Origin of the sequence: Desulforamulus ruminis DSM 2154, assembly GCF_000215085.1 — a bacterium.
Lineage (GTDB): Bacteria > Bacillota > Desulfotomaculia > Desulfotomaculales > Desulfotomaculaceae > Desulfotomaculum > Desulfotomaculum ruminis.
Genome location: NC_015589.1, coordinates 3,687,684 through 3,803,026, shown reverse-complemented (window position 1 = coordinate 3,803,026; position 115,343 = coordinate 3,687,684). Strand labels below are relative to the sequence as shown.

Sequence of the window (115,343 nt, the reverse complement as noted above, 5' to 3'; positions counted from 1 at the left end):
CTTGCTGGGCAGGCAGTTTGCATATATCGGTCTTACCTCGGTGGAGATGAGTGAACAGCTATCTAACTTATTTGGTACGTCCTTTGGCATTTTGATTTTAATTGGACTGTTATATTTACTGTACCGCCGGATGGCCATCAATGAAGTGAAGCAGGTCTCCGCTCCCAGCGATTATGCACATCTGCTGTTACTGATCGCCATTGTTTCCGTAGGTAACTTTATGCGCTTTGTTCCCGAGTGGGGCATTCATTACGAGCCTGTTCGGGATTATGTAGCCAGCTTACTCTTTTTTAATCCCATAACTCCCGATATGGAAGTTATGCATAAACCCATGTTTGTGCTTCACTTATTCCTGGTTCAAGTTTTGATGATTATTTTCCCCTTCAGTAAACTGCTGCATGTGTTTGGCATGTTTGCTCACCGCTGGATTATTAATCGTCCTTACGTTGAACCTGCCAATGGAATGCCCGGCGCTGCCGTGGGCGGTACCGGTCATGCCGTATCCGGCGGACATTCCGCTTCAGGGGGGGTGCAATAAATGCCGTTAACTGAATCTGGATTAAAGCAGCCTGTTAAAGCCAGTGCTGCGGATATGTTGAAAATTCACATCAATCCCGTTCCTGATGACCAGAAGGTGGAGACCGCCATCAAGCATCTTAATGAACTGGGACAGAAATTCCGCTCTCTGATGCTGACTTTTGAGTCCTGTACAAAGTGCGGCCTGTGCGCTGAAAACTGTCACACCTATTTAGGCACCAGAGACCCCTATAACATTCCTACCAACCGTGCTGATTTGCTGCGCAAGGTATGGAAGCGGTATTTCACCCCGGAAGGCAAGTTTTTGGGCGGTTTCATCGGCGCCAAGGATTTGGAATTGGAAGACATTGAGAAAATGTTTTCCTACTTCTATCAGTGCAATGAGTGCCGCCGCTGCGCGATGGTTTGCCCCTTTGGTCTGGATACCTGTGAGGTAACCATGGCCGGACGCCAGTTGCTGCATTGGCTGGGCATGGTGCCCAAGCTGCAGGCTTCGGTGGGCGCCGCCATGGCTAAAACCGGCAACCATACCGGGCTGCCCAAGATGGGTCTGATTGATACCAATGAGTTCCTGGAAGAAGAAATCATGGAAGAGACCGGCGTAGACATCAAGATTCCGGTGGACAAACCGAATTCCGACATTTTGTATATTCCCTCTTCCGCGGATTTTCTGCTGAATCCCAACACCATGATGGGCGCGGCCAAATTCTTCCACTACCTGGGCATCAACTGGACCATGAGCAGTGAGATTGCCGAAGCCGGTAACTTTGGTTTGCTCTTTGATCAGCGTGCAACCCTGCGGGCCAACTGCATGCGCGTTATTGACGAGGCGCTGAAGCTGGGCTGCAAGAAGATTGTCTGGGGCGAGTGCGGCCACGGCTGGCGCGCCGGAAAGATGTATCTGCCCGGAATGCTGGACCGTCCCGGCCGGATTCCCATTGTGCACCTTCATGACGAGGTGTCCTACTATATTGAACAAGGTGCGCTAAAACTGCACAAGGAAGTAAACGACAGGCCGGTTACGCTGCATGATCCCTGTAACTTTGGCCGGGCGTGCAACCTTTGCGACCGCCTGCGCGTTGTTATGAACGCCAGTGTAAGTAATTTTGTGGAAATGACTCCCAACCGCGAGCGCAATTTCTGCTGCGGTGGTGGATCCGCCATTTTGTTTGACGATCCTGAAATGTATGATTTGAGAATTAAGTTTTCTGCCAAGAAAGCCGAGCAGGTCCGGGCAACCGGTGTTGACAAGGACGGCAACGGAATTCTTTGCGCTCCCTGTTCCATTTGTAAAGCCCAGCTTTATCCGATGGTGGAGGAGCATAAGCTTGGCGTAGAGGTGAAAGGCTTGATCGATTTGGTTGGCCTGGCCCTTTATCCGCCGATCAATAAATAGAAAAATTTGGTATAGATCAGAGAATATTGTAGCTTTCTAAAAATATTCTGCTTGTACTACTACAAAAATTTTTCAGAAACGTATATAATATAAAATGGTATTACAGCACCGCTTGGCGGGGCTTAAATAAAAAATTGGAGGTGCTCTCTCAAAATGGCATTTATTGAAGTTGCTGGCCAGCAAATCGAAGTTGATGAGGACGGTTTCTTATTAAACCCCGACACTTGGACCGAGGATGTAGCAAAATATTTTTCCAAAGAAGAAGGTATTGATGAATTAACCGAAGATCACTGGAAAGTGATTAAATACCTGCGTGACTATTTCTTCCAGTTCGGGATTGCTCCCATGGTCCGTAAGCTGTGCAAAGACACCGGCTTTAGCCTGAAAGGCATTTATGAACTGTTCCCTACCGGCCCTGCTAAGGGTGCCTGCAAACTGGCTGGTCTTCCTAAGCCTACCGGTTGCGTATAAGATTCGGTACTGATCACCCTCACCCGGAATGCTCTGGGTGAGGGTGTTACTATTATAAGTCCTTGGTTGTTAGCCTTGAGGGCTTTTCCTAAAAATGTCCTTATTAGGGTGATGGATAAAATGGTCGCCTTAAGGAATGCTAAATAATACATAAGATGATAACTATAGAGCCGGGAAATGCCCTTGAGGAACCGGCTTCAAACTACCCAGTAGCAAGAGGTGGTATTAACTTGTCTGCAGTATACCCTATACCCAGAGTGCTGGTGGCTGCTCCCCAGGGCCGTTCCGGCAAGACAACCATTACCGTAGGCCTTATCGCCGCTTTAACCGCCGGAGGGCTAAAAGTGCAGCCTTTTAAAAAGGGCCCGGATTTTATCGACCCCAGTTGGTTAACCAGGGTAGCGGGGCATACCTGCAGAAACCTGGACAGTTACCTTATGGAACGGCAGGCCATACGCAGCGCCTTTATTCGGCACGCCAGGAACAGCGACATGGCCATTATTGAAGGGGCTATGGGCCTTTTTGATGGGGTGGACATCGCCGGCAGCGGAAGTGCGGCGGAAATTGCCAAGATTGTGCAGGCCCCGGTGCTGCTGGTCATTAACTGCACCCGTATGACCCGCAGCGTGGCAGCCATGGTGAATGGTTTTGCCAATTTTGATCCGGAGGTTAAAATTGGGGGAGTGATCCTTAATATGGTGGCCCGGAGCCGCCATGAACAAACACTTCGGGCCTCCATTAAAGAATATTGTGACGTACCGGTCCTGGGGGCGATGCCCAAGGGAAAACAGTTTGTCATTCCGGACAGGCATCTGGGGCTTGTTCCCGCCGGAGAAGATGAGAGGCTGTCGGCAGCCATCCGGGAAATCGGTGAAGCCGCTGCCAACTATCTGGACATCGAGGGGATATTGAAGGTTGCCAGAGACTGGCCCGATCTGGTGGAAGAATCACCGGTGACCGAGGCGGCGGAGATTCGCTGGCTGAGCAAGGAACAAGTACCTTCCCAAAAAGGTCCTGTTATTGGCGTTATCAAGGACCGATCTTTTTCTTTTTATTATCCCGAAAACCTGGAGGCCTTGGTGGAGGCCGGGGCCAGCCTGGTTGCCGTCAGTGCCATAGCGGACCAGCAGTTGCCGGAGGTTGACGGATTATATATTGGGGGAGGGTTTCCCGAAGTGTTGGCCCGGGAATTGGAGGCCAACCAAAGCTTCCGAAGTCATCTGCGCCGCCGGATTGAAGAGGGACTTCCGGTTTATGCGGAATGCGGGGGTCTGATGTACCTGGGAAGACGGATCCACTGGAGTGATCAGTCCTATGAGATGGTTGGGGTTTTGCCCCTGGAAGTGGAAATGCTAAAGAAACCCCAGGGGCACGGGTATATGCACCTGGAAGTTTTGCCGGGAACGCCCTATTATTCCGAAAAAAAACTGGTGCGTGGTCACGAGTTTCACCATTCGAGAGTGGTCAATCTGGATGAGGACTGCAATTTTGCCTTTCGGGTACGCCGGGGCCATGGAATTAACGGCGAATACGACGGATTGCACTATAAAAATGTGGTGGCTTTATATAATCACATTCATGCACTGGTGGAAAAGGACTGGGCCAAGGAGTTTGTCCATATGGCCCTCCGGTGGAAGCAAGATCATAAAAAAACCTAGAGCAAGAAGTGTGGCAAAACTATTTTTTAAATAGAACACGGATTGAACGGATTTTAAAAAATAATTTAAAATCCGTTCAATCCGTGTTCTATTATTTTTCACTTCTTATGGCAGTGTTTTTTATTGTAAATGACTGTAAGGTCACATAATTTCCACCCCTTGAGGCAAAAATAACTTAAAAAATAACGGGGTGAAGTCAAATGCGGTATTTTAACAGCGGCAGGAGAAAAATGGTTTGCCTTATGAGTCTGGTAGCCTTTTTGTTTGCCGGGTTCATTGTTTATAATCAGGCTTTGGCCCAGGAGTCCACTTTATACTGGGGGAGCCAGGGCAGCAAGGTCCGTGCCGTACAGCAGCGGCTTAAAGACTGGGGTTATTATAAAGGGCCTGTGGACGGGGTTTACCGGGGAGAAACCGCCGCGGCAGTCCGGAAATTCCAAAGCCGCAACGGGATCCCTGCCGATGGCGTTGTAGGAACCAAGACCAGCCAGGCGCTGGGTTTGTCAACCGGAGCAAAGGCAGGAACCACCTACACCAGCACCCCTACCTCCACCTCCAGGGGCTATGTATCCAACCGGGACTCGGTTAATTTGCTGGCCCGGGTGATTATGGGGGAAGCTGCCAATGAACCTTATTTGGGTAAGGTTGCCGTAGGGGCGGTCATGTTAAATCGAACCGAACATGAAGGGTTCCCCAGTACTTTGTCCGGCGTGGTATATCAGCCCATGGCCTTTGAGTCCGTGTCCAACGGCCAGTACAACCGGTCCGTAACTCCGGAGGCCTTGAAGGCGGCCCAGGACGCACTATCCGGCTATGATCCCACGGGAGGGGCCATTTATTTTTGGAATCCAAGCAAACCCGTCAACCCGTGGATTTGGTCCCGTAAAGTGGTAGGACAAATCGGGCAGCATGTCTTTGCATATTAACCGGAAGGGGATACAAGGAATGAGAAGATGGGGATTGCCGATTCTGCTGGGGTTGGCCATATTAGCAGCCGTTGGTCTATGGGGATTTGGACAACATAGGGAAAGGGTTGCGCTGGAAAATGATTTAAACAATCGCTATCAGATGTCTTTTTATAACTTACTTGGCCGGGTCCAGAGCATGGAAGTGCTGTTGGCCAAGACCCTGGCCGTATCCGGTCAGCCGGATGATACCCAGATATTCTCGGAGATCTGGCTGCAGTCCGAAGGAGCCAGGGAGAATTTGACGCAGCTCCCGCTAAGCGCCCAACTGGTTGGCAGGACTTCCAAGTTCTTGGCCCAGTCCGGAGATTATGCCCGGGTGATTGCCCGGCAGATTAATAGCGGAGAAGGCATGACCGATGAAGAGTATAAAACCTTAAGTAATTTATACCGGCAGGCCGGGCAGTTAAATAAAGAGCTGCACGATATGGAGATAAAAGTGTCCGACGGCCGTCTTAGCATTTCCGAATTGGTAAGAGCGGCAAAGGAGGATTTAAAAAAGGGTAATCCCACCAGCACCGCCGCCAGTTTCCAGAGTATTGACCAACAGATGCAGGGTTATCCAACCCTGATCTATGACGGGCCCTTTTCAGACCATTTGAATAAAGCGCAACCGGAAGGTTTAAGTGGAGAAAATATTACGGCGGATCAAGCCAAAAATATTCTGGAGAAATTTGTGGATCCCCAGGCCAATATCAGCTACCGGGCCATGGCCACCGGGCGGACCAGAGAGAGGATACCCGGCTTCATGGTTGATTTAGTGCCTACGGAAAAAGGTTCGGAAGGACGGATCTCCGGCGGCGTCAGCGAAAAGGGCGGGCATGTTATCTGGTATTTGGACAGCCGGAGTATTGGAACGGCCCGCTTGAATGTGGAACAGGCCAGGGAAAAAGCGCTGAAATTCCTGGAGTCCCGGGGATATAAAAATATGGTCAGCATGTACCATCAATTGCAGGACAACCGGATTGTCTTTAATCTAATTCCCGAGCAGGAAGGCGTTCGGATTTATCCTGATCAGGTTAAATTGAATGTAGCCCTTGATAACGGCCAAATAGTGGGGTTTGACGCCAGGGGTTATCTCATGGCCCACAAAAAGAGAGAAATCCCGGTTCCTAAAATCTCTGCCGATGATGCCAAAGGCAAAGTAAACCCCCGCATGGAAATCACCGGAACCCGGTTGGCCATCATACCCACCGATTCGGCACAGGAAAAATTTTCCTATGAGGTGCAGGGAAAAATTAACGGAGAAGATTATCTGGTGTATATCAATGCCATAACCGGTAAAACCGATCAGGTCTTAAAATTAATTGAGAGTTCCGACGGAACCTTAACCATGTAAATTGACATCTTCCACGCCGGATGTTAAAATGACACTATTCAGAAAGTAATAAAGTATAATTCTATGACGGGGAAGAAAACGGATAGCGCTGTTTAGAGAGCCGGGATCAGGTGCAAGCCCAGCCAGCGGAAGCCGTTCGAGCCGCCCCCGAGATGCAGGCTGAACAACAGTAAGCCTTGCCGGTTCTTCACCGTTACCGAAGTCCGAGTGGGTCTCCTGGCATTTATGCGCGAGGCCAATGAGGGTGGTACCACGGGTTATTTTAACCCCGTCCCTTTTTCCGGGACGGGGTTTTTTATTTTGGTATTACTTCAGGCTCTTAAAGAAAACCTAAAGTTTACGGGAGGTGTAAAGATGCTTGAGATTCTCGAACTGCTTCAGGGGAACAGCCGGTTGACCATGGGACAGATCGCGGTGATGACCGGACGGGATGAAGACGAGGTCAGAAAAATCATTGCCAAATTAGAAGCGGATAAAACCATTATCAAATATTTTACTTTAATTAACTGGGAGAAGGCGGGAGTAGAAAAAGTATCCGCCCTCATTGAAGTGAAGATAACCCCCCAGAGGGATGTGGGCTTTGACGCCGTAGCGGAACGAATTTACCGGTTCCCGGAGGTTAAAAGCGTCCATCTGATGTCCGGGGCCTATGATCTGACGGTATTTGTTGAAGGTGTGACCATGAAGGAAGTGGCTTTGTTTGTAGCCACCAAGCTGGCCACCATTGAACATGTAATGAGTACGGCAACCCATTTTGTATTGAAGACGTATAAACAGGACGGCTTTGTTTTTGAAGACAGGGAAAAAGATAAAAGGCTGGTGATTACACCGTGAGCATCGGGCAATGGAGTGAATATATCAATACCAATGTAAAGGAAATTCCCCCCTCGGGTATTCGTAAATTCTTTGATCTGGCGGCTGAAATGGAAGGGGTCATTTCCCTGGGTGTGGGCGAGCCGGATTTTGTGACTCCCTGGCATATCCGGGAGGCCTGTATTTATTCCCTGCATAAAGGCAGTACCACCTATACCAGCAACCACGGACTCCTTGAACTGCGGGAAAGCATTTCTCAGTATTTAGGGAATCAGGGGGTCCGCTATAATCCCCAGGATGAGATTCTGGTTACCGTGGGAGTCAGCGAAGCGCTGGACTTGGCCCTGAGGACGGTAATTAGTCCAGGGGATGAGGTGCTGATCCCCACACCCTGCTATGTTTCCTACATTCCCTGCACCACCCTGGCCGGGGGTGTGCCGGTAACGGTGGCCACCCACATGGAGGATCATTTTAAATTGACCGCCGGCAAGCTGGAGGCAGCCATTACGCCCAAGTCAAAGGTACTGCTGCTGTGTTTTCCCAATAATCCAACGGGAGCGGTAATGAGCAGGGAAGAGCTCCTGCAGATTGCCGAGGTGGTCCGCCGCTACGATTTACTGGTGATTTCCGATGAAATTTATGACCGCTTAACTTACACCGGAGAACATACCTGTTTCGCCTCGTTACCGGGGATGAGGGATCGCACTATTACTTTAAACGGTTTTTCCAAGGCCTATGCCATGACCGGCTGGCGGTTGGGTTATGCTGCGGCCAATGCCGAATTTATTGCCGCCATGACCAAGATTCACCAGTATACCATGCTCTGTGCCCCGATTACCGCCCAGATTTCCGCTATGGAGGCCCTGCGCAATGGCAAATCCGCCATGGAAGGCATGGTGGCCCATTATAACCGGCGCCGGCGGCTGATCCTGCAGGGATTTAAAGAAATCGGACTGCCTTGTTTTGAACCCGGCGGCGCTTTTTACGCTTTTCCCTATATCGGTGAAACCGGTCTCACTGCTGCCGAGTTTGCCGAGGAACTACTGGTTGAAGAAAAAGTGGCGGTCATCCCCGGAGATGTTTTTGGTCCCGGAGGAGAGAACTGCGTCCGCTGTTCCTACGCTTCCTCGGTGGAAGATTTAACCGAGGCCTTGGAACGTATGGGCCGCTTTCTTCAACGGAGGAGATAGACCTTGAAGAAATTAAAAAATACCATTAAGATTAAGGCAGGAAATGACGGTATTATGATAGAATAGACATGAAACATAGACTATCAACAAATTGTGGAACGGAAGCGCGGCAGCACAGAAGGAATCACGTTCATCCCTTCGGGGAATGGCCGTTCAAATTGTTGTTACTAAAAGGAATGTCTCATAGCAGAACAGGAGGACGGTAGAATGAATGGAATTTTTCCGCCCCTTTTTATGGGGCTTCTTTTATTTCCTCAGGACAATACTGTACAATGTTTAGTGAAGAATAAGAAGGTGAAGCAAAAATGATTTGGAATGAACAGTACGAGACCATGGACCGAGAGCAATTGCAAGCCCTGCAGGCTTCCCGGCTGCAGCAAACGGTGGCCAGGGTTTACGAGCGGGTGCCCTTTTACCGGGAACTCTTTGACCGGCATAAGGTAAAGCCGGGGGATATTAAAAGACTGGAAGATGTTTGTAAGCTGCCTTTTACCACCAAGGAAGCTCTCCGGGACAATTATCCCTTTAATCTGTTCGCTGTGCCCATGAAGAAAGTAGTGCGGCTGCACGCCTCCTCCGGAACCACCGGCAAGCCCACGGTGGTTGGCTATAGCCGTCAGGATATTGAAACCTGGGCTGAAATTGTCGCCCGCCTGGTTACGGCTGCCGGGGTTACCGATGAAGACGTGGCCCAAATTAGTTTTGGATATGGTCTTTTTACCGGGGCCTTTGGCTTGCATTATGGCCTGGAGAAGGCAGGAGCCACCGTAATTCCTTCCTCCACGGGAAACACGGAAAAACAAATTATGTTGATGCAGGACTTTGGCACAACGGTTTTAATCGGCACCCCCACCTATGCCCTGCATATTGCCGAGGTGGCTAGCGGCATGGGCATTGACCCCAAATCCTTAGGCCTCAAAGTGGGCCTTTTTGGCTCCGAATCCTGGACCGAGAGCATGAGAAGTGAACTGGAAAGGATTTGGGGGCTCTTTGCTACCGATAATTACGGGCTCAGTGAAATCATGGGCCCCGGTGTGGCCGGAGAATGCCGGGAGCGAAAAGGCATGCACGTATCCGAAGACCACTTTCTAATCGAAGTGATTGATCCGGAAACCGGAGAACCCCTGCCACCCGGACAGGAAGGGGAATTAGTAATTACCAGTCTTACCAAGGAAGCTCTGCCCATTATTCGTTACCGGACCCGGGACATCACCATTATGGACACGGAACCCTGCCGGTGCGGCAGGACCAGCGCCCGTATCTGCAAGGTCTCCGGCAGGACCGACGATATGCTCATTGTGAGCGGCGTCAATGTCTTTCCCTCGCAAATTGAAGATGTATTATTAAGGATCGAAGGAGTGGCCCCCCATTACCAGATCATCGTTACCAAGAGGGGTTACCTGGATGCCCTGGAAATACAGGTGGAGATGACCGACCAGTCCTTTACCGGCAACTGGCGTGACCTGGAAGAATTGGAAAGAAAGGTGCGCGGCAGTCTGCATACGGTTCTTGCCATCAGCCCCAAAGTGAAGCTGCTGGAACCCCGGTCCCTGGAACGCAGCTTGGGCAAAGCCAAAAGAGTGATTGATCTAAGAAAATAAGGCTAGTGGGCTGTAAAGAATAAAACAGAGGATTTACCAGAGAGAAAAACCGTATAGAACGCGGATTTAACGGATTGCACGGATTAACGCGGATTTAGATTTTAATTAAAATAAGATTGAGCAGTTTTGAAATTGAACAAGCTTGAGAAAAATAATTTTCAAAATTTTATTTTCAAGTTTCCCTGGGTTATTGTGTAAGAGAAGAAAAAATCCGCGTTCTATTTTGATTAGTCAGCACTGGCCTTTTAAGAAATACCCTTTAAGTCTAGCTAAACGGAGGACGTTTACGATGAAAGAATTGTTGTCAGGAAACGCTGCCATTGCCCGGGGAGCTTATGAAGCCGGGGTCACCGTGGCCGCGGGTTATCCCGGTACCCCCAGCACCGAGATCCTTGAGAATTTTGCCCGCTACCCGGGTATTTACGCTCAGTGGTCCCCCAATGAAAAGGTGGCTTTGGAGGTGGGGGCCGGTGCTTCCATTGCCGGGGCCAGGGTTCTGGTCACCATGAAGCATGTGGGAGTCAATGTGGCGGCGGACCCGCTTTTTACCCTGGCTTATACGGGGGTTAACGGGGGGTTGCTCCTGGTTTCCGCCGATGACCCGGGCATGCACAGTTCCCAGAATGAGCAGGACAATCGTTACTTTGCCTTCATGAACAAGATTCCCTGTCTGGAACCGGCCGACAGTCAGGAAGCAAAGGATATGGTGGCTCTGGGTCTGGAAATCAGTGAAAAATTTGATACACCGGTGATGCTCCGGGTGACCACCCGGGTGTCCCATTCCCAGAGTTTTGTAGAACAAAACCAGCCCCAGCCGGCCAACCTTCGCCCTTATGTGAAGGACCCGCAGAAATATGTCATGGTGCCGGCCCATGGCCGTACCCGCCGGGTATTTCTAGAGGAGCGCACGGCCCGGTTAAAGGAATACAGCGAAAGCTGTCCCTATAATTCCATTGAGTGGGCCGACCGCAGCGTGGGTGTTATCACCAGCGGGATCAGCTATCAGTATGCTAAAGAAATTTTGCCTCAAGCTTCTATTTTAAAGCTGGGGCTGACCAATCCCATGCCTCAAAAACTGATTAAGGAATTTGCTGCCGGGGTAGAGCGGCTTTTAATTATTGAGGAACTGGAGCCTTTTTTAGAATCGCAAATCCGGGCCCTGGGCCTGGAAGTAACCGGCAAGGATCTGCTGCCATCCTACGGGGAGTTTAATCCGCTGCTTTTGGCCGGTATCCTGGCCCAGGCCGGTTTTCCGGTAGCTCCGGCTTATTTGCCCCGGAATGTGGCGGAAAAAGAAATAGCCGCCGATGAAATTCCTTTACCCGGCCGTCCTCCGGTGATGTGTGCCGGATGCCCGCACCGGAGTGTCTTCTATGTTTTGAAAAAGCAGAAATTAATTGTAACCGGTGATATTGGCTGTTACACCCTTGGCAGCTTAAGCCCGCTGGGGGCCATGGACACCTGTATTTGCATGGGCGCCAGTATTGGAACCGCCCTGGGCATGGAGAAAGCCAATCCCGAGCTGTCCGGGCGAACGGTGGCGGTCATTGGGGACAGCACCTTCCTGCATTCGGGAATTACCGGGCTGCTGGATGTGGTTTACAACGGAGGGAATACCACCGTGCTTATTTTGGATAACCGGACCACCGCCATGACCGGACATCAGCACAATCCTGCCACCGGTTCCACCCTGGCGGGGCAGCCGGCTCCGGAAGTAGACCTTGAGGCCCTGGCCCGGGCGGTTGGAGTCAAAAGGGTACGGACCGTAAATCCCATGGATTTGTCCGCCCTGCACAAGGTGGTTAAGGAAGAAGTGGCAGCGCCGGAACCGTCGGTTATTGTAGTCCGGCGGCCCTGTGCCTTATTAAAAACAGCCCTTCCGGCGGAACCGGTGGAAGTAGATACCGAAAACTGCATTAACTGCGGCATCTGTTTGAACCTGGGATGCCCGGCCATCTCCCGCAAAGAAGAGAAGGCTTTTGTAACGGCCATCCAGTGTAATGGCTGCGGGCTCTGCGTGCAGGTTTGCAATAAAGGGGCTCTCCAAAAGCGGGGTGAAAAAAATGCTTAAACCCATTAATATATTATTGGTAGGCGTCGGCGGCCAGGGAACCATCCTGGCCACCCGGGTACTGGCCAGAGCGGCCCAGGAAGCCGGCTACGATATTAAAGTTTCCGAAATAAAAGGAATGGCCCAGCGGGGCGGCAGTGTGGTAACCCAGGTCCGTTTGGGGGAAAAGGTTTATTCACCGGTTATTTCCGAAAGCGGTGCGGACATTATTTTAGCTTTTGAAAAAATGGAGGCCCGGCGTTGGCTTCCCTATCTAAAGGAAGACGGCAGCGTTATCATTAACGACCAGGCCATTGCCCCGGTTCCGGTGCTGACCGGAGCAGCGGTCTATCCTGAAGATTGCCTGGAAAAGGTTCAGAGGGCGTGTTCCAACACAACGGTGGTGGATGCGCTAAAAATTGCTGTTCATTGCGGCAACCCCAAAGCAGCCAATGTGGTTTTGATAGGAATGCTGGCCAAGCGGCTGCCCATGGCCAAAGAAATCTGGCTCAGCGCCCTCAAAGACCGGGTGCCTGAAAAATTTTTGGAGGTCAACCTGAAGGCTTTTGAAGAAGGATACGCTGTCTAGACTCAGGGGGATTCCTTTTGGGTCCAGTTGTTCGCCTTATACGATTTTTCTTTCGGGTCCTGCTGTTCGTATTTAAGCATTTCTTTAGTATGGTATTGGTTTTAATCTATAAGAAATACATTCATGCAAACAACAGGACCCCGGAGGAATACCCTTAAGGCCAACGACGAGACCCCAAAGAAACGCTCCATTAGTCAATTCTTGCCACCCGGAGCAAAAATACCTACAAGACAAGCTTTGAGGTTTATGCTATAATCAGGTCACAGAAGGAAATGTTTTTGCAAAACTTGTCTTTCGGTGTCGTCTGCTGGATGACAAAATGTTGTTATTATTTAAATTTTGTGAAAAATTATACATCCCCCAAGATTCAATAGCTGTTGACAGATGAATGGGACAGGTGTTAAACTTGTTCCAGGTGTGAATTAACCTTGTTTATTGTATTCATACTTTCAAGCTTGTGCAATATTAGACAACTTATTGCTTGCTTTTCCAAGGTGCGGACAAGCGTGTCTTTTTTTGTCTAACTAGCTAATTGTTAAGTCCTGCTAAGACTTACCGATTCGCTTTTTGGAAAAGCGGCTGGCCATTTATGGCAGGATAGAAGCACTATCCTTTCACAAAAAAACGGAGGTGAACTTAATGACCGAAGCCAAGAAAACTCCTCTCTTGGACGATCTCGAAAAAGGGCCGTGGCCTAGTTTCGTAACTGAAATGAAAAAGGCTGCAGCCAACAACCTTTCCGCCCAAGACCTGCTTGGTCAACTGGAGCTTTCTTATGAGGACAAAAAGGCCCATTGGAAACACGGTGGTCTGGTAGGTGTTATGGGTTACGGCGGTGGTGTTATCGGTCGCTATTCTGACGTTCCTGAGCAGTTCCCCAATGTAGAGCACTTCCACACTGTTCGTATTAACCAGCCTTCCGGTTGGTATTACAACACCAAGGCGCTCCGTCAGGTTTGCGATGTTTGGGAAAAGTACGGCAGTGGTTTAACCAACCTGCACGGCTCTACCGGTGATTTGGTTCTGCTGGGAACCAAAACAGAGCACATTCAAACCATTTTTGATGAAGTTTCTTCCTTTGAAGAGCATCCCATGGATCTGGGCGGTTCCGGTTCCAACCTGCGTACCCCCAGTTGCTGTGCCGGTCCTGCTCGTTGTGAATTTGCCCTGTTTGACACCACTGATCTGTGTCATGAACTGACCAATGAGTTCCAGGATTACCTGCACCGTCCCATGTGGCCTTATAAATCCAAAATCAAGATTTCCGGCTGCCCCAACGACTGCGTAGCTTCTATTGCTCGTTCCGACTTCTCCTTCCAGGGTACCTGGAGAGACGATATTAAGATCGATCAGGAAGCTGTTCGCGCCTATGCAGAGGGTGGTTTTGATATCCAAGGTTTAGTTATTGACAAGTGCCCCACCAAATGCATGAGCTTTGATGGCAGCGAGTTGAAGATTGACAATGCTAACTGCACCCGTTGCATGCACTGTATCAACAAAATGTGCAAAGCTTTGCGCCCTGGCGATGATCGCGGCGCTACCATCCTGATTGGTGGTAAAGCCCCGATTCTTCAAGGTGCCATGATGGGTTGGGTTATTGTTCCCTTTATGAAAATCGAGCCCCCCTATGAGGAAGTTAAAGAATTCCTTGAGAAGTGCTGGGAGTGGTGGGATGAAAACGGCAAAACCCGTGAGCGTATTGGTGAATTAATCTTGCGTCTGGGTATGCGGAACTTCCTGCGTGCTATTGAGCGTGAACCTATTCCTCAAATGGTAGTAGCTCCACGTGCCAACCCATTCTTCTTCTGGTGGCCTGAAGAAACCGTTCAGGACTAATTTAGAAAAATATACAGTCATGCTGTATAAATAAATGAAACGGGAGAGGTGAACCACATTGGCAAAAACTGACATTGGACCGCCGCTCTATAAAGAAATGTTACCGCCTATTTGTAAAGAAAACTATGGCAAATGGCGTTACCATGAAATTATAAAGCCCGGTGTGCTCGTACACGTATCTGAAACCGGAGCCAAGCTGTACACAGTACGTGCTGGTTCTCCGCGTTTGGTCAGCATTTACTTTATTCGCGAGATCTGTGACCTGGCCGATAAATACTGTGGTGGCTATTTGAGATTTACCAGCCGTAACAACGTGGAGTTCTTAGTATCCGAAGAAGCTAACGTTGAACCTTTGTTAGCTGAACTGGCAGCCAAGAAAATCCCTGTTGGCGGTACCGGTAATTCCATTACCAACATCGTACACACTCAAGGTTGGGTGCACTGCCATACTCCGGCTACCGATGCTTCCGGTATTGTGAAATCCGTAATGGATGAGCTGTTTGAATACTTCACCACCATGAAGCTGCCTGCCAAAATGAGAATTGCTCTGGCCTGCTGCTTGAATATGTGCGGTGCGGTACACTGTTCGGACATCGCTATCCTGGGTATTCACAGAACAGTACCCAAGATTGACCATGAAAGCCTGCATAAGGTTTGCGAAATTCCGACCTTGACAGCTAGCTGCCCCACGGCGGCAATCCGTCCCAATCCCAAGCTGAAGTCCGTAGACATTAAAGCCGAGCGCTGCATGTACTGCGGTAACTGCTACACCATGTGTCCCTCTGTGCACATCATCGATCCTAAGAATGATGCTGTGTCCATCTGGGTGGGTGGTAAAATTTCCAACAGCCGTATCGGCCCCAGATTCTCCCGTTTGGCCATTCCTTTCCTGCCCAACAATCCCCCGCGTTGGCCGGAAGTTGTTGACTCAGTTAAGAAACTGGTTGAAGTATGGGCTGCTAACGCACAGCCTGGCGAGCGTATGGCTGAGTGGATTGACCGCATTAGCTGGGAGAAGTTCTTTGAGATTACCGGTCTTGAATTTACCGATAAGCACATCGACGACTTCACCCTGGCTCAAACCACATTTAGAAGCACAACCCAGTTCAAGTGGTAAGTATATAGCCGCCTGATCTGGCGTATAATAAGCATGGAAGCCGCCGCCTTTTGGGCGGCGGCATCTAAATATGTACCACCCGTCAGGATGGTAAGAAACGGTGGTGTATGGAATGGAAGAAGTAAAAGCAAAAATCCTGGAGTACTTGGAAGGTGTAAGTAAGGAAAAGCCCCGCGTCATTGCCGAGAAGATCGGTGCTGCCAAGAAAGAAGTGGACAAGGCGTGCTCCGAACTGGCGAAGGAAGGTAAAATCGAGTATTTGTACATCGGGACTTCCTACGTTACACTGGCTGGCCGGGACCATACTCCTGGAAAAGAGAAGGAATAGCAGGTCATTATACTTAATAACTCCCAAAAAGAGCGGACGTAGGTCCGCTCTTTTTGTGGTAGGGCTGAAACGGGATCATGGGACAGGAGGGGAACACCCTGGGGAAAAATGTACGGGTGACGGTGAAAGGAACCCGAACCCATGAAAACAACGATCAAGAGGTAATCGAGCTGCTGTCTCCGGGCACCTGTCACTATAAAGGCAATCAATATTACATCTTATATAAGGAAAGCAGCTTTGCTGGTATGGAAGATTGCACCACCACTTTGAGAACGGACGGGAAGACGGTTACCATCATTCGAAGCGGCAGCGTGAACAGCAGGCAGGTCTTTGAAGAGGGGAAAGCGCACCGGTCCGTTTACCAGACAAGCTTTGGCTGCCTGGACATTACGGTACTTCCCCGGAGGGTCGATGTTGACTTGACAGAGCAGGGGGGAAGTATTAAGCTAGAATATGAGTTGGAACTAAATGATTCCAAAATAGGAACGAATGTCTTAGAGATAGTCGTTGAAAATACATAAGCTTTGCTTGATCATCGGAGAAGGGGGCTTAGCCGTTGCAAGGACTGGTGGAAACAATTAAAGAGAACCTAAATGCTGCGCTGCAAAAAGCCATTGCACGGGCGATAGACAAGGGGTTAATTCCTCATATTGAAGTTCCGGAGGTCATGATTGAAGTCCCACGGGAGAAAGGGAACGGTGATTTTGCCAGCACGCTGGCCATGCAGTTGGCCAGGTCGGCCAAGATGCCTCCCCGAAAAATTGCTGAAGCAGTGGTACAAAACCTGGATCTGGAAGGTACTCGGGTAGAACGAGTAGAGATTGCCGGTCCGGGCTTTATTAATTTCTATCTGGCTTCCAACTGGGTCCTGGAAGTGATCCCCTTAGTGCAGAGGGAGGACCGGAATTATGGGCGGCAGGAAAGCGGCAACGGCCGCCGGGTGCAGGTTGAGTTTGTCAGCGCCAATCCTACGGGACTGCTGCATATGGGCAATGCCCGGGGCGCAGCCCTGGGGGATAGTTTGGCTTCCATCCTGGACTTTGCCGGCTACCGTGTAAGCCGTGAATACTATATTAATGACGCCGGCAATCAAATTGAAAATTTTGGCAAGTCTTTAGAAGTCCGGTTTTTCCAGCAGTTGGGCCGGGATGTTCCCATGCCTGAAGAAGGGTATCACGGGGAAGACATTATTGATACTGTCAAAGGGTATATTGAAAAACAGGGAACTGCTCTGGCGGAAGCCGATCCCGAAACCCGCCGCAAGACCCTGGCAGCCTATGCGTTACAAGAAAAGCTGACCCATATCCGCAACACGCTGCTGGATTTTGGCGTAGTCTATGATGAGTGGTTTTCGGAGCAGTCCCTGCACAACAGCGGAGCCATTCAAAAAACCCTGGAGGATTTGCAGGCCAGGGGTTATCTCTATGAGCATGAAAACGCCCTGTGGTTTAAAGCGACGGAATTTGGCGACGAGAAGGACGAGGTGGTGGTTCGCTCCAACGGGATTCCCACTTACTTTGCTGCAGACATCGCTTACCACAGAAACAAGTTTGAGCGGGGCTTTGACTGGGTCATCGACATTTGGGGTGCCGACCATCACGGGCATGTCAACCGGATGAAGGGTTCTATGGAGGCCCTGGGCTATAACCGGGATCAGTTGCACATTATCTTAATGCAGTTGGTTCGGCTGTACCGGGGCGGGGAGATTGTCCGCATGTCTAAACGTACCGGCCAATTTGTCACCCTGGAGGAACTGGTGGAAGAAGTGGGACGGGACGCGGCGCGGTATTTCTTTGTTATGCGCAGTCCGGACAGCCACCTGGAATTTGATTTGGATCTGGCCAAGTCCCAGACCAATGAGAACCCGGTCTTTTATATCCAATACGCCCATGCCCGGATTTGCAGCATTCTTCGTCAGTTACAGGAACAGGGCCGCCCGCTGCCCACGCCCGCTGAAGTGAATCTGGAACTGCTGAAGGAACAGGCGGAATTAGACCTGCTCCGGAAACTGGCGGATTTCCCTACCGAAATTGCCGCTGCGGCAGAACTTTTGGCCCCTCACCGAATTGCCCGGTACCTGCACGATTTGGCCGGGTTGTTCCACAGCTTTTATAACGGTCACCGGGTGATCACCGAGGATGAGGCCCTCTCCGGCGCCCGGTTGGTATTGGTGAATTGTGTTCGTATGGTGTTGCGAAACGCTTTAGGGCTGTTGGGCCTTACGGCGCCTGAAAAAATGTAGGAGACAAGCATATGAAAGATATTTTTCTGGCCACCGTCACGGGTTTGGCGGTGGGCCTCCTTTTTGCGAGGTTAAAGCTGCCGGTGCCGGCACCTTCCAGCTTAACCGGAGTCATGGGGATTGTGGGTATTTTCCTGGGATACGCCCTAGCAATCCGTTTAGGTTGGGTACGTTAAAGTATTGACAGGAACTTTTTCGATCGTTAGAATGGGATAGGCGAAATACAAATTCAACTGATTTTGACAGGAGGCAACATGGCCAAGTTTATTTTTGTTACCGGTGGAGTTGTGTCGTCCTTAGGTAAGGGTATAACCGCTGCTTCACTAGGAAGGTTGCTAAAAAGTCGCGGTTTAAAAGTAGCCATTCAAAAATTGGACCCCTATATTAATATTGATCCGGGCACCATGAGTCCATATCAGCATGGCGAAGTGTTTGTTACCGAGGACGGAGCCGAGACAGATCTGGACCTGGGCCATTATGAGCGGTTTATTGACGTTAATCTAAGCAAAAGCAGCAATGTCACCAGCGGGGGTATTTACTGGTCGGTTATCAGTAAAGAGCGTCGGGGCGACTATTTAGGTGGGACGGTTCAGGTTATCCCGCACATTACCAATGAGATTAAGGACCGGATTCTCCGGGTTGGCCGGGAAATGGACGTGGATGTGGTGCTCACCGAAATTGGCGGCACCGTAGGAGATATTGAATCCCTGCCCTTTTTGGAGGCCATTCGTCAATTAAGAACCGATCTTGGTAAGGGCCATGTGATGTATATTCACGTGACTTTGGTTCCTTATCTGCGCATGGCCAACGAATTAAAAACCAAACCCACCCAGCACTCGGTGAAGGAACTGAGAAGCCTGGGGATCCAACCGGATGTGGTGGTTTGCCGGACGGAAATGCCTTTTTCCAAGGAAATGGAAGAGAAGCTGGCTCTTTTCTGCGATATTGATAAGGAAGCGGTTATCCAGGCCGTGGATGCTTCTTCTATTTATGAAGTTCCCCTGCAGTTGGAGCAGGAAGGTTTGGACGATATTGCCGTTGAGCGGCTGGGGCTCCAGTGCGGTGAAGCGGATATGAACCAGTGGGGAGATATGGTGGCCCGGATGAAGGACCTTAGAGCCACCACCACCATTGCCCTGGTGGGTAAATATGTTTCTCTGCCCGACGCCTATCTTAGTGTGGCGGAAGCCCTGCGTCACGCCGGGCTGCATCATGATTCCGCCGTGGAAATACGCTGGGTGAATTCCGAGGAATTGGAACGGCGGCCGGTGGAGGAGTTGCTGCAGGGAGCTGACGGTATCCTGGTTCCCGGGGGATTTGGGGACCGGGGAATTGAAGGCAAGATTAAGGCCATTAACTATGCCCGGGTAAACAAAATCCCTTTCCTGGGGATTTGTCTGGGCATGCAGTTGGCGGTAGTGGAATATGCCCGCTCGGTGCTGGGCTGGCAGGAGGCCAACAGTGCCGAGTTTAACCAGTACAGCCCGTATCCTGTGATCGATTTGCTGCCGGAGCAAAAGGATCTGGATAAAATGGGCGGCACCATGCGCCTGGGGGCTTATCCCTGCAAGTTAATGCCGGATACTCTGGCCTTTGAAGCTTATGGCGGGGACATTGTTTACGAGCGCCACCGCCACCGCTATGAATTAAATAATGAATTCCGTAGTGCTTTGGCCCAAGCAGGTTTGCTTTTTAGCGGCACCTTGCCCAACGGCAAGCTGGTAGAAATTATTGAACTGCCCGGCCATCCCTGGTTCTTGGCCACCCAGTTTCATCCTGAGTTTAAATCCCGTCCCAACCGTCCTCATCCCTTGTTCAAGGATTTTGTGGGCGCAGCCATTAAAAACAGCCGTCTGTTTTAACAAAGGACAGGCTTGGAACACTTGGAACATCTTCTAATTGACTGATTCTCTTTGACAGCTTTGGTTTTTTTACCAAAGCTTTCATTTTTCTGCAGGTATTTTTTGGCCCGGCCGGTGTAAGATAGGATTAGCTGGTCTTATATGATATTCTTTGGGGTCTGGTTGTTAGACTAATCCTGTTTTTCTTTGGGGTCCGGTTGCCAGCCTTATACGGCTCTGCCTAAGGGTCTAGTTATTTATACCAACAGCCGGCCCCCAAAGAAGTACCCGTCGGGCTAACAACAGGACTAACGGGAATACAGAATAAGGCTAAGGACAGGACCCAAAAGAATACCCTTAAGCTAACAAGGAGTGTGGTTTTTTTGCGACGCAAGGTTATTACAGGGATCATTATTGGAGTACTTCTCCTTTCTCTGGTGGCGGCTTTTGCCTTCAAAGGGGATGATGCCGATAAGGCGGCCAAGGAAGGCGCCGGAGAAAAAATTGCGGTTATACATATTGAAGGAACCATTGTTTCATCCGATCCCGGGGCCTTCGGGAGTACCAGTGTTGCTGCTGCGGACAGAATTGTGGCCAATTTGAAGGAGGCACGGGAAGACCCTGAGATTAAGGCGGTTTTATTAAAACTGAATACCGGCGGCGGCAGTGTGGTGGGTTCCGACGAAATTGGCCGGGAAATTGAACGGGTTAAGAAGTCGGGGAAAAAAGTGACTGCTTATATGGGTGAAATGGCTGCCTCGGGAGGATACTGGATTTCCTGTAAGGCGGATCGCATTATAGCCAATCCCGGCACCTTAACGGGCAGTATCGGGGTGATTTTATCCATTACCCAACTGCAGGAACTTTATGATAAACTTGGCGTGAAAATTACCAACTTTACCACAGGACCTTACAAGGATATGGGCGCTTCCAACAAGCCTCTGTCTCCGGAGGAACAGCAGATTTTTCAGAGCCTGATCGACGACAGTTATCAGGATTTTATTAACGTGGTGGCCCAGGGCAGGCACATGGACCCTGCTCGGGTAAGGGAACTGGCTGACGGCAGGATTTATACGGGTAAACAGGCACAGGCCGTGGGTTTGGTGGATGAACTGGGAGATTATACGGAAGCAGTACAGATTACTGCTAAACTGGCGAATATTAAAGGAGAACCGGAACTGGTGGAGATGGGAAGGCCAAAGGGTTTGTGGGAAGAATTTTTTAGAGGTTTCCAAAGCAAGGGTAATATTCTGCCCTTATCCCTGGAAGGTTTGCAGCTTAGGCCCGAGCAACTCCTGCTGCCTTTACGTTCGGAAAATTAATAGGGAGGGAACACAGGTTGACAGAATATAAAGAAAACAACAGGGAACAGCCGGAAGTTACCGGCAGCCATGAGGGACCCAATTCGGGCGGTGTTCCGGCAGTGGAGATAGAAGCACAGCCTGCGGCTGATCAAGAGGGGAATTCTGAGGCAGAAAATCCTTCTGCTGCTGAACCTGAACAACATCCGCTGCGGGTTTATGATATCATTTACGGCATCCTTTTTGAACCGGTGAAAACCATGAAAATGATCGTCCAAAAGCCCCCGGTGGGCACTACGGTGATCATTATCATTCTTCTTTCTTTGGTTGAATTACTCACAGAACTGTATACCTCCACCCGTGGGGGACCGTCCAACCTGGAGTTGGACCTGGGAATGCCTTTCCGGCAGGCCATGGATTTTTCACAGGCCTTACGGGCAGCGGCACCGGTTCTGGCTGTGCTCGGGGTCCTCTTTTATTTTATAAAATGGTTTTTTTATAGCGCCTTGCTGCATCTGCTGGCTGAGTTCTTCGGTGGACAGGGAAAAGCCAAGACCGTATTTACTGTTTATGGTTTGGCCAGTTTACCTACGGTTTTTTTTATTCCGCTGAATGTTTTGGCCATCCTGCTGTTTCCGTCCAGTTTCACGGCGGTTACCACCATCGCGGGCTTAGGGGTCTTTATCTGGGGTGTTATATTACTTACCATAGGACTTCGGGAGGCCCATCAAATCAGCACGGGTAGAACCCTGGTGGTTATTTTTACACCGGTGGTGGCTGCTTTGGTATTGGTTGTCATCGGTGTTGTCGGGTTAATGTCGGTAATTTCTTCCTTTATCCCAACTACATGGTGAAGTTTGGAAGGAAATATTGTATTTTAAGATAAAAAGCAGGTATTATTCGTCCGGTGTCGAACACTGAAATATCAAAAATTTTTAAGACTTGCCTGTTATGGGATTAAGAGGTAGGTGAATATAATGACAAAGGACATCATTGATGTTCTTATTGTAGATGATCAGGTGGGTGTCCGGCGCTTATTATTTGAGACTTTGGCCGATGAAGGCTACCGAGTCCAGATGGCTGGTGGAGGGGCGGAAGCATTGAATGTTCTTGCTGATACTTTACCTTTCCTGATTCTACTGGACATTAAAATGCCAGGAATGACCGGATTTGAAACTCTGCAGGAGATTCGCAAACGCTATGGCCAAATACCGGTTGTCATGATGACGGCTTACGGGGATATGGAAATTATCGCTGAAACCAAGAGTCTGGGTGTTCAACATTATTTAAATAAGCCCTTTGACCTGGATGACGTGCGAGCTCTGATCAAAGGATTACTGGTTGAGAAAAAGGGATCCGAGAGTTCATTAGAAGAGGAGATCGGTTAGAATCCGGGGATTTCCTATTTAGCAGAGAAAAAAGGAATTTTCGCGGCGGCGGCGAACTCTTTAAGCTAAAGAGGGGGTTATTGCGGTGCTGTTAAATACCGTAACCACTTTGGCCATTCGTTGTCCGGAGTGCGGTGCTCTAGAATTTCATAACCTCTCCCGTTTTGCCTTTTCAGGACGGCGCAGTTTGCAGGTAACCTGTTCCTGTGGTGCTTTTTTGCTGGGGATTGTGAGAAAAAAATCCCACAGCTATTGGCTGCAAATACCCTGTGTTGTCTGTGAGAGCAAACACCTTAAAGAGATCTCCGGTGTTCGTTTGTGGTCCGGGGAACCCTTCGATTTTATTTGTCCTGATTCCGGTCTGGAACTGGGGTTTATCGGCAGGGCGGAAGAAGTAAAAGATCTGGCTCAAACGCTGGACACCGGTCTGGAAGCGCTCATTGATGAAATTGGTTACGACGAGTATTTCAACAATCCCGAGGTGATGCATCAGGTGATGCAGTGCCTGCAGGAGATTGCCGACAACGGCGGGTTGTTCTGCCAGTGCGGCAACAGCCGCATTGAAGTGGAAGTTTTTTTAGACCGGCTGGAACTTCATTGTAAAGAATGCGATAGTGTGAATATTATTTATGCCGAAACCGAAGAGGACCTCAAGGTGATTCAAGAGGTTGAAACCATTGAATTGACTAGGCACGGTTTTAAATGCCTGGATAGTCTCTCCAACTCCAGCAATTCCACCAAACCCACTAAAAAGACCCGACGTAAGCGGAATAAGCAGCAGTAGAAACATAATTCCTGGTTTCTCTGGTCATACTGTTTCTGACCCATCTTTTAGGGTTTGGCCGCAAAACTCCCACGCCGGGAATATGGTTCCTGATGATGGCTTGGCACCAGTTCGCCGGCTCGGACGTGGTCCGGGTTTTTTCTATTTTTAAGGGGAGTCTAAATGGGCTTTTAAGGTAAAGTGAATTATACAATTTTAAAAAAACTGAGGAGGGTGTTTCATGCCACTTGTTCCGGTTACCGAATTATTAAAAAAAGCCGAAGAAGGCAAATATGCCGTTGGCGCGTTCAATGTAAACAACATGGAGATTGTACAGGCCATTGTGGCGGCTGCCGAGGCTGAAAAGGCGCCTGTGATTATGCAGGCCAGCCAAGGAGCCATTAAATACGCGGGGATTGAATACATTTATGCCCTGGCTAATTTGGCTGCCAGCAAGACCTCTGTTCCGGTGGCCCTGCATCTGGACCACGGCACCAGCTTCGAGCAATGCATGAAGTGCATTCGCTTTGGGTTTACTTCGGTGATGATTGATGGTTCTAAACTTCCTCTGCAGGAGAACATTGCCCTGACGAAAAAGGTGATCGAGGTAGCCCGGGCGACCGGCGTATCGGTGGAGGCTGAACTGGGGAAAATCGGTGGCACCGAAGATGATATCCATGTGGATGAAAGGGATGCTTTCTTTACAGATCCTGAGGAGGCGCTGACCTTTGTGCAACAAACCGGAGTAGATTCTCTGGCCATAGCCATTGGTACGGCCCATGGCCAGTATAAGGGCGTGCCCAAGCTGGATTTTGCCCGTTTAGAAAAGATTGTGGGCTTGGTCAAGATTCCCATTGTTCTTCACGGTTCTTCCGGTGTTCCGGATGAGGCTATTCAAGAGGCCATTGGCCTGGGTGTGCGTAAGGTAAATATTGATACCAATATCCGGGAGGCTTTTACCAATGCCTGCCGGCAGGTGGTTGAAAGTAATCCCAAAGAAATTGATCCCCGCAAGGTTTTAAGCCCCGCCCGGGAAGCGGCTACCGAAGTGATCCGGCAGAAAATCAGAGTATTCGGCAGCGCGGGCAGAGCCTAAGGTAAGGGGGATTCCTTTAGGGTCCGGTTATTTCATTAAAACGACAATAACTGGACCCTTAGTAAAACCCTTAAGGCGAGCAACTGGACCACAAGGAAAGCCCTAAAGGCTAAAGAAAAGTTATTAGGAGGTATAAACGCACATGCTTTTCTTCATAGACACTGCCAATGTGGATGAAATTAGAGCGGCAAACTCCTTAGGCGTGATTTCCGGAGTCACTACCAATCCTTCTTTGATTGCCAAGGAAGGAAGGGACTTTGCGGAAGTGGTCAGAGAGATCGTTTCTATTGTTGACGGGCCGATCAGTGCTGAAGTCATCAGCCTGGAGGCAGGGGAAATGCTTCGAGAAGCGGAGGAACTGGCCGCCATTCACTCTAATATTGTCATCAAGATTCCCATGACCCCGGAGGGCCTTAAAGCTACCCGGGCTTGTTATGAAAAAGGGATAAAAACCAATGTTACACTGGTGTTTTCCGCCAACCAGGCACTATTGGCCGCCCGTGCCGGGGCCACTTACGTCAGTCCCTTTGTGGGCCGCCTGGATGATATTGGACACGACGGCATCGGGTTAATTTATGATATTATTGAGATCTTTGATAATTACAACCTGGAAACCCAGGTTATTTCCGCCAGTATTCGTCACCCGCTCCATGTGTTGCAATCAGCCAAAGCAGGGGCGCATATTGCTACGGTACCTTACAAGGTTTTGCTGCAGATGACCAAACATCCCCTCACAGATAAGGGCATTGACGCCTTTTTAACGGATTGGGCCAAACTAACAGGCGGTAAAGCTTAAGGGTATTCCTTTTGGGTCCTGTCCTTAGACTTATTCTGTATTCCTGTTAGGTCCTGTTGTTAGCCTGACGAGTATTTCTTTGGGGTCCTGCTATCTGTATAACTGTATTTTTATTAAGAAAGTATAATCCCAAGGAAATACCCCAGTACAAATAACTAGACCTTTAAGCAAAGCAGTATAAGGCTGGCAACTGGACCCTCAAGAAATACTCATAAGGCCAACAACCATAAGCCCCACCCTTGACTCCTGCTTACCCCGGCGCTATACTAAATTTATCCTGCATTTGCAGGCAAAGTAAAAACCTTTGGGTTTGTTGAATTCTTAGGAGGATTTTTTGGTGGCAACCAATCTAATTAAATCGTTGTTTTGTAAATGCAAGGAATCCTGCTACCAGTTGATAAATCTTCCCGAGGCCCCTCAGAAAGTGGCTCAGGGAATTGCTCTGGGCGTGGCCTTTGACTTTCTGCCGGTTCCCTTCATCAGTATTCCTCTCTCGTTCCTGGTTGCAAAGCTGATTCGTGTTCACGCAGTAGCAGCGACCCTCACGGTGCTCATTTTTAAACCGGCTGTTCCTCTGTTTTTTACCCTGAATATTTTTGTAGGTAAACTTCTCGTGGGAGAGGCGCCTTCACCCATCACAACGGATTTAGCCCATGGAATCCCTGTACTGACCAAAGCCATCTTAAAAATAAAAGCTTTGGGATTTCCTTTTTTGGTGGGCAGCGTGATCGACGCCTTAGTGGCCAGCTTTCTGATTTATTTTGCGGCTGTTAAATTTTTAGAGTTCCGCCAGAAAGCTGCTATAAAAAAAAACAAAAAAGTAGGCATTGTCCCTGCGAATAAAACTTCCTAACCGTGGTTATAAGTTAAAAATAGAACATTTAAAGGTGGAGTCTACTTGACCGAAAGTCAAAAGCCTGTTACAACACAGGCTGAATTAGAATCCAAGACCATGCGGGAGTTGTATACCATTGCCCGCGACTTGGAAATTTCTGGATATTATAAACTGCGAAAAAAGGAACTGGTTTTTGAGATATCCAAACTGCAAACTCAACAAAGCGGTGTATCCATGGCCGGAGGCGTTTTGGAAATACTCCCTGACGGTTACGGCTTTCTAAGACCTTCAACTTATGTCCCCAGCAATGACGATATTTATGTTTCTGTTTCACAGATCAGGCGCTTTGACTTGAGAACCGGAGACATGGTTTTTGGTCAGGTCCGAAGACCAAAGGACAACGAACGGTATTACGGCCTGTTGCGGGTTGAACAGGTGAACGGTGTTAACCCCGAACTGGCTGCTGAACGAATGCATTTTGAAGGCCTCACACCTCTCTATCCTCAACAAAGAATTAAACTGGAAACCTTCCGCGATCGTATTTCAACCCGAATTATTGACCTCATCGCACCCCTGGGCAAGGGTCAGCGGGGTCTTATTGTAGCCCCTCCTAAAGCAGGAAAAACCATATTAATCAAGGAAATTGCCAATAGCATTACCGCAAATCATCCTGAGATTGTCCTGTTAATATTATTAATTGACGAAAGACCCGAAGAAGTAACGGATATTGAACGGTCTGTAAAAGCCGAGGTGGTCAGTTCAACCTTTGATGAGCCGCCGGATAACCATGTTAAGGCTTCCGACATGGTTTTAGAACGGGCCAAGCGGCTGGTTGAGAGCGGACGGGATGTGGTCATTTTACTGGACAGCATTACCCGGTTGGCCCGGGCCCACAATTTGGTCATCCCCCCCAGCGGGCGAACCTTGTCCGGCGGCGTAGACCCGGCCGCCCTGCACAAACCGAAAAGATTTTTTGGCGCTGCCCGGAATATGGAAGAAGGGGGCAGCTTGACCATCCTGGCTACAGCACTGGTTGAAACCGGCAGCCGGATGGATGATGTCATCTTCGAAGAATTCAAGGGAACCGGCAACATGGAACTGATTCTGGACCGCAAATTGGCGGACCGTCGGCTGTTTCCCGCCATTGATATCCAGCGGTCCGGCACCCGGCGGGAGGATTTACTGTTGAATAAGGAAGAACTGGAATATGTTTGGAGCCTCCGCAGGGCCATTACCAGCATGTCTCCCATTGAAGCCCTGGAAAATCTTTTGGATCGTATGAAGCATACCCGGGTGAATGAAGAACTGCTGTATGACTTTAAACCCAAACCCAGGCCCCAGCAGCCTGAAGAGCCTGCTAAATTTATCAAAAGACCTTATAAAAGGAGAATTGAAGAGCGGGGATAAGAGAAATTTTCCCCCTAAAGGTATAATTTGCTGTCACTTCGGTTAAGCTACGAATAGTTTGCTTAATTGAGGTGACTTATTTTATGAAATTTTTTATAAATAAAAAGCAGTTTTTAGCAGTATCCACTGCCGTTTTTCTGTCCTGTACGGTGCTGGGAATTCTACCTGCCGGTGCCGGTCTGGATGAGGTCATGGATGAGGGCAACTATACGCCTCCCTTAGCCCGGGAAGAAAGGGTGGAAAAGGCTGCGGCTAACAGGCCGGCGGGAGAACAGGGGCGCCAAGACCTGGTATATCAGGTTCGTGAAGGGGATACTCTCTGGAGTATTGCCGAGCGTTCCGGGACCACCGTGGTTAAATTAGCCATGGTCAACCATATCAGCCAGGAAGAAGTCCTGCTGCCCGGCCGCGATTTGATCCTTCCCGGCGCAAATGCCGGTGTTCATAAGGTAGCCACCGGGGAGACCCTAACTCATATTGCAGGTCAATATGGTCTCTCGATGCAAGATTTAATTGAGGCCAACCATTTGACCAACCCCAACAATATTAAAATTGGCCAAGAACTTAAAATACCCGGGGCAATGAACCGGGAAGCTGCCGTAAGCGTCGCCGGTGATCGAATCCTATTGGGCGGCTGGGCCTGGCCGGTGGCGGGGGAAGTAACTTCTCTCTTTGGCATCCGGGAAGACCGGCCCCATGAAGGGGTGGATATTGGAGCCAATGAAGGCGCTGTTATTTCCGCTGCCGAAGCCGGGACGGTAGTTTGGTCGGCTCCCAGAGGCACCTACGGTCTGACGGTGATTATTGACAATGGCAACGAGATACGTTCTCTGTATGCTCACTGCTCCAAACTGCTGGTTCAGGAAGGTCAGTGGGTTGAACGGGGCCAGGCCATTGCTCTGATAGGCAATACCGGCAATTCTGCAGGACCGCACCTGCATATGGAAATTTTGAGGCAGGGAATTCCTGTGGATCCCCTGATGTTTTTAAAAGAAAGGTTATTTGGATAAAACCTGCTAGAATAGAAAGAAAACCCCCATCCGGTGGATGGGGGTACTTTATTTTTATTTAGTTTTCCGTAACGCCGTCCCTGTATTCCCCACATTAATTATAAAAGAAAAATCTTATTTCGCATGTGGACGCTTTCCGGAAAAGCGACCTAAGTGCGCGGTATTGGGGGGAAAGGTTATTCCTCATGTTTTCAGGGTTGGGGGCGTCTCTGCCTTTTTAAATTTTTGTACCAGTGCTCCTGACTTGGCTTACAGGGGCGGTACAGGCATCGGTTCCACACAACAGCAAAAGGTTTTAAGCTGAAAAAATGATCCACCACATAGAAGGGGAAAGGAAAAATCTGAAAAACGGAGGGATAATACTTTTTAAAGCATTTATGATTGTTCTCTGTGTAAAAGGAAATTACCACATCCCTTCAGTAATCGGAGTAATTCATTCCGGGTTGGTGGCCTGGGATTACCTGGGTCCCCTGACAGGGAGGGGGCGGATTTTTCTACAGGCCCTCCCGGTGGACTGGACGAGCCACCTGGGGCGAACCGCCTTTCCGCCCCACCGGCCTGTACAGGGGATTTCACCATTTTAGGCGATCCTGTATGCTGTGGTGGTTTCACCTCCTCTTCTTTGAGCAGCCTGCTCGGCAAGCCTGATGGCAGAACTATGTTATTCCTGATAAACTCAGGGGAATCATTGATGTTAAACATGCAATCGCCTCCCTCAGTTAGCAGATACTGTCAAAGGACCAGACACTATGAAGTTGTAGTTTCTTGCCATGTTCCTTCGGGCCGGTCAGTGGAGACTGTACTCCCGGCGGAGGAATGTCGCTTCCCCGCGTGCTGTAGGCTCCGAAACAGATATACCAGATATTGGTATCTATGCAATAATTACGACATTGGTTATCAAATCCCTTTTTTTGGAAAAAATAATTTTATAAAATATATATAAATTACCGGGTAAACATTGCCAAAGTTAAATTGCTAATTTTAAAAAGGAAACTTAGGATCCTCGAAGAAGTACTTTTAAAAATCAAATAACCAACAGCGAGACCATAGGGAAATTTTCAAGCCGAACAGCGGAATCCATAGTCTTGCACCCCCTTAGTATCTATGCTATAATATCGACGTGTGTTTATCGGTAATTATGCCTTTGGCATTTAGCGCATTGGAGAAAGAAGGTGAGTTTGCTTTATGAAAGAAAAAATCCATCCTAAATACAATGAGGTTGAAGTTAAGTGTGTCTGCGGGAACACGTTTACCACAGGTTCCACCAAAAAGGAAATTAAAGTGGAGATTTGCTCCAATTGCCATCCTTTTTACACCGGATCTCAGCGTCAAATCGAAGTTGGCGGCCGGGCCGAGAAATTCCGCAAGAAGTTCGGCTTGAAATAGCTTACCCTAGCAGAGCGCTGGCTCTGCTATTTCTTTATATCCAACAAGCTATAAATAAAAAGGAGTTTTGCTATGTCTTTTCAATATGGAGGCCAGGCAGTCATTGAAGGTGTCATGATGCGGGGACCCAGCCGTCGGGCTGTGGCGGTCCGCCGTCCCGATGAAACCATTGCAATCAATGAAAAACCCATGGGATCCATTACCCAGAGGCTTCCGTTCTTGAAATTGCCCTTTATCCGCGGAGTGGTGATGCTGTTTGAATCACTGATCATGGGTATTGAAGCCCTGAGCTACTCGGCGGAACAGGCCATGGGAGAAGAAGAGGAGGAGAAAATCAGCAAATGGGAAATGGCTTTAACCATTGCTTTTTCCCTGGGACTCGCCATCGTCCTCTTTATCGTGTTGCCAACAACCCTCATTTATTATGCAGGGTCCGGCATTCAGGACAATTTCCTGAGAAATGTGATTGAAGGGATTGTTCGGCTGGCAGTATTCCTGGGCTATGTAGTGGCGGTTTCCCGGATGAAAGACATCCAGCGAGTTTTTATGTACCATGGTGCTGAGCACAAGGTGATTAATGCCTATGAAGCAGGGAAAGAACTTACGGTGCAAGAGGTGCAGAGGTTTTCCACCCTGCATCCCCGTTGCGGAACTAGTTTCCTGCTGATTGTTATTTTGATTAAAGTGGTTATTTTCTCCGGAGTCACTGCTTCCGGGCTTTTTGGACAGATTTTTTTCCGGGTGCTTCTGCTGCCGGTGGTAGCCGGAGTTGCCTATGAACTGCTGAAACTTTCGGGAAAATATCAGGATAAAGGCCTCTGCAAGATATTTATTGCCCCGGGTCTCTGGCTGCAGAAGCTCACCACCAATGAGCCGGATGACGCTCAGGTAGAAGTAGCCATCAAGGCTTTTGATGCAGTCCGTAAGGAAGGTGACGTCGTACATGTTCGATAAACTCCAGGCTCTGGAGGATAAGTATCAAGTGCTGGAAGGCCAAGTCAGCGATCCCGAAGTGATGGCCGACCGGGCCAAGTGGCAGCAGATGGTGAAAGCTCATGCCGATTTAACGGATGTGGTGGAAGCCTTCCGTCAATATAAAAAAACACTGTCTGATTTGGAAGAAAACCGGTTGATGCTGGAAGATAAACTGGAACCGGATTTTCAGGAGATGGTGGAACTGGAGATTGGGGAGCTGGAAAGCCGTAAAGAAGAACTGGAGCAAAAGCTCAAAATTCTGCTGCTGCCTAAGGACCCTAACGATGAAAAAAACGTTATCGTGGAAATCCGGGGCGGCACTGGTGGCGACGAGGCGGCTTTGTTTGCCGGGGACCTGTTCAGGATGTATTGCCGATACGCCGAACGAAAAGGCTGGCGTACGGAAATTATTGATGCCAATGAAACAGACCTGGGAGGTTTTAAAGAAATCACCTTTGTGGTGGAGGGTAAAGGGGCCTTCAGCAACTTAAAGTTTGAGAGCGGTGTGCACCGGGTGCAGCGGGTTCCAGCCACGGAAAGCGGCGGCCGCATTCACACCTCGGCGGCCACGGTGGCGGTGTTGCCTGAGGCCGAAGAGGTGGATATTGAGGTAAATGCCAACGATATTCGCATTGACCTGTTCTGCGCCAGTGGTCCCGGCGGCCAGTGCGTGAACACCACCCAGTCGGCAGTGCGAATTACCCATATTCCAACCGGTATTGTGGTTTCCTGCCAGGATGAAAAGTCCCAGCATAAGAATAAAGACAAGGCCATGCGCGTCTTGCGGGCCCGGTTGCTGGATAAGGCTCAGGAAGAGCAGCAAAAGGCCATTGCCAGCACCCGCAAATCCATGGTGGGCAGCGGAGACCGCAGTGAAAGAATTCGCACCTACAACTTTCCCCAAAACCGTATTACCGACCACCGCATCGGTCTGACCGTACACCGGCTGGAATATGTATTGCAGGGAGATTTGTTTGAAATTATTGAAGCGCTAAGCACCACCGATCAGGCCGAGAGATTGAAGGCTGTGGAAGAGTAGGCAGTTCGCCTTATAGGTTAAAATTTTGGGTCCAGTTGCTAGCCTTATAAGTATTCCAAAAGGTTCTGTAGAAGGAGTCTTGAGGAAATACATGGAAGACTAGCAACTGGACCCTTAGACTTACCGGCAAGGCTAAAAACGGGACCCTAAAGATTACGATAAAGGCAAATGGAGATTTACCATGCGAATACAAGAGGCCCTTTGGGTGGGCGGACGATTTTTAAAAGAAAGAGAGATTCCCTCCTGGAAGCTGGACGCCCGGGTGCTGCTTTCGGCAGTAACCAGTTTGGACCGGACGGGGCTTGTATTAAAGGGAGATTTGTCCTTAGAGGCGGAACAGCAGGAGCATTATCATAAACTGCTGGAAAGGCGGGCTGCAGGGGAACCGGCAGCTTATTTGATTGGGCATAAAGAATTTATGGGTTTGGACTTTAAGGTGACTCCGGCGGTTTTAATCCCCCGTCCGGACACGGAATTAATGGTGGAAATGGCTCTGGCCTGCTTGAAAGAATCTCAAGAGCGGCTTCCGGTGGTTGTGGATGTTGGCACAGGCAGCGGGGCAGTTGCCGTAAGCCTGGCCTATCTGCTGCCGGAACTGCGGGTACATGCCGTGGACCTTTCTGAACAAGCCTTGGCCGTGGCAAGGGAAAATGCTCTGCGGCACGGTGTGGAAAAAAGGGTATCTTTTTATGCGGGGAATCTTTTAGATCCGGTTGATGAGAAACTCCAACAAAACATTCACCTGATAACTGCCAATCTTCCTTATATTCCCACCACGGATATTCCGGGCCTGATGGCCGATGTCAGAAATTTTGAGCCCCACCTGGCCCTGGACGGCGGGGTGGACGGGTTGGAGCTTTACCGCAGGCTGCTGCCCAAGGCATCTAAATATTTGGCGCCGGGAGGCCATTTGCTGATGGAAATCGGCCCCGGCCAGGGACAGGAAGCGATCAATATCCTCCCTTTGAAATACTGGGTGGCGGAAATTTATCGGGACTTGGCCCACCGGGAGCGGCTGGTGGTGGCACGGAAGTTGTAAAGAATTTTTCCGGGTTTAGCTGTGTCCAATAACCAGCGACCCAAGCGGTTATATTATCCGGAGAGGATTGGAGATGAAATCCATGGAACCCATTACGACCAAACTGTGGGTTGTCGATAAAAAAAACCCGGATCCGTATATCATCGGGCAGGCGGCTGACATAATAAGAAGGGGCGGCTTGGTGGCTTTTCCCACGGAGACAGTTTACGGTCTTGGCGCCAATGGCCTGAACGGCGCCGCTGTGGCCGGAATTTACCGGGCCAAGGGAAGGCCCTCGGATAACCCCTTGATTTTGCATGTGGCGGATAAGCGCATGGCTGAAGGCATTTGTCCACAATTGTCGGAAACAGCCAAGAAGCTAATGGCCCTTTTCTGGCCCGGTCCCCTTACCTTAGTGGTGCCCAAAAAGGCCGGGATTCCGGAAGAGGTAACCGGTGGTTTGAATACCGTGGCCATTCGTATGCCCGATCACCCTGTGGCCTTGGCCTTGATCCGGGCCGCCGGTGTGCCGGTGGCAGCTCCCAGCGCCAATCGGTCCGGACGGCCCAGCCCCACCACTGCGGCCCATGTTCAACAGGATCTGCAGGGGAGAATTGATGCCATTCTGGATGCGGGTCCGGCGGGTCTGGGTCTGGAGTCAACGGTTCTTGACCTGACCGTTGAAACGCCGGTTATTCTCCGCCCGGGCGGGATAACCTTTGAACAATTGACCGAGGCGCTGGGAAAAGTGCTGATGGATCCTTCGGTTTTGGGAGAAAAATTACCCGAAAATCAATCTCCCCGCTCACCCGGGATGAAATATGCCCATTATGCCCCGGCTGCCAAGGTTGTTTTATTTGAAGGGGAGCCGAAGAGTGTGGTTCAATGCCTGGGGGTCAGGACCGGGGAATTATTAGCGGGTGGAGAACGGGTGGGCATTCTTGCCACCGAAGAGAACCAGGGCAGGTACCCCAAGGGTTCCATTGTACTGACCATGGGACCAAGGGAAAACCCTTCCGAGGCAGCCGCCGTGCTCTTTAGCCTGCTGCGGCAGTTTGATGAACATCAGGTGGATGTGATTCTGGCCGAAGGGCTGGAGCTTGGAGGAATCGGTTTGGCTGTGATGAATCGCCTTCGCCGGGCTGCCGCAGAAGTGGTGAAATGTGAATAAAACCAGACCTATTTTGGCCAATCTGGACATACATATCAATAGAAGAATCAATGGCTGAAAGCCCGTAGCCGACAGCCAACCTCCAAGAAATATACATGCACTTAAGAGGACGGTGTTATTGTTGTCTTTAGCAACTCTCCTGGCTTTGGCAGTGGCTTTGGGGTCCGATGCCTTTTCGCTGTGTGTAGGGATTGGTATGGCCGGGGTTACACGCAGGCAAATTATGATTGTTAGCCTCACTGTGCTGATTTTTCATATTTTTATGCCGCTGCTGGGCTGGTATGCCGGAGGGTATTTAGGCAGTAAAATGGGCCGGGCGGCCAGCATTGCCGGGGCGGCGTTGCTGGTGTATCTGGGTTTAAAAATGATCTGGGATGTTTTGAGACCCGGAGAAGATGAGCCCAAATTTATCATTACCAACACCGGGGGACTGTTGTTGCTTTCGGCCAGTGTCAGCCTGGATGCCCTCAGCGTGGGTTTTACCCTGGGGACCCAGCAGGTTTCCCTGGCGCTGGCTGCCGGAATGATTGGCCTGGTAGCCGGGGGAATGACCTTTGCCGGACTCACCCTTGGCAGAACGGTGGGAGACTGGATTGGCAACAAAGGAGAATTAATTGGAGGAATCATTCTGGCGGGAATTGGCATAAAACTATTTTTTTGAAGGAAAAAGGGAATATATTGTAGAAGAAAGAACTGTCCATCTTTGATGGGCAGTTTTCTTATGCTGACAAACAACTCCGGGAATAATAAAACCGAGGAGTGAACTCATGCAACAAAAAATTCTTTTTGTTTGTACAGGGAATACCTGCCGCAGCAGTATGGCGGAGGGCCTAGCCAGGAAGGCGGCACAGGAACTGGGTAGCCAAGGGTTGGTATTTGCCTCTGCCGGTACCCTGGCTCTGCCGGGGGATAAAGCAGCAAACCAGGCTATAGAAATCCTGGCTGAAATGGGCATTGAGCTTTCACAGCACCGGGCCACTTTACTGACCAGAGAAATGATTATGGAAGCGGATCTGATTCTTACCATGACGGCAAGCCACCGCAGGCAGGTGCTGAGCATGATGCCGGAAGCCGCAGACAAGGTCCATATACTGGGCCAGTATGCAGGTGTTCCCGGCGATGTACCGGACCCCTTTGGTGGTTCGGTTGAGGAATATCGCCGCTGTGCCGGAAACCTGCAAGCATTAATCCGGAAGGTTCTGGATCGGCTCAAGACTGACTAACAACAGAAACTTTGTGATTGGTTAAATTTGATTTTGAAATAAAGGAAAAGCAAGCTTTCTTGGAGAACCCCAATATTTATTTAATACATGGAGGTAGAACGGTTGAAAAGTCTTTCTGTCGTAATCGGTAGCGATCATGCTGGCTTTGCAATGAAAGAACAAATTCGAGAATACCTGAAAGCCCTGGGTGTTCAAGTGGAGGATGCCGGCTGCCATTGCACCGAATCCTGCGATTATCCGGATTTCGCCCTGGCGGTGGGGGAAAAGATTCGTTCAGGGATCTGCCAGCGCGGGGTCCTTATTTGTGGGACCGGCGTGGGCATGGCTATTGCAGTAAACAAAATACCCGGTATTCGGGCGGCCAATGTTTTTGATGTTGAAATTGCCACTTTAGCCCGGGAGCATAACGATGCCAACGTTCTTACCCTAGGCTCCAGATTTCTGGACCTGGAAAAGGCCAAAGAGATTGTACAGGCCTTTATGGATACTGAATTTGCCGGTGACCGGCATGCTAAACGAGTGGCTAAAATTGCGGAAATCGAGAAGAAGTATTGCCCGGGGAGCCAGGTTTAGCTAAAGTGTATAAAAATATATAAAACTGAAATAAGGAGAGAAAACTTATGAACTCACATACCCTCACCCAGGCCGATCCCGAACTGGCCCGGGCAATAGAATTGGAGCTGGAACGCCAGCGCAGGAATATTGAATTGATTGCCTCGGAAAATTTCGTCAGCCCGGCTGTTATGGAGGCCCAGGGTTCGGTGCTGACCAATAAATATGCGGAAGGTTATCCGGGAAAGCGCTATTATGGCGGCTGCGAGTTTGTGGATATGGCGGAAAGCCTGGCTATTTCCCGAGCCAAAGAAATATTTGGAGCCGAACATGCCAATGTACAGCCCCACTCCGGCGCCCAGGCCAACTTTGCCGTATATTTTGCCCTGCTGCAACCGGGGGATAAAATTTTAGGCATGAATCTGGCCCACGGCGGGCACCTCACCCATGGCAGCCCGGTTAATGTATCCGGCAAATATTTTAACGTTGTATCCTATGGTGTTGAAGAGCAAACCGGAAGAATTGATTATGATAAACTGCGCCAAATCGCCCTGCAGGAAAAGCCCAAAATGATTGTCGGGGGAGCCAGCGCCTATCCCCGGGCCATTGACTTTAAAACCATGGCTGAAATTGCCCGGGAGATTGGGGCTTACTTCTTCGTAGATATGGCCCACATTGCCGGGCTGGTGGCTGCCGGACTGCACCAAAGCCCGGTGCCCTATGCCGACGTAGTGACCACCACCACCCACAAGACCCTCCGGGGTCCCCGGGGCGGTATGATTTTATGCAAAGAACAATATGCCCAGTCAATTGATAAAGCCATTTTCCCCGGTTCCCAGGGCGGTCCCCTGATGCATGTCATCGCCGCCAAGGCCGCTGCCTTCGGGGAGGCCCTGAAGCCGGAGTTTAAGACTTATCAACAGCAAATTATCAACAATGCCCAGGCTCTGGCCGGCGGGTTGATGAAACGGGGCTTTAATCTGGTTTCCGGAGGCACCGACAATCACTTGATGCTGGTTGATCTCCGGGGAACAGGCATTACCGGTAAAGAAGCGGAAAAGCTTTTGGATGAAGTGCATGTAACCTGCAATAAAAACGCCATTCCTTTCGATCCTGAAAAGCCCTTTGTCACCAGTGGAATTCGTTTGGGCACACCCGCCGTTACCACCCGGGGCTTCCGGGAAGCGGAAATGGACACGGTGGCGGAAATCATCAGCATGAGCCTTAAGGGTAAAGACAACCCCGCTGCCCAAGACCAGGCCCGGACTATGGTGAAGGAATTGTGTGATAAATATCCGCTGTACTAGACTTGCGGGAATTTCTTGTGGGTCCAGTTGCTAGACTTATGGGTGGTTTCATTGAGTCTAGTAAAAGTACCGTTTTTTACAGGACCAATAAGTATTACCTTTAAGGCTAACAACAGGACCCATGAGCATTTCTCTTAAGTCCAGCAACTGACCCCAAAGAATTACCCCATAGCCTAAAAGAAGCACAGGAGGTGCTAAGCATGCGTCCTTCCTGGGAAGAATATTTTATGCAAATAACGCAGGTGGTGGCTTCCCGCTCCACCTGCTTGCGTCGTAAAGTGGGCGCGGCCATTGTAAAGGATAACCGTATTTTGGCCACCGGTTATAACGGTGCGCCGGCGGGGCTGGCTCACTGCATGGAGAGGGGCTGCCTGAGGGAGAAGCTGGGTATTCCCTCAGGCCAGCGCCACGAGCTTTGCCGGGCCCTCCACGCGGAGCAAAACGCCATTATCCAGGCCGCTGTACACGGCACAGCCATCCAAGGCAGTATGATCTATGTAACCACCCAGCCTTGTGTTATGTGTTCCAAGATGATTGTTAATGCAGGAATAAAAAAAGTGATCTTTGCCGGCGATTACCCCGATGAATTATCCTTGGAGATATTCAACGAAGCCGGCGTAGAGCTTATACGCATCTCTGTAAATGACTAGTTTTTAGCCTAGAAATTAGCCCCCAAAGCATGACCCAGGAGGTACAACCATGAACACTAAAAATATTGCCCTGCCCAGGCTGAACAATCTTTCGCCTACCATGGAATCTACCGCTTTGAAATTGATGGAGGAAGCCGGGGAATTGGCTCAAGCCATCGGTAAATTCCGTGGGATGAGTGGTGAACGGTCCCGACACGAAGAAAAAGAAGTTATGGAACACATTACCGAAGAACTCCTGGATGTCGCCCAAACCGCTGTCAGCATGATGTTTGTATTGGAAGAGTACTATGGTGTAGACATTGACCAAGCCCGGAAAGAACATGTAGAAAAGTTGGTCAGAAAGGGATATCTTGGTCTTTAGGCTCAAAGATGCATTTCTGAGTCCTGTTGCAGCAGGACCAAAAGCCGATAAAGCCGGCAACTTGGCCCATTGAAAAGCTCAAAAGGCAAAACTCCGGAGGATTATCCAAATGATAAAAATTCTAACTATTTTCGGCACTCGTCCTGAGGCCATTAAAATGGCTCCGTTGGTCAAAGAACTGAACAGCCATCCGGATAAAATTAAATCTTTGGTGGCAGTGACCGCCCAGCATAGGGAAATGCTGGACCAGGTGTTGGAACTGTTTCATATTGTTCCGGATTATGATCTGAACATTATGCAGGAGGGGCAAACCCTGTACGATGTTACTACCCGGGCTCTGAACGGTCTAAAGGACGTGCTGATGGATTGCAACCCGGACCTGGTACTGGTTCATGGAGATACCACCACCACCTTTGTGGCCGCCCTGGCCGCCTATTACCGACAGATCCCGGTCGGTCATGTGGAGGCCGGCCTGCGTACCCATAATAAATACTCGCCTTTCCCCGAGGAAATGAACCGGCACCTTACCGGGGCCTTGGCGGAATATCACTTTGCCCCCACCCAAAGAGCCATGGAGAATCTTTTAAAAGAGAACATTCACATGGAGAACATTTTTGTCACCGGAAACACGGTTATTGATGCCCTGAAAGCCACGGTTAAGGAAAATTATGTATTTTCCGATCCCCTTTTGAATAAGATAGATTTTGACAGACAACGTGTTCTGCTGGTTACCACTCACCGCCGGGAGAACCTAGGGGGACCTTTGCGGGAAGTATACCTGGCTTTAAAGGAAATTGTGGAAACCCATACAGATGTGGAAGTTGTTTTCCCGGTCCATAAAAATCCCGCGGTGCGGCGCGTGGTTCATGAAGTGCTGGAACGGGCGCCAAGAGTTCATTTGATCGAACCGCTGCAGTATGAACCTTTCATCAATCTCATGCAGCGTTGCCACCTGGTGCTTACAGATTCGGGCGGCATGCAGGAGGAGGCTCCTTCCTTTGGTAAACCGGTCTTGGTTTTAAGAGAAACCACCGAGCGGCCTGAAGCGGTTGAGGCCGGAACGGTGAAACTGGTGGGAACGGACCAAAGCGTTGTTCTATCTGTAACGAAAGAACTGCTGAACAACCCCCAAACATACCAGGATATGGCAGAAGCGGTGAATCCCTATGGCGATGGAATGGCTTCTAAAAGAATTGTAGATTTCATTTGTTACAAATTTCATTTGTCTGAAGAGGCTCCAAAGGAATTTTTTGCCACAAAATAATACAAATTTATTTAAAAAAGGATAAATATGGCTAAAAGATTAAAAAATTATTTAAAAAATTGGCTAAAATGCCCCGTAGGTTAGAGGAAAAACAGCAACTCTGTAGAAGATATATCTAAAACACCATTTAGATGACAAATTAATATTGACTCTAGCCCGTTGGGTATTGTGAATAAAGTATTTAGCCAAGGAAGATAAGGAGGAATCAACCCGCCAAATGAATGAAGAAGGAAAGGGTGGTCCTTTAAGAGCTTTGGCGATGGCTTCCTCCATCAGTGTAGAAATGGCCGCCACCACGGTGATTGGTTTCATGATAGGGCGGTGGGCAGATGGCAAATTCCATACCGATCCATGGCTGATGCTCCTGGGGCTTGTTCTGGGCATGGCCGGCGGTATGTGGGGGGTCATCCGAATCCTGGAGACCTTTCGCAAGAAGGACGAGGGGTGATTAAATGCTGGAATCCGGTATTATGCCCGGCTTGGAAACGCAACTGCGGCGGACGGTTAAATCAACGGCCATTATTGTAGCTTTTATTATGCTCATGGTCGTGTTGGACATCGGTAATCCTGTTTACAAAGGATTGCTGGTGGGGACCCTGGTCAGCCTGCAGAATGCCATTTTACTGAGCCGCCGCATAAAAAAGGTTGCTGCCATCAAAGATATAGGCAAAGCCATTTCTTATATGCGCAGGGGTTTTTACATCCGATTAATCATTATCATGGCCACCCTGTGGTTGTCGATCAAGATTCCGGGTATCAGCGTGAATGCCACAGCGGTAGGCTTGTTTGTTGCCCCGGTACTTTCTATCTCCGACTTTTTCATCACCGTCATTAAAGAGAGTATCTTAAAACAAGATTCTCTCAATAATAAAGTTAAACCATTTCAACGTGAAGGGGGTGAAAACGCATGAGTAGCGCTGCGGGAGCTGCCCATGCAGCAGGCGAAAGCCACGATATGCTGCATCAGGTAGAGCAGGCTCTGAATCTTTGGAACATTCCGTTATTTACCGACTACGATAAGTACTGGCACATTGCGGGCCTTAGCATCAGCCCCAGGACCATGATTATGACCTGGATCGCCATGGCACTGGTTTTATTATTTGCCTGGAGCTGTACCAGGAATCTGGATATCAGAAGTCCCAGAAAGGGACAGGCCACCTTTGAAATGTTGTGGGATTTTCTGGGCGGGCAGGTGTTTGGCAACCTGGGCAACAAGCTGGGGGCGGCCATGATGCCCATTATCGTGACCTTCTTTATTTATATTGCCTTTTCTAACTTACTGGGTCTGATTCCTACATTAAGTTCTCCCACGGCGGATAAAAACACAACCTTTGGTTTGGCCCTTATCGTGGTACTTTTGATTCATTACCACGGGCTCAAGGCCAATGGTGTCGGCAAGCACATCGGTCACTATTTCCAGCCCTTTAAGCCCTTTGTGGTGATTCACCTGATTGAAGAAATAGCCAGACCGGTTACACTGGCCTTCCGTCTTTACGGGAATATCTTTGCCGGTGAAGTGCTTATTGCCGTACTGTTGGGTCTAATCAGCATCAATGCCTATGTGTTTGGTGGATTTATTCCGTCGGTTATCTGGTTAGCTTTCTCAGTGTTCGTAGGCTTTGTTCAGGCCTTTGTGTTCGCGATGCTGACCATCGCATACGTTTCACAATTTGCTGCACATCACGATGCTGACCATTAGGGTTTAGGTTTTTAACATTTTACGAAAGGAGGAGAAAAAATGGAAGTTGGAGCTGCTGCTGCTATCGCCACTGGTTTGGCCGTTGGTCTGGGTGCTCTGGGTGCCGCTGTTGGTGACGGTATCTGCACCGGCAAGGCGATCGAGTCCATTGCTCGTCAGCCTGAAGCTAAAGGTACCATTCAAACCACCATGTTTATCTCTGTCGGTCTGATTGAATCCATCCCCATTATTGCTGTAGTACTTGCCTTCATGCTGTTTGGTAAACTCGGTTAATCAAAAGAATTTTTTTTACGTAAGGACAGGGGCGATACGGCGGGCTTAAATGCACTCCAAGCCCGCCGTCGCCTTCCTTATTGTCCGCCCAGACGGAAGGAGGGGAATTTGTGGAGAGCTTAGGTTTTAATGGAACGATATTAGCCCAGATGTTCAACTTCCTGGTCTTATTAATCCTGCTCCGGGCGGTAGCCTATAAGCCGTTTATGAACATGCTGGAAAAACGTAAGGAGTTGATCGAAAGCAGCATTGCTGCCGCCGAAGAAGATAAAAAGCAAGCAGAACAACTGCGTGCTTCCTTACAGGCCGAACTGAAGCGTACCCGGGAAGAGGCCGCAGAAATTATGGCCAAGGCCACCAAGAACGCCGAAGAACAGGCCCAGCAAATTATTGAAGCTGCTAAGGCTGAAGCCAATCGCGTAAAGGATTCTGCGGTGGTAGAAATCCAGCGCGAGAAGGAAAAGGCTGTTTCCGAACTGAGAGACCAGGTTGCTACTCTCTCCATTTTAGTGGCTGGCAAAATTATTGACCAGAAACTTAATGATGATATTCAAAAGGATCTGGTTAACAAATTTGTTAAAGAGGCAGGGGATCTGCCATGTTAAGAGGAGCTGTGGCAAGACGTTATGCCCAGGCTCTGTATGAAATTGCCGTAGCCAAGAATACCCTGGAAGTCCTGGAAAAGGAAATGAAGGGTGTGGCGGAAGCAATTGAAGGGTCCAGGGAACTCCAAAAGGCATTGTATCATCCCCAGGTGTTACCCGGCCAGAAAAAAGAACTGTTAAAAGCCATTTTTGGCGATAAAGTATCCCAGGAGACCATCAATTTCCTTGGTCTTGTAGTAGATAAGCGCAGGGAAAACTATTTTTCCGGCATTGCCGCCGAGTTTGTGGCTCTGGCCAATGCAGCCCGCAATACCGCGGCTGCCAGCATTACCTCGGCCGTTGAACTTGGGGAAGAGCAAAAGCAAGAAATTCTGAAAGTACTGACAAAGCTGTCCGGCAAGGAAGTGGACCCTGTCTTTATGGTGGATCCTTCCCTGATCGGCGGCGTGGTAGTTCGTATTGGCGATAAGATTATAGACGGCAGTATCAAGACCCGTCTTGCTACCCTCAAATCACGCCTCATGTCAAAAACCAGTTAATAGATAGGGGTGAACCAGTAGATGAATTTGCGACCTGAAGAGATCAGCTCGATCATTAGGCAGCAAATCGACAAATACGAGGCCCAGGTAGAAGTATCTGACGTGGGCACCGTTATCCAGGTCGGCGACGGTATCGCCCGTGTTTATGGCCTAGAGGACTGCATGTCCGCGGAACTGTTGGAATTCCCCGGCGGCACCCTCGGTATGGCCCTTAACCTGGAAGAAGATAACATCGGTTGCGTTATTATGGGTCCCTATACCCACATTAAGGAAGGCGATCCTGTTAAACGTACCGGTCGTATTATCTCCGTGCCAGTAGGCGATGCCCTAATTGGTCGTGTTGTTAACCCGCTTGGCCAGCCCATCGACGGCAAAGGCCCTATTAAATCCGATAAGTATCGCGCTACCGAGCGTATTGCCCCCGGTGTAATTACCCGTAAATCCGTTTCCGTACCCCTGCAAACCGGTATTAAGGCTATTGATGCCATGGTTCCCATTGGCCGGGGTCAGCGGGAGTTAATTATCGGTGACCGCCAGACCGGTAAAACCGCCGTTGCGGTGGATGCCATCATCAACCAAAAGGGTCAGAATGTAATCTGTATCTACGTGGCCGTAGGACAGAAAGCCTCCACCGTGGCCGGTGTTGTTCAGACCCTGGAAGCCCATGGCGCCATGGAATACTCCATTGTTGTGGCTGCCAACGCTTCCGAACCGTCTCCTCTGCTCTATCTGGCTCCCTATGCCGGCTGCGCCATGGGTGAGGAATTTATGGATAACGGCAAGGACGTTTTGATTGTATACGACGACCTGTCCAAGCAGGCCGCCGCCTATCGCGAATTGTCCCTGCTGCTGCGTCGTCCTCCCGGACGTGAAGCGTTCCCCGGCGACGTGTTCTATCTCCACTCCCGCCTGTTAGAGCGTGCTGCCCGTCTGAATGAGGACTTTGGCGGTGGTTCCCTGACCGCTCTGCCCATCATTGAGACCCAGGCCGGCGACGTGTCTGCTTATATTCCTACCAACGTGATTTCCATTACCGACGGCCAGATCTTCCTGGAGTCCGACCTGTTTAACGCCGGTCAGCGTCCTGCGATCTCCGTAGGTCTCTCGGTATCCCGCGTTGGTGGTGCCGCTCAGATTAAAGCCATGAAGCAGGTAGCCGGTCAGCTTCGTCTGGACCTGGCTCAGTACCGCGAATTGGCTGCTTTCGCCCAGTTCGGTTCCGACCTGGATAAAGCAACCCAGGCTCGTTTGAATCGTGGGGCCCGAACCGTACAAATTTTGAAGCAAGCTCAGTACAAGCCTTATCCCGTCGAGGAGCAAGTGGTTATCATCTACTCCGCCGTTAAAGGCTTGATTGATGATATCGACATCAACCGGGTAAGCGCCTTTGAAGAGGGTTTCATTAACTTTATGCGTTCCAGCAAAGCCGATATCCTGACGGCCATTCGGACCGACAAGGAAATCAAAGCCGAAACCGATGCCAAGTTACAGGCAGCCATCGAAGAGTTTAAGAAGTCCTTTGCCTAGGAAAGACTTAGGTCAAGGGGAGTTAAGGTGGTGATTGAGTAGATGGCCAGTGCGCAAGATATTAGGCGCCGGATTAAGAGTGTTAAGAATACCCAGCAAATCACCAAAGCCATGAAAATGGTTGCTGCTGCCAAGCTGCGTCGTGCTCAAGAGGCCGTTACCTCCGCCCGTCCTTTTGCCCTCAAGATTAGAGAGGTGCTCAGCCGTGTGGCTGCCGCCAGCGGCGGAGCCAGTCATCCGCTGCTGGAAGTTCGGGAAGTTAAAAAGACCGCCTATGTGGTTATTACCGCAGACCGGGGTCTTTGCGGGGGCTTTAACGCCAACGTGTTACGCCGCGCCGCCGGTGAAGTAACAGACCGCAGCAAGTCTTCTGTTGTGGGAGTCGGACGGAAGTCCAGGGACTTTTTTACCCGCCGCGGATTTGATATAGCAGCTTCTTACGTTGGTTTAGGTGAAAATATTCAGTTTTCACAGGCCAAGGAGATTGCCAAATTTGTTATGGACAAATATGTGGCCGGGGACTTTGACGAAGTCTTTCTGGTATTCAGCGAATTCGTTAATGTTCTCACCCAGCGGCCGGTTACAGTAAAACTGCTGCCGGTGGAGACTCCCGCTGAGGAATCGAAGGGTCCGAAGGTGGAATACATCTACGAACCTTCTGCCGAGGCCGTCCTATCAGAGCTATTACCCACCTATGTGGAATCAACGGTCTTCCGCGCCATGCTGGAAGCGAAGGCCGGCGAGCAGGGTGCCCGGATGACGGCCATGGATTCCGCTACCAAGAACGCCAAGGATATGATTAATAAATTAACTCTGTCCTTGAACCGTGCCCGTCAGGCTGCCATCACCAAGGAAATCTCCGAGATTGTTGGCGGAGCCGCGGCACTGGAATAAACAAGAGGTTTTAAAATCTGACTGCAAGGAGGTCGGAGAACGTAATGAATGTTGGCCATATCGTTACGGTAATCGGCGTTGTTGTGGACATCGAGTTCCAACCGGGCCAATTACCGGACATATATAACGCGGTTAAGATCCGCACCGAGGATCAGGACGACAAGTCCACCGAGGTAAACTTAACCCTAGAAGTGGCCCAGCACCTGGGCAACAACCGTGTTCGTGCCATTGCTATGTCCTCCGCCGAGGGCCTTAAGCGCGGCATGAAAGTGGTAGATACCGGTAAACCCATCTCTGTACCCGTAGGACGCCCTGTTTTGGGCCGCCTGCTGAACGTACAGGGTGAAGAGGTTGACGGATTACCCGCTGGAAAATATGATAAATATTATCCGATTCACCGTCCTGCCCCGGCTCTGATTGATCAGTCCACCAAGGCTGAGATGCTGGAAACAGGAATCAAGGTTATCGATTTAATGATCCCCTTCCTAAAGGGTGGTAAAATTGGTCTCTTCGGCGGTGCCGGTGTAGGTAAAACCGTTATCGTTATGGAGCTTATTAACAACATTGCTAAGCAGCACGGCGGTATCTCGGTATTCGCCGGCGTAGGCGAGCGTACCCGTGAAGGGAACGACCTCTACCATGAAATGAAGGAAGCCGGCGTTTTGGATAAAACCATCATGGTTTTCGGTCAGATGAACGAGCCTCCGGGCGCCCGCCTGCGGGTAGGTTTGACCGGTTTGACCATGGCCGAGTACTTCCGTGATGAAGAGGGTGCCGACACCCTGCTCTTCATCGACAACATCTTCCGTTTCACCCAGGCTGGTTCCGAGGTTTCCGCGCTGCTGGGCCGTATGCCTTCCGCGGTAGGTTATCAGCCCACCCTGGCCACTGAAATGGGGCAGTTGCAGGAACGGATTACCTCTACCACCAAGGGTTCCGTTACTTCGGTACAGGCTATTTACGTGCCTGCGGACGATTTGACCGACCCGGCGCCGGCCAACGCCTTCGCGCACCTGGACGCCACCGTTGTATTAAGCCGTGCCATTTCCGAGCTGGGGATTTATCCTGCGGTTGATCCGCTGGATTCCACTTCCCGGATTCTTGACCCCCACGTAGTGGGCAAAGAGCATTACGATTGCGCCCGCCGGGTGCAGGGCGTACTGCAGCGTTATAAGGAACTGCAGGACATCATCGCCATTCTGGGTATGGATGAACTGTCCGACGAAGATAAGCTCATCGTGGCCCGGGCCCGGAAACTGCAGCGTTTCCTGTCCCAGCCCTTCCACGTGGCGGAAACCTTTACCGGCGCCCCCGGTAAATATGTAACCCTGAAAGATACCATCCGCGGCTTCAATGAGGTTGTGGACGGCAAGTATGACCACCTGCCTGAGCAAGCCTTCTACATGGTAGGCGGCATTGAAGAAGTTCTGGAGAAGGCTAAAAAGATTGAGGCTGGTGTTTAATCATGGCTAAAACCCAACGCCTTGATATCGTCACTCCTGAAAAAGTTGTCTTCAGTGAAGAGATTGAATTCATCGTGGCACCCGGTGCCGCCGGTGAGCTCGGTGTCTTGCCTGAACACGCTCCTCTGGTAACAGCCCTCAAAGTAGGCGTTATGAGAGTGCAGCAGGGCGGTAAATTCTTTAAAGTGGCCGTCAGCGGTGGGTTCATGGAAGTTAAGAACAGCCGAGTGGTTGTTCTGGCTGACACCGCCGAACGGGCCGATCAAATTAATGTCGAGCGGGCAAAAGAGGCCAAACAGCGCGCTGAGCAGCGCTTGGCCGCCAAAAATGCCGAGATCGATGTCGCCAGGGCGGAAATTGCCCTAACCAAGGCGCTTAACCGAATTAAAGCTGCCGAATAAGCAGCCCTAAAAGCCAGGATAGTATTGAACTATCCTGGCTTTTTGTATTTCCGGCGGAGGATGTGGCAATACTGGAACTTGTAGGTATTCCTTTGGGGTCTACTAGCCTCAAGGGCAATGTTTATGGGTCTTGCTGCTAGACTTAGGGGCTATGCTCATAGGTCCTGTAAAAAGGATACTTCTACTGGACCCAAGGGGAATACCTATCAGTCTAACAACAGGACCCCAAAGTTTTACTTATAAGTCTAGCAACTAGGCCTAAAAGGAATGCCTATCAGGAGAAGAACATTGGAAAAAATTATTGTCAACGGCAGCAAGCCTCTGGAAGGAAATATACGGGTTAGCGGTGCCAAGAATGCGGTTTTGCCGATACTGGCCGCTTCACTGCTAACAGAATCCCCCACCCGTCTGTTGGATGTGCCAAATCTGGCGGATGTGGGAATCATCAGCTCGGTGCTGGAGCATCTGGGAGCCAGAATAGAACGAAACCCGGGTGAGTTATCCATAAAGGTTCCCGACTTAACGCAGACCGAGGCTCCCTATGAATATGTGCGTAAAATGAGGGCGTCCTTTCTGGTCTTGGGGCCCTTGCTGGCCCGGGCCGGCAAGGCGAGAATCTCCCTGCCCGGCGGCTGTGCCATCGGCACCCGGCCCATTGACCTGCATCTAAAGGGTTTTGCCGCCCTGGGGGCAGATATTCGCTATGGTTCCGGCTATATCGAAGCAGTTGCCAGGGAATTAAAAGGAGCAAAGATTTACTTAGACTTTCCCAGCGTTGGGGCCACTGAAAACATTATGATGGCTGCTGTACTGGCCAGAGGTCAGACCTGCATTGAAAATGCTGCGGAAGAACCGGAAATTGTGGACCTGGCCAATTACCTGAACTCCATGGGGGCAAAAATTAAAGGAGCCGGCACCAAGGTGATCCGCATTGACGGCGTGCCAGGATTGAACGGAGCCACCCATGCGGTTATTCCGGACCGCATCGAAGCCGGAACCTATCTGGTGGCTGCGGCCATCACCAAGGGTCAGGTGCTGGTGGAAAACATCATTGTGGACCACCTGAAGCCGGTGATGGCAAAACTGACCGAGGCCGGGGTGGAACTGGTGGAAGAGGAGAACGGCATCCGGGTATATGGCCATGGCCGAATCAAAGGAATTGACATAAAGACCATGCCTTACCCCGGTTTTCCCACCGACATGCAGGCCCAGATTATGGCCCTTACCTCGGTGGCCGAGGGCACCAGCATCATTACCGAAACCGTCTTTGAAAACCGTTTCATGCACGTAAACGAGTTGAAACGCATGGGGGCCAAAATAAAAATTGAAGGAAGAACCGCCATTGTGCAGGGTGTAAAGAGGCTCACCGGGGCTCAGGTAAAAGCCACTGATTTAAGGGCAGGCGCTTCCCTGGTACTGGCCGGCCTGATCAGTGAAGGAGAAACGGAAGTATCCAACATCCATCACATTGACCGGGGATACGAAAATTTTATCGAAAAACTTCAGGGCATTGGAGCCAATATCCGCCGGGTGGAAGAATGTGTTCCCGCCGGAGTGGGTTGAAAAAGATACAAATATATGAGGGCAGATGGAATAAATAGCCATCTGCCCTCATATATTTGTAAGGGGACATGCTGGTTATTTAGCAAGCGAGGTGTGTCTCACAAAATCATATTAATGCATTAGAGGTGAATCCTTTGCTTCGTAAAATCGGACTGGCCTTGGTGGGAATAATCGTTCTAATTGTAGCTTTTCCAACCTTTTCCTTAAAATTGGCCCAGTGGTTGAAACCGGCCCAAATTAAAACACAAGAGGCAGCCGTAAGCATGTACAATCATGAAACCGGTCAAATTATAAAACTCCCCATGAATGAATATCTCCTGGGGGTTGTGGCTGCCGAAATGCCGGCTTCTTTTCCTGTGGAAGCCTTAAAGGCTCAGGCGGTGGCGGCCCGTACCTTCATCATGCAGCGCATGGTGCCCGGCGGGGTGGCCAACAACAAACACCCCGGAGCGGATGTTTCCAGCGATCCCAAAGAGGGTCAGGCCTGGATTTCCCGGGAAGAAATGAAAAATCGCTGGGGCCCGGTTAAATTCATGGAATATTACTATAAAATAAAATGGGCGGTGGACAGCACCAAAGGGCAGGTTATTACCTATCAAAATCAACTGATCTTTCCGGCCTTTCACGCTTCCTGCGGCGGGGGCACTGAAAATGCCGAAGACGTATGGGCCGCCTCGGCTCCCTACCTGAAAGGAGTGGACTGTCCTTACAATGCCGACCCCAACCCGGATCGTCAGGTAACCTTCACCTTGGCGGAATTGGACCAAAAATTGAAAACAAACCTTTCAGCCACCCCGGTGGTTGCCGGCAACAAGGCCATACCCGTTCTGGTTACCAAAGAAACCGGCACCGGCCGTCCCAAGGAAATAAAAATCGGCAGCAAGACCTATCCCGCCACCATGCTGCGGGAAATCCTGGGTCTGCGGTCCACCCGGATTACCTGGGAAATAAAAGGAGATAAAATTACCTTTACCACCCGGGGCTACGGCCATGGGGTGGGACTATGCCAATACGGCGCCAAAGGCATGGCCCAGCAGGGCAAAGACTACAAACAAATTCTTCAACATTACTACACCGGCGTGGAGATTGTGTCGATGGACTAGTCTTGTAAGTAGTGCTCCCGGGTCCAGACTCTGAGGCGTTCCTTGAGGGTCCTGTTGCTGGCCTTGCGGGCTATACTCACGGATCCTGTAGAAAAAACACTAGACCCCAAAGGAATGCTAACAAGTCTAACAACAGGACCCAAAAGAAGGGCCCAATAGGCAGGACCTAAGGAAATGCTAATTAGGCTAACAACTTGCCCCAAAGAAATCCTTATGAGTATAAAATCAATCGCTTTCGGCCATACTCTAACTAAATGAGTAACCGAGGTGATCTGATAATGTGGCCCTTTGAAGATAGCTTGCGCGATCAGAACCCAATTAGAAAATATCGGGAATGGCTGAAAAGATGGCTGTTTAAAAATAACCAGCTTAACACCGTGGCCTTGATTGGATTTGTGTTGTCCCTCTCCCTGTTGTCCGCGTACCTCTTTTATAGCTGGCACAACCAACCCAATACCACTCTGGCAATCACCAGTCCACCGGCTGTCCAGAAGACAGAAAACCAGCCGGTTTCTGAACAAAACACTTCCGGCGTTCAGGAACCGTTGGAAAAGGCGGTTGTACAAACGCCGGTAAATCCGGAGGAAATGGTGAAACCGGTCATGGGTCATGCCCTTACCGGCGTGGGCATGAGCTTTTCCGAAGTGTTCCAGGACTACCGGTATAATAGTGGAGTGGCCTTGGCTGCCAATCCCGGGGCAGAAATCAAAGCCGCCCTTCCGGGTACCGTATCCCTGGTAAGCACAGCGGAGAACGGCACCCAACAGGTCACGGTGAACCACGGCGACGGCTGGGAAACGATCTACAGCGGATTGGAACAAGTCGTGGTTAAAGCCGGAGAGAGACTATCCCGGGATGCCGTCATCGGTACTCTGGGTGCTTACAATAGAATAAACGGGATTAATCAGAATCACCTGTTCTTTAAAGTAACCAAGGATGGGGAACCTGTGGACCCCAATACTTACTGGAAATAAAAAATAGATTGTCCTAGCCAATGAAAATGGCCGTTTACCGGCCATTTTCTTTTTGTTTTGTGGCATTTCTACTACCCTCCTGCATATATTTAAATAAAAGTTTCGCTGGGCTACGTCAATTCCATGAAAATCGATATTGAAAGAAAACCGGGGACCCAGGTCAACGGGTTTTACCAATATGTTTTATCAGTGACGACCGGCAAAGGTTTTTTGCAACAGGCATCCCCGTCGGATGTCTGAAGACCGAAACAGGAGGTAGGGAAATGCAGGACTACATCCAAAAACGGGTGCTGGACATCTGTGCATATATTTTGGAGACAAAGGCCACCGTTCGGGGGGCGGCCCAGGTTTTCCAGGTAAGCAAAAGCACGGTCCACAAAGATATGACCGAGCGGCTTCCTTCATTAAATAAACACCTGGCGCAGGAGGTCAAAGCCATACTGGATGAGAATAAGGCCGAGCGCCATTTAAGGGGCGGGGAAGCCACCCGGCGCAAATATAAAGAAATTATTTAATCCCGCTGAGAAATTTTATATATAAAGAGGAATTTTAGTAGGAAGGATAGAATTTTACTGAATTAGGTCAAATCTGCCTTTCCTACTTTTTTCTTTTGTTTCTACGTTTCCTATTCCGTGGCTAGACGGGCGGACAAGCCCTTGCTGAGGGTATTCCTCAAGGGTCCGGCTGTCGTCATTTGTTTTCAGCAGGAAACCGGATGTCAAAGACTGAAAACAATTGACCAACCTTTGATACATAATAAAAACCGAATCATAATACCTATTTTAGGAGGAACAACAAATGTTTGGACTGAGCTCCGACATCGGGGTGGACCTGGGAACCGCCAGCGTACTGGTTTATGTAAAAGGAAAAGGAATTGTTCTCCGGGAACCTTCGGTGGTAGCCATAAATAAAGACACCGGACGGATTATTGCCGTGGGTGAAGAAGCCCGCCGCATGCTGGGCCGCACCCCGGGCAATATTGTAGCCACCCGCCCCCTGCGGGAAGGAGTTATCGCCGATTACGACGTAACAGAAAAAATGCTTCGTTACTTCATTAATAAAGCCAACGGCAAGAAATGGTTCTTCCGCCCCCGGGTTATGGTCTGCATCCCCTCCGGGGTTACCGGGGTAGAAGAACGGGCCGTCCGCCAGGCCACCATCCAGGCCGGCGGCCGCACCGCTCACCTCATTGAAGAGCCCCTGGCAGCCGCCCTGGGCGCGGGCATCGACATTTCGGAACCCAGCGGCTCCATGGTGGTGGACATCGGCGGCGGCACCTCCGATGTGGCTGTCCTCTCCCTAGGCGGCATTGTGGTCAGCCGTTCCATCCGGGTAGGCGGAGACAAGTTCGACGAAGCCATCGTGCGCTACATAAGGAAAGAATTCAGCCTCATGATCGGTGAACGTACCGGCGAGGAAATTAAAGTGGAAATTGCCACCGCGCACCCTCAGCGTACCGGAGAAAGAGTCATGCAAATCCGTGGCCGTGACCTGATTACCGGCCTGCCTAAAGCGGTTACCGTCAGCAGCCACCAGATTTACAACGCTATTGAGGAACCATTGGAAGCTGTAGTGGGAGCTGTGAAAGAAGTGCTGGAGGTAACCCCTCCCGAACTGGCCGCCGATATTGTCAACAAAGGCATCGTCATGACCGGTGGCGGCGCACTGCTCAACGGTATGGATACCCTCCTCTCCGAGGAGACCGGTCTCCCGGTTTATGTAGCTGACGACGCTATCTCCTGTATCGCCTTGGGTACCGGCAAGGCGCTGGCTATGATGAATGTGCTGCCGAAACAGAAGAGCAGTAAGCTGTTTAAGAAGGTCATGGGGTAATATAAAAAGAATAATCTAGGGAACATTTCAGAAAAAGGAAGCGTCTATCTCTTTGAAAGGAAGGATAGACGCCTTTTTATTTTAAAGTTGATCATAAAAAACTTTCACCTTTGCGGGAACCTTTTGTGAAAACAGCCGTCTAACTTATTGAATTGCTTAGTAGCAAACAAAGCCTTTTAAGAAAAAAAGACCCAGATTTAAAGGATTTTTGCCAGCTTGTGTAGAACTAACCACATCTAGCAATTGGTGCCGTCTACAAGGCAGTAACAATGCCATAACCGACATCTTGCAGGAAATGGCAAAAATCCAGGCACCTTTTTAAATTTTATTGAAAGGGGGGATGGTCGGACCTAGAGGGGAATGGTTCGTCCAACTAACCAATCAATAGCTTGGCCAACTTCAACCAAGGGAAGTAAGCCAACCGGTAAGGTGTAAAGCCGAGTCCGGACAACAATAAAACCTTGGAATAACATTTAGGAGGAAAACGTTTTGAAGCTGAGAAAAGCCAACAAGGCAATCTCCATTCTGGTGACTCTAGCTATGCTAATCGGCCTGCTTCTTCCCGCAGGTTCTGCGTTTGCTGCCAGCGAGTACACCACGATTAAAGCAAACACTGTAGAAGACGACGCTGTTCAGGATTTGGGTGCTGTTTTTGCACACTTTACAGCTGGTCAGCTAGAACAAGGTGATGTTGTAACCTTCCGCCTGCCTTCTGACTTTGAATGGAGAACGGGTAGTGCTAAAACGACATCTGACGATTGGAATACTGGATCCGTACAGGGTTCTGCCTACAAATATGGTATTGATAACTATGTTTTAGTTCCTGACAAAGTGGGCGGTGACAACAACGCTCTGGCTGGCGCTGGAATGCTTCAGTTTACACGCCTGAAAGACAATGAAGTTAAAATGCAAGTAGTTGGTAATCCTTCCTCTGGTGACGATGCTTGGTTCTACATCTATGCTAAGAAAGTTTATGTAGATGACGGTTTCTCCGGTCAAATTGATTTGACTTTTGACGCTCCTTCCGGATCTGGTTTCCCGGCTGGCAGTGCAACTATCGGTAATGCAAGCGGCGGTGCCGTAAACGTAACTGTTAGCAGTGTGGATTCCTTCAGTAACAGCGATGAAATTAAAATTCGTATAACTGAAGACCGTGCCGGTGCTTTAGAAGACGAAGATGAGTCTGTTTTGTTTAAACTGCCCAAAGGTTTTGCCTTTAAAAACCCCACATCTGTTAGCACTATCTGGGGAGATTCCGATCTGGCAGATGCTTTAAATGATTCTACTAACACTGATGCTACAATCTTTGCTGATGATGATGAACTGCAAATAGACTTAGCAAACGGTTTCACAACCGATTCTGCTACTTGCATTGAAATTGTGGTAGATATTGAAGTTGATGATGAAACCGATGCTAAGCTTGGTGAAATCATGATGAAAATCAGCGGCGAAAGCGATATTGCTCCTTCTGAATTAAAAGTTGGTAACTATGGCAACTACGAAACTGAAATTAAAGTAGACGGAGATGTTCCTACCGTTTATGCTGGTATGTTGGAACAGCAGATTGCCAACCTTATTATCACTGAATCTGTTGCAGAGAGCCTTATTGATGGACGTACTCTGACCTTAGAATTGCCTGCCAATGCTAGATGGGGCGATCTGGATGATGACAGCGATAGCGGCTTGGATATTGATGTAACTGGTTTCCCCGGTAAAGATGGTAAAACTGCTAAATTCACATTTAGCGGCAAGTCTTCTGATGCGGCTGAATTGATTCTGGAAGACATGGAAGTTGTTTTGGAACCCGGCGTAACCGGTGATCTCAAAGTTAAAGTCGGCGGTACTGCAGGCTTGACTGGTGAACTGGTTGTAGCTAAAATCGTTAATCCTGTATCTGTAAAAGTTGATAGCGCTCCTGATCTGAAGATTGGTACCAGCAACGTAGCCGGTGGCGAGATCATTATCACCGAAGCTGAAGCTGGTGCTATCAAAGACGACTGCTGGATGGTTCTTGACCTGCCCCAGGGTGTGCGTTTTGCTTCCGAGCCTGAAGTAGAAGTGACTGAAGGCGACCTGAATATTGATGAAGACAGCATCAAGACTCAGGACGATGGTGCTGAAGACGACAACCAGGTAACCTTCTATATTGATGGCGACAGCACAACCGCCAGCACAATTAAAATCTCTGGCTTGAAGTACATTGTAGACCGTACTGTTCCTGTAGGACCTGTAACCGTGAAGGTTAAAGGCGATGCAGTAAGTGATGTTAACACTGAGTCCGAAGTAAAAGATTACTTCAGTATTAATACTAGTGGTGTAGTTGAAGTAGAGGGCCAAGAAGCCTTCACCGTTGCCACCAATGGTGATGACGCGTTTAAAGTATTCCCCAAGAGCTCCTCTGCTGCTAGCGCTACTGTAGCTAATGTTATTACTCCTGCCAGTGAAAGCGGTGCTGTTACCTTTACTATCGGTTCCACGGTATACAGCATTGGTGGAGTAACCAAAGTAATGGATGTTGCTCCTTACATCAAGGACAGCCGCACCTATGTGCCCGTTCGCTACCTGGCCCTGTCTCTGGGTGTAGCGGAAGAAAACATTGGTTATGAAAACGGTGTAGTAACCCTGAAGAAGGGCGACGTTACTCTGAAGATGACTGTTGGCGACAAGAACCTTGACAACAACGGTACTCTGACTGCAATGGACGTAGCTCCTGAAGTTGTAAACGGTCGCACAATGCTGCCTGCTCGCTTTGTAGCTGAAGGGTTCGGTGCTCAAGTAGGTTTTGCAAACAATCAGGTTGTAATTTCTTACTAGTATCGAAGTAACTGACTAACTAAAAGAAGCCCAGACCTCAGTCTGGGCTTCTTCTCCTAAATAGTGAATTAAAGGTGAGGTTAATGCGAAAAATCTTCAGTAGGTTTATAACCGTATGCCTCCTTGTTTTGGTGTGTATTCCCGGAGCTTGGGCAGAGGAATCAGATACTTCCGGTCTAACATTGCAAATGGCCATCGATAGAGCCATGCAGCAGGATATATCCTTGAGAAATGCAGAATATGATGTAGAACGAGGTCAGGAAGTCAGAGACTACGTTGCTGATAAGCTTGAGTATATACCCTCTGGACCGGTGGCTTCATCTGACGTGGAAAATTTAATGCTTAATCAAACACAAACTGAAATAAACTATAATATGTCGCGAAAGAATTATGAGGCCAAAAAAGACTCTGTCGAAATGTCAGTTATTGAAGCATACAATGAAGTAATTCAGGCTCAGGAAAAGGCTAAGGTTGCGGAAGTAAAATTAAATAATGCAGATTGGCAAAGACGCGTGGCATTGACAAGCAAGGTGGTTGGAACGCTGGATAATCTTAACTATAAGCAGGCGGAAGCCAATTATATTGCTGCCAAGACAACTTTAGAATCTTCTGTGAAAGCCTTGGAGGATGCCTACCAGAAATTTAATCAACTCATGGGCTTTTCTCCTGACGCTCGGCCGGTGTTGCTGGATATGCCTGAACTGAAACCGGTAGAAGTTGCTAGCCTTGATTCGGAGGTTAGCCGGATTCTGGATTCAAGCCCGAGTGTATGGCTGGCGGAACAAAACGTTTATCTGGCTAAATTGACAAAAAGACTATATGATTTTACAGATTCCCATAGAACAGAGCCATACGAGGCAAAAGAAATCGACTTGAAGAAAGCGGAATTAAGTACCGCCGACATAAAGGATATGACAGGTAAAACAGTAAGAACATTCTATTATTCATTGAAGCAATTGGAAGAACAGTATGCCGGCGCAAAAGAAAGCGTAACTGTGGCAGAAGAGGCCTTAAAGGTAGCAAAAGTTAAATACGAGATTGGTATGTTAACAAAGTCTGACTTATTAAAAGCCGAAACGGATCTTCTGGAGGCTCAGCAAAATGTGTTGGCAATTAGTGGACAACATCAAATACTTGCCTATGCCTTTAAAAAGCCCTGGGCCTATGGCGTTGGGCAATCCTAGAGGGTGGCAAGCTTATAAATCTCACTATATAATAAACCTGAACTAGGCAATCTTGCACTTGCTCAAAAAGAGTGGGCAGAGCTAACCTTAAATGCTAACCCGTACCACTTAAAGCGGTATGGGTTGGCTATTTTTTAGAGATAAATTGAAAAAACAGAGGGTTTTTGGTAAATACAGAGAATATATATTGAGCTTAACCTTGGACTAATTTTATATAGGAGGCTTATATGAAAAAATTAACGATTATTTTATTGATCCTCTGTTTTAGTTTTTCTTTTGGTAGACAGGGATTTGCTCAGCAAAACATTGAAATACGAATTAATGGAAGTGTTACAGACCCAACAACCCCAGCCCGAATTATAGAAAGGCATGTTATGGTTCCTCTGAGGTTTATTGCAGAATCCTTGAATGCGGAGGTTAATTGGAACGACCTAAATCCCACAGTCGAAATTATTAGTAATACCCCAGACTATAAATTAATGAAGTTGAATGGTAAACAAACAACCTGGCCCTATTGGGAACAAGATGGTCAAGTATATATGGAAGTTCATAATTACATAGATCTGATGAGAAGATATTATTCAAATTACTATTCTATAGGTCTCGGAAGCAGCCATATTAGTTTCAATAACAGAAATTTTAAATATACGCCCATCAAGAGAGGAGAATTTTCAACCGTATCTTTACAAATCCTGTGGGAAAGAGGAGATTTTGTGCCATTTATATGGGATTCTAAAAATGGAAATTTGCTTGTAGAAAAGATAAAGGATGATTTTTAACAGAATTGTTTTACAATATACGCCAAATCGCTGATTTTCACTAAGTTATGGCTGGTAGAAAAAGTTACCAGCCTATTTTTATTACCAAATAGAAATATTTAATCTTAAATAAATCAATGAATCAAATTTTTCCTTTTAGAGAAAATGTAAATATAAAAGGAATATTGCCGGCAATTGTAGAATCAAAAATATAAATATCATATTTATTAGGAGTATGTTTATATGAGTACTGTTTCGATCAAAAGAAATATTAAAAAGAAAACTGCCATAAAGAGTGAAAATATAATTGAACAGATTGCTTTTTGGGGATTCTGTATATTGCTGGTTTTCTCTCCTTTTTTTAGCGGGCTTTTTTTTGCTAAGGATCAAAGAGTAGCATTAATTTTTGCTATGATAATCTTTTGGTTAACTAGTCTGATTTATTATCGTGGGGAAAATCGTATATTTTCAGTAGAGCCCTTAAATTTTATGATATTAGGGTTACCACTTATCTACATGATGGCTACTTTTTCCGCTGCCAATTATGCCTTTTCGCTGGACGAAGTGATTGAAAACCTTTTATATTTTTTGGTTTTTTGGTCTGCTGTTAAGTTGCTTCGTTCAGGAAAAAATATACGGAATATTTTTTTTGTTATATACCTTACTGCTCTTGGTGTATCAATCGCTGGCATTTTTACAGCCTCAGGCTTTTTACAAATTAAAGATGGCTTTTTAACCAGCGACGGTGGAACCATTGCTTCAACTTTCCAGTACAAAAATTCACTAGCTTCATTTCTGACCGCTTCTATTTTTATTGGTTCATACCTAAGAGAAGAACTATCAACCAATCTGCATAAAGGAGTCCTTTCAGTAGGCAATTTCTTGTTGCTGATGGTTTTTTTCTCTACACAATCCCATGGAGGATACATCATATTTGGAATTTTTATGGTAGTCTTATGGTTTCTCAGCCCTATATCTAAAAGATTTAGTTTAATAACTAGTACAATTATTTTGAGCCTCCTTGGTCTTTTAGTGAGTAAAATGTTTCTTTTCGGTATCACGGAGAAAAATATCGGTTTAGCCTGGCTGTGGATTATTGGAGGAATAACTGTTGTATCCTTAGGACAATGGGCGATAATGAAATTTTGTAATAGTGATTCAGCAATTAAAATCACATTCCGACAATTACTAATTACAATGATCATCATTATAATCGTTGGTTCAGCAGCTCTTGGCTCCTTAGGTGTTTTTCAAATAATAATGGAAAAAATTCATATGCATGGAGCTATGGAACGCCTTACCATCTATCAGGACGGTCTAAAAATGATAAAGGAAAGACCAATTTTAGGATGGGGTGGCGGCGGCTGGTCTGAAGCGTATAGCATCTACCAGGGATATGGATATACTGCCAGACAAACCCATAGCTATTTCTTGCAGATAGCTATTGAGACAGGCTTGGCCGGATTGTTAATTGCAGCTACTATATGGATCATATTTTTAATCAAGTCGATTAAAATTTATATAGCTTCATTAACATATGACCATTCTCGAAGCCTAGTGGCTACTTTGATTTGTTCTGTTCTTGCTATTATTTCCCACGCAGTATTTGATTTTGATTTGTCACTGGCTGCATTAACAATAACGATGTTTACACTGATGGCTTGCTTGGTTGCTGTTGGTTCTGCTCAAGAAGCGGAATCTAAAGAAACAAAAGAGACCCCCAAAAATAAATTTTCTCGTTATAAACTAGCAATATCAACTACGTTGGCGGTGACTGTAATAGGTGGTACTTTAATAATGATTTCTTCTTCGAATTTAGCTTCGGCGTCCGTTAACGCAGTTACCTCAGGAGATGGAGAGCGGGCTGAGACCCTAATTCACCAAGCCATTATGATGAATCCTCTGGCTTCCGAGAATTATGGTATAGCCTCTCAATTGCAAGGAGTAGTATTTGGCAAGCAGGACAAGGCTATTGAATATGCCGAGAAAGCAGCGAGAATGGCCCGTTACAATCCAGAGAGACAATATGAATTAGCCATTGCATATCTCCGAGCCAATCAAAATGATCAAGCAGTTTCAGCTGCCCAAAAAGCAGTAGAATTGGCGCCCCTGAAGGTGCGCTATTATGAATTGTTTTCTAACGTATTGATCTCAGCAGCGACGAGTGAGCTAAAAGCAGGAAGAGATAACATAGCTTCTAAATTTATTAATCAAACCTTGTCCATCCCGAAGAACATGAACTCGGTGATGGAATCGGTTCAACCGGAAAAGAGGGAATTGTGGGTCTATGCGCCTCCTCTTACGGTAACGGATAAAATAAAATTAAACATTGGTATAGCTAATCTTCTTGCCGGCAACTTGGATCAGGCAGTTTCTAATATAAATGAAGCCGCTCAAAACCCGGAAGTCCAGAAAGAGAGTCTTATTTGGCAGGCGTTGCTCGCGCAAAGGCAAGGCGACTTAGCTAAAAGCCAGGAAATCCTGCAAAAAGCAGAAAAGGAGAACCCTTCTATTAAGAAGCAATTTGCTGAACTTATTTCGTTAAAACCCTTATTAAATTAACCTGCTGGAGGTGTGAGTGTTGACTGAAGGTCCAGCAGTAAACCAGACAGTAAAAATGCCGCTTCATCCCGACCAAAGCGCTTCAAAGGTTTCTTTAACTACAAAGGGATTCATTGTGATTCCGTGTTTAATATTATTAGATGCAGTGGCCATTGGCACTAGCCTGCTAATTGCCTATTTAACTAGGATTTATGCCTTGCCATGGTTGTTACCGGGCGTATTTAAGCCCGAACTCCTGGAGAATACCCTGCAAAACCTAGGGTGGTTGCCATTTACAATAATAGCCTGCATGGCCTATGAAGATTTGTACCAAAAGCGAATGCCCTTTTGGAAAGAGGTAGAAAAAATACTAAAGGCCAGTACTTTGGCTGTGATTTTCTCTATATCATTACTCTATTTAGCAAAAATGACTGGGGAAATATCCAGAACTTTAGTAATGATTACCTGGTTAGTGACTATTGTACTTATCCCGACATTCCGATACTTTGGCAAACTTTTTCTTATAAAGATGCGTATTTGGAGCAAACCAGTTTTAATTATAGGGGCAGGGAAAACAGGAGAATTAATTCTTAGGGCATTTACCCGGGAAGACACCATGGGTTATAAAATAATCGGTTTTTTGGATGATAATAAAGAAATCAACGGTCTTGTTCATCCAAGGTCAAAAGAGATAATTCCGAAACTTGGTACCTTCGATGAAGCCGAGAGCATTATTTTAGCTTCCGGAGTGCAGGAAGTAATTGTTGCCGCCCCGGGCTTGCCGGCAAAGAACCTGGTAGAATTAACCAATCGAATACAACCATTGGTGAACAACGTGATGCTGGTTCCTGATTTGTTTGGCATCTCTATGAATGGTATTGAAGTAGAATACTTTTTTGATGAACAGGCTTTGCTACTTAATGTAAAAAATAAGCTTAAGTCAAATTTAAATAAGAGTATTAAGCGAGCTTTTGATATTATGACAGGCTCAATAATGTCGTTGCTGTGCATGCCGATAATGTTTGTCATGGCTGCGGCCATTAAAATCGATTCCAAAGGACCTGTTTTTTTTGCTCAGGAAAGATTGGGGCAAAATGGAGCAGCTTTTACATGCTATAAATTCAGAACGATGTATATCGACGGAGATAAAGTATTAAAGAAATATCTGAGGACAAATCAACAAGCCAAAAAGCAATGGCAGACCTTTAATAAACTAAAGGATTATGATCCTCGGGTTACCAAAATAGGTTCGCTGTTGAGAAGATTTAGCCTAGATGAGCTTCCCCAGCTTATTAATGTAATAATGGGGGATATGAGTTTAGTAGGCCCCAGGCCTTATTTGCCAAGAGAAAGAAAGCAAATGGGCAATTGGATATATGATATTCATGTGGCAAAGCCTGGAATAACCGGCCTTTGGCAGGTTAGCGGTCGTAATGAGATTGAGTTTGAGGGTAGGCTGAAACTTGATACTTGGTATGTGAGAAACTGGTCGTTGTGGTTGGATATTATATTATTAATAAAGACAATCCGGGTGGTATTAAGAAAAGAAGGAGCTTATTAAAAAAGAGGGACCAGAAGAAACATTATCTAATCAAATTTTTTTTAATAAAAGATTTTGAAGAGGAGATATTTATGTTAAAAGGAGCATTAATAACAGGGATAACAGGACAAGATGGAGCTTATTTGGCACAGCTTTTATTGAAAAAGGGCTATAAAGTATACGGATTGATGCCCCGACGCAGTTCCAGCATGACTTGGAGGTTAGAATATTTAGGGATAATAAATAAGGTAGAAATAATTGAAGGGGATGTAACGGATCTATCCTCCTTGATTAGAGCGATAAAAAAGGCGACTCCGGCAGAAGTATATAACCTGGCTGCCCAAAGCTTTGTGGGAACATCTTGGGAGCAACCTGTATTGACAGCTCAGATTACCGGGCTGGGAGTCTTAAATATCTTAGAGGCCATTAGACTCACTGACCCAAGCATTCGCTTTTATCAGGCATCGACCAGTGAAATGTTCGGGCTGATACAGGAACAGAAACAGTCGGAAAAGACTCCTTTCTATCCCCGGAGTCCTTATGCGGTGGCAAAATTGTATGGGCATTGGATAACGGTAAATTATAGAGAAAGCTTTAAAATCTTTGCCTGCAGCGGAATTCTTTTTAACCATGAGTCCCCCATTCGGGGAATAGAGTTTGTTACAAGGAAAGTTACAGATGCAGTGGCTCGCATAAAGCTGGGCTTACAAAAAGAGCTTCGTTTAGGAAACATTGATGCCAAACGGGATTGGGGTTTTGCCGGAGACTATGTAGAAGCCATGTGGATGATGCTGCAACAAGAAGCGCCGGACGACTATGTTATTGCTACAGGAAGAACCACAACGGTAAGAGAGATGTGTGATATTGCCTTTAAACATGTTGGATTATTTTATGAAGATCATGTAGTAGTTGATCCTAAGTTTTATCGGCCTGCTGAAGTGGACGTATTGCTCGGAACCCCTGATAAGGCCAAAGAGAGGCTTGGTTGGGAAGCAAGGACGACTCTTGAGGAATTGATTCAAATGATGGTTGATGCAGATATGGAGAGAGTCCGTGCGGAAATTAAAAATCTTTAACTGGTAGGTATTATATAATGAAAATACTGGTTACAGGTGCAAACGGTTTTGTAGGGCGACATTTAGTCGATTACTTAAAGGAAGGACATACGATATATGCTTCAGGGCGTGCGCTGACACCTCCGGATAATTTAGACACCTTGTACCTGAATATGGATATTACAGACCCTTCCAGTATAAAAAAGGCATTAAAATACAGCACACCAGATGTGGTTTTTCACTTGGCTGCCCAGAGCACGGTCAGACTAGCCTGGGAAGATCCCGTGAGTACAGTTGATGTGAATATTACAGGAACTATAAATTTGTTGAAAGCGTTAAGGGATATGATGCCGCGGACGCGGTTAATAACCATAGGTTCAAGTGAGGAATATGGCTTAACCGGAAAATTAGGAGAGCCTTTAACAGAGAAGCATCCATGCTTACCCCAAAATCCCTACGCTATCAGTAAATTTGCCATGGGGCAAATGGTTTTGCAATTATCTCAAAAATATGAAATGGAGGTAATCCATGTACGCCCCTTCAACCATTTTGGACCAGGGCAGCAGATGGGCTATGTAGTTAGTGATTTTGCTTCGCAGATTGCAGAGATTGAGCAAAAAATAAAACCGCCTGTGTTAAGAGTAGGGAACCTCAATGCTAAAAGGGATTTTACCGATGTAACAGATGTGGTACGGGCATATGCACTTTTAATGGAAAAGAGTCCGGCTGCAGGTATTTACAATGTCTGCTCAGGAATAGCTCGTTCTGCTCAGGATATTTTAGAGATATTAATCAATCAGGCAAAGGTTTCTATCGAAGTAGTACAGGATGCTTCTAAGCTCCGCCCATCTGAAGTACCGCTGTTTATTGGCTCTAATGCAAAAATATATCAAGCTACTACTTGGCGGCCTAAGCTTGAATTTGAAAATAGTATTATAAAAACCTTAAATTGGTGGCGCGACAAAGTAAAGATAAATGCTGGGAGATAGCATTTTTCCAGGAGCAAATATAATGATAAAGATGACATGTCATGGAGTTGATGGATGGTGAAATTAATAGTCCTGGCTGGAGGAGGAGGAACCCGTTTATTTCCCGTATCCAGAACCAGTTATCCAAAACAATTTTTGAAACTAGCCACAGAAAGATCATTACTAATCGAAACGTTGAAGCGATTTGAAAAAAAGATTAAACCTGAAAACATGATTATTGTTACTAATAAAGAATATAAACATCATGTGCTGAGCGAGCTAAAAGCATATGGGTTTAAAGGTGTGCACGTAATTTTAGAACCTACTTCCCGTAACACGGCTCCTGCAATTGCTTTAGCTGTTCAATATTGCAAAGAAGTGTTAAATGCCGGAGAATCTCAATGTATTTTGGTAACGCCCTCAGATCATATTATTAAACCGGGCGAGGCAATGGTTTCAGCCACTGCTGAAGCAATAGCGCTTTCTTCTAAAGGGTACTTCACGACTTTTGGTGTTGTTCCAGATAAGCCAGAAACAGGCTATGGTTATATAAAAGCATATAAAGAAAATATTAAAATTAAACATGGTGAAATTAAATGCTTTTCTGCCTTTGAAGTAGAAAAATTTGTAGAGAAACCTACTAAGGAAAAAGCAGAAGAATATTTTGCATCAGGAGAGTATTACTGGAATTCAGGTATGTTTGCTTTTACAATTGGTACTTTTTTTAAAGAGTTGGAAGTTTATTGTCCGGATATTTATCATCTTATTCAACAAGGCTATGCTCCCGCATTAAAGCATTTTGATCAGATGCCTAACATATCCATTGATTATGCATTAGCGGAGCGTTCTCATTTGGTTGCGGTCATTCCATTGCAGCTAAAATGGAGCGATGTTGGTTCTTGGGATGCATTATATGAAATTCTTGAAAAAGATAATGAGGGAAATGCATTAACCGGCGATTGTGTAACGGTTGACTGCAGAAATTCCATGTTAGTTGCTAGCGATCGATTGGTTGCAGCCGTAGGTTTAGATGAAACCATTATTGTAGAAACAAATGATGCAATTGTCGTTGCTAAAAAAGGCGAATCTCAAAAAATAAAAGACTTGGTGGGATTTTTAAAGAATAATCAACGTAAAGAAGTAAGTGAACACACGACAACTTATCGGCCTTGGGGTTCCTATACCATCTTAACCGAAGGAAGCGGTTTTAAAGTTAAAAGAATAATGGTCCTACCTGGAGAAAGATTAAGCCTGCAGATGCATTATCATCGAAGCGAACACTGGGTGGTCATTGCGGGCACAGCCAAAGTAACTATTGGAGAGCAAGAAATAATGGTTCATGAGAGCGAAAGTGTTTTTGTTCCAAAATCCACCAAGCACTGCCTGGAAAACCCGGGGAAAATACCTTTAGAAATTATTGAAGTACAGACCGGAACTTATCTTGAAGAGGATGATATTGTAAGATTTGACGATATTTATGGCCGCATAGATAATTAACACTAATTTTAGGAGAACCATAAATGAAGGTTGCACTGGTGCATGATTGGTTGACAAATTTTGGAGGGGCAGAACGGTTAATTGAAATTTTCCATCGGTTATTTCCCGAGGCGCCAATTTATACCGTTCTTTATGACCAGACACACTTACCCGAAAGTTTCAAAGCAATGGATATAAGGACATCTTTCCTGCAAAAGGTACCCTTTGCCAAAAAAAAGCATCAGTGGTTCCTACAATTTATGCCTTTAGCAGTAGAGCAGTTTGACTTATCGGAATATGACTTGGTGCTGAGTTCTTCTACCTCTTGTGCGAAAGGAATCATTACAAGAGTCGGTACCTGTCATATTTCTTACTGCAATACCCCCATGCGCTACGCTTGGGATTTTTATCATGAATATACCGAAAAAAAGGGGTTGCTGCTTCGATCCTATGTTGCCTGGCAGATGAATCATATCAGACAATGGGATCGACTGACTGCAGACCGGGTAGATTATTTTATTGCCAATTCTCAAAACGTTGCCCGAAGAATACAGAAACATTATCGGAGGGATTGCCACGTTATTCACCCTCCGGTGGATACAAAGTTTTACCATCCAGCAGGCAATGAAAGAAACTATTTTTTATGTGCAGGCAGACTTGTGGGTTACAAAAGAATAGACCTGGCAGTGCAAGCCTTTTCACAGCTCAAACTGCCCCTATGGGTGGCCGGTGATGGAGCAGAATACAAAAATCTGAAAAAGCTGGCAGGTTCTACGATAAAATTCTTAGGAAAAGTGCCGGATGATGAATTGCGTAGTTTGTATCAGCGATGTCGGGCTTTTGTTTTTCCGGGAGAAGAAGACTTCGGCATTATGCCTCTGGAAGCTCAGGCCTGCGGCCGCCCGGTTATTGCCTTTGGGAGAGGTGGCGCCCTGGAGACAGTGGTTGAGGGAATAACGGGCATCTTTTTTGAGGAGCAGTCTGCAGATTCTCTAATAAAAACAGTGGAACGGTTTCTACAATCAGAAACTAATTTTAGACCAGAAATAATTACAGCTCACACCAAAAACTTTGAAGAAGAAAGATTTGAATCAAAAATTCTTGAATTTGTTACAAAAAAATATTTGGAATACAAAAGTGATTCCAACTCTGCGCTGTCGAAAGGGGCAGTATAAATATGTCAATGGAGTCTTCGCGGAAAGCGTTTAAAGCTTATGATATTAGGGGACGTGTCCCAGAGGAGTTAAACTCCGAAATAGCCTATCGCATTGGACTTGCCTATGCCCAATTATTTAAAGCATCCCAAGTAGCCATTGGCAGGGATGTACGCCAATCCAGCACTATGTTGGCAGAGGCGCTGACAAAGGGTCTTATGGATGAGGGGTGCAACGTTCTGGATATTGGGTTGTGTGGCACCGAGCAGATTTATTTTGCGACGGATCACTATGGATTAGATGGGGGTATTATGGTAACCGCCAGTCATAACCCCATGAACTACAATGGCATGAAACTGGTTCGTCAAGGGTCAAGACCCATCAGTGGCGACAGTGGCCTGCGTGAATTAGAAGAAAAAGCAATTACAGGCAGCTTTGCCGAAAACAAACTAGGTAAACCAGGGCAATATAAACAGCATGATTGTTTGCCGGATTACATTAATAAATTACTATCCTTCGTGGATCTAACCATTCTCAAGAAGCTAAAGGTAGTAGTCAATCCAGGGAACGGCTGTGCCGGGCCAATCTTAGATGCCTTGGCATCACACTTGCCATTTGGGTTCATTCAGGTAAATTATAGCCCTGACGGCAGTTTTCCTAACGGTATTCCTAACCCATTACTACCCGAAAACAGGGAATCAACTGCCAAAGCAGTAAGAGAAACTGGAGCAGATGTAGGTATTGCCTGGGATGGTGATTTTGACCGCTGTTTTCTATTTGATGAACAGGGTAGATTCATCGAAGGATACTATATTGTGGGCTTCTTAGCCCAAGCCTTTTTAAGACGTTTTCCTGGGGCTAAAATAATACATGACCCTCGCCTAACTTGGAATACCATAGAGATGGTCCAGGAAGCAGGCGGTATTGCTGTACAAAGTAAGACAGGGCATGCCTTTATTAAGGAACGCATGCGTCTGGAGGATGCAGTTTACGGTGGCGAAATGTCAGCCCATCACTATTTCAGAGACTTTGCGTATTGCGATAGCGGCATGATTCCCTGGCTGCTCATCCTGGAGGCTATGTGTCGGGATGGCAAGAAACTATCAGAGTTAATAAACGAACGAATGAATAAATTCCCCTGCAGCGGAGAAATCAATCGCCGGGTTCTGAATCCATCTACCGTTATGGAGATTATAGAACAACAATTCTCCCAAGGTGGTAAAATTGACCGAACCGATGGTTTAAGTGTGGAGCACGACCTGTGGCGTTTCAACTTACGTATGTCCAATACCGAACCACTTCTACGCCTCAATGTAGAGGCCAGGGCAGACAAAGAATTACTGGAAAAGAAAATACAAGAATTATTGAGTATTGTTGATAGCATGTAAACTCAGTTAAAAGAAGGTATATTAAGCAATGAGAGTAGTATTGGCCACGGAAGCAATTAAGCAACCGCTTACGGGAATCGGCAGGTATACATGGGAGTTAGCTTCACGATTATTAGAGCATCCTTCCGTACATTCTATCCGTTATTTGTCACAAGGTCGTTGGAAAAACTCAAAAGAAGTATTAGGTTGTGGGACGTCAAAAGGCAAGGGTGGAAATGGGAAAAAGCAGAAGGAAGGTGTTTTTTACCAGCAACTGGTACGGAGTAAGGCGGTTGGCAATGTGTATGATTTACTCTATCCGTTTTTGGTAAAGGCTCGTGTAAATTCCAAAGAGACCGATCTTTTTCATGGGCCGAACTATTTGGTGCCCAAATTAGATATTCCTACTGTGGTTACTATACATGATCTCTCCACTATTGTAAATCCCAAGTGGCATTTACCACAAAGAGCAGCAAGGATTAACAAATCTATTATACGGTCACTAAAAAATGCGAGCCAAATAATTACTGATTCTCAGGCAATTCGCAAAGAAGTATTAACTTATTTTGGGTTGCCTGAGGATCGAGTAGCAGCAATACATTTAGGTGTGGATAGTGTTTTTAGACCACGAACCTTTGCTAATCTGCAAGTTCCTTTAGGACAGTTTGGCCTGAAGCCCGGCAGCTACAGCCTTTGTGTGGCAACAATTGAGCCTCGAAAAAATATTATGCGTTTAATTTCTGCCTATCGTGAGCTTCCGGCGCAGATTCGTTGCCAGTGGCCTCTTGTTCTGGTGGGTGAGCGAGGTTGGAATAGCCAAGAAATTCATCAAGAAATTATACGGGCTGCACAAGAGGGATGGCTAAAATACTTAGGCTATATTCCTCAAGGTTTATTGCCTCTACTCTATGCCGGTTGCAGGCTTTTTGCTTATCCATCACTTTATGAAGGCTTTGGGTTACCTATTGCGGAAGCCATGGCAAGTGGTGTCCCGGTATTGACTTCCAATAGATCCTCTATGCCAGAAGTAGCAGGCGGGGCTTCTTTGCTTATTGAACCGGAAGATGAGATAGCTCTAAGAGAAGGCTTGTCGTTGGCATTGCAAGATGAAGGATGGCGATCAAGAGCAGTGGAAGAGGGTCTTAGACATGCTTTAGAAATGACTTGGGATGCCTGTATTGAAAAAACAATAGCGGTATATGATAGGGCAATAAGACAGTAATCTTGAATGTTCAACATATTGTAGATTACTTGTTGTTTTTCTCACAAATCGTGGCGGAAGACAGGTTAGCTTCAAACAGGAAGGGTTGTTTACTATTTTTAAGGCATTATGGAATTATAGACAGTTTATATGCGGATTAGTAGTTAGGGATTTCCAGGGCAGGTACATGAACTCCGTATTGGGAGCAATTTGGTCTATACTGAACCCTCTAGCACAGATACTTGTCTACACACTGATATTTTCTCAGGTAATGAGAGCCAAGCTGCCGGGCTTGGATGATACTTTGGCCTACAGCATTTACATTTGTTCCGGGATTATTACCTGGCAGTTTTTTTCCGAGGTTCTCTTACGGTCAATAAATATATTTATTGAACAGGGTGGATTGTTAAAAAAAGCAAGTTTTCCGCGCTCAAGCCTCCCGGTATATGTGTTTTTATCTGGAGGTATAAACTTCTTAATTATTTTTATGCTTTTCTTAATCTTCCTATTGGTAACGGATAGATTGCCTGGACTATCTATTATTGCGCTTTTTCCGCTGGTAATTATCCAAATATCCTTGGCGGTGGGTTTAGGTATATTTCTTGGCACTCTAAATGTTTTCTTTAGAGATGTTGGGCAGGCCATGGGGATAATACTGCAATTTTGGTTTTGGCTTACGCCAATTGTTTACCCTTTCAAAGTAATCCCTGAAAAATTTGTATCACTATTATACTTTAATCCCCTTTTTCCGATAGTTAGGAGTTATCAAGAAATTTTCTTGAATAATTCCTGGCCCGATTGGGGGGCAATGCTGCCGGCAATAGGACTTGCCTTCCTATTTCTGGTATTAGGCTATTTGACTTTTACTAAATTAGATAAAGAAATGGTTGATGAACTTTAATGAAGATAATTGAGGCAAAGGATTTAGGAAAAAAGTATAAAAGATATCCTGTCCGCTGGAAAAGGATGCTGGAGTGGCTAACCAGGAATAAATATAAGTCTCATGAAGAACTATGGGTCTTAAGGGATATTAATTTTTCTATTAGCCCAGGCGAAGCAGTAGGCATAATCGGCCAAAACGGGGCCGGTAAAAGTACCCTGCTTAAGATTATGACAGGAACAACGCAGCCAACCCAGGGTGAGTATCATGTCCGGGGCAGAGTATCGGCGCTCTTGGAGCTGGGCATGGGCTTTCACCCTGATTTTACCGGCAGGCAAAATGCCTATACCTCCGGACAGATACTTGGCATAGACAATCAAGAGATTACTAGATTAATGCCAGAAATTGGGGCCTTTGCTGAAATAGGGGACTACATCGACCAGCCGACTAGAACATATTCAAGCGGCATGCTGGTTAGGCTGGCCTTTGCGGTGGCGACGGTCGTACGCCCGGAGGTTTTAATTGTGGACGAGGCTTTATCGGTCGGCGATGCCTACTTTCAGCATAAATGCTTTGACCGTATCCGCAAATTTAAAGAAGAAGGAACAACTTTACTCTTTGTTTCCCACGACCCATCAGCGGTAAAAAGCTTATGCGACAGGGCAATTTTGCTGGATAAGGGCCGACTAGTTCGAGAAGGAACTCCGGAAGAGATACTGGATTACTATAATGCCGTAATAGCTAAAGCTAGCACTGAATATAAAATAAAGCAGAGCAGAGGGGACAGCAAAGGAGTTGTCACCCGCTCCGGCAATGAATTAGTAACAATTAGTAATGTTAAATTATTGCTAAATGGTAAAGATGCAACCGCCGTACAAGTAGGCGAGATAGTTCAAATTGTGGTGGAATTTGAAGCTCAGCAAAATGTACTTAACCCTACAATCGGGATTTTGTTGAAAGACAGACTTGCTAATCATATATTTGGAACTAATACCTACCATCTTGGCCTGAATATAGGTATGTGTAGAGCTGGAGAAAAAAGAAGAGTGGTATTTTCTGTGAAATTAAATTTAGGGCCTGGGCATTACAGTCTGACAGTTGCAGCCCATGCGGAATACAGCCATCTGCAGGGCAATTATGACTGGTGGGATCATGCAGCGACTTTTCAGATGATACGCGGTAAGGAAGAGTTTTTTACAGGTGTATGTCGCCTGGATACGGAAGTAAGTATACTATAGTAATTACTTGATTTAAAGCAGGAGGAATAATGAATAGTAATGTTCCTAAACTAAATAAAGATCGAGTTTTAAATGCAATCTATCATCAATTTGGCGAAAAAGACGGTGTTTCAATTGACAACAATATTATTGAACTTAAACAAGATGTTGAAGCACCACTTTTGAAGATTGGTAAGAAAACGAAAAATATAATTATTAAAAACAGATTTCTGTATAGATGGCTGTATCCTATAATGCGCACTGTAAAGAGTAGAATACCGCAGAAATATCTTTACAGCGATGCAACCTGTATTGATGCTAACGAACTTTTGAAATACAACGAAAGCGAATTTGTTATCCGTTGCTATGAAACCATTTTGAATCGAATCCCTGAAGAGGAGGGCTTCAACTATTATTTAAACAGCTTGATAACACGCAAACTATCAAAGGTTCTTATTATAAACTCTATTATTCAATCCGAAGAAGCAAAAACAAGAAACTTTTATGTTATTAACTTTAAATTAAAAAAACTCAAAGCACAAGTTGCGCATTATGTATATAAAACTCCAGTGTTTGGGCATATAGCTAAGGCAATAATGCATATGCTTAGATTACCCAAGGAAATAAGTCATATTTCAAGACAATTTTATTATTTGCGCCAAGAACAATGCGCCCTAAGGCTTCAATTGGATACATATCGTACCGAAATGCTTAGCAACGCTGAGATATTAAACAATAAAATAGATTTATTAAATATCGATATAAAAGAGAACTTATCTAATTTAGAAATGAGAACAAAGACCGGATTATGCAAGCTTTCTACCGAAGCTGATTATAGATTAAATAAGCTGTCAACTGAAATTAACTCCGAGCTCGAAGAGCTTAGGTCAGAAGCTGAAAACAAGCAAAACCATTACGTGGAGGATATTGATAGAATTCAAACAAAAATGCAAGAACTTATCAATAGAACTAAAACAAGATCCGACCATACTGATATGACTGCTATAAAAGGGCAAGATTTAGATGCTTATTATCTTGCATTTGAAAATAAATATAGAGGTACTATTGAAGATATTAAGCAAAGGCAAACCTTTTATCTACCAAGACTTGATTTTATAAACAAGGCGTCCCGGCATTTAATTGTTGATATAGGTTGTGGTCGTGGCGAATGGTTGAAATTGTTAAAAGACAACGGCTACACAGCCATCGGTGTGGATTTGAATAAAGAGATGATTAAGAAGTGCATAAACAATGGTCTGAATGTTACCCTTGACGATGCAATTGAATATTTAAAAGGCTGCGAGGACGAGAGTATTGATGCCGTTACAGGCTTCCAGATTATTGAACACTTAGGCACAGAGACACTTCATCAGCTTGCAATAGAGGTGAAAAGATGTCTAAAGCCTGGTGGTATGTTTTTGTTTGAAACACCAAATCCTGAAAGCATCTATGTTGGCACCACCTTCTATACGGATTTCACACACAACAAGCCCTTGCCGCCGGATTCCATAAAATTTTTGTTTGATTATTATGGCTTTGGTGGTGTCGAAATTATCAGAACAGGTAAAAAGAAAGAGCCACATTACATTGCCCAAGAATATGTAGACGAAGTGGTGTGGAGATACAATATGGAGCAAGACTATGCGGTAGTGGGGTATCGTTTATGAGAAAGATATTGGTATTAAACTTTTTTCCGGCGTTTTTCCCGCCTGCAAGCGGTGGCGAACTTAGATATTACAACATGTATCATCACCTAAGTAAATATCATGATATTACATTACTGTCGCCTACCTATTCTGACCACAAGCACGAATGTGTTACGCATAGCGATACGTTTCGTGAATATAGGATACCTAAAGAGCCAATTTATAACCAAATATATATGGAGTTGATGAAAGAGAAAATTTGCTCAGAGGTATCCGCCTTATCATGTGCCATAAGTGCTGATTATCCAAACAAATATCATGAATATTATCACAAGTTGTACAAAGATGCCGATATCATAATCCATGAGTCTCCGTATATGCTCAATTACGACGTGTTTTGGGGCCTTGATGGCAAACCCAGAGTTTATAACAGTTATAACTATGAAACCAAGCTTGTAGAACAAATGTGGAAGGGAGAAAACGCTCCAAAGTATGTGAAATATATTGCCGCACTGGAAAAAAAACTGTGCCAAAAAGCAAATATAGTTTTTGCTACCAGTGAAGAAGAAAAGGCTGCTTTTATTAATGATTTTGACATAGAAGAGCGGAAGGTCTTCATTGCCCCAAATGGCATAAATACAAACGAATTAAACCGAGCTTCAAATGTTAACAACAATCCCAAAAGAGCTTTTTTTATCGGCAGTGGACATCCTCCAAATATAGAGGCTGTTGATTTTATTATTAATAACCTTGCAGATGCCAACAAAGACATTGATTTCTATATTGCAGGCAGTTGCTGTACTCCTTTAGCAGACAGACCACAAAATAGTAACATAAAACTCCTTGGGAGGGTTTTGGATGAAGACAAAAAAAAACTCTTTGAAAGCGTTGATATCGCTATAAATCCTATGTTTTCCGGTGCCGGAACAAACCTAAAGACTCTTGAATTTTTAGCCAGCGGAATTCCTATGATTTCTACTTCTGTAGGGGTACGAGGTATAGAAATAGAAAACAACACTCATTTTGTGCTGGCAGATACAGAAAACTTCAACAAAAAAATAAGACACTTATTAAGTGATAAAGAGTTGCTGAAAAATATTTCTGAGAACGGTAAGAAATATGTGGAGGAACACTTTTCATGGGCGACCATAGCCTCCCATGTTAACTCTGTCATTGAAAAAATAACACCATTAAATATACGAAAAACAATTATCGTATTAAACGATTTTGAAGCCGCCAATCCTTCAGCTGGTGGTGAAATACGCATGCATTATATTTATCGATACTTATCGAATAAATATAATGTTATTTTGCTGTGTTTAAATGAAACAGAAAAAACAACTGTAACAAATATAACACAAAATTTTTGGCAAATATCTGTTCCCAAAACATCAGAACATATGAATGAGCAAAGGCGATTGAACAGTAAATATTATGTGAGTTCAAATGATATTGTAGCATCGTATATGTGTACAAGAAATGAGCTGCTTGTTGGTATTTTCGATAATCTGTATAAATTTAGCAACCTTATCATACTTTCTCACCCTTATATGGCAAGGCTGGTTGAAGATATTAACACTATGCCCATTATATATGAAAGCTATAACTATGAGACAAAACTAAAAAACAAAATTTTGAAGGATCACCCTGATTTTAATTTTCTTATGGAAAAGGTCAAGGAAACTGAAATACTTGCATGCGAAAAAAGCAAGATAATCATTACAGTTGCAGATGAAGAAAGGGAAATATTTAAACAAAGATATCCAAATAAGAAGGTATTTACAATAAGAAACGGAGTTGAAATAAAAGATAAAGAGTATCTGAATATAAACTTTAATGAAATTAGAAAAACGTTTTCGGGCTACCCTGTAGCCACCTTTCTCGGCAGTGGACATATGCCTAATGTCGAATCAGCTCAGTTCATTATCAATGAACTAAGCTCAAAGATGCCTGATTTTTACTTTTGCATTATAGGCTCTGTTTGTGATGCGGTAAGCCATTTGCGGATACCAGACAATGTCATACTGTTTGGCAGATTAAAGGAAAGTCATAAAGATGCGTTAATAAGTGTTTCGGATATTTTTCTCAACCCTGTTTTCAGCGGAGCGGGTTCTAACCTCAAAATTGCCGATGCCTTTGCAAAAAAAATTCCGGTTGTATCCACGGCCTTTGGAACAAGGGGTTACAATATTGAGCATAAAAAAAAAGTGATCATAGCAGAGCCGCAAGACTTTGCCACAGCAATCAGAAGTCTATATGATGACAAAGAATTGCAAAGAACTATTACTGAAAATGCTTATAAATACACCTGTAAAGAAATCAATTGGCAGAGCCTTGCTTATAAATTTAAAGATATAATCGAGGCTGAAATATTAAAGTCAAACAGGAAGAAACTTCTCATTGTGACCTATCGCTTCACAGAGCCAACCTTAGGCGGTGCAGAGGTATATTTAATGAATTTGCTTAAAGGTTTGGATGCTTCAGGAAATTTCGATATTGACATATGTACCTTTGATGTAAAAGAAATCTATAACAAATACCATTTCGGTGCTGAGCTGACCTTTGACAATTCGGTAGCCTTTTCTGACGATCTAAAGAATACAGGAGTATTCAAGTTTTCAACGGATATTTTAAAAGACAATGAAATGCTTGAAAACAGCAGAGTCATTTATAAATCGTGGTATTTGGATAGTATTGAAATTTCTCAGAAATTTGTCCAAAAGTATGATAGAAGTTTGCTTATGGGTGGCTTTAATTACCCTGAAAAATATGGCAACGGTTATTCTATCTGGACAAGTGATAATGTACTATTGTTTGTAAAACAAGCAAAAACAGCAACCCTCAAATTCTATAGCCCGATTAAGAATAAAATAAATGTACTCATTGACAATGAACATCATAGGGAATTTCAAATAAATGGGCATGGCGAAATCAGGATTAATTTAGCAAAACCTAATTCGGTTATAAATTTAAAACTCAAGAGTTTATTTATCGACCCTAGCGACCCTAGGCAACTAGGTATAAATATAACCGCAATCTTACTTGATAACCAAGAATTAAACTTAGATTATGACTACAAACAATTTCTCAAGGAATATTACTTGGACGATTATATAAGTGCTCTAATTGCCAATGCTAGGATCCGAGATAATTCCATAGACCAGTTATTCTTTAAAACGCGTGGGCCTATTTCAGAGCAGCTGGAGTATTGGCTTGACAGTAATATTTCAAAGTACGATGTAGTACTTGGACAAGGTGTTCCATTCAGCACTTCAGTGCTTACAAGCAAATATGCTAAAAAATATAGTAAGCCATTTGCGCTTTTACCACACTACCACATGGAGGACGAGTACTATCATTGGAATATGTACTATGAAGCATTTAACTCAGCCAATATTGTTTTTGCGGCACCTGATATATCAAAAAAAATGTTTTTTGACAAAATAGGGGTAAATTCAAAAGTTATCCCCGGCGGAGCTATCCACCTGCACGAGTATAACGTAAAGTCAAACAAAGATTTCAAGAACTTATATAAATCCGACTTACCTTTTATTTTAGTACTCGGAAGAAAGTCAGGAGCAAAGAATTACAAATGTGTTATTAACGCTATAGATGAAATCAATAAGGACAAGTATATCTGTAACCTTGTCATGATAGGTAAAGACGAGGATGGTTATGTTATTACTTCCAACAATGTAGTGTATTTAGGTATGCAATCTCGGAATGTGGTTCTCTCTGCTCTGTCCGAATGTGCTTTTTTAGTAACCATGAGCAGTAGTGAGAGCTTTGGCATAATCATATTAGAGGCTTGGGCAAGTAGTAAAGCAGTCATAGTCAACGAAAACTGTGCTGCATATACCGAGCTTGTACAAGACAACGTTAATGGCATGTATGCAAATAAAGATAATCTTGCTCGAAAAATAGGATATTTACTTAGCAACAAGAGCATCGCCAATCAGATGGCCGAATATGGAAGAAAAAAAATAAACGATTATACTTGGCAGGGTCTAAGTGATAAAGTAAATGACTTATTACTTGGGTTAAGGGAGGATGGCTAACTTATGTATGACGAAAAGCAGGATTTTATACATCATGAAAGAGAAGTTGCTGCGTTTTGGAACATTGCAAAAATACAGGACAAATGCAAAAACATGACTATATTAGACTTAGGTGCCGGACAGGGAATGCATGCTGGGTTTTTGTCTAAACATTTTAAAACTGTTTATGCTTCCGATGTTATTAATTATTCCTCCCTTTATGGTGGAGAATTTATGAAGTTGTTAGGTGAGAAGCACATTAGAAACAACTACGAGTATTTCATGGAAAAAATACATTTTGTAGAAACGGATGCTATGAACCTCATATATAAAAATGATTTTGTAGATGTTGTTTTCAGTGTTAATACCTTTGAACATATTCCAGATACCTTTAAAGCTCTTGAAGAAATAATAAGAGTAACCGTCAGAGAAGGCTTAATTTATATTAGTTTTGATCCTATTTGGTGCGCAGACTCGGGAAGTCACTTCTATGATTATGTTAGTGAGCCATGGGAACACTTGGTAAACAATAATTATGAAGATAAAATGCTATCTTGTGGTGCTACACCTGACCAAGTAAATGAATATAAAGTTGCAATGAATCGTAAAAGACCAGATGAACATAAAAAGATATTTGATTATTTTATTAAAAATGGCTATGTGAGTTTAGAATATTTTAACTTATGGAAAGGAACTATTAATCCCAACAGCTGCAACCATAAAAATTTTAAAAAAGCAAGAGATATTGGCTATTCAACCGATGAGTTATTGACTAGAGGTATGTGTTACCTTTTACGAAAGAACTAGTTAAAGGATTTTGGTCTCTCCCACTGCTACACTCGGCGAGGACGTAATAAAGTTCGTGTAAATGGTAATAACTTACATAAAAGGAGTTGACTATTTATGCAGGACCCAAGAACAAAGTTAGTGTCTGAGTTGGCCAAAGATTGTAAAACGATGGATGATGTACAGAACATGCTGAGAGATCTCTTCAGGATACCATTCAGGAAATACTAGAGGCTGAAATGGAATCTCACCTAGGTTATGACAAAACACGATCCTTCAGGCAATAATTCTGGAAACAGTCGTAATGGCTACAACCAAAAGACGGTTAAAACAAAGATGGGTAAGACCCAAATTCAAGTGCCCAGGGATCGTAACGGAGAATTTGACCCCCAAATAATTAAAAAGTATGAAACCACCTCCAATGAGTTAGAAAATCAGATTATTGCTATGTATGCCAAGGGTATGTCCACCAGGGATATTGAAGACCACATGAGAGATATCTACGGTATTGAGGTTTCGGCAGCCATGGTCAGCAAAGTTACCGATAAGATTATGCCATTGGTTGCTGAATGGCAGGCGCGTCCTTTGGATAAGGTTTACCCCATCGTGTTTCTTGATGCCATACATTCAAAGTTCGCAAGGAAAACCGTATTGTAAACAAAGCTGCCTACAGTGTTTTGGCAGTGAATATAGCGGGTCAAAAAGAGGTATTAGGTATCTGGATTGGCGAACATGAGTCCGCCAGCTTCTGGCTCGGTGTCTGTAATGACCTTAAAAACAGAGGGGTTGAGGACATCCTTTAGCCTGTAAAGATGGCTTATCCGGCTTCTCGGAGGCGATAAATACTGTTTTCCCCAACACCAGGATTCAGCTATGTGTAATTCACCAGATACGAAATTCTATGAAATATGTTTCTTACAAGGAACAAAAGATGGTTCTAGCTGATTTGAAAACCGTTTATCAGGCTTTAACCCTAGAAGAAGCAGAATATGCATTTGAGGAATTTAAAGAGAAATGGGGTAAACGGCACCCAATCATTAGGTCTTGGGAGAATAATTGGCTGGAATTAACAACAGACTTTATCCATATGAACTGCGAAAAATGATATATACTACCAACTTAATTGAGGGCTATCATCGTCAGCTACGGAAGGTAACGAAGACCAAAACTGCTTACCCAACAGATGATGCTCTAAGAAAGATTATCTACCTGGCTACCGTGGGGATAGCTAAAAAGTGGACCATGCCGGTCCGAGAATGGAAAAGATGTGTATCTCATTTGGCGATATACTTTGGAGACAGGATAGAGCCGGCTCTGTTAGCTTAAATAAAGAGAAACCTAATGAGTTTATCGCCTTAGTTCTCCCGGAGATAGCTATAAAAAAGAGCTGTGGAATAAGAGCCCACAGCTATCTCCGGCAGAACCCCAACGGGCGCTCGGGTTACTCTCCAGTAGCGCCTTATCCTCCCGCTGGGTAAGAGCCATTTATAGTTTGCCCAGCATTATAAGGTAGAAAACCATTTACACCAAGTATTTTACACTCCCCACTCGTCAGGATAGTTTAGATTTCACAGCTTGACCTATGACCTAAAATGACGCACTTTTTCTGGCATTTAAACTGACTTCCAAAATTGGGACAAATTTTATAAAGGCTACCACATTTGATCACGCAGTTTTAAGCAATAATCTATATTCTATTGACTCATATAGTTAAGCATTTTCTTTATTCTAGTATTCCAGATACATATGTAGTTCCTGGACAAAGTGTTCTGCTGAGTCAAATTGCTGGTTATATAGCAATTCCGCTTTTAGGTGTCCAAAGAAGTTTTCCATCACGGCATTATCCAAACATGTTGCCTTGCGTGACATAACGTATTCCTTTTCCTTTTAAAGCTTCTTGGTATGCTGCCATGCGGTATTGCTCTTGCTAGCCTTGGTCTGAATGTAATATTAGTTGGGTATCGTTAGGAATCTTTTTAAAAGTTCGGTTTAACATCGTCATAACCTGTGAAGACCGTGGATGGTTAGAAATATCGTAACTGATAATTTCACGTTATACAGGTCTAATATGAGAGACAAATATATTTTCTGTCCATAGAGATGGACCTCTGTAATGTCAGTAACCCACTTTTCATTGTGCTTGAAATTTCCGGTTTAACAAGTTGGAGGCACCTTTACCAGCATTCCTCGGTACGAGTTGTATTTTTTATTCGTACAAAGCAATGCAAGTTTGATTCTTTAATTATTTCTTTTTTCTTTAATTTAGCAGCTATTGGGTGGTAACCATAAAGTCCCTTATTATTGGTAAAGATCTGCTTGATTACCGTACGTATCGTGGTATATTTATTGAGTTTGCATTTTGTTTTTAGTGTAATAATAATAAGTGCTTCGAGGAATTTCTGCTATTTTAATCAGCTCATTAACTCTATATTTATGCCTTAGCTCGTGCACTATTTGAACTTTATCCTTGGCTGTAGCTTTCCTTCTTCCGGACTAAGGCGTTTAACTTTTTTAGATATTCATTCTCCATACGTAACATGTGAAGTTCTGTCCGAAGTTCATAAGTCAATGAAGACTCGTCAACCTTGGATCCTTTTGGCTTTCGGGCTATGAATAAATCCCCATGATCTAAGTTTTCTGTGTGTGCAATTTTACTAATCAACTGATTTTTATTTTTAGAAGTATTGCTGTAAAGGTAATCCTTACCTTTTTCTAGTTACAAATGCATCCAGGTCTGGATCATCTTATAGGTTACACCAAATTTTCGAGCTGTCTCTCTTTGCCCATGTGATTGATAAGCAATTCTTCAACCTGCACTAATTTTAAAGTAGCCGGAATAGTGCTTAAGTTTTCGGCCTTTAACCCCTACAAAATAATTATATCATGATGTCCAATAATTGGGGTGCAGTTCAATTAGTGGCTCAACTTTTTTCTGGCAGTTTCTTCTTAACAATCGCACAAATTCCACCAATTATTAGCAGGGGGTAATGATTTGATCTTTAATTCACCTTTTTTTATCTTGTTTTTTTTTCCTTTATTTTTTTCTTTGCTCTTTCTTTCTGGTAAAAAGTATTTTAATACTATAATTCTTATGGGGAGTATGTTTTTTTACGCATGGGGAGAACCAAAATTTATTATTATTGTGCTCGTATCTTCAGCTATCGACTGGTTTTTAGGCAATTCAATATACAATAGTAATGTACATAACACGAAGAAGTGGGCAGTACTTGCATCGTTGCTATCAAATTTATTTATTTTAATTTACTTTAAGTATTTTAACTTTATTTTAGATAATATTAATATAGTGTTGAGTTCAGGAAATATTGAGCCACTTACTTTTATTAGAGTTATTCTCCCAATAGGGGTTTCTTTTGTTGTGTTTGAGAAAATAACCTATGTGGTCGATATTTATCGTGGTATAGGAAAACCAGCGGAACGCTTTACTTCATATCTATTATATGTTTTTTTGTTTCCTAAACTATTGGCCGGCCCAATAATTAAATATCATGATATTGAAGACCAGCTAAATAATCGGTCAATAACTAAAAATGATGTGCTAATTGGCTTCACTAGATTTTCTTTCGGAATGGGAAAGAAGGTTTTTATTGCCGATACAGTAGGGGAACTTGCCAATGTATTTTTTTCTATGCCAACAGGTGAATTGGGGTTTGCTAGTGCATGGATTGGAGCAAGTTGCTATACCTTGCAAATCTACTTTGACTTTTCTGCTTATTCTGACATGGCTATTGGATTAGCTAGAATGATGGGTTTTCATATTATGGAGAACTTTAATTTGCCGTATATTTCAAAGAGTTTTACAGAGTTTTGGAGAAGATGGCATATTTCACTGTCTACATGGATTAGGGAATATCTGTATATTCCGCTTGGCGGAAATCGAGGTTCAAAAGCGCGTACCTATTTTAATCTATGGGTTTGTTTTTTGCTTTCTGGGTTATGGCATGGAGCAAGTTGGACATTTATACTGTGGGGAGCATACCATGGGTTTTTTTTGATTTTAGAAAGAATGTTTTTAATGAATATCAAAAAGAAGATTCCTAATATGGTTAATTGGGCTATAAATATGTTTTTTATCATCATTGGTTGGGTTATATTTAGAGCAGATAGTATTGAACATATAAAAGGGTATTTGATAGCGATGCTTAATCCGTTAGTTTGGGAAGGCAATTATGTATATGTTTCTAATAATCAGATTTTTTTTGGTGTAATTGGTATCATTATATGCGTATATCCTTTGCTGAAAAACAGCATTTATGACATTCAAGAAAAAAGGAAATATACTGCCTTACGCTTTTGTATTGGAATAACACTTTTATTTTTCAGTTTAGCAAAGGTTTCTGCATCTTCATTTAATCCATTTCTATATTTTCGCTTTTAGAATACCATGGTCTAGTAAATGTGTTGCAAAAGTTTATGCATTACAGAACTTAACTTTAAGCTCAACAAACAAAGTAGGCCTAAGGGGAGATTCCTTTGAAACATTTTATTAGTCTTCCAATAGCAGTAATTATGATATTTTTACTATTACCCCTTTCATTATTGGCAATCAAGCAAATATCTGAATCTGAATTATTTCTTCGGATATCAAACCCTCAACTAAAAGGCATAGTGGTTGAAGAAAGAAAACCAGATTTTTCTCTTAAAGCATGGTTTAATGGTGATTTTCAAGACGATTTTAGTAAATGGTTTAATCAAAACTTTGTTATGAGGGAATTGCTTATTAGACTTAATAATCAACTTTATTACAGTTTCTTTTCTAAATCATATATGTACAATGAAAGTATTATTATTGGTAAAAACAAACAACTTTATGAAAAAACATATATATATGATTATTGCAACATCACCAATCCTTTGGATGATGAAAAGAAGGATGAACTTGTCAGAAAGATTATCGAGGCAAAAACTCTCTTAGAAAGAAAAGGAGTCCCATTTATTATCCTTATAACTCCCAGCAAAGCTTATACTTATCCAGAATATATTCCTAGGACCTTTCTTAAGAAAAAAAACAGTCAATCAAAAAATAATTATGAGCAAATGCAATTGCTATTTAAACAGAATGAGGTTGATTATGTTGACGGACAAAAAGTAACGCTAGACCTTAAAAGAAATATAGAGTACCCATTATTTCCACAAGGTGGGACACATTGGAATCATCTGGCCGCAAGCTACACTTTAAATAAGCTTATTGATAAAATTGATTTACTAACGAGTGAAGTACATGCTAAAGTAAATATCGAAAAAGTAGAAACCAATATACCTCCAGCAGGAACTGATAGGGACCTTTTAGACTTGTTGAATTTATGGAATCCTAATGATAACTATCCTGCGCCGAAACCTGTATTTACTACTTTGGGGGGGAATAATACTGATGATATCGCAGTAATTGGAGGGAGTTTCTGCTTTACATTGCTGGATATTATTCGAGAACAAAAACTATTTAGTGATTTCAATTTTTTATACTATTATAAGTTGGGTCAATATACACTCAATGATTATATGGGTAAGCCTTATAATGTGGAAAAGCTTGACTGGGAAAATGAGATTTTTAACAAAAAAGCAATTGTATTAGAGATAAATGAACAAGCCTTTGATGGAGGTCATGCTAATGCCTTTTTAGATGATATTTTAGTTCAGTTAAGATATCCTGGACCACTCAAAACACTATGCCCAGGTCCACTCGCGCCGAGTGCATTTCAGTATGAGATGCAATTGATAAATCCCGTACAGACTGTTATGCAGGGTGAAACTATTAAAATTTCTTTCAAAGTTAAAAACACTGGCAAACAAACATGGCCATCCATGTGGCAACCAGATGGCAATTACAGAATAAATTTAGGGTATCATTGTCAACTTGAAAGTGGCCTAAAGGAGGGGAGGATTGGGGACTTACCTATCGACCTAAGACCGGGTCAAGAGGTTACGATAGAAGGAACCTTGGGTCCATTTAATGAGCGTGGAAGAAAAACATTTATTTTCGATATGGTACAAGAGAATGTTTTGTGGTTTGCAGATCATTCTGGTAATAAACCTATATCCTTGACTATTGATGTAAAATAAGAACTGAATCCGGTCGAATACCTTCTAAAATAATCCTTCACAATACTTGTCAAGTGCTGAGAAAACGATGCTAAAATCTAAGGAAGCGTATTCCTGGTCTGCGGCAATGAATATGTGCAAATCAATTAATGGACAACTTACGCTATTAACTGCAGGACATTCTACTCCATTGCCGAATTGTAGATTACTATGCAAAATATTTATATAGATAGAAGGTGACTCATTGAAAAAAATAATTGCCTTGTTCTTTGTAATTGCCTACTTTGTAAGCCCTAAGCCTTCAGCCGCAGACTGGCAAAATTACCAAAATGGCATAGACGGTTACTATATTCAACATCCAGGTGCTTGGCAGGTAGATGAAAGCCAAAAAGGCATCGTTACCCGGTTTATCTCTGAAGATCAGAAATGTATCATTGACGTCTATGCACAGCCGCTGAACGGGATCTCTGCGGAGGAATACATATTGTTCAGCAATAAAAAAATCCTGGAGCAGAAGTACGACGTTAAGCTGGCTGCTCATAACACCAAGCCGGTGAAAGGCATTAAAGCCCAGCGGTTTATGTGGGTGAGACCCCAGTTAACTAATCGACCCAATGACTTGAACATCTATCGGGAAATTGACCTGATATTTAACCAAAAGGTTTATACTTTCATCATGAAAACAGATCAGGATCATTTCGCTCAATATAGCCCGGTGCTGGATCAGATATTACAGTCCTTTATGTTGGTGAAACCCTTTGAATCAGTCAATCATCAAACTTACAATCCAACGGTTCAGGATATTACCCTGAAGGGGGACAAGGCTGAAGTAATTATTCCGAAGGATAAAGTCATGTTTGGGGTGTTTCATCCTTTGTTTCATCCCCGGAAGTACACTCCCCAAAGTTTGGAAGAGTATAAGGCCTACGAGAACTCTTTAGAGCACAAATTTGAGATGATTATGACCTACACCGAGTTTGACAAAGGCTTTCCCACTAAGATGGTGCAGGATACTTATGCCGATCAGCGGATCATGATGCTCACCTGGCATCCTTGGCAGGAGGCCAATATCAACAGCGTCTTGATTCCGGATATTGTGGACGGTCAGTTTGATAACTATATTGTTGACTGGGCCAAGCAGGTAAAGGCTGTGGGCGAGCCGTTGTTTGTGCGGTTTGCCAATGAGATGAACGGGGATTGGGATCCCTGGTGCACCTGGTTTTACAGCAAGGACCGGGATCTCTTTGTGGAGGCCTGGCAGCGGATTCACCGGATTTTCCAGGAGCAGGGGGCGGATAACGCCGTTTTTGTCTGGAACCCCCATGACCGTTCCTTCCCGGATTTCAAGTGGAATGCGCCGGAATTGTATTACCCCGGAGATGAATATGTGGATTGGGTGGGTCTTACCTGCTACAATAACGGCACCAGCTATCCCTACGAAACCTGGCGCAATTTTAATGACATGTACAGACCCATTTACGATGAATATCTAGCCAAATATCCCGGTAAGCCCTTTATGATTACCGAGTTTTCTTCCAACGAAGTGGGGGGGGATAAGGTGGCCTGGGTTCAGGATGCTTTGCGTTCGCTGGTGAATTACCCCAATATCCGGATTGCCGTCTGGTATGATCAGACGGACGGGAAGCGGCTATACCGGATTGATTCCACACCGGAAGCCAAGGAAGCCTTCCGGCAGGGCTTGACCAATCCTTATTATTTGAAGGATGGAATTAAAGTAATCCCGGAACCCTTGGATCTGGAGGAGAAGAAGGAATAGACATGAAAAGAACACTATCGCTGATATTGCTGCTGGTTTTCCTGCAAACCTTAAGTTTTCCGATGGCCGCCCAGGCCAAATATCAGGACTGGGACCGGTATGTGGCCCGGTACCAGGAAGAAAATAAATACCTTCAATATGAAGGCGGGGTAATTGTTTTGCTGGGGGATTCTCTAACGGAGTTTTTCCCCTTGGATGAATTGAGGAAGAGATACAATATCATTAACCGGGGTATCCGTATGGATGCGGTGGCGGATGCGGACTCCCGGCTGAAAGCCTCGGTGCTTGATGCAAAACCCCAGACGGTACTAATCATGCTGGGCACCAACGATGTCTGCGCCTACTGGCTGGAGCCCGAAGAAGTGGTGAAGCGCTACCGCAGCTTGCTGGAGCGAATCCAAACCGAACTGCCGGAGACCAAAATTGTGGTGCAGTCGGTTCTTTTAACTCGAGATGCCAATTACAACAATTATATCCGCCCCATTAACGACGGTTTGGTCAATCTCTGCCGCGAAATGAATATCGCTTTTCTGGACCATAACCCCGGTTTGATAGAGGGAGACCGGTTGGGGGCAAAGTTTACCACTGATGGTATTCACCTGAGTCAGGCAGGGTATGACCTGCTGGCGGATAACATCCGGAAATATTTGTCCAGTCCGGTACAGGTAGTCTATCAGGGCAAGCTGGTTTTTTCCAGCACCAATAAAGTGAAAGAGGAGAGGGAAGTGCTGGTGAACCTGCGTTCCTTTGCTTTAGATACCGGGGGCACCGTTCTGTGGACGGAGGATGGAAAAGTTAGGTTCATTAAGGGAAATCGGGAATTTGAATGGGGCATTGGCAGCGACGAAATGCTTGATAACGGGGAAGAGGTACTGCTGCCAACGCCTCCGGAAATCATAGATAACAATGTTTATGTGCCCTTGGCCCCCCTTACGGAATGTTTGGGTTATACCCTGGTTAGTTCCGAAGATAAAAAATTTATTGCCATTCAGCCCTCTGAATCTAAATCTTCCCTAGCGGCTGCAAAATAAAAAATGATCCTGTGCTTGTGCCTAGCAAGAAAAAAAGACCAATAGAACACGGATTTCACCGATTTACGCGGATTTTTAAATCTTTTTTATATCCGCATGAATCGGTGTTTGGTTCTTATTAGTTTTATGTTGGAAAAACAAAATTGTTGCATGCAGTTATGCAAGGAGAAAGACACCCGTAGATTGTAATTGGCTGCAAATTTGGGTATAATATGGGTATAGGATGTCGTGGGAGGTGGCCCTATGCAGCCAATCATTAAGCCGTCCAGTGAACTGCGTAAAAATTATAATTCCATAGCGGAAATTTGCCGCAAGTCCAAAGCCCCGGTTTTTTTAACCCGTAACGGGGAGGGGGATACGGTTATTATGGATTTGGAAACCTACAGCCGCCGGGAGGAAGAGTTGGCGCTGGCCGCACGGCTGCTGACCGCCGAGCGGGAACGTCTTTCCGGTACTGGTGGTGTTTCCATTGACGAATTTGAAAGGAATATGCGGGCGGCAATTGACGAAGGTGCAAAGCATGGACGAGAATGAAAAACACTATCGGGTCGTTATTTCTCAACATGCCAATGGGCGTATGTGGAAGCATTTCTATTTTCTGGCGCGGGTTAGCGAAAAGGCGGCGGAACAGATGTTGAATACAATGCTCAAAGACATCCGCTCCCTTGAAACCTTACCCATGAGAAACCCATTCTATGAAAGCAGCTACTTGCCTGAAAACAAATACCGGTACCTGCTTTCGGCCCAGCGCTATAGAATTGTATATTTTATAGAAAAAGCTGAAAGCACGGTATATGTAGAGGATATTGAAGATTGCCGCCAATCCTATTAACAATACCCGTGATATACTTTACTGACTAAACTTGAAGGCAAGGAGATAATATAGAACACAGGATATTTTACTTAAGCAAAATATAGAAATATCCATTCCGGCATAGAATCTATGGCGGATTTTTTTGTGCAAGATTGGTTTCCGGGCTGCGTGCATGTATAATATAGCTGAATCATTTTTAAAGGAGAAATCCACGTGCGAATAGAGCTTTTAGGCGCTGCTATTGATAATCTGAGTATGCAGGAGACTGTTTTAAAAGTTACTTCCTTCATTAAAGAAGATCGACCATGCCAAATTGTAACCCTGAACCCTGAATATCTTTACCGGGCCCAGAAGCAGTCGGATTGGATGAGGCTGGTCCGGGAGGCGGAATTGGTTACCCCCGACGGAACCGGCATTGTCTGGGCCTGTCGGATGGCGGGCCGACCGGTGCAGGAACGGGTAACCGGGATTGACCTGATGCTAAGCCTGATGCCGGTGGCGGAAAAAGAGGGCTGGAGGATTTTCCTGCTGGGTTCCGGTCCCGGTGTGGCGGAGGAGGCCGCGAAGAATTTAAAGAAGCAGTATCCGGAATTAAAAGTGGCGGGTACGCATCATGGATATTTTAAGGCCGAAGAGGAAAAAGAAATCGTCCGGCAGATTAAAGAAGCTCGGCCCCACCTGCTTTTTGTGGCTCTGGGCATGCCTCGGCAGGAGCAGTTTATTGATCAATATAAGGAAGAAATGCAGGTTCCTGTGTCCATGGGAGTGGGCGGCAGCCTGGATGTGATTGCCGGCCGGGTGCAGCGGGTACCGCCTTGGCTACAGAAGCTGCAACTGGAATGGCTGGGCCGGTTGATCAAGGAACCTTCTCGTTGGAAAAGGCAGTTGGTTTTGCCCAAATTTGCCGGGCTAGTCATTAAAAAATATTTGTTTAAATGGTAGAGGATCTGGAATTTTTTTGTGGATGTGTTACATTTTGCGACTCTTTTTCGTCCTATATCTAGGGGATTTGTAAGTTTAGACAGATGGATCTTGAGTAAAAACCGGATTGGCGTTGAATGTTCATGGCGAAAAATGATACAATACCCTTGTATGCCAGTTTGTTTGGGAAGAGGTGACTCGGATGGAAGGCAAAAAACGAAAAAAGCTTAAAATTGTTCCTTTTATTTTGTTCTGCTCCTTCCTGGTATTGATCTTTGGAGTTGGCTATGTGTTGGCTAACCAATTTATTTTTGACAGAAATGTGGCTTCCGAATTATTTGAGCCGGATCCGGAAGAAAAGGCCAAAATGGATAAACGGCTGAATTTTCTTCTGATGGGAATCGACGCCCGGGAGGGAGAGACCAACACCCGGACCGATACGCTTATTTTAGTTAGTGTGGATAAAGAGCACAACCGGATCGCCATGCTTTCTCTGCCTCGGGATACCCGGGTCAGGATACCCGGCCACGGCTATGATAAAATTAATGCCGCCAATGTTTACGGAGGGCCGGAGTTGGTGATGGAAGTGGTTTCGGATATGGTGGGGATGGATATAGACAACTACCTGATGACCAATGTTCGCGGGTTCAGGGATATTGTGGACACCCTGGGCGGTGTAACTCTGGATGTGGAAAAACGCATGTATCACTACGACCCTTATGATGAACCGGATTTGCGCAAAATTGACCTTCAGCCGGGTCTGCAAAAACTGGACGGCAACAAGGCGTTGCAGTATGTTCGTTTCAGAAGCGATGCCCTGGGAGATGTGGCCCGAACCGAACGTCAGCAAAAATTCCTGAAGGCTCTGGCTAAGGAGATGGTGCAGCCTTCCACCATTACCAAAATTCCCCGTCTGGTGCCAACCATTAATAAGTATCTTAAGACCAACTTAAGCCTTACGGAGATGGTTGCATTAGCCAGAGCAGGCCAGGATCTAAGCAACGTGGAAATGGTCACTCAGACCATGCCGGGCAAATTTTTGAACATGGATGGAGTCAGCTACTGGAGTGTGGACCCGGATCAGGCCCACATGGTGGCACGGTCCATGATTGAAGAGGGAAAAGCCTTTGATGTGGTTTTAGGTGAAGAGAATATTAATACCTCCAAGAAAACAACCAGCACTCCGGAAACCGGCCATGATCAGTCAACGGAGAAGGAAGTCACTCCGGAGGACAGTACCGGCAATAAAACCGGAGGAAGCAAAACAGGCACAACAACGGATAAGAAAAATCAGAGCAATATCGGTCAAAAGGATCCCGGCACCCACGACCCTAACAGCAATGTGCAGGTCATTGTAAAGCCATCGGATAAAGATGATGAGCAGCCGGAAGGGGAGACCGGAACAGTCAATACGACGCCTAAGAACCCGGAAGGCAGTAAGGGCGGCAATTCTAACTCAGGTTCTAATAATTCGAGTAACAGTTGGCTTCCAGCCCAGCCTTTGTAAAAATATTAGCAGATAAGGTGGTAGATTCATGGCCCGTCGCAAAAAGTGGTACTGGGTACTGTTGTCTTTAAGTGCCACACTCTTGGTTACCGGATTGGTCTGGCTTTTTGGTCCGGACTGCAGCAGTGCGAACAATACGGTGACTCCTCTTAAAAACAGCGAGATTAAAGATGCTTACGAGGTGGTTGTGGTGGGAGGAGACCCCGAGGGGGTCGCCGCCGCACTAGCCTCCGCCCGCAACGGCAAGAAGACCCTTTTAGTGGATACCCGCTCGGCTCTTGGAGGCCTTATGACCGAGGGCTGGCTCAACAGTCTGGATATGAATTACGGTCCGGGGCGGGTTATTTTGAATAAAGGGATTTTTCAGGAATTTTTTGATCAGATTGAAGGAGATTCCTTTGATGTGATAACTGCCGCCAATGTTTTTCACCAGATGGTCAATAACGAGGCCAATCTGGATGTGCTGATGTCAGCCCAGGCCATTTATCCAGTGGTGAACGGTCAAGTGAAGCCTTTGGTATTCCCGGGCCAGTCTGCGGCGGTGGACCAAGTGGCCGCCCGGTCTCAAGGGATGCCCCAGGATCTGCTGGACATTGCTGCTAAACAGAAGGAAGAAAAACAAAAGGAAAGCAGCGGTGAAGAAGTGGAAGAGGTCCAGCCCTCTGGGCAGCAGATTGTAACCGGGGTTGCAGTTGAACTGGAGGGTGGCAAGACCCAAAATATTGCAGCCGGACGGGTCATTGACGCCACCCAGGATGCGGATCTGGCCGTGGCTGCAGGAGTACCTTATACTTATGGGCAGGAGGATTACGGCCGGGGGGACAAGCTGATGGCCGTAACCCTGGTCTTTAAACTGGACGGTATTAGTAAGGCTGACTGGCTGAAGATGATGCTGGCCCTGAATACCGATAAAGAACCCCATTCCGGGGCCAACTTTGTCAGCGCCTGGGGTTTTGGCACCCTAATGAAAGGCTACCAATCCAAGGTTCCGGAAGTAGCCATGCGGGGGCTCAATGTTGGCCGCCAGAACGACGGGACGGTTTTAATTAACGCTTTGCAAATCTTTAGCATTGACGGGTTGAAGCTGGCTGACCGCCAAAGGGCCCGGGAATTGGCGCAGCGAGAGCTGCCTCACATTGTGGAATATTTAAATCAGCATGTCCCCGGTTTCGGCAGTGCCTTTCTGGCTACCACCGCCCCGGAACTGTATGTGCGGGAAACCCGGCATATTCAGGGGCTGTACCGTCTAACCGTTGACGATGTGCTGGAGAACCGTGATTTTTCAGACCGCATTGCTTTTGGTTCTTATCCCATTGATATTCAGGCCACCGATGCCGCCTTCAAGGGCAATGTCATTGGAGTACCCATCCAGTACGCTATTCCCTTCCGCTGCATTGTGCCTCAGAGAGTGGAGAATCTGCTGGTGGTAGGACGCTCGGCTAGTTTTGATTCACTGCCCCACGGCAGCGCCAGGGTAATCCCTGTGGGCATGGCTACCGGCCAGGCTGCGGGTACGGCAGCAGCCGTGAGTCTGGATACCAATTCCACCTTTCAGGCCATGGCCAATAACACCTATTTGGTGGGACAATTGCAGCAGCGCCTGATAAACCAGGGGGTGACTTTAAAACCCATCAATCTTCCAGCACCCAAGGAAACCGGTCATTGGGCCTATGAAGGCTTGAAGTTTATGCGCAGTTACGGTATGGCTGCCGGGGGATATAATAATGATTATCATCTGGATACTAAGATGCCGGAAGCCCAGTTTATTAACGGTTTAAACTGGATGACTAAGCTGACCGGGGTTACGGTTAAGGAACGACCAATTCTTTATGCTGAGGGCAACGACCTCACCCTGGAGGATGTGTGTTATATGATGGCCCGTTATTTAGGGCAGCAATTGACCAAAGAACAGGCGGTGCAGTATTTTGATCAGGTTGGCTTCTGGGATCCTCAACTCCGGGAGAAGATCGAGCAGAATAACCGGGTGGTAACCGTTGGGGCAGGCTATATGCTGCTCCAGGATTTCACTCAATGGTTGGCGGAGAATCCCGGGGGAGAACTTTCTGATGGTGAGTTGTTACATTAAAAATCAATCATTTTTATATACCGCGCAAAAATTTGCGCGGTATATTTGTGCCCTTTTGTCAGGAGGGGTATAATAAATGGGGGATTTTGTCACAGGAGGAGATCAAATGCAAAAAAAGTGGCTGACTTATGGACTATGGGCCATGGTGGCGGTAGCGGTACTGGCCGCAGCCCATGTGGCCTTTTGGCAGAGATATTGTGTGGAGCAGGATTACCGGCAGGTGGAACTGGCCCTGGGATATGATGAAATTAGTTCTCTGGCCGGAACCGAAGGATTAACGGTAGTTCAGGGATTAATGGAATTTAAGAAGCATGGTGTTACCGGGGTTGTCATAAGGGAACCTATGCTCGATGATTTACGCCAAAATGGCGATATTGAAGTTTTTAGCGGACAGGAATTGTTAAAACGTCAGGGGGAAGATTTTGTTTCAAAGCAACTCCTCAACCGGAACCATACATATATCACGACTTCCAGCAAAGATGTCTTTGATCAGCTTTCCTCCCAAATGTCCGCCAAATTGGCCAATGTGCAGTTTTATGAGACGGGCCAAGGTACCTACGTAATTGAGACTTTGGCTCCGTATACGGCTATAAAAGAACTGGGGGTGGGCTTTACCCGAAAATCTATTGAAGACGTGCGACAGGCAGAGATGAAGGGAATTCTACAAATTCGGACCTGGCCTGGTCCTACTCAGCAAAATATTGACAAAGTTTTTAAATTATACCGCAACATTCCCAATGTTTCTGCCGTCCTATTTAATGACGACACTCTTCCGGGCTATCCATCCCTGCTGCCTGTGCTGGCGGAGGAAGTCAGGAAAATGGATGTTCCTCTGGTACAGGTTGAATTTTTCCCCCAGCGTGGCTTTGAGAAACTGGGTATTCTTTTGGATAAAAAGGTGGTCCGGCTGCATACCATTGCTCAGAATGAATTAAAGCGTGTTTCCGTCGGAGAGGCCTTGGACCGCTACACCCTGGCGGCGGCGGAACGGAATCACCGGATCTTACTAGTTCGCCCCTTCTTAACGGGCGGGGATCTGATGCAGGAGAATTTGGATTTTATGGACCAGTTAAAATCCCGGCTGGAGAAGGAAGGGCTGCAGATAGGATCTTTTAGTCTGCTTCCCCCGGTTCCCGTTTCCCGGTCCATAGTGCTTTTAATTGGCCTGGGAGTCATTACGGGCGGACTTCTGTTGCTGGATCGATTAAGCTTGGGCCGCTGGATACCGATAATTGGACTAGGTGCCCTGATCCTATGGCCGGCCTTGATGTACCTGGACTTTGTTCAGGCCAGGAAGCTGATGGCCCTAGCCTCGGTGATTGTATTTCCTGCCCTGGCCCTGCTGTGGAATTTGAAAAGGGAGGGCCAGACGCCCGGTCAGGCGGTTGTTTCCCTGCTCCGTATTTCTCTGTTTTCCTTGTTGGGAGCTTTATTTATGGTGGGACTGCTGGCTGACGCGGGATTCATGCTGAAGCTCGATCAGTTTTCCGGAGTTAAGCTGGCCCATGTGGTGCCGCTAATGATTGTTCTTCTTTATTTATCTCTGGATCGGGCCAAGGGAGAGGGACTGACAGAGAAGATTAAAGGAATGCTTGACCATCCCGTTAAGTTGGGGGTAGCTCTGGCAGCCGGGTTTATGGCTGTGGCGGTAGTCGTCTATGTAATGCGTACCGGCAATGAGGCAATGACCGTGAGCGGAGCGGAACTTCAATTTCGCAGCTTGCTGGATCAGTTCCTAGGGGTAAGGCCCCGGACCAAGGAATTTTTATTGGGCCACCCGGCTTTACTGCTGTTGCTGCTTTACGGTTATAAAGACAACCGTTTTTTACCCTTGCTGTTGTTGGCGGCCATTGGACAGGCATCCCTGGTCAATACCTTCGCTCATATTCACACCCCCCTTTGGGTGTCGATGCTAAGGGCCTTTAACGGACTGTGGCTGGGAATTTTATTGGGGCTGGCAGTGTATTGGAGCGTTCAGTGGACTGCCCGCCGGGGGAGAGATCGTATGCATGGCTAAAGTGGTGTTATCCGGATATTACGGCTTCGAGAACTTGGGTGATGAGGCAGTTCTTTTCAGCATTTTGAAGACGCTGCGGGATCTGCGCATTGGTTTGAGAATCGAAGTCCTTTCCAACCATCCTGAGCAAACAGCGGAAATTTATAAGGTTACCGCTTCCAATCGCTGGAAGTTAAGAAATATTTACCGTGCCTTACGGGACGCGGACCTGTTAATCAGTGGCGGCGGAAGCCTGCTGCAGGATGTCACCGGAATAAAGAGCCTGCTTTATTATCTGGGAGTCATCGGACTGGCCAGAATATTAAGGAAGCCCGTCTTTTTCTACGCCCAGGGGATTGGTCCGGTCAATTCAAGGCTGGGCCGGCTGCTGATGCGTTTGGTGGTGAACAAGGTGGATTATATTACCGTAAGGGATGAATCCTCGATGGAGGACCTCCGAAATATGCAGGTAATAAAGCCGCCAGTTGAGGTTACGGCGGACCCGGTACTGGGATTGGAACAAAAATTTGTGGATGAAAGTGTCGGACGTAAAATTTTGGAAGAGACGGGCATGGATTTGTCCATTGAGAAAAGATTGGTGGGCGTGTCCGTCCGGGAGTGGAAAGGCCTCAGTAGGTATAAGGAAGTGCTGGCAGAAATCTGCAACAAGCTCAGCCGCATTGGTTACCAGGTTGTTTTTCTGCCTATGCATTACCCCGATGATCTGGAGATCTCCCGGGAAATTGCGGAAAAGATGGACCAGCCTGCGGTAGTGCTGGACCGGCAGTATTCAGTGGTGGAAATGGCCGGACTCATTGCCAATATGGATCTGTTGATTGGCATGAGGCTGCATGCCTTAATTTTAGCTGCGGTGATGCACGTGCCTCCGGTAGCCCTTTCTTACGATCCCAAAATTGACCGCTTTATGGGGCTTTTGGGGAAAGAAGCGGCTTCGGATGTCCTGGAGCCGGATTACGAAAAGCTCTGGTGTGCTGTGGAGGAAATTCTTTGCGAACCCTGGTTAGCCCAGGAAGATTTGGCTCAGGCGGTAGAGCCGTTACGTCGGAAGGCCCAAAGTACGGCGAACCTGGCCTTGCAGAGGATGGACAAAGCCCTGCACAAGCAGGGAATAGCCGCCAGTTATCTTTAGTTTATGAATATGGAGGAACAAAATGAAACTTACAACTTGGTTCCGTTTGCTTTGTATCTGTTTCATTGTAACCTGGGCCTTGCCGGCCGCCGCTGCGGAGCAGATTGCCCCGGGGGTCCGCTACTGGAGCTTTGAGCGGACTAACTGGGATGGAAAACCGGTAAAGGGCCATGCTTTGGAGATAGACCTTCAACAGCGCTTTACCGAGGTATGGCCGGTTATGGGGCAGGATCAGTTGGGAAAACTGGAAACCCTGAGCAGTATGACAGGCCGCACCGGAGCCATTGCTGCTATCAACGGGGGATTCTTTGATACCCGAACAGGAATCCCCGACGGCACTTTAATGATTGACGGTAAAACGGTAACCACAACCAATATTCTTCGCACTACCCTGGGAATCACCTCTGATGGAGAGGTTAAAGTGGGTTACTACACGCCGGGCAGCGAGGAGTGGCAAAAGGCTCGCCACCTTTTAACCGGCGGCCCGTTGCTGGTTAAGGACGGCCTGCCTGTGGATCAGGCGGTACAGGAAGGTCTGTGGGGCAACGTGCTGTCCGCCGCTCCCAGGACCGCTGTTGGAGTTACTGCCTCCGGGAGGCTACTGCTGGTGGAGGTTGACGGGCGTCAGGCGAATTACAGTCAAGGGGTTACCTTGGAGGAACTGTCCTATCTGATGATTGATCTGGGAGCCGTGCAGGCGGTGGGCTTGGATGGCGGCGGTTCCAGTGAGATGATTGTTAAAGGGAATATTGTCAACCGTCCTTCCGACGGCAAGGAAAGATCCATCAGCAACGGTCTGGTGGTACTACAGCAACTACCGGTGTATTTAAACAACCAGAGACTGTTTTTTGACGTACCGCCCCTGGTGGAAAAGGGACGCACCCTGGTGCCCATGCGCCGGATTTTTGAGGGATTGGGTGCTGAAGTAGCCTGGGATGATGCAACCAAAAAGGTGACGGCCACCAAAGGAAGCCGTTCCGTTGAACTAACATTGGGCGAGGCAGTTGCCTTGGTGGACGGCGAAAAAGTTGCTTTGGATGTGCCTGCACAATTAATGGCCGGTCGCCTGCTGGTACCCATGCGCTTTGTGGGAGAATCCCTGGGAGCCACGGTGAATTACGATACTACTGCTACGTCACCGGTGATTTACATTACCGAGGAAGGGGGCAGCACTAGTGAAAACCAGTAAATTTCTTTCTTTTGGACTGGCCCTGGTATTAACGGCGGTCTTTGCTCTCCCGGTCTTTGCCGAAGATGAAATGAATTCTTCCGCTCCTCAGGCAGCAGAGCAGCAGCCTATTTCCTCTCTGGAGCCTTCCCTGATGGAACCGGAGCAGGAAGAGGAAAAGGCTTTGGCCCTGGCCTCGGATTATATTGCCAATATTAATTACAATCTGACCCATTTTGCAGTAAAACTTTCCAACGGTCATCTGCTGGTCTGCCGGGTGGGTTCCTGGGACCCAGGCGTTGTTGAAGTGGACGCACTGGGCAACGAGGTGTGGTATTACCGGGGCATTCAGGCCAACAGTGCCCAACGGCTGGATAACGGCAATACCCTGGTGGCGGATTCCGGCGCCCCCGGCGCCCCCTCTGTACCCCAAGTGGTTGAGCTAACCCCTGAAGGAAAAAAGGCATGGGAATACACCCTGCCTTCGGCAGCCTACGCTCCCCGGTATGCCGAACGACTGTCCAACGGCAACACTCTGATGGTGCTGCCCTTTGAAATCCGGGAAGTAACGCCTCAAAAGGAAATTGCCTGGCAGTACGGACTGGGCAAACCCGGTAAATCCGGGACAGCCGGATATCTGGAGCATCCGGTTCGCGCCCACCGTCTGCCCAACGGCAACATCTTGATTGTGGACCGGGGTTATACCAAGGGGCGGGTGCTGGAAGTGACGCCGGATCAAAAGACGGTCTGGCAGTTTGCGGCTGCCGGTGGAACCGGGACGCAGCCTCCGGGCCTAGTACAGCCGCTGGATGCCCTGCGTATGGAGGACGGTACCACCTGGGTTACCGATAAGAAGCAGGATATGGTCTTTAAACTGGATGCCGGCGGGCAGGTAATGGAAGTTAAAACCTGGGTGGAGCTTTATCAAGCCGCCCCGGTCACCAACCTCTGGTCGGCCAAACCGGTGGGGAACGGCAATGTACTTCTGGCTGCCACCATGGTTACCGGGCGAACTCGGGTGGCGGAAGTGATTGGAGATACCATGAAAGTTGTATGGAGCCGGGAGAACCCACAACCGGAAGAACAATAAAGAAACCTAAAGAAGAAACCCGGAGGTAAGGACTTAAACTTGCTCCGGGTTTTTCAGCAGAGTATTTTTATTTTATATGGATACCAGAAAATTCTTAAGTTTATTTTCAAATAATTATTTTTCCAGCCTAGCTCCAAATGCTTTTAGTTTTTCCTGCACCCAGGAAATGTCCTTTTGGTCCAATTGCCCGGGTGCTTTTTTTTCTTTCAGGGAGCGGACAGCGGCAACACCTGCGGCGTCTCCCAGAACAGCTAAATTGGGCAGTACACGGAGTTCCGCCCAGGCGAAGGAGGAGATGCCTGCAGCGTAGCCGGGGACCAAGAGGTTGGTTGTTTCGGAGGGCAGTAAAGCTTCAAAGGGCAGGTACACCGGGTTTTTCGGCTGGCCGCCTTCCCTTTGCCAGTCTGGACGGAGGTGCTTGGTTACGGGCCAATCGTAGGCTCCGGAGGCCTTTAAATCTTCAGGAATAAAGGCATTAATATCCATCATATAGTACCCCAGCCCAATCCGGCGAGGATAGTTGTCGGCGTCTGCACCGGCTGAAGAAGGCCCGGCCATTTGAGCTTCCCGGGTGGTTACTGCGTAACGGCTATTTTCCGTTCCAGGACCGGTTTTACCAGCCAGGGGGCTGTGTACGGACTCCCGGATATACATTACCTCTCCCACCACCGGCAGGCCTTGAGCGTCTTTCGCCAATTCAACCTGCTCAAACCCGTACCACTGGCCGGTTGCCGGGTCTTGAACTTTCAATTGCCGCAGAGCCTGGAGAAATTGCGGGTTCTGCAAGAATTCCCGGGCCTGCAGCCACGCCTGGTCTACCGTCCGCTGCCCCGGAAGAAGATCCGAGGGATAGCGCCGGCTGCCCTGATCCCGCCGGTGAGCCCGGGCATCCACATCAAAAACCAGCAGGCCATTGACCCACCAGATATCGCTGTCTTTTCCATTGGCGGCCGCGTTAACCGGTTTAAGAGCGAAGCCCAATGGTCCGTATTGCTCGTTAAAGGCAATCACCTTGGGATCAGAAAGAAAAGCCTGTTTTCCTCCGGCTAACCCCCAACTGCCTTTGGCATCCCGGACAAACTCCCAGTCGGCGATACGTGCTGCCTTGGGGGGAGTCTTAACGCCCTTTACCTGAAACATCAGAGTGGCCGCCTGCTGCCGGGCCACCGATAGGGTTTCCTCTTCCGGGAGCAGGGCTGCGGGCCAGTCCCCGCGACCGGTGCTGACTTCATTTCCGGTCAGACGGGTTAACCGTCCGTCCACCGAAGCATCAATAAAGACCTGCCCCGGCACCCTTTGTAAACCGGGCCCCCAAACCACTTCACCCTTTAGGTTGCGGTAAGTGCTTCGTAATTTTAGTTCTTTAATTTGCTGTTCCTCTACAACCAGATCTTCCAGGTCGTAGGAATACACAATTTTAAGATTGGGAAACTGGGACAGGTCCGCCGCTATAATTTGGGCCATCCGGTCAGTGTTGTAAAATTGTCCGGCTTTGGCGAACCAGCGGCCAAAGGAACCCTGAGTAACTACCTGTCCCTGCCATAGACGGATATCCGTAAAGTTCTGGCCGCCCACCGTGCCAATACCACCTAACTGCCGCACCGGTTCAGGTATCACCAATAGAACTTTTCGGTCAGGAGCGGCAGCGGCAGCACTTCGGGCCGCCGCACATCCGTCAAAACCCCCGCCAAAAACCACAATATCTCCTGGCAGAGTTTGATCATCCGCAGCGGTTGTAAAAATCAAAAAAAGCAAAAGGATAAAAAAGTAAAAAAGAAACTTTTTCATTTAAATTGGAACCTCCATTTTCTTAAGGGTATTCCTCGTGAATTGGTTGTTAGCCTGATTCTGTATTTCTATGGGTCCTGTTTCTAGCCTTATTCCGTAATTTTTATAGGTCTTGTTGTTAGTATTGGGGGGAATGATTATGGATTGTAAAGGGATACAGGACCTGGGGAAGAACAGGATAAGTCTAGCAACAGGACCTGTAAGCATTATCCACAATGCTAGCCTCTTCTCCAAAGAAATGCCCAATAGCACGTTTTTCTTGTTTTTTTGGACAGGAAGCAATATAATTATGGCGAAACAACCGATAAATCAATCTACCGGAGGTTGCCATGCTGGATATAAACGCTATACAACAAATTCTACCCCACCGCTATCCCTTCCTGTTAGTGGATCGAATTTTAGAAGTAGAGGAAGGGAAAAAAGTCGTTGGCATAAAGAACGTTTCCATGAATGAACCTTTTTTCCAGGGGCATTTTCCCAATTACCCGGTAATGCCCGGAGTCTTAATCATCGAAGCCATGGCCCAGATGGGGGCAGTGGCTATTCTTAGTATGCCTGCTTTTGCCGGGCGGATTGCCCTACTAGCCGGAATTGACAAAGCGCGCTTCCGGCGTCAGGTGGTTCCGGGGGATACTTTGCGGATTGAGGTGGAGGTTTTGAAACTCCGGGGTACGGTGGGCAAAAGCCAGGCTAGGGCCTATGTGGGAGAAGAGTTGGCGGTGGAAGCGGAGTTAATGTTTGCTCTAGGTAAGGAATAGAGGATTTTGGCGAATAAAAGACGAATATTCTGCATAATAGAGATGTTGTCCAAACAAAAGGTTTTTTTGGCATCCTTTAAGTAAAGTAGTTAAATTTGTCGCTATACATAGGCAAACCTCGCGGGTTAGAATAAGGTTGGCTGTCCCTTTGTATCCATCCCGTAATTTGCTTTGGAGGGATAAATTTTGATAAACTTTATATTTCCCTGTTTGCTGGCTTTGTTGATCAGTTTCGTATTAACACCCACAGTTCGCAAATTGGCTTTTAAGATTGGAGCCATTGACCGGCCCGACTGCCGCAAGGTACATTGTAAGACCATGCCCCGTCTGGGCGGGCTGGCCGTTTTTTTAGCTTTTACTGGAGCGGTTTTATTTACTCAACAATTAAATAATAAACTAATTGGTTTGCTGGTGGGCGGTTTGCTCATCGTTTTGCTGGGAATTTTGGATGATACCCGGGGTTTGCCTGCCAAAGTAAAGCTGGTGGGTCAAATTGCCGCCGCTGCAGCGGTGATTCCTTTTGGCATTCAGGTGGAGTTTATCACCAACCCCATTAACGGAGACCTGCTGCACCTGGGAATCTGGGGGATTCCGGTCACCATTTTCTGGATTATTTCCGTAACCAATGCCGTAAACCTGATTGACGGATTGGATGGCCTGGCGGGCGGAACTTCCTTTATTGCCGCCTTGACCATGGCAGCCATTATCTGGCAGCAGGATGGAACAGGCATGGAGGTCACCCTTTTGGCACTGGTGCTGGCAGCCTCGATCCTGGGATTTTTACGGTACAATTTCTTTCCCGCCAAGATTTTTCTGGGGGATACCGGTTCCATGTTCCTGGGCTATGCCTTGGGAACTCTGGCAGTCATGGGTGTGACCAAGACCGCCACGGCCATCTCTGTCATTGTGCCGATGGTCATTTTAGGGCTTCCCCTGCTGGACGTGCTTTTTGCCATTCTTCGCCGCTATCAAAGCCAGCGGCCCATCTTTCAACCCGACAAGGAACACCTGCATCACCGGCTGATGGCCCTGGGATTATCCCATCGGCAGACGGTATTGGCCATTTACGCAGTGAACCTGATTTTAGGTGTAAGCGCTTTCCTCTTAACCGTGCTGACAACCAGTCAGGCGGCTCTGCTGCTCTTTATTTTGGCGGTGGTGATTATTGTAACCGCCAATAAGATCGGCGTGATCGGAAAGGTTGCCCCAACCGGAACCTCTTCTTCCGTTTCACAGAATTTACGGCAGCGGTCCTCCAAGATGTAGGACCGCTTTTTGTTTAAAGATTTTTAAGGGGGGTTTAAGATGAGAGTCCGCAAAGCCATTATCCCGGCTGCCGGACTGGGGGTGCGTTTTTTGCCCGCTACTAAGGCTCAGCCCAAGGAAATGCTGCCCATTGTGGATACGCCAACCATTCAATACATAGTCGAGGAAGCCGTTGCCTCAGGAATTGAAGATATTTTAATCGTCACCGGTCGAAACAAGCGGGCCATTGAAGATCATTTTGACAAATCCCTGGAACTGGAACTGCAGTTGGGACATAAAAACAAGGATGAACTTCTGGGACTGGTCCGGGACATCAGTGAAATGGTGGATATCCACTATATCCGCCAGAAGGAGCCTCTGGGTTTGGGGCATGCGGTTTATTGCGCCCGGAAGTTTATTGGAGATGAGCCCTTTGCCGTTCTGCTGGGAGATGATGTCATTAAAAACAAGGTTCCCTGCCTGAAGCAGATGATCAATCTATACGAAGAGGTGCGTTATTCCGTATTAGGGGTACAGGAAGTTCCGCCGGAGCATGTAAACCGGTACGGTATGGTTGAGGCCACCACAGAACGGGAAGGAGTTTGCCGCATTTACGATCTGGTAGAAAAGCCCGAAGTGGGCCAAGCCCCTTCAAGCTTAGCCGTAATGGGCCGGTATATTTTAAGTCCCCGGATTTTTGATATTCTAGCCATGACCCGGCCTGGAGCCGGCGGTGAAATCCAATTGACCGATGCCCTCCGCTCGCTGGCGAAAGCCGAGGCCATTTATGGCTGCCTTTTTGAAGGCACACGTTATGATGTGGGGGATAAGTTAGGTTATTTAAAGGCTACCGTTGAATTCGCCCTGGAAAGACCGGATTTGGCCGGGGAGTTTCGGAAATATTTAAAAGAATTGATCACAGAGTAAAGGTTGTATGGACATGCGAGTTTTGGTAACGGGCGGAGCCGGCTTTATCGGTTCTCACATTGTGGAGAATTTGTTGGAGGCCGGACACGAGGCCTTGGTGGTAGATAACTTTTCCACCGGCAGAAGAGAGAATCTTATTACCGGGGTTCCGGTTTATGAGATGGATATTATCAACCCGGAGATCACGGAAGTTTTTAGAAGGGTCCAACCGGAGGCCGTCATTCATCAGGCGGCTCAGGTGGCGGTTCCGGTTTCCCTCAAGGACCCGGTTTTGGATGCACAAGTCAACATTATCGGTACCTTGAATTTGTTGGAAGCCTGCCGCACCCACGGGGTGGCCAAGGTGATTTTTGCCTCTTCGGCAGCGGTGTATGGAAATCCCGCCTACCTGCCGGTGGATGAGCAACATCCTGTAGGCCCCTTGTCCGGATACGGCGTTTCCAAGCACGCAGTGGAAAAGTATTTGGAAGTTTACCGGGAACTGTACGGATTGAAATGGACGGCCCTGCGCTATGCCAATGTGTACGGACCCCGCCAAGACGCTCTGGGGGAAGGCGGGGTGGTGGCGATCTTTATCAATAAGCTGCTTCAGAATCAGTGTCCGGTGATTTTTGGAGACGGGGAACAAACCCGGGACTTTGTCTATGTAAAGGATGTGGCTGCTGCCAATGTCCGGGCGTTGACCTTTGGAGACAACCGGCTCTTCAACATCAGCACGGGGAAAGCTTCTACGGTGAATGAACTTTTACTGCTGCTGCAGCAAGCCATCGGTTCTTCCCTGCTGGGAGAATACGGACCGCCCCGGTCGGGGGACATTTTACACAGTTATTTGGATCAGCAGCGGGCGGCGGTTGAATTGGACTGGGTTCCCCGGTATGCCCTGGATCAGGGAATAAAGGAAACGGTGGAGTTTTATCTTAAGGGTGGGCTTTAAAGATCGCCCATCCCCTTCCGGTTATCGGTGAATGGAATAACCGGAAGGTGAATACCTCCCGGTTATTTTTGTCCAATGGTTTTGTTCTTTTTATTTTTACACCAGCTTAGATAGCTTTCCAGTGTCTTGCGGCGTTCTTCCAGCTTTTTTATGTTTACTGATTTACTCATTGGATCATACTCCTCAAAACAATTTGTTAACTGGTTATAGTATAGCCATGGAAACGGATTTATAAACCTTGCCAGAGGTGGAATTATGTGCATAATTGAAATAAAAGCATCATACAATAATTCTTGTGCAAAAGGAAAATCAGTTCCGGGAGGAGAGGCCATGAATAAAATATCCTTTGGAACCGACGGTTGGCGGGGGATTATTGCCAGGGATTTTACCTTTGATAATGTAAGACTGGTAACCGGAGCGGTGGCAGCCTATATTAACAGCAAGGGCTTGGGAGAGCGCGGCCTGGTGGTGGGCCGGGACAACCGGTTTTTAGCCGAGGAGTTTGCCGAGACCGTAGCGGAGGAACTGAACCGCCAGGGGATCTCCGCCTTTATGTGCTGCGGGGCCACACCCACCCCGGTAACGGCCTATGCCATTCAATTAAAAAAAGCGGCCGGAGCCATTATGCTGACGGCCAGCCATAACCCGCCTGTTTATAACGGGTTTAAGTTCATTCCCGAGTATGCCGGACCGGCCCTGCCTCATATTACCAAAGAGATCGAAGAGAATATCCGGCGGCTGCAAAAAGGGGATCCCTGTGATATGAGAGGGCTCATTCCCCCTGAGGGGCGTTATGGCCTGCTGGTGGAGGAAACAGATGCCGGAGCCTGCGAACGTTCGGATTTTCACCCCTTTGAGCCCTATGTAAAACATATTTCCGAAGTGGTGGACCTGGAGATGATTGGGAAAGCTGCCCTGAAGGTAGTCATTGACCCCATGTATGGTGCAGGCATCGGCTATCTGGAACACATTCTGGGTCAGGCCGGAGTCCAACTGGAAGTTTTCCACAACACCCGTGATCCCCTTTTTGGCGGAACCCTGCCGGAACCCAGCGGGAAAACACTGGAAGAGTTGAAGAACCGGGTGAAGGCCGGGGGCGCCCATCTGGGACTGGCTCTGGACGGCGATGCGGACCGCTTTGGAATTATTGATAGCAATGGTGAATACATTACACCCAATCAGTTTCTGCCGCTGCTCTACTATCACCTGAATACCGCCCGGGGTTGGCGGGGACCGGTGGCCCGGACGGTGGCCACCACTCACCTGTTGGACCGTATGGCGGTGCGGTATGGGCAGAAAGTTTACGAAAGCCCCGTAGGGTTTAAATATATTGGACAGAACATGCTGGAAAAGAACTGCGTTTTGGGCGGGGAGGAAAGCGGAGGCCTGTCCATTCGGGGCCATATCCCGGAGAAGGACGGCATTCTGGCCGGGCTGCTGGCAGCGGAAATGGTGGCCCGTCACGGGAAGAGTCTGTCTGGCATTCTGGAGGATATTTACCGGGAATTCGGCTGGCTTTACAGTGAGCGTCTGGACCTGCACACCACGCCGGAGCAGAAACAAGAAATTCTGGACCGCTTGAACCTTTGGGAACCCCGGGAACTGGCCGGGCAGGAGGTAGCCAGAAAGATTACCCTGGATGGCATCAAACTGGTGCTGGCGGACGGGGCCTGGGTTTTGATCCGGCCCTCAGGCACCGAACCTCTCTTCCGTATCTATGTGGAAGCCAACCATATGGAGCAAAAAAGCCAATTACAGCAGGAAGTGAGAGAATTGTTAAAAATACAATAAACTAACCTGTAATTGGTATTTTAAGTTATTTATCATAATCTTAGAGGAATTAGGAAGGATGCTGTCGAAAATTTAAGACAGTATCCTTTTGTTTGGGGAAATAGAAGGGATTTAGCCCTTTGAGGTGAACAACTTGATCAGCTATCAATCTATCGTTAAATATAGAAAGATCTTTGCTCTGGTACATATTTTTTTGCTGCTCCCCTGGCCCCTTTGGGGTAAGGCCTGGGCCCTTGAGCCGAATTATCAGTTGGAGAACAACCTGGCCGCGGGAATTTTGGGAATTCCGGCTCTGTGGACCCTTAATCCGGGAATCAATGGTCTGGGTTTAACCGGAAAAGGACAGACTGTTGCGGTGGCGGACGCCGGACTGGATGGCGGCAATATGGAAACCCTGCACCCGGACCTGAAGGACCGGTTAACCGGGGTGAAAGATTTCAGCGGGGACGGTTGGGGGGACCCCAACGGCCACGGTACCCATATTGCCGGCAGTATTGTGGGGACCGGTGCCAAGTCTCAGGGCTATATCAGGGGAATGGCCCCGGAAGCAGGACTGTATTTCCAGGCCACCTACAATGAGGCCGAGAAAAATCTGCGGATTCCTTCGGTTTACGACTTATTAAATGATGCCTACAATGCTCCCGGGCAACCCCGGATCCACGTGAACAGTTGGGGGGCCAACTTCAGTGACGGTATTTATGACTGGAACAGCTACAGCCTGGACAAGTTTGTCTGGGATCACCCGGATATGGTGGTGTTGAAGTCCGCCGGCAACGGCTATAAAACCGCTAAACCCTTTGTCAGTTCACCAGGTTCGGCCAAAAATGCCGTTACCGTAGGGTCCACCGAAGGAGTGCGGGGAATTGACACCGGTTCCGATAACCCCGGTCAGGTTGTCGGCTTCAGCAGCCGGGGCACCTTTGACGGCCGCATCAAACCGGAGGTTCTGGCTCCCGGCACCTGGATTTTATCCACCCGTAAAACCAACCCGAACCTGGAGGGAGATAATTATATCGGTGTTTATAACCAGTATTACGGTTATATGAGCGGCACCAGCATGTCCACCGCTCTGACCGCCGGTTCCCTGGCTTTGCTGCGGCAATATCTGGTTCAGAAAGGGCTGTCTCCCAGCGCGGCTCAGATGAAAGCACTGCTGATTTTCGGCACCCGGATTCTGCCGGGAGTATCCGGCAGCGACCAGGGATTCGGCCGGGTTGACGCCGAAAGATCGATTATCGCCATGGATCAGGGCGATGTGAAGGTTTTGGATGAGAAGGGATTAAATACAGGAGAGGAGTTAACTTATACCTACACCAGCAACGGACAGCCCTTCCGGGTGGTGATGGCCTATACCGATTACCCCAAGACCCCCGGAATCGGGAAGGATTTAGTTAATGACCTGGATGTGAAGGTAACCGGCCCGGACGGCAAGGAAGTATACTGGGGCAACGGTTATATCGACGGGGACCACTTGAACAATACTGAGGGAATTCTGATAGACAAACCCCAAAAGGGAGAAACCTATACCATTGAGGTCTCTGCCTCGGAGGTGGTTCATGGTCCCCAGCCCTTTGCCTTGGTCTATGGCAGCCTACCTTGGCAGGGCACTCTTTCCGAAGTTCACGACAATGAACTGACTTTTAATGATGGACAGACACTAAGGGTGAATCAAGAGGTAACCATCCGTCTTACCGACGGCAGCGCCGCAACGGAGGCGGCTATCAATGAGATTCCTGCCGGAGCAGAGGTTTATCTGGTATATGGCGAAGAAGGAGAAATCTCTCATTTGGATGCCCTTTATAACACCATTCACAGCAAGCTCCAGGCCAAGGAAGGTTCCAACCAACTGGTTATTGAGGATGGAACACGCTGGTCCCTGGCGGAGGAAGCTAAAATTTTTGTTGGCGATAACGAGCTTCAATGGAGCGAACTGCCCCTGGAAGCGGAGATTGAACTGACGGTGAATCCCGGGGATGATAAAGTTTGGCGGGTGGAAGTGAAAAACCTGCCGGATAACTCCCCTTACTATTCCTTACCCCTTTCGGAAAAGGATATAACTATAGCCATACAAAACTCCAGGAGCAGCGGCAAGGTGGTTCTATCAGCGGCGGATCCGGAAGATACATCAAAACCGGTGACCTTGGCCTTTGCCGCCGGGTTGGCCTCAAAGCTTGTCAGCAACGGGTTGCCGGTAGAACTGAGACTGCCGGGATTAAGTATTGAGATTCCCGTCGGTGAATTTGGCCGGATAGGCAAATCTGAAGAGGGGGCACAACTGCAGCTACGGGTTGCCTGGCAGACAGTGGGTGAACAATCTCTGCCTGCCGCAGACCCGTTTATGTACCTGCGTCCGGTAGGAAAGCTGGTGGAGATCCGGCCTACTCTGGTATGGCCGGACGGCAGTCAACTGGCAATTAGTTCTTCCAATTCCTTCCTTAAGGTAACCATTACTTCTCCTCTGGGATCCACTGCCGGGTTAAACCTGCAGCGTTTAGGGACCTATCGATATAGTGAATTATCCCAGGTGTGGGGGCTGGTAAACATTGATTACAATCCGGATACAGGCAGGTCCACTTTCTATACCAACCGGTTCGGAAAATTTGGCATTTTGGAGGCTAGCCGAACCTTTGAAGACATTACAGACCATTGGGCCAGGACGGATATAGAGATTATGGCGGCCCGCCAGATTGTAAGGGGTATGGCCCCGCAGACCTTTGCTCCGGATCTTACCGTAACCAGGGGACAATTTACAGCCATGCTGGTTCGGACTCTAGGCCTTTCTGAAGAATCCGTCTCCCCTGCCGAGTTCTCAGATTTACCCGGGGATTACTGGTGCGCCGGGGCTGTGGGCACCGCAGTAAAAATGGGCCTGGTTTCCGGTTACGGCGACGGAACCTTTGGTGCCAATGATCCCATTACCCGGGAACAAATGGCGGCTATGCTGGTCCGGGCCATGCGTTATGGTACGGAGAAAAACCTCAATGAAAGCGCACTGAATCCCATCCATTTTACCGATGAGGAAAACATCTCCTCCTGGGCTAGGTCCTCAGTGGCTATTGTGGCGCAGGAGGGCCTTATGAAAGGCAGGGAAGCCGGAGGCTTTGCTCCTCAGGAATTTACCACCCGGGCCGAGGCTGCTGTTGTGATGGTGCGGCTGCTGAGCTATCGGGGGAATAACTGGTAGCTGTCGGTTGTCAGAAACAACCATTAAGAATCAATATTTACTTAGAGAAGGGTTTTCACCGGTTGAAAGCCCTTCTTAATTTTTATTATTAAGCGATACTGAAGGATATAGGCGAAAAGAGTCGAATATACTACCTTTGTTGTGATGAGTTTATCAGTACTAACCATAAAACCGATAGCTGAAAGCCAATAGGAGGTCCTTTGATTGTCCACTGGAAGAATTATTGCCAGGGCGGCCCTGGTTGTGGCCGTAATTAATCTCTTATCCCGTATTTTGGGTTTTGTCCGGGAACAGGCCATTGCCTATATGTTTGGAGCTACCAGCACCACCGATGCCTATGTGGTGGCCTTTAACATTCCTTACACCGTTTTTGCTATTATCATTGGTGCTTTGGCGGTGGTGGTGATCCCCGTTTTCAATGAATATGTGGCCAAAGGCCAGAAGGAAGAGGCCTGGCGGTTGTTTAATACCGTGATCACCCTGGTGGTTCTAATCTTTGCAGCATTCACTGCGGTCGGAATTTTTGCGGCCCCACTGCTGGTCAAGCTGACAGCTCCGGGATTAGATCCGGGAACCGCTGCCTTGGCCGCCCGGTTGACGGCCATTATGCTGCCAATCCTGATCTTTTACGGATTGGCCACCGTGTTTCAGGGATTGCTAAATGCCAATCAGGTCTTTGCCATCCCGGCTCTGAGTACCAGTGTTACCAACGTGGTGATCATTGCGTCAGCCCTGACTCTAGGGGGCTGGTACGGCGTAGAAGGTTTGGCTGCCGGAACCGTGGTGGGATTTATTCTCGCCGCCCTGATTCAAGTTCCTAAACTCAAACAGCAGGGCTTCCGGTATAAATTTTCAACGGACTGGCGTCACCCGGGAGTTCGTAAGGTTCTTTACCTGGTGATGCCGGTGGCTATCGGCACTTCCCTGAACCAGATTTACCTGATTATAGACCGTATTTTGGCTTCAGGACTGGCGGCCGGAAGCATCTCCGCCTTGAATTACGCCAACCGGCTGATTTTAATGCCCATTGGTTTTTTTGTGCTGGCGGTGGGCACTGCTTTTTATCCCACCATTACCCGCCTGGCGGCGGAGAAGAAACAGCGGGAGCTGTCTGAAACCGTGGTGGGTGCCTTCCGTCTGGTGACCCTTTTTGCCCTGCCGGCGGGAGTGGGGCTTCTGGTGCTGGCCACTCCCATTATTCAATTGCTTTTTGAACACGGGAAATTTGATGCCCGGGCTACGGAAATGACAGCCATTGCCTTGGTGTTCTACTCCATCGGGCTGGTGGGCCAGGCGGCCAACATCATTCTTACCCGGGGTTTTTACGCACAGCAGGACACTAAGACACCGGTGAAGCTAATGGCCGTTACGGTGGTGGTCAATTTGATCTTCAGCCTGCTGTTGATTGGTCCGCTAAAACACGGCGGATTGGCCTTGGCCAATTCCATTGCTTCCCTCCTGAACACGGTAATGCTTTCCTATTACCTGAATAAGCGGATCCCGGGCATGTGGGAGGCCAAACTCTTTAAATTTCTGGGACAGATTTCTCTGGCCTCCGCCGCCATGGCAGCGGGAGTCTGGGGGATGAATCATCTGGCGGCCGGCCTGCTGGGCGGCCTGGGAACCCTGGGGCTGGCCCTGCAGGTGGCGGCCAGCATCATCGGCGGGGTGGTTATCCTGCTGTTGTCGGTATTCCTGCTGAGAATGGAAGAGGCCAACCTGATGGCCCGCTATGCTGCCAAATGGATGGGACGGCTGCGCCCTTCCAAAAGCTAATTGATTGCGCACCCTTTGCCCGGCAGATGCATAGCATGGGGTTAGGGGAGGTGGCGGCATTGATAAAAGCAACCCAGTTGGAGACCAAGGATATTGTAAACCTGTCGGATGGCGCCAGACTGGGGCCCATCAAGGATTTGCACATTGACCTGGAAACAGGCAGGGTAGTGGCCTTGGTGCTGCAGGCTCCGCGCAAATATTTCGGACTGATGCGCTCCGGCCGGGATCTGGTGATTCCCTGGGATCAGGTGAAAAAATTTGGGCTGGACACCGTGCTGGTGGATTTACAGCCCCTGGACCGGAGTTTTTATCAGGAGTAAGATATTTTTAATTTGACACATTGTACCTGCTTTGCTAAAATAAATCTGGCAAAAATAGATTCTGATGTTCTCATCAAGAGAGGTGGAGGGACTGGCCCGATGAAACCCGGCAACCTCACGTAAGGTGCCAAGTCCTGCGGGGAAGTGTCTTTCCTGACAGATGAGGTTATTGAGGCAGGCTGGGGAAAAGAAAAGACCTCTCCGTAAATGGGGAGGTTTGTTTTTTTAGTGATGAGACAGGGAATATTGAATAATTAGGAGGGAACCCAGTGAGCAGAAAATTATTTACTTCTGAGTCCGTAACCGAAGGTCACCCCGATAAGGTGGCAGACCAGATTTCCGATGCCATATTGGACGCCATTCTGGCCAAAGACCCAATGGCCCGGGTTGCTTGCGAAACCTTTGTAACCACCGGCATGGCCGTGGTAGGCGGCGAAATTTCTTGCAGTTGTTATGTGGATATTCCCAAAGTCGTGCGGGAAACTGTCCGGGGCATTGGATATACCCGGGCCAAGTACGGTTTCGACGGGGATACCATTGCTGTGCTGACCGCCATTGATGAGCAGTCCCCGGATATCGCCATGGGTGTGGACAAGGCGCTGGAAGCCAAAACCGGGGAAATGAACGAGGCAGAGATTGAGGCCATCGGTGCCGGGGATCAGGGTATGATGTTTGGTTATGCCACCGACGAAACCCCGGAATTTATGCCGCTGCCCATCTCCCTGGCCCACCGGATGGCCCGCAGGCTGGCGGAGGTACGTAAAACTGAACTGCTGGACTACCTGAGACCGGACGGCAAAACCCAGGTAACGGTAGAGTATGACGGTAACAAACCTTCCCGGATTGATACGGTGGTGGTTTCCACCCAGCACCACCCGGAAGTTTCCCTGGACAGAATCCGTCAGGATATCATCGAACAGGTGGTGCGCCCGGTGCTGCCCCCAGAACTGGTGGATGCACAAACCCGTTTCTTCATTAACCCCACCGGACGCTTTGTAATTGGCGGACCCCACGGCGATGCGGGACTTACCGGCCGTAAAATCATTGTGGATACCTACGGCGGCAGTGCCCGCCACGGCGGCGGCGCTTTTTCCGGCAAAGACCCCACTAAAGTGGATCGCTCCGCCAGCTATGCCGCCCGCTACGTGGCTAAAAACCTGGTGGCAGCCGGCCTGGCCAGCCGCCTGGAAGTTCAACTGGCCTACGCCATTGGTGTGGCCCGTCCTGTCTCTGTAAGGGTGCAAACCTTTGGCACAGGTAAGGTTAGTGACGATGTTTTGATTGATTTAATCAACCGCCACTTCGACCTGCGTCCGGCTGGCATCATTAAAACATTGGATCTGCGTCAACCCATCTATAAACAAACTGCGGCCTACGGTCACTTTGGACGCAACGACCTGGACCTCCCCTGGGAACGTACCGATAAAGCGGAGATCCTCCGGGCAGAGGCCGGTTTAGAGTAAAAAAGCATAGGTAAAGATGAAAACCAGGTCCTATGGACCTGGTTTATTCTAGGAATCCTTCTTTTTATCCGGTTTCTTGCCCCGGCTTTGCCGGGTGTATTTTTCACCCGGTTCCTGTACGAGCAACGGGTTCTCCAAATATTCCTGGACATAGGTTTGCTTTATCCGCCGGATGGTGTTGCCTAAAGAAATTAACCATTCTCTGATGAGTTCATTGGAATGGCCTTGGATTTTAAGGGATTGGATCAAACGAATCAAACCGTAATTTTCTTGATCCGAAGCAAAGGCCAAAATATCCGGCGGGAGGGAAGGCAGATCCTTCCTTTCAAGAATTAAAGTATCCGTAAGACCCAGCAAATAATCCGTACTGCAATTGAAAAATAGAGCTAATTTTCTTAGCGTATCGGGGTCCGGCTGGCGTTTTTCTGTTTCATAAAGGGCAATGGCTGATTTTCCGATATTGAGTGCATCGGCCAGCCCTTGCTGGGTAAGGCCTCTATCTTCTCTCAGCTCTTTCATTCTGTCTCTAAAAATTCCCACAGGATACACCTCGAATCAATTATATCCTGCGAAATTTTTAGTTCAACAAATTGTTTCATGTTGAAATTAAAACCAAGATTTTTCTTGACAATATTTCAATATGAAATTAAATTAATAGATAAAAGAATAAAGATAAGGGGGTAATGCCGTGATCATTGATGTAGATCATGATCTCAGCTTACTTCAAATGATGGAAAACACAGGCAAGTATGACCCCTTTTTAAAAAAGGATCAGCCGGAACGAATCAATATTATAAGGGAAATTACAGCGGGAATTGCCCATGAAATTCGCAACCCCATGACCACCGTGCGGGGATTGCTGCAACTACTTCAACAAAAAAAGGAATGTTCTTTGTATCAAGACCTGTTCAAGGTGATCATCCAGGAACTGGATAAGACCAACGAGATCATTACTGAACTTTTATTCCTATCCTCGAAAAAAGCGACCAATCTTACCTTCCATAATCTTAACGACGTGATTTTATCCCTGCGGGATGTTCTGTTGGATCGGGCTCGGCAATATAAGATGCAGGTTACCATGGATTTGGCTGACCTGCCGGAATTGCTGCTGAATAGGGAAGAGATCCGGCGTTTAATCTTAAATCTAGCCCAAAATGGTTTGGAAGCCATGCCCACCGGAGGCAACCTGCAGATTAAAACCTTTATGGAGGAGGACAAGGTTGTCTTGACGGTGCAGGATCAGGGGGAGGGAATCGAACCGGAGGCCCTGGAGAAATTAGGAATCCCTTTTTATACCACCAAAGAGGAGGCGGTGGGCTTGGGACTGGCGGTTTGCTATGGTATTGCCGCCCGGCACAACGCCCGGATTGAAGTACATACAGGAAGCCTGGGCAGTACCTTCGCCGTTTATTTTGAAACGGATACCTGCCGCTGCAGCACGCCATTGGCTTAAAACTGGACGGTTCATTATAAACAGACCCTTATCCCTGAAACGGGGTAAGGGTCTGTTTTTTCAGGTCAATATTTCCATTCCTCCGCCGCGCACCCCGGCGGGCCGTTCACACATACTCTGAATTACAGGGGGTGTGCTCAATGGCGATGACCATCGAAAAGCTGATCCTAGTGATTCTTGCCTGTTATGGAATCTATCGGTTGGTCCAGGATGTTGCAGGCTCCATAAGGAGGCAGCCGGGGCCCCCGGTTAGTATGCTGGTGGTATTAAAAAACCGGGCTCAGGATGCGGAATATCTGATGCGCAGAATGGCCTCCTGGAGTAGGCACCAATGGGTTCAATTGGAGATTGTGGTGGTGGATGACGGTTCCCAGGACGATACCCCTTTCATTCTTCAAGGCTTGCAGCAGCAAATGGCCCTGCGGCTGATTACCATAGACCGGGAATCGCCCGGCATGGAGGAAGACCAGGACAGGGCCTTGTTAACGGGTCTGCTGTATTGTCATAACCCCTTGATCTGGCTGGTAGACCTTCGCAAGCTGCCGCAAAGGATGATGGCAGAAAGGATCTTTCGTGTATTTTTTTGCCAGGCCTGGAGGTAAATTGGGTTTATTGTCGAATATGGGAGTCGGGAGGTGAGGGCCATTTCTAGGCAGAGAGGTCTTACTTTACTCTATACCTGGACAATCATTTTATTGGGTTTCGGGTGGCTATGGAAGACCTTTCCCCAGCTCAATTTTGACCACGGCGGCACACTGGCGGCACTGGTTATCCTGGGGATGCTGTCTGAATGGATGGCCGTTCCCTTTAGCCAAGGTTATTTGTCCGGCAGTTATGTCATTGTATTGGCAACCCAGATGATCTTTGGGGGAGCCACCACAGCCTGGGTGACCGGCTTGGTCTCCTTAATTGGCTTCGGAGTGGCCAACCGGGGGAATCCCCTGCGGACCACCCTTTTTAACGGGTCCCAGAATATTTTGTCAGCCGCGGCGGCAGCTCAGGTATACCTGGCATTCGGCGGCGGGATTTTAGCTGCCGCTGCCTTTACCCTGGTTTACTTTGCCGTTCATCATGGGCTGGTGTATTTCCATCTGAAGCCTTATTTGGCCGAGAACCCCCGGCTTTTCGGCTGGCATGCCCTGCGCTGGGATAGTTATACTTACCTTTTTACCGCCCCTTACGGCGCTCTGATGGCTGCAACCTATTTCCAATTGGGAATTTTGTGGGCCCTGGTTTTATGTCTGCCAATCCTTGGGGCTCAGTTCCTGCTTGGGAAATATGTACATATGGAACAGGCCAATCGGGAATTTACCGCTCTTTTTCAAATGGCCCGGCGGCTACGAAAACCTGCGGACCCGACGGTTTTCTTTGATGATTTTTTACAGGAGTGCCAGAAAATTGTTCCCTACCACTCCGGAGCGGTTTATTTTTGGTCCCGGGAGCGCCAGCTTTTTTTACCCTTGGCTGCCCGGGGACCCTTGGAAAGAGAAATGAACAGCATTGTACTGGCGCCGGGAGAAGGTTTGGCCGGACGGGCGGTGGAAACCCGGGAGCCCTTTTTAATTGATGATGTACGGGACAGTGGCTCCCAGGAAGAAGCCAGACCCTTCCTACAGTTTCGGACAGTTTTGGCCGTACCTCTGGTTACCGGGGGAGAGGTCACCGGTGTAATGGTGCTGGGAGACCGCTATCCGGCCCTCTATGAGGACAAGCACATCCAAATGCTGACGGTTCTGGGCGGTCTGGCGGGGACTATATTGGTGCGGGGCATGCTGGAAGATCAAATCGGGGAATTAAAGGCTACCGACGCTTTAACCGGTTTTCTCAACCACAAGCAGTTTTACCAACGGGGCATTAAAGAAATGCTGCGCTCAGCCTCCACCGGCGAGGCGGTTTCCCTGCTGCTGATTGATATTGATCATCTTCGTACTTTAAATGCCAGGTACGGCCACGGAACCGGGGACAGTGTGTTTCAAATGGTGGGATCCATACTGCGAAACGTGACCCGGGCCACGGATATTCTCGGGAGGTATGGCGGGGGTGAACTGGCTGTCCTGGCACCGGGGGCCGACGGCATAACCGCTCTCAAACTGGCCGAACTTGTCCGGGTGGAGATCCGGGACCGGCGGCTGGTACCGGAGGAATCCCAACACCGGATACTGATTACGGCTTCCATTGGTGTTGCCACCTTCCCTCAAGATACCGACAACCCGGATCAGATTTTTTCAGGGGCGGAAAAGGCGGCGGCTTGTGCCAAGGAATGGGGCCGTGACCGGTCGGTAGCCTACAGCCAACTGCTGAAACAAAAAAGAGGATAGTTGCATAAAAAGATTCGCCTACTTGTGTCAAGTGGGCTTTTTTTCTTGAATAGGATGTTGTTTTTTGGTTAAAATTCACTTTTTTAATGCCGATCCCGGCCAAATAGGTTTTTTTCTTTCTTCCGGGAAAGGGTTAAAATGAACGCAAGCGCTAAACAAAAGGGCCGGCCCGAAAAAAGGAGGAATACCCTATGGCAGTGGTTAAACAACCCTATTCCTGCAGTATGAAAATGAAGTACCGGAACGGCGTCAATGCCCAAGGAGAAGCGGTCTACGTGAACCGCACCTTTTCCAGAATCAAAACGTCGGCTTCGGACCAGGATCTCTTTGACGTGTCCCAGGCCATTAACAGTCTGCAGGAGGATACCCTGGCAGCCGTGTACCGTGTGGACGACGGCGAATTAATTTCAGAGTAAGGAGGAGTAAAGGATGAGCAAAACGCTGGAAATGATCTTTACCAACGCCGCAGGCGGTAAAGTAACCCTCCGGGTGGCCAATCCCCGGGCCGATTTGCAGGAAGCCGAGGTAAGAGGTGTGATGGACCAGGTGGTGGCCAAAGACATCTTTACCAGCAGCGGCGGCAGTTTGATAAACGTAGCCGGAGCCCGGATTGTCAACCGGGATATAACGGAAATGGATGTTGTATAGAGACAAAGGGGCGGGATTCCGCCCCTTTGCTTTGGGGCAGATCTTGGGGGTCTAGCCTTATGAGTATTCTTAAGAGTCCTGTCCTTAGCCTAAAGGGTTTCCTTTGGGGTCCCGTCGGTGTATGTATT

General features: G+C 47.2%; 100 protein-coding genes, 1 pseudogene, 1 riboswitch and 1 other annotated feature (1 of these 103 only partly in view). Of the genes and pseudogenes, 98 read left to right on the top strand and 3 right to left on the bottom strand.

What is annotated here, in order from left to right:
* The 71 genes and pseudogenes from DESRU_RS18815 to DESRU_RS18460 all read left to right on the top strand — a co-directional run.
* On the top strand, positions 1-538 hold the 3' portion of the coding sequence (locus tag DESRU_RS18815; RefSeq protein WP_013843681.1) for a respiratory nitrate reductase subunit gamma. 278 nt of this gene lie to the left of the window's left edge; only the last 538 of its 816 coding nucleotides appear in the window; its start codon lies off the left edge, out of view; it ends in the stop codon at positions 536-538.
* Complete coding sequence (locus tag DESRU_RS18810; protein WP_013843680.1) at positions 539-1,933, top strand: (Fe-S)-binding protein; 1,395 nt, start codon at positions 539-541, stop codon at positions 1,931-1,933.
* Between the two features lie 153 nt (positions 1,934-2,086).
* Complete coding sequence (locus DESRU_RS18805; RefSeq protein ID WP_013843679.1) at positions 2,087-2,404, top strand: TusE/DsrC/DsvC family sulfur relay protein; 318 nt, start codon at positions 2,087-2,089, stop codon at positions 2,402-2,404.
* Between the two features lie 230 nt (positions 2,405-2,634).
* Positions 2,635-4,062, top strand: a complete 1,428-nt coding sequence (locus DESRU_RS18800; protein ID WP_013843678.1) for a cobyrinic acid a,c-diamide synthase CobB — start codon at positions 2,635-2,637, stop codon at positions 4,060-4,062.
* 230 nt (positions 4,063-4,292) lie between these two features.
* Entirely contained in the window at positions 4,293-4,988 is a 696-nt protein-coding gene (gene sleB, locus DESRU_RS18795) for a spore cortex-lytic enzyme (RefSeq protein WP_013843677.1), read from the top strand.
* Positions 4,972-6,366 carry a germination protein YpeB gene (gene ypeB / locus DESRU_RS18790; protein ID WP_238446328.1) on the top strand — a complete coding sequence of 465 codons (1,395 nt, stop codon included), beginning with the start codon at positions 4,972-4,974 and terminating at the stop codon, positions 6,364-6,366. The genes sleB and ypeB overlap by 17 nt, the downstream gene beginning before the upstream one ends.
* A gap of 54 nt (positions 6,367-6,420) precedes the next feature.
* Positions 6,421-6,645 (top strand) — a binding site (T-box leader).
* A 75-nt stretch (positions 6,646-6,720) separates the two neighbouring features.
* Complete coding sequence (locus tag DESRU_RS18785) at positions 6,721-7,200, top strand: Lrp/AsnC family transcriptional regulator (protein ID WP_013843675.1); 480 nt, start codon at positions 6,721-6,723, stop codon at positions 7,198-7,200.
* Complete coding sequence (locus DESRU_RS18780) at positions 7,197-8,369, top strand: aminotransferase class I/II-fold pyridoxal phosphate-dependent enzyme (RefSeq protein ID WP_013843674.1); 1,173 nt, start codon at positions 7,197-7,199, stop codon at positions 8,367-8,369. The genes DESRU_RS18785 and DESRU_RS18780 overlap by 4 nt, the downstream gene beginning before the upstream one ends.
* Before the next feature lie 305 nt (positions 8,370-8,674).
* Positions 8,675-9,970: a phenylacetate--CoA ligase family protein gene (locus DESRU_RS18775; protein ID WP_013843672.1), complete on the top strand. Its 1,296-nt coding sequence runs from the start codon at positions 8,675-8,677 to the stop codon at positions 9,968-9,970.
* A 289-nt stretch (positions 9,971-10,259) separates the two neighbouring features.
* On the top strand, positions 10,260-12,041 hold the full coding sequence (gene iorA, locus DESRU_RS18770) for an indolepyruvate ferredoxin oxidoreductase subunit alpha (protein ID WP_013843671.1): 1,782 nt from the start codon (positions 10,260-10,262) through the stop codon (positions 12,039-12,041).
* Positions 12,034-12,609: an indolepyruvate oxidoreductase subunit beta gene (locus DESRU_RS18765; RefSeq protein ID WP_013843670.1), complete on the top strand. Its 576-nt coding sequence runs from the start codon at positions 12,034-12,036 to the stop codon at positions 12,607-12,609. Before iorA ends, DESRU_RS18765 begins: the two co-directional genes overlap by 8 nt.
* Positions 12,610-13,248: 639 nt before the next feature.
* On the top strand, positions 13,249-14,445 hold the full coding sequence (gene dsrA / locus DESRU_RS18760; RefSeq protein WP_013843669.1) for a dissimilatory-type sulfite reductase subunit alpha: 1,197 nt from the start codon (positions 13,249-13,251) through the stop codon (positions 14,443-14,445).
* 58 nt (positions 14,446-14,503) lie between these two features.
* Positions 14,504-15,562: a dissimilatory-type sulfite reductase subunit beta gene (gene dsrB / locus DESRU_RS18755; protein ID WP_013843668.1), complete on the top strand. Its 1,059-nt coding sequence runs from the start codon at positions 14,504-14,506 to the stop codon at positions 15,560-15,562.
* Positions 15,563-15,674: 112 nt separating this feature from the next.
* Complete coding sequence (locus DESRU_RS18750; protein ID WP_013843667.1) at positions 15,675-15,890, top strand: hypothetical protein; 216 nt, start codon at positions 15,675-15,677, stop codon at positions 15,888-15,890.
* A gap of 77 nt (positions 15,891-15,967) precedes the next feature.
* Positions 15,968-16,411: a YwiB family protein gene (locus tag DESRU_RS18745; protein ID WP_013843666.1), complete on the top strand. Its 444-nt coding sequence runs from the start codon at positions 15,968-15,970 to the stop codon at positions 16,409-16,411.
* 35 nt (positions 16,412-16,446) lie between these two features.
* Complete coding sequence (argS, locus tag DESRU_RS18740) at positions 16,447-18,132, top strand: arginine--tRNA ligase (RefSeq protein WP_013843665.1); 1,686 nt, start codon at positions 16,447-16,449, stop codon at positions 18,130-18,132.
* 11 nt (positions 18,133-18,143) lie between these two features.
* Entirely contained in the window at positions 18,144-18,308 is a 165-nt protein-coding gene (locus tag DESRU_RS18735) for a XapX domain-containing protein (RefSeq protein ID WP_013843664.1), read from the top strand.
* 78 nt (positions 18,309-18,386) lie between these two features.
* A complete protein-coding gene (locus DESRU_RS18730; protein WP_013843663.1) occupies positions 18,387-19,994 on the top strand; it encodes a CTP synthase in 1,608 nt (535 codons plus the stop codon).
* Positions 19,995-20,356: 362 nt separating this feature from the next.
* Complete coding sequence (sppA, locus tag DESRU_RS18725) at positions 20,357-21,295, top strand: signal peptide peptidase SppA (protein WP_013843662.1); 939 nt, start codon at positions 20,357-20,359, stop codon at positions 21,293-21,295.
* A gap of 17 nt (positions 21,296-21,312) precedes the next feature.
* Positions 21,313-22,128 carry a Yip1 family protein gene (locus DESRU_RS18720; protein ID WP_013843661.1) on the top strand — a complete coding sequence of 272 codons (816 nt, stop codon included), beginning with the start codon at positions 21,313-21,315 and terminating at the stop codon, positions 22,126-22,128.
* Between the two features lie 123 nt (positions 22,129-22,251).
* Positions 22,252-22,662: a response regulator gene (locus DESRU_RS18715; RefSeq protein ID WP_013843660.1), complete on the top strand. Its 411-nt coding sequence runs from the start codon at positions 22,252-22,254 to the stop codon at positions 22,660-22,662.
* Positions 22,663-22,747: 85 nt separating this feature from the next.
* Entirely contained in the window at positions 22,748-23,446 is a 699-nt protein-coding gene (locus DESRU_RS18710) for a hypothetical protein (protein ID WP_013843659.1), read from the top strand.
* 220 nt (positions 23,447-23,666) lie between these two features.
* Positions 23,667-24,521, top strand: a complete 855-nt coding sequence (locus DESRU_RS18705; RefSeq protein ID WP_013843658.1) for a class II fructose-1,6-bisphosphate aldolase — start codon at positions 23,667-23,669, stop codon at positions 24,519-24,521.
* Between the two features lie 142 nt (positions 24,522-24,663).
* On the top strand, positions 24,664-25,317 hold the full coding sequence (fsa, locus tag DESRU_RS18700; RefSeq protein ID WP_013843657.1) for a fructose-6-phosphate aldolase: 654 nt from the start codon (positions 24,664-24,666) through the stop codon (positions 25,315-25,317).
* 337 nt (positions 25,318-25,654) lie between these two features.
* Entirely contained in the window at positions 25,655-26,170 is a 516-nt protein-coding gene (locus DESRU_RS18695) for a DUF2062 domain-containing protein (RefSeq protein ID WP_143758819.1), read from the top strand.
* Positions 26,171-26,215: 45 nt separating this feature from the next.
* Positions 26,216-27,559 (top strand): transcription termination factor Rho, encoded by a 1,344-nt coding sequence (gene rho, locus DESRU_RS18690; protein WP_013843655.1) that lies wholly within the window; start codon positions 26,216-26,218, stop codon positions 27,557-27,559.
* Between the two features lie 83 nt (positions 27,560-27,642).
* Entirely contained in the window at positions 27,643-28,569 is a 927-nt protein-coding gene (locus DESRU_RS18685; RefSeq protein WP_013843654.1) for a peptidoglycan DD-metalloendopeptidase family protein, read from the top strand.
* Positions 28,570-29,754: 1,185 nt separating this feature from the next.
* Entirely contained in the window at positions 29,755-29,955 is a 201-nt protein-coding gene (gene rpmE / locus DESRU_RS18675; protein ID WP_013843653.1) for a 50S ribosomal protein L31, read from the top strand.
* Positions 29,956-30,027: 72 nt separating this feature from the next.
* Positions 30,028-30,909, top strand: a complete 882-nt coding sequence (locus tag DESRU_RS18670; protein ID WP_013843652.1) for a DUF1385 domain-containing protein — start codon at positions 30,028-30,030, stop codon at positions 30,907-30,909.
* Positions 30,899-31,969 (top strand): peptide chain release factor 1, encoded by a 1,071-nt coding sequence (gene prfA, locus DESRU_RS18665; RefSeq protein WP_013843651.1) that lies wholly within the window; start codon positions 30,899-30,901, stop codon positions 31,967-31,969. Before DESRU_RS18670 ends, prfA begins: the two co-directional genes overlap by 11 nt.
* Positions 31,970-32,150: 181 nt before the next feature.
* Complete coding sequence (gene prmC, locus DESRU_RS18660) at positions 32,151-33,008, top strand: peptide chain release factor N(5)-glutamine methyltransferase (protein ID WP_013843650.1); 858 nt, start codon at positions 32,151-32,153, stop codon at positions 33,006-33,008.
* Between the two features lie 82 nt (positions 33,009-33,090).
* A complete protein-coding gene (locus tag DESRU_RS18655) occupies positions 33,091-34,158 on the top strand; it encodes an L-threonylcarbamoyladenylate synthase (RefSeq protein ID WP_013843649.1) in 1,068 nt (355 codons plus the stop codon).
* Between the two features lie 121 nt (positions 34,159-34,279).
* Positions 34,280-34,819, top strand: a complete 540-nt coding sequence (locus DESRU_RS18650; protein ID WP_041275902.1) for a manganese efflux pump MntP — start codon at positions 34,280-34,282, stop codon at positions 34,817-34,819.
* 106 nt (positions 34,820-34,925) lie between these two features.
* Entirely contained in the window at positions 34,926-35,381 is a 456-nt protein-coding gene (locus DESRU_RS18645) for a low molecular weight protein arginine phosphatase (RefSeq protein WP_013843647.1), read from the top strand.
* Between the two features lie 102 nt (positions 35,382-35,483).
* Positions 35,484-35,954, top strand: a complete 471-nt coding sequence (gene rpiB, locus DESRU_RS18640) for a ribose 5-phosphate isomerase B (RefSeq protein ID WP_013843646.1) — start codon at positions 35,484-35,486, stop codon at positions 35,952-35,954.
* 47 nt (positions 35,955-36,001) lie between these two features.
* Entirely contained in the window at positions 36,002-37,240 is a 1,239-nt protein-coding gene (locus DESRU_RS18635) for a serine hydroxymethyltransferase (RefSeq protein ID WP_013843645.1), read from the top strand.
* A gap of 200 nt (positions 37,241-37,440) precedes the next feature.
* The gene (locus DESRU_RS18630; protein WP_013843644.1) at positions 37,441-37,890 is read left to right on the top strand and encodes a deoxycytidylate deaminase; all 450 of its coding nucleotides are present in this window, start codon (positions 37,441-37,443) and stop codon (positions 37,888-37,890) included.
* Positions 37,891-37,939: 49 nt separating this feature from the next.
* Complete coding sequence (locus DESRU_RS18625) at positions 37,940-38,251, top strand: MazG-like family protein (RefSeq protein ID WP_013843643.1); 312 nt, start codon at positions 37,940-37,942, stop codon at positions 38,249-38,251.
* A 109-nt stretch (positions 38,252-38,360) separates the two neighbouring features.
* Positions 38,361-39,515: a non-hydrolyzing UDP-N-acetylglucosamine 2-epimerase gene (gene wecB, locus DESRU_RS18620; protein WP_013843642.1), complete on the top strand. Its 1,155-nt coding sequence runs from the start codon at positions 38,361-38,363 to the stop codon at positions 39,513-39,515.
* Between the two features lie 217 nt (positions 39,516-39,732).
* Entirely contained in the window at positions 39,733-39,963 is a 231-nt protein-coding gene (locus DESRU_RS18615) for an AtpZ/AtpI family protein (protein WP_013843641.1), read from the top strand.
* A 4-nt stretch (positions 39,964-39,967) separates the two neighbouring features.
* A complete protein-coding gene (locus DESRU_RS18610) occupies positions 39,968-40,426 on the top strand; it encodes an ATP synthase subunit I (RefSeq protein ID WP_013843640.1) in 459 nt (152 codons plus the stop codon).
* Positions 40,423-41,214: a F0F1 ATP synthase subunit A gene (atpB, locus tag DESRU_RS18605; RefSeq protein WP_013843639.1), complete on the top strand. Its 792-nt coding sequence runs from the start codon at positions 40,423-40,425 to the stop codon at positions 41,212-41,214. Before DESRU_RS18610 ends, atpB begins: the two co-directional genes overlap by 4 nt.
* A gap of 39 nt (positions 41,215-41,253) precedes the next feature.
* A complete protein-coding gene (gene atpE, locus DESRU_RS18600; RefSeq protein ID WP_011879445.1) occupies positions 41,254-41,487 on the top strand; it encodes a F0F1 ATP synthase subunit C in 234 nt (77 codons plus the stop codon).
* Positions 41,488-41,597: 110 nt separating this feature from the next.
* On the top strand, positions 41,598-42,092 hold the full coding sequence (gene atpF / locus DESRU_RS18595) for a F0F1 ATP synthase subunit B (RefSeq protein WP_013843638.1): 495 nt from the start codon (positions 41,598-41,600) through the stop codon (positions 42,090-42,092).
* Positions 42,086-42,631, top strand: coding sequence for a F0F1 ATP synthase subunit delta (locus DESRU_RS18590; protein WP_013843637.1), 546 nt, complete (start codon positions 42,086-42,088; stop codon positions 42,629-42,631). The genes atpF and DESRU_RS18590 overlap by 7 nt, the downstream gene beginning before the upstream one ends.
* Positions 42,632-42,652: 21 nt before the next feature.
* Positions 42,653-44,158 (top strand): F0F1 ATP synthase subunit alpha, encoded by a 1,506-nt coding sequence (gene atpA / locus DESRU_RS18585; protein WP_013843636.1) that lies wholly within the window; start codon positions 42,653-42,655, stop codon positions 44,156-44,158.
* A 42-nt stretch (positions 44,159-44,200) separates the two neighbouring features.
* Positions 44,201-45,052: an ATP synthase F1 subunit gamma gene (gene atpG / locus DESRU_RS18580; RefSeq protein ID WP_013843635.1), complete on the top strand. Its 852-nt coding sequence runs from the start codon at positions 44,201-44,203 to the stop codon at positions 45,050-45,052.
* A gap of 44 nt (positions 45,053-45,096) precedes the next feature.
* On the top strand, positions 45,097-46,515 hold the full coding sequence (gene atpD / locus DESRU_RS18575; RefSeq protein WP_013843634.1) for a F0F1 ATP synthase subunit beta: 1,419 nt from the start codon (positions 45,097-45,099) through the stop codon (positions 46,513-46,515).
* Between the two features lie 2 nt (positions 46,516-46,517).
* Positions 46,518-46,916, top strand: coding sequence for a F0F1 ATP synthase subunit epsilon (locus tag DESRU_RS18570; protein WP_013843633.1), 399 nt, complete (start codon positions 46,518-46,520; stop codon positions 46,914-46,916).
* Positions 46,917-47,204: 288 nt separating this feature from the next.
* A complete protein-coding gene (gene murA, locus DESRU_RS18565) occupies positions 47,205-48,479 on the top strand; it encodes a UDP-N-acetylglucosamine 1-carboxyvinyltransferase (RefSeq protein WP_013843632.1) in 1,275 nt (424 codons plus the stop codon).
* Between the two features lie 134 nt (positions 48,480-48,613).
* Positions 48,614-49,582 (top strand): stage II sporulation protein D, encoded by a 969-nt coding sequence (gene spoIID / locus DESRU_RS18560; RefSeq protein WP_013843631.1) that lies wholly within the window; start codon positions 48,614-48,616, stop codon positions 49,580-49,582.
* A gap of 278 nt (positions 49,583-49,860) precedes the next feature.
* The gene (locus DESRU_RS18555; protein WP_013843630.1) at positions 49,861-50,556 is read left to right on the top strand and encodes a M23 family metallopeptidase; all 696 of its coding nucleotides are present in this window, start codon (positions 49,861-49,863) and stop codon (positions 50,554-50,556) included.
* A 263-nt stretch (positions 50,557-50,819) separates the two neighbouring features.
* The gene (gene spoIIID, locus DESRU_RS18550; protein ID WP_013843629.1) at positions 50,820-51,071 is read left to right on the top strand and encodes a sporulation transcriptional regulator SpoIIID; all 252 of its coding nucleotides are present in this window, start codon (positions 50,820-50,822) and stop codon (positions 51,069-51,071) included.
* A gap of 283 nt (positions 51,072-51,354) precedes the next feature.
* Positions 51,355-52,389, top strand: coding sequence for a rod shape-determining protein (gene mreB, locus DESRU_RS18545; protein ID WP_013843628.1), 1,035 nt, complete (start codon positions 51,355-51,357; stop codon positions 52,387-52,389).
* A 489-nt stretch (positions 52,390-52,878) separates the two neighbouring features.
* On the top strand, positions 52,879-55,203 hold the full coding sequence (locus DESRU_RS18540) for a stalk domain-containing protein (RefSeq protein ID WP_013843627.1): 2,325 nt from the start codon (positions 52,879-52,881) through the stop codon (positions 55,201-55,203).
* A 188-nt stretch (positions 55,204-55,391) separates the two neighbouring features.
* Positions 55,392-56,387, top strand: a complete 996-nt coding sequence (locus DESRU_RS18535) for a TolC family protein (RefSeq protein WP_238446453.1) — start codon at positions 55,392-55,394, stop codon at positions 56,385-56,387.
* 227 nt (positions 56,388-56,614) lie between these two features.
* Positions 56,615-57,166 (top strand): copper amine oxidase N-terminal domain-containing protein, encoded by a 552-nt coding sequence (locus DESRU_RS18530; protein ID WP_013843625.1) that lies wholly within the window; start codon positions 56,615-56,617, stop codon positions 57,164-57,166.
* Between the two features lie 222 nt (positions 57,167-57,388).
* The gene (locus DESRU_RS18525) at positions 57,389-59,707 is read left to right on the top strand and encodes an O-antigen ligase family protein (RefSeq protein WP_013843624.1); all 2,319 of its coding nucleotides are present in this window, start codon (positions 57,389-57,391) and stop codon (positions 59,705-59,707) included.
* 16 nt (positions 59,708-59,723) lie between these two features.
* Positions 59,724-61,247, top strand: a complete 1,524-nt coding sequence (locus DESRU_RS18520; protein WP_013843623.1) for a sugar transferase — start codon at positions 59,724-59,726, stop codon at positions 61,245-61,247.
* Positions 61,248-61,318: 71 nt separating this feature from the next.
* The gene (gene gmd / locus DESRU_RS18515; RefSeq protein ID WP_013843622.1) at positions 61,319-62,302 is read left to right on the top strand and encodes a GDP-mannose 4,6-dehydratase; all 984 of its coding nucleotides are present in this window, start codon (positions 61,319-61,321) and stop codon (positions 62,300-62,302) included.
* A 17-nt stretch (positions 62,303-62,319) separates the two neighbouring features.
* Positions 62,320-63,270, top strand: a complete 951-nt coding sequence (locus tag DESRU_RS18510) for a GDP-mannose 4,6-dehydratase (protein ID WP_013843621.1) — start codon at positions 62,320-62,322, stop codon at positions 63,268-63,270.
* Positions 63,271-63,324: 54 nt separating this feature from the next.
* Positions 63,325-64,746 carry a mannose-1-phosphate guanylyltransferase/mannose-6-phosphate isomerase gene (locus DESRU_RS18505; protein ID WP_013843620.1) on the top strand — a complete coding sequence of 474 codons (1,422 nt, stop codon included), beginning with the start codon at positions 63,325-63,327 and terminating at the stop codon, positions 64,744-64,746.
* Positions 64,747-64,769: 23 nt separating this feature from the next.
* On the top strand, positions 64,770-65,900 hold the full coding sequence (locus DESRU_RS18500) for a glycosyltransferase (protein WP_013843619.1): 1,131 nt from the start codon (positions 64,770-64,772) through the stop codon (positions 65,898-65,900).
* 2 nt (positions 65,901-65,902) lie between these two features.
* Positions 65,903-67,267 (top strand): phosphohexomutase domain-containing protein, encoded by a 1,365-nt coding sequence (locus DESRU_RS18495; RefSeq protein ID WP_013843618.1) that lies wholly within the window; start codon positions 65,903-65,905, stop codon positions 67,265-67,267.
* A gap of 28 nt (positions 67,268-67,295) precedes the next feature.
* On the top strand, positions 67,296-68,468 hold the full coding sequence (locus tag DESRU_RS18490) for a glycosyltransferase family 4 protein (RefSeq protein WP_013843617.1): 1,173 nt from the start codon (positions 67,296-67,298) through the stop codon (positions 68,466-68,468).
* Positions 68,469-68,553: 85 nt separating this feature from the next.
* A complete protein-coding gene (locus tag DESRU_RS18485) occupies positions 68,554-69,348 on the top strand; it encodes an ABC transporter permease (RefSeq protein ID WP_013843616.1) in 795 nt (264 codons plus the stop codon).
* A complete protein-coding gene (locus tag DESRU_RS18480) occupies positions 69,348-70,565 on the top strand; it encodes an ABC transporter ATP-binding protein (protein WP_013843615.1) in 1,218 nt (405 codons plus the stop codon). Before DESRU_RS18485 ends, DESRU_RS18480 begins: the two co-directional genes overlap by 1 nt.
* 29 nt (positions 70,566-70,594) lie before the next feature.
* Positions 70,595-72,211 (top strand): methyltransferase domain-containing protein, encoded by a 1,617-nt coding sequence (locus DESRU_RS20055; protein ID WP_013843614.1) that lies wholly within the window; start codon positions 70,595-70,597, stop codon positions 72,209-72,211.
* Positions 72,208-76,248: a glycosyltransferase family 4 protein gene (locus DESRU_RS20050; RefSeq protein WP_013843613.1), complete on the top strand. Its 4,041-nt coding sequence runs from the start codon at positions 72,208-72,210 to the stop codon at positions 76,246-76,248. Before DESRU_RS20055 ends, DESRU_RS20050 begins: the two co-directional genes overlap by 4 nt.
* Positions 76,249-76,251: 3 nt before the next feature.
* Positions 76,252-77,034, top strand: a complete 783-nt coding sequence (locus tag DESRU_RS18465; protein ID WP_013843612.1) for a class I SAM-dependent methyltransferase — start codon at positions 76,252-76,254, stop codon at positions 77,032-77,034.
* 96 nt (positions 77,035-77,130) lie between these two features.
* Positions 77,131-78,339 (top strand): annotated as a pseudogene (locus tag DESRU_RS18460) (IS256 family transposase).
* Between the two features lie 402 nt (positions 78,340-78,741).
* On the opposite strand, the gene DESRU_RS21840 reads toward DESRU_RS18460, so the two are convergent.
* The gene (locus DESRU_RS21840; RefSeq protein ID WP_420794914.1) at positions 78,742-78,846 is read right to left on the bottom strand and encodes an IS3 family transposase; all 105 of its coding nucleotides are present in this window, start codon (positions 78,844-78,846) and stop codon (positions 78,742-78,744) included.
* 1,159 nt (positions 78,847-80,005) lie between these two features.
* Between DESRU_RS21840 and DESRU_RS18455 the strand changes: the two genes are divergently transcribed.
* From DESRU_RS18455 to DESRU_RS18395, 13 genes are all read left to right on the top strand, one after another.
* The gene (locus DESRU_RS18455) at positions 80,006-81,409 is read left to right on the top strand and encodes an MBOAT family O-acyltransferase (protein WP_013843611.1); all 1,404 of its coding nucleotides are present in this window, start codon (positions 80,006-80,008) and stop codon (positions 81,407-81,409) included.
* A gap of 95 nt (positions 81,410-81,504) precedes the next feature.
* Positions 81,505-83,091, top strand: a complete 1,587-nt coding sequence (locus tag DESRU_RS18450) for an alginate O-acetyltransferase AlgX-related protein (RefSeq protein ID WP_013843610.1) — start codon at positions 81,505-81,507, stop codon at positions 83,089-83,091.
* Positions 83,092-83,314: 223 nt separating this feature from the next.
* On the top strand, positions 83,315-84,847 hold the full coding sequence (locus DESRU_RS18445) for a glycoside hydrolase family 26 protein (RefSeq protein WP_013843609.1): 1,533 nt from the start codon (positions 83,315-83,317) through the stop codon (positions 84,845-84,847).
* 2 nt (positions 84,848-84,849) lie between these two features.
* A complete protein-coding gene (locus DESRU_RS18440; RefSeq protein ID WP_013843608.1) occupies positions 84,850-85,878 on the top strand; it encodes a GDSL-type esterase/lipase family protein in 1,029 nt (342 codons plus the stop codon).
* A 243-nt stretch (positions 85,879-86,121) separates the two neighbouring features.
* Entirely contained in the window at positions 86,122-86,412 is a 291-nt protein-coding gene (locus DESRU_RS18435; RefSeq protein ID WP_013843607.1) for a type II toxin-antitoxin system Phd/YefM family antitoxin, read from the top strand.
* On the top strand, positions 86,390-86,710 hold the full coding sequence (locus DESRU_RS18430) for a type II toxin-antitoxin system RelE/ParE family toxin (RefSeq protein ID WP_238446452.1): 321 nt from the start codon (positions 86,390-86,392) through the stop codon (positions 86,708-86,710). The genes DESRU_RS18435 and DESRU_RS18430 overlap by 23 nt, the downstream gene beginning before the upstream one ends.
* A gap of 195 nt (positions 86,711-86,905) precedes the next feature.
* Entirely contained in the window at positions 86,906-87,634 is a 729-nt protein-coding gene (locus DESRU_RS18425) for a WecB/TagA/CpsF family glycosyltransferase (RefSeq protein WP_013843605.1), read from the top strand.
* A 181-nt stretch (positions 87,635-87,815) separates the two neighbouring features.
* A complete protein-coding gene (locus tag DESRU_RS18420) occupies positions 87,816-89,120 on the top strand; it encodes an LCP family protein (protein ID WP_013843604.1) in 1,305 nt (434 codons plus the stop codon).
* Between the two features lie 28 nt (positions 89,121-89,148).
* Positions 89,149-91,206, top strand: coding sequence for an FAD-dependent oxidoreductase (locus DESRU_RS18415; protein ID WP_013843603.1), 2,058 nt, complete (start codon positions 89,149-89,151; stop codon positions 91,204-91,206).
* 106 nt (positions 91,207-91,312) lie between these two features.
* Positions 91,313-93,223, top strand: coding sequence for a DUF5693 family protein (locus tag DESRU_RS18410; protein WP_041275897.1), 1,911 nt, complete (start codon positions 91,313-91,315; stop codon positions 93,221-93,223).
* A complete protein-coding gene (gene csaB, locus DESRU_RS18405) occupies positions 93,216-94,352 on the top strand; it encodes a polysaccharide pyruvyl transferase CsaB (RefSeq protein WP_013843601.1) in 1,137 nt (378 codons plus the stop codon). Before DESRU_RS18410 ends, csaB begins: the two co-directional genes overlap by 8 nt.
* A 22-nt stretch (positions 94,353-94,374) precedes the next feature.
* Positions 94,375-95,541, top strand: a complete 1,167-nt coding sequence (locus tag DESRU_RS18400; protein WP_013843600.1) for a phosphodiester glycosidase family protein — start codon at positions 94,375-94,377, stop codon at positions 95,539-95,541.
* Entirely contained in the window at positions 95,528-96,610 is a 1,083-nt protein-coding gene (locus DESRU_RS18395) for an NHL repeat-containing protein (protein ID WP_013843599.1), read from the top strand. Before DESRU_RS18400 ends, DESRU_RS18395 begins: the two co-directional genes overlap by 14 nt.
* A 114-nt stretch (positions 96,611-96,724) precedes the next feature.
* Here the strand turns inward: DESRU_RS18395 and DESRU_RS18390 are convergent, their stop codons facing one another.
* Positions 96,725-98,398: an FAD-dependent oxidoreductase gene (locus DESRU_RS18390; RefSeq protein WP_013843598.1), complete on the bottom strand. Its 1,674-nt coding sequence runs from the start codon at positions 98,396-98,398 to the stop codon at positions 96,725-96,727.
* Between the two features lie 329 nt (positions 98,399-98,727).
* On the opposite strand from DESRU_RS18390, the gene fabZ reads away from it, so the two are divergent.
* From fabZ to metK, 9 genes are all read left to right on the top strand, one after another.
* A complete protein-coding gene (fabZ, locus tag DESRU_RS18380) occupies positions 98,728-99,156 on the top strand; it encodes a 3-hydroxyacyl-ACP dehydratase FabZ (protein WP_013843597.1) in 429 nt (142 codons plus the stop codon).
* Between the two features lie 186 nt (positions 99,157-99,342).
* Positions 99,343-100,422 (top strand): glycosyltransferase family 4 protein, encoded by a 1,080-nt coding sequence (locus tag DESRU_RS18375; RefSeq protein ID WP_013843596.1) that lies wholly within the window; start codon positions 99,343-99,345, stop codon positions 100,420-100,422.
* 39 nt (positions 100,423-100,461) lie between these two features.
* Positions 100,462-101,328, top strand: a complete 867-nt coding sequence (gene galU, locus DESRU_RS18370) for a UTP--glucose-1-phosphate uridylyltransferase GalU (protein ID WP_013843595.1) — start codon at positions 100,462-100,464, stop codon at positions 101,326-101,328.
* Between the two features lie 13 nt (positions 101,329-101,341).
* Entirely contained in the window at positions 101,342-102,262 is a 921-nt protein-coding gene (locus DESRU_RS18365) for an NAD-dependent epimerase/dehydratase family protein (protein ID WP_041275481.1), read from the top strand.
* A gap of 330 nt (positions 102,263-102,592) precedes the next feature.
* Positions 102,593-104,053, top strand: a complete 1,461-nt coding sequence (locus tag DESRU_RS18360; RefSeq protein ID WP_013843592.1) for a phosphoglucomutase/phosphomannomutase family protein — start codon at positions 102,593-102,595, stop codon at positions 104,051-104,053.
* Between the two features lie 124 nt (positions 104,054-104,177).
* Positions 104,178-107,237, top strand: coding sequence for a S8 family serine peptidase (locus tag DESRU_RS18355; protein WP_238446325.1), 3,060 nt, complete (start codon positions 104,178-104,180; stop codon positions 107,235-107,237).
* 204 nt (positions 107,238-107,441) lie between these two features.
* Positions 107,442-109,013 carry a murein biosynthesis integral membrane protein MurJ gene (gene murJ / locus DESRU_RS18350; RefSeq protein WP_013843590.1) on the top strand — a complete coding sequence of 524 codons (1,572 nt, stop codon included), beginning with the start codon at positions 107,442-107,444 and terminating at the stop codon, positions 109,011-109,013.
* Positions 108,980-109,333, top strand: a complete 354-nt coding sequence (locus DESRU_RS18345) for a YlmC/YmxH family sporulation protein (RefSeq protein ID WP_337998879.1) — start codon at positions 108,980-108,982, stop codon at positions 109,331-109,333. The genes murJ and DESRU_RS18345 overlap by 34 nt, the downstream gene beginning before the upstream one ends.
* A 67-nt stretch (positions 109,334-109,400) precedes the next feature.
* Positions 109,401-109,500: riboswitch (SAM riboswitch) on the top strand.
* Positions 109,501-109,602: 102 nt separating this feature from the next.
* Positions 109,603-110,796 carry a methionine adenosyltransferase gene (metK, locus tag DESRU_RS18340; protein WP_013843588.1) on the top strand — a complete coding sequence of 398 codons (1,194 nt, stop codon included), beginning with the start codon at positions 109,603-109,605 and terminating at the stop codon, positions 110,794-110,796.
* A 48-nt stretch (positions 110,797-110,844) separates the two neighbouring features.
* Here the strand turns inward: metK and DESRU_RS18335 are convergent, their stop codons facing one another.
* Positions 110,845-111,336: a helix-turn-helix domain-containing protein gene (locus DESRU_RS18335; protein ID WP_013843587.1), complete on the bottom strand. Its 492-nt coding sequence runs from the start codon at positions 111,334-111,336 to the stop codon at positions 110,845-110,847.
* Between the two features lie 148 nt (positions 111,337-111,484).
* On the opposite strand from DESRU_RS18335, the gene DESRU_RS18330 reads away from it, so the two are divergent.
* The 5 genes from DESRU_RS18330 (at position 111,485) to DESRU_RS18310 (ending at position 115,215) form a co-directional block, all read left to right on the top strand.
* Positions 111,485-112,249 carry an ATP-binding protein gene (locus DESRU_RS18330; RefSeq protein WP_013843586.1) on the top strand — a complete coding sequence of 255 codons (765 nt, stop codon included), beginning with the start codon at positions 111,485-111,487 and terminating at the stop codon, positions 112,247-112,249.
* Between the two features lie 140 nt (positions 112,250-112,389).
* Positions 112,390-112,851 (top strand): glycosyltransferase family 2 protein, encoded by a 462-nt coding sequence (locus DESRU_RS18325; RefSeq protein WP_013843585.1) that lies wholly within the window; start codon positions 112,390-112,392, stop codon positions 112,849-112,851.
* 33 nt (positions 112,852-112,884) lie between these two features.
* Positions 112,885-114,567 carry a GGDEF domain-containing protein gene (locus tag DESRU_RS18320; RefSeq protein ID WP_013843584.1) on the top strand — a complete coding sequence of 561 codons (1,683 nt, stop codon included), beginning with the start codon at positions 112,885-112,887 and terminating at the stop codon, positions 114,565-114,567.
* A 191-nt stretch (positions 114,568-114,758) separates the two neighbouring features.
* Positions 114,759-114,983: a DUF1659 domain-containing protein gene (locus DESRU_RS18315; RefSeq protein ID WP_013843583.1), complete on the top strand. Its 225-nt coding sequence runs from the start codon at positions 114,759-114,761 to the stop codon at positions 114,981-114,983.
* A gap of 13 nt (positions 114,984-114,996) precedes the next feature.
* Entirely contained in the window at positions 114,997-115,215 is a 219-nt protein-coding gene (locus DESRU_RS18310) for a DUF2922 domain-containing protein (RefSeq protein ID WP_013843582.1), read from the top strand.
* Positions 115,216-115,343: the final 128 nt, after the last annotated feature.

What these genes read in the sequence shown, in the direction of transcription:
- DESRU_RS18810 (WP_013843680.1), top strand. Translation starts at nt 539, where the DNA reads ATGCCGTTAACTGAATCTGGATTAAAGCAGCCTGTTAAAGCCAGTGCT.
- DESRU_RS18805 (WP_013843679.1), top strand. Translation starts at nt 2,087, where the DNA reads ATGGCATTTATTGAAGTTGCTGGCCAGCAAATCGAAGTTGATGAGGAC.
- sleB (WP_013843677.1), top strand. Translation starts at nt 4,293, where the DNA reads ATGGTTTGCCTTATGAGTCTGGTAGCCTTTTTGTTTGCCGGGTTCATT.
- ypeB (WP_238446328.1), top strand. Translation starts at nt 4,972, where the DNA reads ATGTCTTTGCATATTAACCGGAAGGGGATACAAGGAATGAGAAGATGG.
- DESRU_RS18785 (WP_013843675.1), top strand. Translation starts at nt 6,721, where the DNA reads ATGCTTGAGATTCTCGAACTGCTTCAGGGGAACAGCCGGTTGACCATG.
- DESRU_RS18775 (WP_013843672.1), top strand. Translation starts at nt 8,675, where the DNA reads ATGATTTGGAATGAACAGTACGAGACCATGGACCGAGAGCAATTGCAA.
- iorA (WP_013843671.1), top strand. Translation starts at nt 10,260, where the DNA reads ATGAAAGAATTGTTGTCAGGAAACGCTGCCATTGCCCGGGGAGCTTAT.
- DESRU_RS18765 (WP_013843670.1), top strand. Translation starts at nt 12,034, where the DNA reads ATGCTTAAACCCATTAATATATTATTGGTAGGCGTCGGCGGCCAGGGA.
- dsrA (WP_013843669.1), top strand. Translation starts at nt 13,249, where the DNA reads ATGACCGAAGCCAAGAAAACTCCTCTCTTGGACGATCTCGAAAAAGGG.
- DESRU_RS18750 (WP_013843667.1), top strand. Translation starts at nt 15,675, where the DNA reads ATGGAAGAAGTAAAAGCAAAAATCCTGGAGTACTTGGAAGGTGTAAGT.
- DESRU_RS18745 (WP_013843666.1), top strand. Translation starts at nt 15,968, where the DNA reads ATGGGACAGGAGGGGAACACCCTGGGGAAAAATGTACGGGTGACGGTG.
- DESRU_RS18735 (WP_013843664.1), top strand. Translation starts at nt 18,144, where the DNA reads ATGAAAGATATTTTTCTGGCCACCGTCACGGGTTTGGCGGTGGGCCTC.
- DESRU_RS18730 (WP_013843663.1), top strand. Translation starts at nt 18,387, where the DNA reads ATGGCCAAGTTTATTTTTGTTACCGGTGGAGTTGTGTCGTCCTTAGGT.
- DESRU_RS18715 (WP_013843660.1), top strand. Translation starts at nt 22,252, where the DNA reads ATGACAAAGGACATCATTGATGTTCTTATTGTAGATGATCAGGTGGGT.
- DESRU_RS18705 (WP_013843658.1), top strand. Translation starts at nt 23,667, where the DNA reads ATGCCACTTGTTCCGGTTACCGAATTATTAAAAAAAGCCGAAGAAGGC.
- fsa (WP_013843657.1), top strand. Translation starts at nt 24,664, where the DNA reads ATGCTTTTCTTCATAGACACTGCCAATGTGGATGAAATTAGAGCGGCA.
- DESRU_RS18685 (WP_013843654.1), top strand. Translation starts at nt 27,643, where the DNA reads ATGAAATTTTTTATAAATAAAAAGCAGTTTTTAGCAGTATCCACTGCC.
- rpmE (WP_013843653.1), top strand. Translation starts at nt 29,755, where the DNA reads ATGAAAGAAAAAATCCATCCTAAATACAATGAGGTTGAAGTTAAGTGT.
- DESRU_RS18670 (WP_013843652.1), top strand. Translation starts at nt 30,028, where the DNA reads ATGTCTTTTCAATATGGAGGCCAGGCAGTCATTGAAGGTGTCATGATG.
- prfA (WP_013843651.1), top strand. Translation starts at nt 30,899, where the DNA reads ATGTTCGATAAACTCCAGGCTCTGGAGGATAAGTATCAAGTGCTGGAA.
- prmC (WP_013843650.1), top strand. Translation starts at nt 32,151, where the DNA reads ATGCGAATACAAGAGGCCCTTTGGGTGGGCGGACGATTTTTAAAAGAA.
- DESRU_RS18655 (WP_013843649.1), top strand. Translation starts at nt 33,091, where the DNA reads ATGGAACCCATTACGACCAAACTGTGGGTTGTCGATAAAAAAAACCCG.
- DESRU_RS18645 (WP_013843647.1), top strand. Translation starts at nt 34,926, where the DNA reads ATGCAACAAAAAATTCTTTTTGTTTGTACAGGGAATACCTGCCGCAGC.
- DESRU_RS18635 (WP_013843645.1), top strand. Translation starts at nt 36,002, where the DNA reads ATGAACTCACATACCCTCACCCAGGCCGATCCCGAACTGGCCCGGGCA.
- DESRU_RS18630 (WP_013843644.1), top strand. Translation starts at nt 37,441, where the DNA reads ATGCGTCCTTCCTGGGAAGAATATTTTATGCAAATAACGCAGGTGGTG.
- DESRU_RS18625 (WP_013843643.1), top strand. Translation starts at nt 37,940, where the DNA reads ATGAACACTAAAAATATTGCCCTGCCCAGGCTGAACAATCTTTCGCCT.
- wecB (WP_013843642.1), top strand. Translation starts at nt 38,361, where the DNA reads ATGATAAAAATTCTAACTATTTTCGGCACTCGTCCTGAGGCCATTAAA.
- DESRU_RS18615 (WP_013843641.1), top strand. Translation starts at nt 39,733, where the DNA reads ATGAATGAAGAAGGAAAGGGTGGTCCTTTAAGAGCTTTGGCGATGGCT.
- DESRU_RS18610 (WP_013843640.1), top strand. Translation starts at nt 39,968, where the DNA reads ATGCTGGAATCCGGTATTATGCCCGGCTTGGAAACGCAACTGCGGCGG.
- atpB (WP_013843639.1), top strand. Translation starts at nt 40,423, where the DNA reads ATGAGTAGCGCTGCGGGAGCTGCCCATGCAGCAGGCGAAAGCCACGAT.
- atpE (WP_011879445.1), top strand. Translation starts at nt 41,254, where the DNA reads ATGGAAGTTGGAGCTGCTGCTGCTATCGCCACTGGTTTGGCCGTTGGT.
- DESRU_RS18590 (WP_013843637.1), top strand. Translation starts at nt 42,086, where the DNA reads ATGTTAAGAGGAGCTGTGGCAAGACGTTATGCCCAGGCTCTGTATGAA.
- atpA (WP_013843636.1), top strand. Translation starts at nt 42,653, where the DNA reads ATGAATTTGCGACCTGAAGAGATCAGCTCGATCATTAGGCAGCAAATC.
- atpG (WP_013843635.1), top strand. Translation starts at nt 44,201, where the DNA reads ATGGCCAGTGCGCAAGATATTAGGCGCCGGATTAAGAGTGTTAAGAAT.
- atpD (WP_013843634.1), top strand. Translation starts at nt 45,097, where the DNA reads ATGAATGTTGGCCATATCGTTACGGTAATCGGCGTTGTTGTGGACATC.
- DESRU_RS18570 (WP_013843633.1), top strand. Translation starts at nt 46,518, where the DNA reads ATGGCTAAAACCCAACGCCTTGATATCGTCACTCCTGAAAAAGTTGTC.
- DESRU_RS18555 (WP_013843630.1), top strand. Translation starts at nt 49,861, where the DNA reads ATGTGGCCCTTTGAAGATAGCTTGCGCGATCAGAACCCAATTAGAAAA.
- spoIIID (WP_013843629.1), top strand. Translation starts at nt 50,820, where the DNA reads ATGCAGGACTACATCCAAAAACGGGTGCTGGACATCTGTGCATATATT.
- mreB (WP_013843628.1), top strand. Translation starts at nt 51,355, where the DNA reads ATGTTTGGACTGAGCTCCGACATCGGGGTGGACCTGGGAACCGCCAGC.
- DESRU_RS18535 (WP_238446453.1), top strand. Translation starts at nt 55,392, where the DNA reads ATGGCCATCGATAGAGCCATGCAGCAGGATATATCCTTGAGAAATGCA.
- DESRU_RS18530 (WP_013843625.1), top strand. Translation starts at nt 56,615, where the DNA reads ATGAAAAAATTAACGATTATTTTATTGATCCTCTGTTTTAGTTTTTCT.
- DESRU_RS18525 (WP_013843624.1), top strand. Translation starts at nt 57,389, where the DNA reads ATGAGTACTGTTTCGATCAAAAGAAATATTAAAAAGAAAACTGCCATA.
- gmd (WP_013843622.1), top strand. Translation starts at nt 61,319, where the DNA reads ATGTTAAAAGGAGCATTAATAACAGGGATAACAGGACAAGATGGAGCT.
- DESRU_RS18510 (WP_013843621.1), top strand. Translation starts at nt 62,320, where the DNA reads ATGAAAATACTGGTTACAGGTGCAAACGGTTTTGTAGGGCGACATTTA.
- DESRU_RS18505 (WP_013843620.1), top strand. Translation starts at nt 63,325, where the DNA reads ATGGTGAAATTAATAGTCCTGGCTGGAGGAGGAGGAACCCGTTTATTT.
- DESRU_RS18500 (WP_013843619.1), top strand. Translation starts at nt 64,770, where the DNA reads ATGAAGGTTGCACTGGTGCATGATTGGTTGACAAATTTTGGAGGGGCA.
- DESRU_RS18495 (WP_013843618.1), top strand. Translation starts at nt 65,903, where the DNA reads ATGTCAATGGAGTCTTCGCGGAAAGCGTTTAAAGCTTATGATATTAGG.
- DESRU_RS18490 (WP_013843617.1), top strand. Translation starts at nt 67,296, where the DNA reads ATGAGAGTAGTATTGGCCACGGAAGCAATTAAGCAACCGCTTACGGGA.
- DESRU_RS18480 (WP_013843615.1), top strand. Translation starts at nt 69,348, where the DNA reads ATGAAGATAATTGAGGCAAAGGATTTAGGAAAAAAGTATAAAAGATAT.
- DESRU_RS20055 (WP_013843614.1), top strand. Translation starts at nt 70,595, where the DNA reads ATGAATAGTAATGTTCCTAAACTAAATAAAGATCGAGTTTTAAATGCA.
- DESRU_RS20050 (WP_013843613.1), top strand. Translation starts at nt 72,208, where the DNA reads ATGAGAAAGATATTGGTATTAAACTTTTTTCCGGCGTTTTTCCCGCCT.
- DESRU_RS18465 (WP_013843612.1), top strand. Translation starts at nt 76,252, where the DNA reads ATGTATGACGAAAAGCAGGATTTTATACATCATGAAAGAGAAGTTGCT.
- DESRU_RS21840 (WP_420794914.1), bottom strand. Translation starts at nt 78,846, where the DNA reads ATGGAAAACTTCTTTGGACACCTAAAAGCGGAATTGCTATATAACCAG.
- DESRU_RS18440 (WP_013843608.1), top strand. Translation starts at nt 84,850, where the DNA reads ATGAAAAGAACACTATCGCTGATATTGCTGCTGGTTTTCCTGCAAACC.
- DESRU_RS18435 (WP_013843607.1), top strand. Translation starts at nt 86,122, where the DNA reads ATGCAGCCAATCATTAAGCCGTCCAGTGAACTGCGTAAAAATTATAAT.
- DESRU_RS18420 (WP_013843604.1), top strand. Translation starts at nt 87,816, where the DNA reads ATGGAAGGCAAAAAACGAAAAAAGCTTAAAATTGTTCCTTTTATTTTG.
- DESRU_RS18415 (WP_013843603.1), top strand. Translation starts at nt 89,149, where the DNA reads ATGGCCCGTCGCAAAAAGTGGTACTGGGTACTGTTGTCTTTAAGTGCC.
- DESRU_RS18410 (WP_041275897.1), top strand. Translation starts at nt 91,313, where the DNA reads ATGCAAAAAAAGTGGCTGACTTATGGACTATGGGCCATGGTGGCGGTA.
- csaB (WP_013843601.1), top strand. Translation starts at nt 93,216, where the DNA reads ATGGCTAAAGTGGTGTTATCCGGATATTACGGCTTCGAGAACTTGGGT.
- DESRU_RS18400 (WP_013843600.1), top strand. Translation starts at nt 94,375, where the DNA reads ATGAAACTTACAACTTGGTTCCGTTTGCTTTGTATCTGTTTCATTGTA.
- DESRU_RS18390 (WP_013843598.1), bottom strand. Translation starts at nt 98,398, where the DNA reads ATGAAAAAGTTTCTTTTTTACTTTTTTATCCTTTTGCTTTTTTTGATT.
- fabZ (WP_013843597.1), top strand. Translation starts at nt 98,728, where the DNA reads ATGCTGGATATAAACGCTATACAACAAATTCTACCCCACCGCTATCCC.
- galU (WP_013843595.1), top strand. Translation starts at nt 100,462, where the DNA reads ATGAGAGTCCGCAAAGCCATTATCCCGGCTGCCGGACTGGGGGTGCGT.
- DESRU_RS18365 (WP_041275481.1), top strand. Translation starts at nt 101,342, where the DNA reads ATGCGAGTTTTGGTAACGGGCGGAGCCGGCTTTATCGGTTCTCACATT.
- DESRU_RS18360 (WP_013843592.1), top strand. Translation starts at nt 102,593, where the DNA reads ATGAATAAAATATCCTTTGGAACCGACGGTTGGCGGGGGATTATTGCC.
- DESRU_RS18345 (WP_337998879.1), top strand. Translation starts at nt 108,980, where the DNA reads ATGGATGGGACGGCTGCGCCCTTCCAAAAGCTAATTGATTGCGCACCC.
- DESRU_RS18325 (WP_013843585.1), top strand. Translation starts at nt 112,390, where the DNA reads ATGGCGATGACCATCGAAAAGCTGATCCTAGTGATTCTTGCCTGTTAT.
- DESRU_RS18315 (WP_013843583.1), top strand. Translation starts at nt 114,759, where the DNA reads ATGGCAGTGGTTAAACAACCCTATTCCTGCAGTATGAAAATGAAGTAC.
- DESRU_RS18310 (WP_013843582.1), top strand. Translation starts at nt 114,997, where the DNA reads ATGAGCAAAACGCTGGAAATGATCTTTACCAACGCCGCAGGCGGTAAA.